Consider the following 115343-nt stretch of genomic DNA (forward strand, 5'->3'; position numbering starts at 1 on the left):
GCCAGTCCGGGGTATAAATCAATTTGGCACTGGCTTATCAAGCACCCTGTTGAGTTCTCAAAGAACAACCACACACCGCCCGGAAACCCCACACCGTGGAGCCCCCGACCCGGGGCATTTCGTTCACCGCACCCGCCGCTTCCCGCGCCGGGCACTTTTACTACGTTACCCGGTGGTTTCCGCCGTGTCAAACCGCTTCGTAGCGATCCGCACCACTTCAATCCCATTTCCGGGCATCCCGACGGCGTCGGCTCTCGCCGACGGTCTTCGGGAAGTTCGGCAGACCGGCCGCTTCACGGTTTCCCGCGAGCCGCCCGGTTCCCTGCCGGCCGTGAACCCTACCCGGCCGGTTCCGCCTCGCCAAATCCGCCTCGCGACGGATCCGGGGCACCGCCCGTATCGGCCCCGGTGGGAGAACCCCCACCCGGACCGATGGTCCCACCGCGCTCCGGCCTGGCCAGGATTTTCACCCTGTTCGTCCGTTCCGCGCTGGCAGAGAGAAAGTTACGCCCGCCCGACAAGATCGTCAAATCCGGGGGGCGAGTGCCGCGTCACACCGTCCCGTCGGCGGCCAGGGCGGCGGCCGTCGCCTGGTCGAGCGCACCGTCGGCGACGACGACCCGGTGCCGCCCGGTGCGACTCGTACCCGCGGTGATCACCCTGGGCCGGTCGAAGGCGAACGCCACGCAGACCCCCGGGTACATCGCGGTACGGACGAACCAGCGGTCGCCCTCCGCGAGCCCCGCCAGCACGAGCGTGTACGCGGCCCCGTCCGGTCCGGTGCCGGCGAAGGCCAGCCACGGCGCGGCGCTGCCGTTGACCGCGTCCTCCCCCTCGGCGGTGGCGGTGTACACCCGCGCGGGTGTCGCGCTGGCCGCTCGCCAGAAGAAGCCCCCGTAGCCGGCGCCGCCCGGGCGTCCGTTGGTCGCCGGGCTGCCCAGGGTGACGTCCCGGTCGGCGGGGGCGGTCAGCGTGTACCCGACGTCGAGGGCCCAGGCCCGCTCGCCGACCCGCTGCGCGGCCAGCTCCCGCCGCTCGGTGAGCAGCACCGCCGCGTCCCGGTCGCGCCACTCCAACCGGTGCGCCAGCCGTTGCGGGTCGCGGGTCTCCCAGCGGGTGTGCGCGATCCGGCCGTGGTCGTCGCGCCACGTGTAGCCGGTGTCGCGCACGTAGGTGCGCCCACCCCAGAGGTTGGTGCCGTCGACGTCCTGCACGGCCAGGGACACGCCGAGGTGCCAGACGTGGTCGGCCGGGAACGCGTCGGTGACCACCGTCCCGCCCAGGGTCCGCACCGGGTGCAGGTACGGGCGGGGACCGTGCCGGGGGTCGATCGCCGGATCGACGACGTACCGGGCCACCGGCACGTCCTCGACGCTGAGCTGCCGGTCGTTCTCGGTCAGGCCGGCCCGGCGGTCCTCGCCCGTCACGACTGTCCCACCGGGGCGGGCACGGCCCGCCGCGCGACGGCGTGCAGCGCGGCGACCACGTATCCGGCGAGGATGGGCAGCGCGACCGGGATGACCAGGACGGCGAGCAGCGCGGCGACGGCGCCGACCCCGCCGGCGGCCGCCCAGGTGCCCGGGCGGGCGCGGCAGGCGTCGGCGGCGACGCCGGCGGCCTCCCGCCAGCCGCGGCCACCGCGGCGGCCGACCTCCACCACCACCAGCGCGGCGTACCCGGCCAGGGCGGCGGCCACCACGACGGTGACCAGGAGCAGCGGTGCCCCGCCGGGGACCCGGCCGCCGGCCAGCGCGGCGACGTTCACGGCGAGCAGCCCGAAGGCGGCGACCGTCAGCACGCTCACCCCGACGCCGGGCAGCAGGGCGCGGCCGTACCGGGTCAGGTTCTCCCGCGCGGAGGGCCAGGACCCGACGGTGTACCGGTCGTGCACCGCCGCGCTCGCGGCGGCCACGGCCGCCGCCGCGGTGACCACCGGCAGCGCCGCCAGGGTCAGGACGATGCCGAGCACGGCCAGGTCCGTGGCGTCGGTGAGCACGTCCCGCCAGTCGCGGCGGGCCGGCCCGTCCTCCCGGTCCGGCCCGTCGTCGCGGTGCGGCCTCATCCCTTGAGTCCGCTGGTGTTGATGCCCTCCACCAGCATCCGCTGGAAGGCCACGAAGAACAGGAACACCGGCAGCAGCGAGAGCACCGACATGGCGAACATCGGGCCGACGGCGCTCTGGCTCGTCGAGTCGATGAACAGCGTCAGCGCCACCGGCACCGTGTAGTCCTCGAGGTCGGAGAGGAAGACGAGCTGGCGGAAGAAGTCGTTCCAGGTCCAGATGAACGAGAAGATCGCCGTGGTGACCAGCGCCGGGCGGCTCAGCGGCAGGATCACGTGCCGGAAGATGCCGAAGGCGTTCGCACCGTCGATCTTGGCGGCCTCGTCGAGTTCGCGCGGGATGCCCCGCATGAACTGCACCATCAGGAACACGAAGAACGCCTCGGTGGCCAGGAACTGCGGGATCAGCAGCGGCAGGTACGGCCAGTCGCCGCCCACCAGGCCCAGGCTGCGGAACAGGATGTACTGCGGCACGATCAGCACGTGCCCGGGCAGCAGGAGCGTCCCGATCATCACGGCGAACCAGACGCCGCGCAGCCGGAACCGCAGCCGCGCGAAGGCGTACGCGGCGAGCAGGCAGGAGACGCCGTTGCCGATCACGGTCAGCAGGCTGACCATCGCGCTGTTGAGGAAGAACCGGCCGAAGCTGAAGTCGAAGTTCGTCCAGCCGTCGGCGTAGTTGCCGGGGGTGAACTCGTTCGGCAGCAGGCCGATGTTGTTGACGATCTCCTCCTGGCTCTTCAGGGACGTACCGATCATCCAGAAGAGCGGGTAGAGCACGACCGCGACGATCGCGATCAGGATGAGCAGGCGCACGGCCTGCCCGCCGCCGCTGGCCCGGCGCGGACCGCGCGGGCCGGTCGTCGCCGGGGCTGCCGTCGGGGTTGCCGTCGCCGTCACCGGTCCTCCCCGTCCGAGTAGTGCACCCAGAACCGCCCGGTGCTGAAGAAGATCGCGGTGATGATCGCGATGGCGAGCAGGAAGACCCAGGCCATCGCGGAGGCGTAGCCCATCTCCAGGTTGGTGAAGCCGGTGATGTAGAGGTTCAGCGTGTACATCAGGGTGGAGTCGACCGGGCCGCCGGTGCCGTTGCTGAGCACGAACGCGGCGGTGAAGCCCTGGAAGCCGTTGATGGTCTCCAGCACCAGGTTGAAGAAGATCACCGGCGAGAGCATCGGCAGGGTGACGGCGACGAACTGCCGCCACTTGCCGGCGCCGTCGACGGAGGCCGCCTCGTAGAGCTCGGTGGGCACCTGCTTGAGGCCGGCCAGGAAGATCACCATGGGCGCGCCGAACTGCCAGATGGCGAGCACCATCAGGGTCTCCAGCGCCCAGTCCGGGTCGTTGACCCACGGCTTGCCCTCGATGCCGAAGACGCCCAGCAGCGAGTTGAACGCGCCCTCGCGGTTGAACATGTTCACCCAGACGATGGCCAGCGCGACGCTGCCGCCGAGCAGCGACGGCAGGTAGAACAGGCCGCGGAACAGCCCGACGCCGCGCCAGGCGCGGTTGAGCAGCAGGGCCACCCCGAGTGCGGCCGCCAGCTTCAGCGGCACGGCGATCAGGGCGAAGGTGAGCGTCACCCGCACCGAGTGCCAGTACGACGGGTCGGCGGTGAACATCCGCTCGTAGTTGGCGAGCCCGACCCACTCCACCTCGGAGAAGGGGGTGAGGATGTCGTAGTTGGTGAAGCTCAGGTAGAGCGACAGGAGCATGGGTATCGCCGTGACGGCCAGCAGGCCGAGCAGCCAGGGCGACAGGAAGACGTAGCCGGCCAGACCGTCCCCGTGCCGGGCCCGCCCGGCCCCGCGCCTGCCGGCGGGGGTCGGGACGGATCCGGTACGTCGTCGGGTCGGGTCGGGCGCCGTGGTCAGAGCCACGAGCCGATTCCTCTCGGTAGCGTCAGGGTCAGGCGATGGCGGACTTGCAGGCGGCGATGAACTGCTCCGCCGCCTGGGCGGAGCTGATCCGGCCGTACTGGGCGTTCTCGGCGGCCTTGATCAGCTCGGAGCGGACCTTGCTGTGCCCCTTGAGCGGGACCTGCGGCGCCTCGCCGAACTTCTGGGCCAGGTCGGACTCGACCTGGATCGACTGCTTCATCGCCGGGTCGGTGACGTCGTCGCTGACCACGCGGCGCAGGTCCAGGTTCGACGGCAGGCCCCGGTCGGTGCCGAGGATCTTGACCGCCTCGGGGTCGTTGGCCAGGAAGTTGATCACGTCGACCGCGACGTCCTTGTGCTTGCTGCCCTTGAACACGGACCAGTACATGGAGGCGCGGGCCCACTGGGCGCTCGGGTCGCCGGGGTAGGCGATGACGCCCAGCTCGTCCTTGGTGTTCTTCTTCAGCTCCGGCATCTGGTTGACCCAGACCCAGCTGGTGCCGGCCTTGCCGGTGACCACGAGCTGCTTGGTGATGTCGGTGGCGTTGCCCTCGTGGATGACGTCGGGGGTCGGGGTGGCGCCCCGGTCCCGGGCCCCCTTCCACAGGTCGAACCACTTCGTCACGTCCTCGGCGGTGAAGCCGAGTTCCTTGCCCTTGTAGAGGTCCTTGCCCTGCTGGCGCAGCCACACCCAGAACGCCTTGTAGTCGGCGCTCGGGTCCTGGGTGCCGGGCACCTTGGTCTTCTTCGCCACCAGCTCGGCCCAGGCGATGTGCTCCTCCCAGGTCATCCCGGTGGTCGGCTCGGGCAGGCCGTTCTTGGTCAGCAGCGTCTTGTTGTAGACCAGGCCCTGGGTGTTCTCCCCCGCGGCCACACCGGCGAGCTTGCCGTCGACCACGCCGTACTGCCAGAGGCTCTTGGGGAACTTCGACACGTCGAGGTCGCCGGAGTCCTTGTAGGACGTCAGGTCGAGGGTGGTGCTGCGCGAGGCGTACTCGGCCAGGTAGTTGTCGTCGATCTGGAAGAGGTCCGGCGGGTTGCCGCCGGCGGTGAGGGTGGCCAGCTTGTCGAAGTAGCCCTGGTTGGCCTGCCAGGTCTTCTCGAAGGTGACGTTCGGGTGCTTCTTGGTGTAGAGGGCGAGGGCCTCCTCGGTCAGCTTCGCCCGGGCCTCACCGCCCCACCAGAAGACCGAGAGCTTGACCGGGGCGTTCGGGTCGTTGCTGGCCTCCTCGTCGCCGCCGCAACCGGCGGCACCGAGGACCAGGGGCAGGGCGACGACCGCGGCGAGCATGCCGCGGATCAACCGCCGTCGGCGGACGGGGGTACGGTGAACGGGCACGGCCTGCGTGCCAGTGGTGGGGGGCGTTGCGGGGTGCATGTGCGCTCACTCCTTGGCGTTAGGAGGCGACGACGCCACCGGTGGCCGCGGTCGGGCGACCCGGGCCCGCAAGGCGATGCGGGCCCGGGACGACCAACTCGGCGTCGGGACGGTTCCGACCGTCCGCCGGCGCGGCGGCGGTCGAGTCGCGGATGACCAGTTCGGTCTGGAGCATTACCTGTGCGGTGGTACGACGGTCGTCGCTCGTGACACCCCGACCGCCGCGTGAGCCACGGGCGGCGACGGTGTCGTGTTGCAGGAGCATGTCGACGGCCGTCCGGCCGGCGGCCGCGTTGGGCGTGGCCACCGTCGTCAACTTGGGCCGGGTGAGCCGGCTCAGGGCAATGTCGTCGATGCCGACGACGCTCACGTCCTGCGGGACGCGCATCCCGACGGCGTCGAGCCCTTCGATCAGGCCGATCGCCATCAGGTCGTTGTAGGCGAGGACCGCCGTGGCCTCGCTGCGGCGGACCATCTCGGCGAGGGCCGCGCCGCCGGTCTCGGTGGGCTGGTTGGGCCCGAGCACGGTGAACTCGGCGCCGCCGGCCCGCGCCGCGACGCCGGCCGCCCGGCGGATCTCCCGGCTGGTCCACGAGCCACGCGGCCCGCTGAGCAGCGCGATCCGTCGGTGGCCGAGGCCGAGCAGGTGCTCGATGGCCGACCGGGCGCCCTGCCCGACGTCCATGGTCACGCACGGCAGGCCGGCGACCTGCCGGTTTATCACCACCAGCGGCACCTCGCGGCTGAGCTGTTCGATCATGCTGTTGCTCATCCGCGGGCTGCACAGCAGCACCCCGTCCACCTGCTTGGCCAGCGCGTGGACCAGCTCCTCCTCGGCGATCGGGTCCTCGTTGGTGTCGGCCACGAACACGTGGTAGTCGCGCTGGCGGGCCTGGCTCTCCGCCGCCTTGATCAGCGGCGGAAAGAACGGGTTGGCGATGTCCGCGATGATCAGGCCGATGTTGTGGGTGCGGCCCGTGATCAGGGCGCGGGCGGCGCGGTTGGGCCGGTAGCCGAGCTCCTCGGCGCAGGCCAGCACCCGGCCCCGGGTCTCCGGGTTGACCAGGTGCGGGGCCGAGAACGTGCGGGAGACCGTGGAGATGTGCACGCCGGAGGCCCGGGCGACGTCTCGGATGGTGGCTGGCACGGCGGGGCCCTTCGTCCAGTGTGGCTGGGGTCACGTCAGGTGTCGCCAATTAATGCAAACGGTTGTGCCGGTGTCAACGGGCGATGGTTACAGATGCGTTTCGGCCACGCTCCCACCATGTGCTCAAATGCGTATCAAATCGGATCTATGCCGCCGGTTTGGCATCGATCGTTGACGCCGCCGCGCGCCTCGTGGTTATTTCGCTGCAAACCTTTGCAGCAACACGGGAGGCGGTCGACATGTCGTCCAGCACCGGTCAGCGGGTCCGACACGCCCTCGTGGGCACCGGGTCCCGGGCCGAGATGTTCGTCCGGGCGCTGGTGCGCGACCACGCCGACACCGCCGAGCTCGTCGCGTTCGCCGACGTCAACCAGGCCCGCATGGACGCCCACAACCGGTGGCTCGGCGAGCTGGGGCACCCGCCGGTGCCGACGTACCGGGCCGACGAGCTGGCCGCCATGCTCGCCAAGGAGCGCGTCGACGTGCTGGTGGTCACCAGCGTGGACGACACCCACGCCGCGCACATCGACACGGCGCTGCGCGCCGGCTGCGACGTCATCACCGAGAAGCCGATGACCGTCGACGCCGCCGGCTGCCGGCAGATCCTCGACGCGGTCGCCGACACCGGCCGGCAGGTGCGGGTGGCGTTCAACTACCGCTACAACCCGCTGCACGAGAAGCTGCGCGAGCTGCTCGCCGGCGGCGCCGTCGGCGAGGTCGGCTCGGTGCACTTCGAGTGGCTGCTCGACGTGCGGCACGGCGCCGACTACTTCCGCCGCTGGCACCGCGACAAGGCGCACTCCGGCGGGCTGATGGTGCACAAGGCCGGACACCACTTCGACCTGGTCAACTGGTGGCTGGACGCCACCCCCGTCGAGGTGTACGCCACCGGCCGGCTCTTCTTCTACGGCGAGGCCGGCCGCCGGCACGGCTACGCCCGCGACTACGACCGGGCGCACGGCTCCCCCGCCGCCGCCGACGACCCGTTCGCGCTGCGGCTCGACGCGCACCCGAAACTGCGCGAGCTCTACCTCGACGCCGAGGCCGAGGACGGCTACCAGCGCGACCGCAACGTCTTCGCCCCGGGCGTGGACATCGAGGACGACATGGCGGTGCTGGCCCGCTACTCCACCGGCGCGACGATGACCTACCACCTCACCGCGTACGCCCCCTACGAGGGCTACCGGGTGATGGTCAACGGCAGCCGGGGCCGGCTGGAGCTGGAGGTCGTGGAGAGCGACCACGTCAGCCCGGCGTCCGCCGGCGCGCTGAAGGGCGCGGCGCTGCACGGCGACGAGGCCGCCGCCGAGGCCGGCTCCGCCACGCTGACCCTGCGGCCGTTCTGGGCGCCGCCGCAGGTCGTACCCGTGACCGGGCACACCCGCTCCGGGCACGGCGGCGCCGACGCCCGGATGGCCCGGGTCCTCATCGGCGGCGAACCGGACCCGATGGGGCGGGCGGCGACCGCCCGCGACGGCGCCCTCGCCCTGCTCACCGGGCTGGCCGCGAACCGGTCCTTCACCACCGGCGCCCCGGTCCGGGTCGCCGACCTGCTCGACCTCTCCTGAGCCACGAACACCCTCCGAGGAGCCCCACCCGTGCCCACGACCGACCTGCTCTTCCCCGCCGACCCCGCGCAGCGCGCGGTGGCCCGTCGGCTGTACGCGCTGGCCGCGCCCCAGCCGATCATCTCCCCGCACGGGCACGTCGACCCGGCGATCCTGGCCGAGGACCGCCCCTTCCCGGACCCGGCGCGGCTGCTCATCGTGCCCGACCACTACCTCACCCGGATGCTGCTCAGCCAGGGCGTCCCCCCGGCCGACCTGGGCGTGCCCACCGTCGACGGCAGCCCCACGGAGCCCGACGGGCGCACCATCTGGCGACGCTTCGCCGCGCACTGGCACCTGTTCCGGGGCACCCCCTCCCGCCTCTGGCTGGAGCAGACCTTCCGCGACGTGTTCGGGGTGCACACCCCGCTCTCCCCGGCCACCGCCGACGCCGTCTACGACGAGCTCGCGGCCCGGCTCGCCGAGCCGGAGTTCCGGCCCCGGGCGCTGTTCGAGCGGTTCGGCATCGAGGTGCTCGCCACCACCGAGTCGCCGCTGGACGACCTCGGGCAGCACGCCAAGCTCGCCGCCGACGGCTGGGGCGGGCCGGGCGGCCGGGTGATCACCACGTTCCGGCCGGACAACGTGGCCGACATGGAGTTCGACGGCTGGGCGGACAACGTCGCGCGGCTCGGCGAGATCACCGGCGAGGACACCGGCACGTACGCCGGCTACCTGGCGGCGCTGCGCCAGCGGCGGGCGGCCTTCATCGCGGCCGGCGCCACCTGCACCGACCACGGCCACCCGACGGCGCGCACGCTGGCACTGGGCGCGGACGAGGCGGCGCGACTCTACGACAAGGGCCTGCGCGGGGTCGCCGACGCGGCCGACGCGGAGACGTTCCGGGCGCACATGCTGCTGGAGTTCGCCCGGATGTCGCTGGACGACGGCCTCGTCATGCAGCTGCACCCCGGCGCGGTGCGCAACCACAACCGCTGGCTGTACGCGCGGCACGGCCGTGACGTCGGCGGCGACCTGCCGCAGGCCACCGAGTACCTGCACGCGCTGACCCCGCTGCTGGACGCGTACGGCAACGACCCGCGGCTGCGGGTGGTGCTCTACACCCTCGACGAGTACACCTTCAGCCGGGAACTCGCGCCGCTGGCGGGCGGGTACGCCGCCCTGTACCTCGGCGCGCCGTGGTGGTTCCTGGACTCGCCGGAGGTGCTGCGCCGCTTCCGCGAGTCGGTCACCGAGTCCGCGGGCTTCTACAACACCGCCGGGTTCGTCGACGACACCCGCGCGTTCTGCTCCATCCCGGTACGCCACGACGTGGCCCGTCGGGTCGACGCCGCCTACCTGGCCCGGCTGGTCACCGAGCACCGCCTCGGCGAGGACGAGGCCGCCGAGACCATCGTCGACCTGGCGTACCGGCTCCCGAAGAAGGTCTTCAAGATCGGAGAGAATGTCCTGTGAGTGTCACCGTCACCGCCGTCGACGTGCACGACGTGCGGTTCCCGACCGCCGCCGCCGGCGACGGATCGGACGCGATCAACCGGGGCGACTACTCGGCCAGCTACGTCGAGCTGCGCACCGACGCCGGCGTCACCGGGGCCGGGTTCACCTTCACCAACGGTCGCGGCAACGAGCTGACCTGCGCGGCGATCCAGGCCCTCGCCCACCACGTGCGGGGCCGCACCGTCGAGGAGATCTTCGCCGACCCGGTGGCGTTCTGGCGCTCGCTCAGCGCCGACGTGCAGCTGCGCTGGCTGGGCCCGGAGAAGGGGGTCATCCACATGGCCACCGGCGCGCTGGTCAACGCGGTCTGGGATCTGCGGGCCAAGCTGGCCGGCAAGCCGATGTGGCAACTGCTCGCCGAGCTGCCCACCGAGGAGCTGGTGGCCAGCATCGACTTCCACCACATCACCGACGCCATCACCCCGGACGAGGCGGCGGCCATCCTCGACAAGGGGCTCATCGGGCTGGACGAGCGCCGCGCCGGGCTGGAGCGCGACGGGTTCCCCTCGTACACCACCTCGGTGGGGTGGCTGGGCTACCCCGACGACAAGGTCCGGGCGCTGACCCGGCAGGCGTACGCCGACGGGTGGCGGGCGATGAAGATGAAGGTCGGCGGGCCGCCCGCCGACGACCTGCGGCGGGCGCGGATCATCCGGGAGGAGATCGGGCCGGACGCGCTGCTGATGATGGACGCCAACCAGGTCTGGGACGTCGACGAGGCGATCACCAACATGGCCGCGCTGGCGGAGGTGGACCCGTACTGGATCGAGGAGCCGACGCACGCCGACGACATCCTCGGGCACGCCCGGATCGCGCGGGCGGTGACCGGGCTGACCGACGGCCGGTGCCGGGTCGCCACCGGTGAGGTGGCCGCCAACCGGGTCATCTTCAAGCAGCTGCTCCAGGCCGAGGCGATCGGCGTGATGCAGATCGACGCCTGCCGGGTCGGCGGCGTCAACGAGGTCCTCGCCGAGATCCTGATGGCGGCGAAGTTCGGGGTGCCGATCTGCCCGCACTCCGGCGGCGTGGGCCTGTGCGAGTACGTCCAGCACCTGGCCGTCTTCGACTACCTGCGGGTCGGCACCAGCCTCGACGGCCGGATGGTGGAGTACGTCGACCACCTGCACGAGCACTTCGTCGACCCGGTGCGCACCCGCGAGGGTCGCTACCTGCTGCCGCAGGCGCCCGGCTACAGCTCCACCATGAAGCCGGAGTCGATCGCCGAGTTCCGCTTCCCGGACGGGCCGGTGTGGCGGTGAGCGTCGGCGCCGCCCGGCTCGGTCTCGGGACGCTGCGTCGGCTGCCGACGGACAGCCGCCCGCTGCTGCGCCCGGGCAGCGTGCCGGCGGGGATCGTCCACCTCGGGTTGGGCGCGTTCCACCGCGCCCACCAGGCGGTGTACACCGAGGAGGCCATGGCGCGGGCCGGAGGCGACTGGGGCATCGTCGGCGTGGCGCCACGCAACCCCGACGTGGTGACGACGCTGGCCGCGCAGGACAACCTGTTCAGCGTCACCAGCACCAGCGCCGAGGGGTGCCACACCCGGGTCGTCGGCGCGCTGGCCGGGACGCGGCACGCCGCGGGTGACCCCGCCGCCGTGGTGGCGCTGCTGGCCGACCCGGCGATCCGGGTGGTCACTCTCACCGTGACGGAGAAGGCGTACCAGCTCGACCCGGTGACCGGCCGGCTGCGGCCGGACCCGGAGGTCGCCGCCGACCTGCGCACCGACCGGGCGCCGGTCACCGTCCCGGGCCTGCTGCTGCGCGGGCTGCTCGCCCGGGCCGCCGCGCAGGGCCCCCCGCTGGCCCTGGTCAGCTGCGACAACCTGCCCGCGAACGGCCGCCGGCTGCGCGGCCTGGTCGAGCAGTCGGTGGCGTACGCGGGGGTGCCGGAGCCGCTGGCCGGCTGGGTGCGGGAGTGCGTCAGTTTCCCCGGCACCATGGTCGACCGGATCGTGCCGGCCAGCACGGCGCAGACCCTCGCCGACGCCGAGCGGGCCCTGGGGGTGACCGACCTGGCGGCGGTGGTCGCCGAGCCGTACCGGCAGTGGGTGATCGAGGACGACTTCCCGGGCGGCCGACCGGCCTGGGAGCGGGCCGGCGCGGTGCTCACCGCCGACGCCGGGCCCTGGGAGCGGCTGAAGCTGCGTGCCCTCAACGGCGTGCACTCGGCCGCCGCCTACCTGGGCGCGCTGGCCGGCCGGGAGACCATCGCCGACGCGCTGACCCTGCCGCACCTGACCACGGTGCTGCGTCACCTGGTCGCCGAGGACGTGGCGGCCAGCTTCGACCCGCCCGAGGGCGTCTCGGTCGTCGCGTACGGCGAGGAGGTGCTGACCCGGTTCGCCAACCCGGCGATCCACCACCGCACCCTCCAGGTGGCCATGGACGGCTCGCAGAAGCTGCCGCAGCGGATCCTGCACACCATCGCCGACCTGCGGGCCGGGGGACGGTCGGCGCACTGGGCCACGCTGGTGGTGGCCGCCTGGCTGCGCTTCGCGCAGGGCCACGCCGACGACGGCAGCCTCCTGCCGCTGGCCGATCCGCTCGCCGAGAAGATCCGCGCGGCGCTCGCCGCCGGCCCCGGGACCCCGGCGGGGGCGGTCGACGCGGTGTTCGCGCTGCGCGAGGTCTTCCCCGCCGAGGTCGCCGAGGACGACGACGTACGCGCCGAGGTGACCGGGTGGCTGACCGCCCTGCAACGGCACGGGGTGGCCGCGACGCTGGCGGGCGCCCGGTGACGGCCGCCGCGGGGGCGACGCCGGGAGGGGCCGACGCCGTGCCGAGGGTCGCGGTCGCCGGGGCCAACGGGCACGGGCGCTGGCACCGGCGGGTCATCGCCCCGCTGCACGCCGCCGGGCGACTGCGGCTGGTCGCCCTGGTCGACGTACGCCCGGTCGAGGACGACCCGGCGGCGCCGGTGCCGGACGGCACCGAGGTGCACACCGACCACCGGGAGATGCTGCGGGCGGCGCGGCCGGACGTGGTGGTGGTCTGCACCCCGCCGCACACCCACCTGCCGATCGCCCTGGACGTGCTCGCCGCGGGCGCCGACCTGCTGCTGGAGAAGCCCCCGGTGCTGTCCACCGCCGAGCACCGGGAGCTGGCCGACGCCCTCGCCGCGACGGGCCGGGCGTGCCAGGTGGGCTTCCAGGCGCTCGGCTCGGCGGCGCTGACGGAGCTGACCGACGCGGTGCGGGCCGGGCGGCTCGGTACCGTCACCGGCATCGCGACCGTGGCGGCCTGGCAGCGCTCCGACGCCTACTACGCGCGGGCGCCGTGGGCCGGGCGGCGCACGTTGCACGGCCGGCCGGTGCTGGACGGCGCCCTGGCCAACCCGCTGGCGCATGCGGTCATGCAGTGCCTGGCGGTCGCCGAGGCCGCCGGGGAGGGGCCGGTGGTGCCCGCGCGGATCGAGGTGGAGCGCTACCGGGTCCGGCCGATCGAGGTGGACGACACGGCGACCCTGCGGGTGTCGTCCCGCTCGGGACCGCCGATCGTCGCGGCGGTGACCCTGGCCGGGGAGGACTTCGTCGCCGGGGAGGTGATCGTGACCGGCACCGCCGGCCGGGCCGTGCTGGAGTACCCGACCGACCGGTTGCTGCTGCCCGGCGACGCCGCCGCGCGCGAGGTGCCGGGCCGGCGCGGGCTGCTGGAGAACCTCCTCGACCACCGGGCCGACCCGGCGGTGCCGCTGATCGCGCCCCTGGCGCGCACCGCCGGGTTCACCGCGGTTCTGGAGGCGGTCACGACCGCGCCCGAGCCGGCGCCGCTGGGCGGCGACCTCGTCACCGCCACGGGCGACGGCCCGCAGCGGGTGCTGACCGTGCGCGGGATCAACCGGCTGCTGCGCCGGGCGGCCGACGAGGGGGCGCTGCTGTCGGAGCTGGCGGTGCCGTGGGCGGTGGCGCCGCACCGCACGGACCTGACCGGGCAGGAGGGGGCCGCAACGCACTGCAACTGAACCGCCCGCCTGACGCGGGTCCATATCGGATATAGCGGCGTCATCCCGACCGAGGGCGGTCGGGACGATACCGGACGATTTGATCAATTGCAACACTTCTGCACACGTTTGTCATTGACTCGCATAAATCGCGAAACCTACCGTTGCCACATATCAAACAGGCGACGAACAGGTGGTCCGATAGATGTGGAAGCAGACACTGGGCGCGGCGACGATCGCCGTCGCGCTCGCGGCGACATCCGGGAGCGCGGCGGCGGCCCCGGCCCCGGACGGCGCGGCCGCTCCGGCTCCGGGCGGCGCGGCCGCCACGGCCGGCGGGCTCTCCTGGGCCGCCCGGCACCTCGGCCGGCAGGCGCTGCCGGCCGGGGACGGCTGGGCGGCTGAGGGGACCGGCACCACCGGCGGCGCGGCGGCGACGCCGGAGCAGGTGCACGTCGTCTCCAGCCGGGCCGAGCTGGTCGCGGCCCTCGGCGGCGACAACGCCACCAACCGGGGCAACGCCACCCCGAAGATCATCTACGTCGGCGGCGTGGTCGACGGCTTCGAGGGTCCCGACGGCAGCACGCTCGACTGCGCCGACCTGGCCGACCCGGAGTACTCGCTGCCGGCGTACCTCGCGGCGTACGACCCGGCGGTCTGGGGCCGGGTGGCGCCGAGCGGGCCGCTGGAGGCGGCGCGGGTGCGCTCGGTGACGAACCAGACCCGGCAGACCCAGATCAACGTCGGCCCGAACACCACCATCGTCGGCCTGCGCGACGCGCGGCTGACCGGCCTGACGCTGATGCTCGACGGCGCGCACAACACGATCGTGCGGAACCTGACGTTCGACGACGCCCGGGACTGCTTCCCCGCCTGGTCCCCCACCGACGGCGCCGCCGGCAACTGGAACTCCCAGTACGACCAGATCTCGGTGCGCCGCAGCGAGCACGTCTGGATCGACCACAACTCCTTCACCGACGGCGACAACCCGGACAGCGGCCAGCCGGTGCACCTCGGCCGGCCGTACCAGGTGCACGACGGGTCGGTGGACGTCACGCACACCGCGAGCCTGGTGACCGTCTCGTACAACCGGTTCGTCGGGCGGGACAAGGTCATGCTGATCGGCTCGTCCAACACCGTCGGCCCGGACGTCGGGCGGCTGAAGGTGAGCCTGCACCACAACCTCTTCGACGGGGTGCTCCAGCGGCTGCCCCGGGTGCGCTTCGGCCAGGTCGACGTGTGGAACAACCACTACCGGCTGGCCGGCGACGGGTTCGAGTACGCGATCGGCGTCGGGGTGCAGTCCGCCGTGGTCGCCGAGAACAACTTCTTCAGCCTCGCCGCCGGCGTCGTGGCCGACGACCTGCTCTATGACTGGGGCGGCACCGCCGTCACCACCCGGGGCAACTGGGTCCGCGCCGCCGGGGACCGGGCCCGCCCGGTCGACCTGGTGGGCGCGTACAACGCGGCGCACGAGCCGGACCTGGCCCCGGACGCCGGCTGGACGCCGACCCTTCGACGCGGCCCCGTGCTGCCGGCACCCGCGGTGCCGGTGGTCGTGGGGGCGCTGGCCGGCGCGGACCGGCTGCCCCTGTAGGACGCCGGCCGCCGCGCCGTCCCGCGCGGTGGCCGGACGGCCGGTGGGCCGCCGCGTCCGGCGCTCAGCGCGGCGGCCCACCGGTGCCCACCCCACCACCAGGAGGTCCACCATGAACCGGACACCCCGTCCCCGGACGCGCACACCGAGACTGCTCGGCGCGGCGCTCACCGCCGGCGCCCTGGCCGTCGGCACGGTGCTCGCGACCACCTCGTCGGCGCACGCCGACACCCTGCTCAGCGACACGTTCTCCGACGGCGCGGCCGACGGGTGGTCCCGCTCCGGCGGGAGCTGGTCGGTGGTGACCGACGGCTCGTACGCCTACCGGCAGTCCGGCACCAGCAGCGACGCCCGCGCCCTGGCCGGCGCCGGCACCTGGACCGACTACGGGGTGCAGGCCCGGGTCCGCCCGACGGGCTTCGGCGGGGCGAACCGCCACGTCGGGGTGATCGCCCGGGCGCAGAGCAGCAGCAGCTACTACGCGCTGGTGGCGACCGCGAGCGGCGGGGTGCAGCTGATCCGCCGCTCCGGCGGCGACCCGGTGTCGCTGGCCTCCGCCCCCGCCGGGATCACCGTCGGCAGCTGGGCGACGCTGCGGCTGGAGGCGGTCGGCAGCTCGTTGCGCGGCTACGTCGACGGCACGCTGCGGGTGCAGGCCACCGACGGGGCGTTCGCCGCCGGGCGGGTCGGCCTGGCCACCTCGTACGCCAGCGCCACCTTCGACGACGTCGAGGTGGACACGGCCACCGGCGCGCCACCCACCGGCACGCCGACCGCCGGGCCCTCCCTGCCGCCGACCGGGCCGCCGATCGACCCGGGCGCCCCGCCGGTCGGCTTCGCCTCGGTCAACGCGCTAGGCCAGAACGGCACCACCGGCGGGGCGGGCGGCCCGACCGTCACCGTGGACACGGCCGCGGAACTCCTCGCCGCGATCGGCACGGCCGGCCCGTTGAACGTGCGCGTGGACGGGATGATCGCGCTGCCCGGCCCGATGCACGACGTCACCTCGGACAAGACGATCGTCGGCGTCGGCGCGAACTCCGGCATCACCGGCGGCGGGCTGAACATCGGCCTGCCGGTCAGCAACGTGACCAGCCCGCCGGCGAACGCCGTGCACAACGTGATCATCCGGAACCTGAACTTCCGCAACACCGTCGACGACGCGATCAACGTGCAGATGTTCTCGCACCACGTCTGGATCGACCACAACGACCTGGCGTACGGCTACGACGGGCTGATCGACGTCAAGCGCGGGTCCAGCTACGTCACCGTGTCCTGGAACCACACCCACCACCACACGAAGAACATGCTGCTCGGCCACGACGACGGCAACGCCGCGCAGGACGTCGGCAACCTGAAGGTCACCTACCACCACAACTGGTTCGACCGCACGCCGCAGCGCAACCCCCGGGTCCGCTACGGCGACCCCGTGCACGTGTTCAACAACTACTTCGTCTACAACACCGACGTGGGGGTGGCCTGCCAGCTCGACTCCGGCTGCGTGGTCGAGGGCAACTACTTCGAGGACGTCGAGGTGCCCTGGTCGATCAGCTACGCCGGGGACCGGGGCCGGATGATCGCCCGGGACAACGTGCTCGCCGGCACCAGTGAGCCCGGCGACGCGGGGGGCACCGTCCAGGAGCCGCGCACGTTCTACCCGTACACCCTGACCGAGCCGGCCACCGTGAAGTCCGTCGTCACGGCCGGTGCCGGCACCGGCAAACTCCCCTACTGACCACGCCCGCGCGGGCCGTCGGACCCGGTCGGCGCCGGGTACCGGCCCGGCGGCCCGCGGCGCACCACACCCTAAGAGATCGATGTTCGTCGATCATTTGATCACCACCAGGGAGGTCCCGTGCACAACTCCGACACTCGTCGGCGGAGGCATCGCCGAGGGTTCCTCACCGCGATCGGGGCCGCGCTCCTCGCGGCCACCCTCGCCGTCGGCGTGGCCGCCACGGCCTACGCCGACACGCTCTTCTCCGACGACTTCTCCGACGGCAACTCGTCCGGCTGGACGGCCTCCGGCGGAAGCTGGTCGGTGACCGGCGACAGCGCGCGGGCGCTGCGCCAGAGCAGCACCAGCAGCGACGGCCGTTCGCTGGCCGGCACATCGAGCTGGACGGACTACTCGGTCCAGGCGACCGTCCGGCCGACCGCGTTCAACGGGTCGAACCGGTTCGTCGCGCTGCTCGCCCGGGTGCAGAGCAGCACCAGCTACTACTACCTGGCGCTGCGCAGCAACAACACCGTCGAGCTCAAGCGGCTGAGCGGCGGCTCCTCCGCCACGCTGGACACCGCGTCCGTGCCGGTCGCCGCCGGCACGACCTACACGCTGCGGCTGGACGTCGTCGGCGGTTCACTCAAGGGCTACGTCGACGGCACCCTGCGCACCGAGGCGACCGACAGCGCGTACGCCAGCGGCCGGATCGGCGTGGCGACCTTCTACGCCAGCGCCGACTTCGACAACGTGCGGGTCGACTCGGGCGGCGCCGGCCCCTCCCCGACGCCGACCAGCCCGACGCCCACGCCGACCGGCGACCCGGGCAACCCCGGTTCCAACGTGGCCGACGGCTGGGCCTCGGTCGACGCGTGGGGCCAGAACGGCACCACGGGCGGCGCCGGCGGACCGACCGTCACGGTCACGACCGCAAGCCAGTTCATCACCGAGGCGGCCTCCAGCGGCCCGAAGGTAATCCAGGTCAACGGGATGATCGCGCTGCCCGGCCCCATGCACGAGGTCACCTCGGACAAGACGATCGTCGGCGTCGGCGCCAACTCCGGGTTCACCGGCGGCGGCCTCAACATCGGCCTGCCGATCGACAACGCGGTCACCGCGCCGCCGGCCAACGCCGTGCACAACGTGATCATCCGGAACCTGAACTTCCGGAACTGGGCGGACGACGCGATCAACGTGCAGATGTTCACCCACCACGTCTGGATCGACCACAACACCTGGACCACCGGGACGGACGGCGGCGTCGACATCAAGCGCGGCTCGTCGTACGTGACGGTCTCCTACAACCACGCCGACGGCACCGACAAGAACATGCTGCTCGGCCACGACGACGGCAACGCCGCCCAGGACACCGGCCGGCTGAAGGTCACCTACCACCACAACTTCTTCGACAACACCAACCAGCGCAACCCGCGCGTGCGCTTCGGCGACCAGGTGCACGTGTTCAACAACTACTACCTGAACACCGGCAACTACGGCGTCGCGTCGACCGAGAACGCCGGCGTCATCGTCGAGGGCAACCACTTCGAGAACGTCGACGACCCGTACCACCTGGCGGAGGGCTCCTCCGGCGACGGCCGGCTGGTCGCGCGCAACAACTGCCTGGTCAACTCCGGCGCCGGGCAGACCGGCGGCAGCGTGAGCAACCCGCCGTACGCGTACACCGTGGGCACGGCCTGCGACATGAAGGCCCTGGTCACCGCGCAGGCCGGGGTCGGCCGGGTCGGCCTGCCCGGCAACCCGACCACCCCGCCGCCCAGCACCCCGGCGCCGAGCACCCCGGCGCCGACCCCGACGCCGACCTTGCCGCCGGCCGGGGACCTGGTCGGCTGGGCCACCCAGAACGGCGGCACCACCGGCGGGGCCGGCGGCCAGACCGTCACCGTCTCCGACGGCCAGGCGCTCGCCGACGCCCTGGAGTCCTCGTCGCCGCTGGTCATCCGGGTCACCGGGTCGCTGACCATGCCCGACACGATGAACGACGTCCGCAGCAACAAGACCGTGCTCGGCGTGGGCGCCGCGACGCTGGACAACGGGCTGAACATCAGCGGCGCGAGCAACGTCATCGTCCGCAACCTCACCTTCCGGGGCTGGGACGACGACGCGATCAACGTGCAGGGCTCGCGCAACGTCTGGATCGACCACAACACGTTCGACGGCGGCTACGACGGCGCGGTCGACGTCAAGCGGGCCTCCGACTTCGTGACCGTCTCGTGGAACCGGGTCACCAACCACACCAAGAGCATGCTGCTCGGCCACGACGACGGGCACACGGCCGACATCGGCCACCTGCGGGTCACCTACCACCACAACTGGTTCGACGGGAGCAAGGAGCGCCACCCGCGCGTCCGGTTCGGTGACCCGGTGCACGTGTTCAACAACTACTACTACGGCGCGGACTACGGCGTGGCGTCCACGATGGGGGCCGGGGTGCTGGTCGAGGGCAACCACTTCGAGAACGTGACCCGCCCCACCGCCGTCGGCTACGCCGAGTCGGGCCCGGGCGATCTGGTCCAGCGCAACAACATCTTCACCAACTCCGGCGCGCCGGAGAGCGCCGGGGACGTCGCCCCCATTCCCTACCCGTACCGGCTCGACGACGCGAGCGGCGTCAAGGCGGCCGTGACCGCCGGGGCCGGCGCCGGCCGGATCAACCCCTGAGACGACCCCGGGGAGTGGCGGTCGGGCCGACCGCCACCCCCCGGGGCGCGCAGCCCGCCGGGGCCCGGGCGGGCTGCAACAGACCTGCACGTGCCGGGGCATTGACCGTTCTCTTCGCGGAAACATAATCTGAGGCCCACGCGGGGAAGCGCTTTCCAAGCAGCTGACCTCCCCGTCGAGCCTCGCCGGATCCGGGCGTCCGACGCGCGGGCCGGCGGGTACCGGTCCCGGTCGCACCACGTACCGTCCCGGCCCTCCCCTCGGGCCACGGACCGCGGACCGCCACACCGAACCCCTTGCGAGGAGAAGAACATCGTGCACCTCAGACGCACTCACCGACGGGCCCTGGCGGCGGCCTTCACCGCCGGGGCGACCGCCGCCGTGCTGGCCGCCGGCATGGGCTCGTCGGCCTCCGCCGCCGCCGTCTTCTCGGACGACTTCAACGACGGCGACGCCAGCGGATGGTCGAAGTCGGGCGGCACCTGGTCGGTGGTCACCGACGGCTCCGGCGTGTTCCAGCAGTCCAACGCGGGCAGCGAGCTGACCCGGCAGTTCGCCGGCCAGACGAGCTGGACCGACTACCAGGTCCAGGCGCGGGTCAAGCCGCTGTCGTTCGGCTCGTCGAGCGGCCTGGTGGGCCTGGCCGCCCGCTCGGCCAGCAGCACGAAGATGTACCGGCTGGCCCTGCTCGGCTCAGGCCGGGCCGAGTTGCAGGCGGTCAACGGCAGCCAGATCACCTCGCTCGGCTCGGCCTCCGTGGGGGCCGCCGCCGGCAGCTGGTACACGCTGCGCATCGAGACCGCCGGCAGCACCGTCCGGGGCTTCGTCAACGGCACGCAGGTCGGCTCCGGCACCAGCGGCCTGGCCTCCGCCGGCCGGATCGGGCTGGTCACCTCGTACGCCAGCGCCAGCTTCGACGACGTGGCGGTGGACACCTCCGGCGGGTCCACCCCGACCACGCCGCCGTCGACCACCGCGCCGCCGACCACGCCCCCACCGACCACTCCGCCGCCCACCACGCCGCCGCCCACCACGCCGCCGCCGACGAACCCGCCCGCGAACTGGCCCACGCCGACGGCCAACGTCAAGGTCGACGCCACCATCGACGTCCCGGTCAGCCTCGACGGCGGGCTCAAGCGCTACTACGGCATCGGCGACGGCGGGCAGGGCGAGAGCCAGGACCCGATGTTCGTGCTCGCCCCCGGGGCCACCCTGCGCAACGTGATCATCGGCGCCCCGGCCGGCGACGGCGTGCACTGCGAGGGCAACTGCACTCTGATCAACGTCTGGTGGGAGGACGTCGGCGAGGACGCCGCGACCTTCCGGGGCGGCACCACGTACACGGTGGACGGTGGCGGGGCGCGCTCCGCCAGCGACAAGGTGTTCCAGCACAACGGCTCGGGCACCGTGTACATCCGCAACTTCCGGGTGGAGAGCTCCGGCAAGCTCTACCGGGCCTGCGGCAACTGCTCCACCTCGTACCAGCGGCACGTGGTGATGGACAACGTCACCGCGACCTCGACGAAGATGCTGGCCGGCATCAACACGAACTGGGGCGACACCGCCCGGTTCAGCCGGATCACCATCCTCAACGACCCGAACCGCACGACCCGGATCTGCGTGAAGTACAAGGGCGTGCCGAAGGGCAGCGAGCCGAGCGAGATCGGTGAGGGCGCCGACGGCACCAACTGCCTCTACTCGGCGTCGGACATCACCTGGCGATAGCCCCTACCAGGGCGACGGCGGCCCCGCGGACCACCCGGTCCCGCGGGGCCGTCGCGTGGGGTCACCCTTTTCGCGGGGGCGTGCGACCGCGACGGTAGCGTGGCGCCACAGCACGGCCCGTGGGGCGGATCTCCCCGCCGGCGCGGCGCTCGCGATCGTACGGAGGAGGATGCATGTCCCACGGCGACGACCCGTTCGCGGCACGCGAGGACGCGGCCGCGCGGCCGAGCTTCGACCTCGCGCTGCGCGGCTACGACAAGCGGCAGGTGGACCGCTACGTCGAGCAGGTCGACGGCGAACGGTCGGCGCTGGCCGCCGAGCGGGACCGGGCCTCGGCCCAACTCCGCGAGCTGACCGTCGAGGCGCACCGGCTGCGGGCGGAGATGACCGAGCTGCGGGACCGGCCGGCGCAGCCGGACCGGGCGTCCTTCCGCGACCTCGGTCCGATGGTCGACCAGATCCTGGCCCTGGCCGAGAAGCAGGCCGGGGCCATCACCGACGCCGCCGGGCAGCGGGCCGCCGAACTCGAGGCCGAGGCCGAGCGGGTGCTCACCGAGGCCCGCGAGCAGGCCACCACGACGCTGCGGGAGCTGGCGGAGGAGGCGGCCGCGCGGCGCGACGAGCACGACCGGGAACACGAGGAACGCCGCGCCAACGCCCAGGCCGAACTCACCAGGATCCGCGAGGCGGCGGAACGGCTGCGGGCGGCGGGCGAGGCGGCCCACGACCACGCGCTGCAGGAGGCGAAGCGGATCGACGAGCAGACCGCCCAGCAGGTCGAGCAGGCCCGCGTCGAGTCCGAGGCGTTCCTGGCCTCGGCCCGCACCCAGATCCAGCAGGAGGTGCAGGCGGCGCGCGCGAAGACCCAGCAGGAGCTGGGCCAGTGGCAGGCCGGCGTGGAACGGGAGATCAACGAGCGGCGGGCCGCCGCCGAGCAGGAGATCGCCGAGCAGCTCGCGTCCGCCGAGCGGGAGCTCGGCGCCCAGCGTACGGCGGCCGAGCAGGAGATCGCGACGCTGATCGCGGAGGCCCAGCAGTACGCGGCCAAGGTGCGCCAGCACGTCGACGAGCAGGCCGCGACCCACCAGCAGCAGCTCGCCGCGACGCAGCAGGGCATCCGGGACCGGCGGGAGGCGCTGGCCCGGATGCAGGCCGAGCTGGACGCCGCGCAGCAGCAGCTGGCCCAGGCGCGGCAGGAGAGCGCGGCCGTCGAGCACGAGTTCGCCGAGGTGCAGCAGCGTCTCGCCGAGACCCGGCAGGAGCTGACCGACGAGCTGCGCCGCCTCGACGAGGCACGCCGGACCGCGGACTCCGCCGAGCAGCACGCCAAGGAGGTCCGCGCCCGGGTGAAGCGGGAGGCGAAGCGGGTGGCCGACCTGGCCGCGGCGGCGGTCATGGCGGCCGCCACGGGCGGCGCGGAGACCGCGGAGTACCCGCAGGTCGCGGCCCGGCCGAGGCCGGAGCGGCCGGCGCCGGCGCCGGTGGCGGTGGCGGTGGAACGCGCCGCCGACGCGGCCCCGGACGGCGGCGACGACGCGGCGTCCGCCCCCGCCGACGGCTGGCGGGCCCCAGCCGAGGCGCCGGCGCCGCAGCCGGCGAACCAGGTGGTGACGGCCGGCTGACCGGGCGCCAGGTGGTGACGGCCGGCTGACCGGGCGGCGGCCGACCGGCCCGGCACGGGGCAGACGGCGGTCGGCCGCCACGGCCCGCACCGGTCAGGGACGCATCTCGTACGCGCCGCTGAGCGCCGCCACCCGCGTCCACATCCGCGCCGTGCGCCCCGGGTCCGCCACGGGCCGGCGGACGTGCGCCAACGCCCAGGCGGCCTGCTCCCCGGTGGTCGCCGCCCGGCCGTGCAGCTCGGTGGCGTACGCGGAGAAGTCGCGGACCAGGACGTCGAAGATCTCGTCGAGCACGTCGCGGTCCAGGCCGGTCAGCTCGGCCTGCTCCAGGATCAGGTGGCCGTAGACGATCAGCGCGAAGAGCTGGCCCAGGGCGAGCAGGAAGTCGAGGTCGCGCTGCTGCTCATCGCTCGGGGCGTGGGCGGCCAGCAGCGCGCAGAAGCCGTCGGCCTGCTCGCGGAAGCGGGCGACGTTGGGCACCCCGGCGTGGGCGTCGTAGGCGGCGCGCCAGTCGTGGAACCGGATCGCGCCGAGGCCCCGGGCCGGGCCCTGCCGGAAGAGGAACTCGTCGTCGGCGGCGTCGTGCCGCCTCGGCACCGGCGGGTGCTCGGCCGGATGGAACAGGTAGTTGGCCATGAACTTCATGATCAACGTGAGGTTGACGTGCACCGTCCCCTCGAGCTTGGGCAGCCCGCGGATGTCCTTGGCGGCCTTGTCGAAGTAGGTGTCCGCCTCGAAGCCCTTGGCGGCGATGACGTCCCAGAGCAGGTCGACGACCCGCTCTCCCTCGGTGGTGACCTTCATCTTGGTCATCGGGTTGAACAGCAGGTAGCGGCGGTCGTCCGGGCCCGCCGAGCGGAAGTAGTCGACAGCGCGGTCGCTGAAGAGCTTCATCGCGACCAGGCGGGCGTACGCGTCGGTCAGCTCGCGCCGCACGTGGGGGAAGTCGGTGACCCGCCGGCCGTAGAGGACCCGGTTGTGGGCGTGGGTCACGGCTTCGTACATGGCGTGCTCGCAGATGCCGATCGAGGCCGTGCAGAGGTTGAACTTGCCCACGTTGACGGTGTTCAGCGCGGCGTCGAACGCGGCCCGCCCGGTGTGCAGCACGTCCTCGGGGCGCACCGGGTAGTCCGCCAGCCGGAACTCGCTGACGTACATCTGCGCGTTCACCACGTTGCGGACCAGGTGGTAGGCCCGATGGCGGCTGTCGGCGGCGAAGAAGACGTAACCGTCCGGCCCCTCGACGTCGGCCCGGCGACCGAAGACCGAGACCAGCCCGGCGACGTTGCCGTTGCCGATGTAGTACTTGGCGCCGGTGGCGCGGAACCCGCCGTCGCCGTCGGGGGTGAGGACCATGTCGGTGGAGTAGATGTCCGCGCCGTGGGCGCGCTCGGAGAGGCCGAACGCCATCACGTGGCCGTCGGCGAGCAGCCCGGCGGCGCGGGCCCGTGCGGCGGCGTTGTCGCTCTGCCAGACCGGGCCGAGGCCGAGCACCGTGACCTGCCAGGTGTACCAGTAGCCGAGCCCGTAGAAGCCGAGGATCTCGCTGAGCGCGGCGTTGCGCGCGGTGTCCCAGCGCTTCGCCGGGTCCCCTCCCCCGTCGGCGGCCGGCGTGCAGAAGGCGGCGAACAGCCCCTCCTTCGCGGCGAAGTCCAGGAAGTCGGCGTACCACTCGTGCCGGTTGTAGCTGTCGAGCAGCGCCTTCTTGCCCCGGCCCTCGAACCAGTCGACGGTGGCCCGCAGCAGCCGGCGGGAGGTGTCGTCGAGGTGGGCGGGGTCGTAGGTGTGCGGGTCGAGCAGGAGCGAGTCCGCCACGGCGGGACTCCCTTCGGTGGGTGGGTCAGTGGTCCAGGGTGCGCAGGGTGGCCAGCACGTCGTCGAGCCAGGCGAGCACCATCCGCTCGTACGCGATGCCGCCGCGCAGCACGACGTGCTGGAGCGCCGCGGCGGCGTCGGGTGCGGCGGGGTCGGGGAAGTCGCGCCGCTCGCCGGCCAGGTAGCGGGCGAGCGTCTCCTCGTGGGTGGCGCGGTAGCGCTCGACCTCGGCGACGAGCGCGGCGCGGCCGGCGGCGTCGTCGAAGGCGGCCCCGCGGATCTTGACGGCGAGCTCGTGCCGGACCGCCTCGGGTTGCACGGGCGCGCGCAGCCAGCCCACCAGCGCGGACCGGCCGGCCGGCGCCACCGAGAAGGACCGCTTGTCCGGGCGACCGTCCTGGCTGACCTCCTCGGCGGTGACCCAGCCGTCGGCCTCCATCCGCTTCAGCACCCGGTAGATCTGCTGGTGGGTGGCCGTCCAGAAGCGGCCGATCGAACGCTCGAAGCGCCGGGCCAGCTCGTAGCCGGAGCCCGGCCGTTCGAGCAGGGAGACCAGGATCGCGTGTTCGAGCGCCATGCCCGCCATCCTGCTATGCAACGAGTTGCATAGCAAGCCTGCATCGCAGTGGTCCAACCAGTTGACGGGTTGATGTGCGCTGCGCCACACTCCTCGGCATGGCCTTCGCTCCCGTCCCCCGCTCGTCGGTCTCCGACCACGTCTTCGGCCAGGTCCGCGACGCCATCGTCAGCGGCGCCTACCGCCCGGACGAGGCGCTGCCCGGCGAGCGGGAGCTGGCCGCCACCTTCGGGGTCAACCGGCACGCCGTGCGGGAGGCCCTGCGCCGGTTGCAGCAGCTCGGCCTGGTGCGGGTCAGCCAGGGCGGCGCCACCCGGGTGCTGGACTGGCGGGTGCACGCGGGGCTCGACCTCGCCCTGTCGCTCACCCGCTTCCACGACACCCTGCCGGTGGACACCCTGGTCCGCGACATGTTGGAGATGCGGGCCTGCATCGGCGTCGACGCGGCCCGGCTCTGCGCCGAGCGCGGCGACCCGGCGGTGCGGGCCGCGATCCTGCGGGCCGTCGAGGAGTACGCGGACCTGGCACCCGACCTGGCCGGGATGGGCGAGGCCACCATCGTGCTCTGGCGGCACATCGTCGCCGGCTCCGGCAACACCGCCTACCTGCTGGCCTTCAACAGCCTGGTGGCCGGCGCGCTCGCCGTCGGCGAGGTGCCGCCGCAGCGACGCGCCGCGGAACTGCTCGACGTCGCGGGCCACCGCCGGCTCGCCGACGCCGTCGTCACCGGCCGGGCCACCGACGCCGCCCGCGAGGCACGGGCCCTGCTCACCGCCCCCCTCACCACCCCCACCGCAGCACCGAGAAGGGAAGCCCGGGCATGATCCCCGCCGTGCTCTACGCCGTACCGGCGTTCCTGCTCCTCATCGTCGTCGAGGCACTCTCCTACCGGTTCGCCCCCGACGACGACGAACGCGGGTACGAGCTGCGCGACACCGCCACCAGCCTGACCATGGGCGCCGGCAGCCAGGTCATCGGCGTGCCGTGGAAGCTGGCGACGATCGGCCTCTACGCCGCCGCGTACACGGTCACGCCACTGCAGCTCTCCCCCACCAGCGTCTGGACGTGGGTGCTGCTGTTCTTCGCCGACGACCTCGCCTACTACTGGTTCCACCGCTCCCACCACGAGGTGCGGCTGCTCTGGGCCGGGCACGTGGTGCACCACTCCAGCGTCTTCTTCAACCTCTCGACGGCGCTGCGGCAGAGCTGGACCCCGATGACGTCCGTGCCGTTCTGGCTGGGCCTGGCGCTGCTCGGCATCCCCCCGTGGATGATCTTCCTCCAGCAGTCGGTCAGCCTGCTGTACCAGTTCTTCCTGCACACCGAGCGGGTCGACCTGCTGCCCCGCCCCATCGAGTGGATCTTCAACACGCCGTCGCACCACCGGGTCCACCACGGCGCCAACGCCGAGTACCTCGACCGCAACTACGGCGGCATCCTGATCGTCTGGGACCGGCTCTTCGGCACCTTCGAGCCCGAGCGGGCCACCGTCCGGTACGGCCTGACCAAGAACATCGACACGTACAACCCGCTGCGGGTGGCGACCCACGAGTACCGGGCGATCTGGGCCGACGCCCGGGCCGCCTCGTCCTGGCGGCACCGCCTCGGCTATGTGCTCGGCCGACCGGGCTGGCAGCCCGCCGCGCACGCGCAGCCGGCGGTGGCCCGGTGAGGCGCCTCTGGCCGTTCGGCGTGGTGGCCGCCGTCGAGCTGATCGGCGTGGCGGCCGACTCGACCCTCCTGCAGTGGCTGGCCAAGCCCCTACTCGCGCCGGTGCTGCTGGTCCACCTGCTGCGGGTACGCCGGCGCGTCGATCCCGTCGCCGTCGGGCTGGTCTTCGCCACCGGCGGAGACATCGCGCTGCTGGTCTCCGGCGACACGGCGTTCCTCGTCGGCATGGGGTGCTTCCTCGGCACCCAGGTGGCCTTCCTGACCGCCTTCCTGCGCCACCGGCGGCCACCGTTCGTCGCGATTGCCGCCTATCTCGCCTGCTGGGTGGCGGCCAACCTGGTGCTGTGGAACGCCCTCGGCCCGCTGCGGCTGCCGGTGCTCGGCTACAGCCTCGCGCTCAGCCTGATGGCCGCCGCCGCGGCCGGCGTCTCCCGGCGGGTGGCCCTGGGCGGCGGGCTGTTCCTGATCTCCGACCTGCTGATCGGGCTGGAGGCCGCGGGCTCCCGTGCGCCCGCCCACGGCCTGGCCGTGATGACCACCTACATCGCGGCCCTGCTGCTGATCACCACCGGATGGGTGGCGGCCACCGCCGAGCGCGTCCGGCCCGGCACCGGCAGCAGCCCCGCCCGCGCCCCGGGGCCGGCGCCCGGCAACGCCCGCTAGCCGGCCCGACGACGCCCCCGGTCCATCCCGGACCGGGGGCGTCGTCGGCGGCGCCGGTCAGTTGTACGGCATCGTCGGGAACCAGCCGACGCCGAAGATGGCCGGCACCCGCAGGTCCCAGTACACGACGGTGAAGACGCCCAGCGCGACCAGCAACGCGCCGGTCACCGTCGCGGCGCGGCGCGGCGACGCCATCCAGGCGAGGAACCGCCCCCGGCTCACCAGGATGAGGATCGCGAAGAGCGCCGCGACGATGAGGACGTTGCCCAGCGACTGCAGGGCGAAGGCGAGCGCGCCGTACCCGGGGTTGCCCGTGTCGACCGCCCAGTGGAACAGCTTGTTGAACAGCGGGTACGGCCGACCGACCAGGAAGCCCCCGACCAGGGCGCCCATGACGACCACCCGCGCCACCGGGCGCCTCGCGAAGACGTCCGGCAGCAGGCCGAGGGCCGCCAGCCCGAGGTAGGTCAGCGCGAGGCCGATCAGGCCGAAGACCACCGAGGACTGGATCAGGCGTACGGGCATCCCGCCGACGGTGTCCGTGGAGAGCTGCGGCAGGCGCTCGCCGAGCAGCACCCCCAGGGCGCCGTAGGTCGCCGACACCGCCAGCATGCCGACGGTCAACCAGGCGACGGGCCGCAGCAACGACCGCACGCCGTGGCGGTGGCCGGTGGCGCCGGCCTGGCTCATCGGGCCGACCGAGGCCGCCATCGCGATGTTGCAGGCGGTGAAGGTCCCGGCGAAGCCGGACACGAAGGCGAACAGCAGCCCCGCCGCCGTACCGCTGATGGCGGTGCCCTTCGCGTCGTGGCCCAGCAGGGTGTCGGCGACCGTGTCGCCGATCACCGAGTCCACCAGCTCGAACGACCAGAGCACGGCGAGCAGCACGCCCGCCGCCGCACTGATCACCGCCGTCCGTCCGGGGCGTGCCGCCGGCGGGTGTACGGATGTCACCGACGCACCTCGCGGTGGGGCCTCGGGGGTGGGGTGCACGCTCATCGCCTCGCTTCCGTCTGTGCTGCGGGTCGTGGGACGAGGTCCGTCGCCGGCGGACCCATGGGTCGCGCCGACGACGGGCCGACGGTGGATCAGGTGACGGCGGGCCGCGCCGCCGGTGTGTTCGCACTCCGGGAGCGGTCACGCAGCCAGATGCCCCACCAGAGCAGACCCCGGACGAGACAGACGATCGTCACGGCGAAGAAGAGCGTGTAGACGACGTTGAAGGTGATCAGCACGCCGTACACGGCCGCGACGCTCGCGCCGAACATGAACTGGGCCCGCCCTGAGCTGGGGGTCGTGCCCGGGTCGGTGATCATGTAGTTGGTGAACAGCACGAACGCGACACCGGTGATCGGCAGCAGGGCCGCCCAGAGCGCGACGTCCCAGATGAAGTGGCGCACCAGCGCCTGGATCACGAAGCCGCCGACCCAGCCCACGACCAGCGGGATCTTCTTGGTCAGCACTCCGTTGAGCACCGTGCCGGCCGTCAGGATGACCAACGGCACGAGGATCCGGATCATGTCCGGGACGTCCTCGGTGAAGTGGTACGGCGGGGCGATGTTGACCCAGGAGAACGCGACCAGCGTCACCGTGATCCCGAAGTTGGACGGGTTCATGAAGTGCCGCATGCGCCCCTTGATCGGCGCCAGGAAGATCGCCTTCTGGCCGATGGCGACGACCACCGCGAAGGCGATCGGCCAGAAGTTGTCGTTGGCGTAGAGCAGCATGTTCGCGGCGAGCGCGGTGATGTGGGTGGGCAGCAGGAACGTGTACATGCCCCAGGCGCCGTTGCCGGCGAAGGCGGGCGGGCGCTTGTTCGCCCGCGCCGTGACCAACTCGACCACGATCTCCGTGGCGTAGCCGACCGCCAGGGCGAGCAGCGGCCAGGTCCAGGGCTGCTCGAAGCCGAGCACCGTGTACCCGAGGATGTTGAAGATGCTCATGGAGATGGCGAAGTTGCGCAGGGCCAGGTAGCGGGGGTCCCGCCGGTCGACCCTCGGGGGCGCTCCAGGCGTGGCCGCCACCGCCGCGTTGCGGTCGAAGGTGACGGTCGGCACCGGGCTGACCGGCGCGTCGGCGACCGCGGTGCCCCCCACCCCCCGCGCGTCACTACCGGTACGGGCGGCGCTGTCTCGGACGTCGGTCATTTGGGCATCTCCTGGGCTTTGTCCGTGAGCATGATCGTGTGCCAGCCCGCGGCGAGGTCGAGGGTCTGCTTGTGTACGCCACCGGAGAGGTCGCGCCAGGCGATCTCCGCCGAAACCGGCTTGTCGCCGGCGTCGCCGAGGCCGAAGAAGACGTCGAAGCTGCGCTTGCCGGAGTGGCCGCTGCCTCCGTCGAGCTGGGCGATCCGGGTACGACCGTCGGCCGTCTTCACCCGCACCTGGGCGCCGTAGGCGGGCGTGCCGCGGCCGTCGTCGGCCGGACGGCACAGGCGCAGGCCGAGAAAGTTGCCGCGGCCGGGCTTGTCGTTGCGGTAGTACGAGGGAGCGGCCCACTGGCGGGCCACCGCGAAGTCCTGGCCCCCGTCGCCGTTGGTGTCCGCGACGGCCACGCCGCGGCTCGGGGTGCTGTCGGTCATGCCGAGTTCGGCGGCGATGTTGGCGTACCGGCCGTTGTCCTCCCGGACCCAGAAGGCGAACGGCTCGGAGCCGGCGATGTCGTCACCCATTCCCGCCTTGGGCCACATGGCCGGGTTACGGAGCATCAGGTCGTTGCTCATGGCCAGTTCCTGCAGCCACGACCAGCGGTTGATCTTGCCCTTGACGAATCCGGCGGTCTGGACCACCGACATCTCACCGCTGTTGTCGAAGTCCGCCATCTTGGCGTCCCAGCCCCAGCCGACCCACGCCATGTTGAGTTCGGCGGCCTTGTTGTCGAACACGGCCTTGCCCTGGCTGAGCCGGTTGCGGGCGTCGGCCAGGCTCGACGAGTTGTTGCGCCAGACGAAGTTGCTCTCCTCCAGGCCCCAGGAGGAGGTGATGTTGCTGACGAACATGTCGAACTTGCCGGTGCCGCCAAGGTCGCCGAACTCGATCGACATGCCCTTGAAGGAGTCATGGCCGACCACCATGGACTTCGGGGTACGGTGACCCCGGCGCCCCTCCGCCACCTTGAACTTGATCTCGCCCGGGCGGGAGACGTTGTGGAAGAAGCGGTCGCGCCCGAAGTCGTTGGCGAGGTACAGCTCGGGCAGCAGGTCGCCGTCGATGTCGGCGGAGCCGGCGCCGAGGGTCCAGCCGGTCGAGAACTCCGGCGGGATCGCGACCTGTTCGACGTACGTCACGCTCGGGTTGTCGCCGCTGGTGGCGGCGGTCCAGCGCAGCACGTGCGCGCCACCGGCGTTCTGCGCCCGGGACAGCGAGTGGTTCATCTCGACGTTCGGATGGCCGGCCGGGTCGAGCACCTGGCTGTCCGGGAAGTAGTTGAAGACGCCGATGTCCGGGCGGCCGTCGCCGTCGAAGTCCGCGACCGCGACCGCGTTGGTGTTCCAGAACTTGCCCTGGTACTCGCCATTGGAGGACGCGGACGGCTTGCCGATCAGCTCGGTGGGCAGGAAGGTCCCCTTGGTCAGCGGCGCCCTCGCGGACGCCCGGTGCAGGAACACCACCGGCGTGCGACCCCAGTAGTAGACCAGCAGGTCGGTCAGCCCGTCGGCGTTGAAGTCGCCGGGCACGCAGCCCATCGGGGCCATCGACTTGTGGGTGGGCAGCGGCGCCGGGTCCAGCACGAAGGGCGCGTACCGGGCCGGTCCGTCGGGCGCCGGCGTGACGACCACGCTGTCGCTGCGGGTGTCGACGAGGCAGAGGTCGTTGGCGATCATGTCGCCGTCGAGGTCGTTCGCCGACACGGCGGCGCCGACGGACGACACCCACGCCCGAATGTGCTCGTACTCGGGGTTCACCGTGCGTATGGTGCGCTCCGGCAGGCCGGGCGGCAGCGCGATCGGCAGCTCGGTGAAGCCGAACCGCGACGCCAGCGTCTGCCGTTCCTCGGCCGACGCGCTGGGCAGCCGGGCGACGACGAAGAACGCGGCCACGAGGACCAGCACGAAGACGGCGGGAGTGATTCGGCGAATCACGCCGACGGGTTGGGATGGCAAGGGCTTTCCCTTCAGATTCGGCCACCACCCGGATTCGCGCGGCGGCTGATATGCCGTGCGGCCGGGTTTGGCGACGGGCAGTTGTCGGCGGCTGAAGAGTGGCGCGATTTTCTGCCATCATCCGCCAGCATTTGCTGCCGCCGGATCAGGGCTTTAACCACACGGGGAGCTACGGTTCACGTGGTCAGCGCTGCCAATTCTCCAACAGTCGAGGCATGACGTGCGGTCCCTTCACGATGCCTGGCGAACCGTATGCGAAAGTCGCCGGCCGACCCACTTATGGTCGCGGGAGCACGGCCCGATTTCTTCTCAAAAGTTGCTCAGTGGCCGACTGCGCCGGATGGGCGACCGCATCAGGGATCAGACCGTCACCCGTTAGGCCCCCGCACTCAATCGTGATCGGGAAATCGCATCGCGACGTGGCGCTCGTGCGCCATGCGACGCAGTGCGGACAGGGCGACGCCGAACAGGACGCTGCGCAGGAGTGCCGGGCCCTTCTCGACACCACCCTCGTCGGCGGCCAGGTCGAGTTCCGTCATGACGAGCTGTTCGGCGGCGCGGGCGTAGGGGACGAAGAAGGTCACCTCGGCCGCGCAACCGAGGCTGCGCAGCCCCGCCAGGACATGGGCCAGCACCTCGCCGGCGGGGGTGGCCTCGGTGGACCAGCCGAGGGCCTCGGCGAGCTCCGCCACCTCGATGCGTGCGCAGTCCACGGCGGCCCGGCCCAGGGTCGTCGGGCCTTCCAGGTAGAGGGTCCGGTCCAGGACCTTGTAAGCGTCCCGCATCGTGGCATCGTCGTCGTCGATGGCGGACAGGATCTCCCGGACGGAGGACAGGTCCAGTCCCCCTATCCCGGTCAGGGTCCGGATCAGGCGGATCCGCCGCAGGTGCCGATCGCCGTAGTCGGCTTGGTTGCGGCCGGTGGGCAGGCCGGCCGGGAGCAAGCCCTCACGCAGGTAGAACTTGATCGTCGGGACCGACACGCCACTCTGTCGACTGAGTTCCGAGATACGCACGCGTCCTCCGCCCCTGGCGAACGTTTCGGCAATCTTGTCATAGAGATCGATCGGTAGCCATGGATTGATAGCGACCCCTGGCGGCGGCAGACACGACGTGGACCGGACCGCACGGACGCCTGATCACCTCAGATCAGAACACGCCCCGGATGTCCGAAAAATTATGCTAAAGATAGATAGAAAGCAACACGGATACTGGCACGTGCCACAATACGATAAGCAATTCTAGCGATCTTCGCCTCGAACGTACAGTGGAACGTGCCAATTTCGGGCAAGAAATGATAAGCCCCGGGCCGTCACTCCTGGCTACGCTTCGATCGCAGAAAGTGTTGACCGGGCGACTGGCCTCGGCTAGCATCGATTACGGTTAGCGGGGAATGGTGGCGGTCGAGACCACGAATCATTCGGCCAAATTCGCCACATCCACACAATGTGATTGTCCGCAATCCGGGGGAGACAAATGCACGACACAGCAGAGCAGGCAGTGGAACGAGCCATCGACACTATGCGGAGCAATTTATCCGAGCAGTTGACGGTGGACGACATGGCACGAGCGGCCATGTTCAGCAAGTTCCACTTCACGCGCATCTTCCAGCGGGTCACCGGGATCTCTCCAGGTCGATTCCTGTCCGCGATCCGCCTGCAGGAGGCCAAACGGCTGCTCACCACGACAAGGCTCAACGTCACCGACATCAGCCTCCGGGTGGGCTACAACAGCGTCGGAACCTTCAGCACCCGCTTCACCAAGAGCGTCGGCCTGCCGCCCACCATCTACCGACGCATGGGAGGCTTCGCTCCCCGTATTCCCACGCAACGCCCGACGGGCGTATCGCAGGGCGTCATCACCGGACGGATCACCGCACCCCTCGACGGGCCCGTACCGGGGCTCATCTTCATGGGCCTGTTTCCGCACCGTATCCCCGAGGGCCCGCCGGCGCGGTGCGCCATCCTGGAGTCGCCCGGCGTCTACCGTTTCGCGAACGTGCCCGACGGCACCTGGCACCTGCTGTGCCATTCGGTCTCGGGAGACGTGCTGCGCCTCCAGCAGAACAGGGTGATGGTGTCCTCGGTGGGCCCGCTGACCGTCCGCGGACAGCTGACCCTGACCGCGGACGCCCACCTCAAGCAGATGTCCAAGATCGATCCACCGGTGCTCCTGGCCCTGCTCGACAGCCGGAAGGCGGCGTTCGAACGGCAGGACCAGGCCAAGGTGCACGCCGCCTGACCCGCCCGAGGGCACGAACAGTTTTCGGTAGCTTTCCACACCGGGCCGCCGACGCCGACAGGCGTCGGCGGCCCCGCGCGTTGCCCTGCCCCGTCGCCGCGCGTCGGGCACGGGCAGCAAGCGGGACAGACCACGGATGGGCGCGGGTAGGCGGGCCGGCAACGGGGCTGGACGGACAGCGCGGGTCCCGCGGACGCCGGAGCGGCCGCGGGACCGGTGGACGCGGATCAGCTGACCTTGTGGACCGTCATCGGCAGGCCGCCGCGCACCCGCAGCGACAGCATCGGCTCGGGCACCACCGGCCGGCCCGGCACCCCGGCCAGGCGCACGTCCCGCAGCAGCATGGCCAGGACGAGGGTGGCCTCCATCATGCCCAGGTTGTTGCCCACGCAGAACCGTGGGCCGGCGCCGAAGGGGATGTACGCGTACCGGGGACGCTCCGTGCTGCGCGACGGGTCGAAGCGGTCCGGGTCGAACCGCTCCGGCTCGTCCCAGAACCGGGGATGCCGGTGCAGGGTGTACGGGGAGATGAGGATGTCGGACCCCGCCGGAACGTGGTACCCGCCGATCTCGTCGGCCTCCTGGGCCTTGCGGGGCAGGAGCCAGACCGGCGGGTAGAGCCGGATCGCCTCCTCCACCACCATCGCCGTGAACCGCAGCCGGTGCAGGTCCTCGTACCCGGGCAGCCGGTCGCCCAGCACCGTCACGGCCTCCTCGCGGACCCGCTGCCGGATCTCCGGATGCCGGTCGAGCAGGTGCAGGCTCCAGCCCAGCGTGCTGGCCGTCGTCTCGTGCCCGGCCAGCAGCAGCGTGACCAGCTCGTCGCGCAGCCGCTGCCGGGCCACCCGCGGGTCCTTCTCCAGCCGGGTCGAGATGATCAGGCGGGAAAGGACGTCGTCCCGACCGTCCACGTTCCGGCCCCGGCCGGCGACAAGTTCGTCGACGACCTGCTGGAGGTGGCGGCGGGCGCGCCGGAACCGCAGCTGCCGGGGCAGCGGGATCCACGGCGGCACGGCGCTGAGCGTCTCCAGCTCGAACATCGCCTGGTCCTGCACGGCGGCGAACGAGCCGCCGACGCCGTGGAAGCCGCTCAGCTCGGCGTCGAGCAGGGTCCGGCCGAGCACCCCCAGGGTCAGCGTGGTCATCTCCTCCAGCACGTCGACCGGAGGGCCGCCGGCCCGCGCCGCCAGCCGCTCGACCAGCAGCGCGGCCTCCTCGCCGATCACCCCGGCGTACTGGGCGAGCCGTCCCTTCTGGAACGCCGGCTGGATCACCTTGCGCTGCTTGCGCCACAGCTCACCCTCGCTGGTGAGCAGGCCGTCACCGAGCGCCCGGCGGGCGTGCACCAGGCCGATGCCCTTCTGGTAGTTGGCGCTGTTGTCGGACAGGACGTGCTTGGCGTGGTCGGGGTGGTTGAAGAAGTAGAGCTGCTTGGGACCGACCGGCAGCCGGGCGGCGTCGCCGTACCGCTCGGCCGCCAGGGTCATCATCCGCAGCCGGTCCCGGCCCATCAGGACCAGCATGTGCAGGCCGGCGGAGCGGGGCGGGCCCGGCGGCGTGCGCCGGGCCCCTTCCTCGATAGTCGTCATGCCGCCTCACTCCGCTCCCGCTCGACCTGACGGAACCGCCCGGAGAGGAAGAGCAGGGCCTCCCCGTCCGCCCGGCGCTCCAGCGAGAGCAGCCGGCCGAGGAAGATGGTGTGGTCGCCGCCGTCGTAGGAACGCCACACCTCGCACTCGAAGTGGGCGAGTGCGCCGCTGATCAGCGGCGCACCCGTCGTCGCGCCCGGGCGCCAGTCGACCTGGTCGAACTGCTCACCGCCGAGCGGCCGCCGCCCGTCGGCGAAGTAGCGGGCCACCGTCTCCTGGTCGTCGGTCAGCACCGACACCCCGAACTCCCGGGTCTCGGAGAGACAGGCGTGCATCACCGCGTTCCGGTCGACGCACACCAGCACCAGCGGCGGATCGAGCGACACCGAGGTGAACGAGTTGGCGGTCATCCCGTGCGGGGTGGCGCCGCCGACGGTCACCACCGTGACACCGGTGGCGAAGGCGCCGTACGCCCGCCGCAGTGCCGTCACGTCGGAGGTCCCGGCGGTGAGTGTTCGCTGTACGTCCACGACGTCTCCTTCTCGCGCCGTCAGGAGCGCCGCGCCGAGGTGTACGGCGCGAGCGCCGTCACCAGTGCCTCCGGCACCCTCGCCGGCGCGGTGCGGGTGTTCGGGCCGCGCATGCAGGCGATGCGCTGCCGGCCCCGGGCCACCAGCGTCTCGCCGCCGTCCCGGTCGAGCTTGACGTAGTCGAAGCTGAACTCGAGCTGGGTCTGCGCCAGCTCCTCCAGGCGCATCCGGATGGACAACTCGTCGAATGCCGTGATCTCGGCGAAGAACTCGCAGTCGACGCGCAGGGTGAACAGCTTCAGGTCGTCGCGTACGTCGGCCAGCACGTCCGGGGCCCGCTCCTTCAGGAACATCTCCCGGCAGCGCCCCTGCCAGCGCAGGTAGTTGACGTAGTACACGTTGCCGACGAGGTTGGTCTCCTCGAAACCCACCGTGTGCAGGTACTCGAAGTACTTGTCCATCGACTAGGCCCGTCCTTCCGTGAGGATCGCGAACGCCATCGGCTCAGGCAGGTCCCGCACGGTCGTGACGAGCGTGGCGATCCGCAGGTCGCCGGAGGCGAAGACCAGCCAGCCTGCCCGCTCCGAAGGCACCGCGACCAGCGGCGCCCGGTGCGACAGCCCCGCCTTGCGCAGGCACTCGATCGCCGCCCACACCCGCGTGGCCGCCGCGTCCAGGGACTCACCGCCGTCGGCGGCGCAGAGCCGGGCGAGGTCGACGTGCGCGCCGAGAAGCCCGCGCCAGACCGACTCCTCCCGGGCCCGTACCGCCTCCACGTCGCAGGCGAGCGGTCCGGTCCCCACCACGCACAGCGTCAGGTTCTCGCTGTGCGCGGCCGACAGGGACCGCCCGTCTGCCAGCTCGGGGCGGCCGTCCGGCCGGTACGTCACCTCGACCGGCCCGCCCGCCGCCCGGCCGGCAGCCAGGGCGGTGCGCGCCCGCCGCCTGCGGGTCTCGTCCGCCGTGCTCTGCCCGGCCTGCCCGCCGGGCCCGGACGGCTCCGCCGGACCCGGCTCGACCGCGACCGCCACGGCACCGCCGACCAGGTCGCCGACGGCCCGCTCCAGGTACGACCCGAGCAGCGGTGCCACCCACGGTCCGCGGCCGTCCCTCTTGCGCACCGCCCGCAGCCGCAGGCCCTCCCACCGCTCCACGACCGCACCGTCGGCGGCGCGCAGCGCGATGTCGTACACGTAGGTGTCGCCGTCACGGCTGCGCTCCTCGGCGCAGTAGCGCAGCTCCTCCGCCTCGGTCAGCCGGCTCCCCGCCGGGTGCAGCCGTTCGATCCCGGCCGGCAGCAGCGTCGCGTCGGGGACGCAGACCTGGTTGCCGTGCATGAGGGCGTCCCGTACGCCGGGGTCGCCGAGGAGCAGGGTGGCCGGCAGGTAGTCGGCGAACCACCGGGTCTGCGGCGCCGTGACGACGTCGGCGTCGACGTGCCGGGCGGCCGAACGGTGGTAGCGGCGCAGCCGCTGGAACCGCCCACCCTGGAACAGGATGTCGCCGTACAGGTCGGTGGCGGGCTCCAACGGCACGCTCGGCAGCCCGGCGGGCACCTGTTCGGGCGGGCCCGCCGGCGGTCGCGCCCCGGTGAAGTGCAGCCGCGCCCGGAAGTGCGCGGCGCTGAACTCCGTCTCGGCGCTGTAGATGACCGCGTCCACGACCCCGTCGTCGACCACGAGGGTGGCGACCCGGATGGTGGTGCTGCCGTCCGGCGGCACCACGACGGGCCGCAGGAACTCGGCCCGCTCGACCACCGGCGTGTCGGTCCGTCCGGTCAGCGCGGCGGCGACCTGGGCCATCGCCTCCATCCCGAACACCGCCGGGAACAGCAGGTTGCCGTCCAGCCGGTGGTGGTCCAGGTAGAGATCGGTGACCGGCTTGAGTTCGGCCTCGGTGACCAGCTCGACACCGTGGTAGCGCACGAGCGGCCGGTCCACGAACCGCAGCAGCGGCAGCTCCGGAAGGTCCATCCGGACCGTGTCGATGCCCTCGGTCCGCCCGCTGACCACCACGACGGACGGTGCCTGCGGATCGGCGAGCAGGCGTCGGAGCATCGCCACCCCCTGGTCGGGGGTGACCGGGGTGATCCCGTCGCGGGTGAGCGCCTCGACCACGGACAACCGCTCACCCATGCCGACACCGGACCACACGGACCACTCGAGGCAGAGGCTGCGGCAGTGCGGGTGGCGTCGGCCGAAGTCGACGGTGAGCTCGGCCAGCCAGTCGTTGGCCGTGGCGTAGTGCGCCTCGCCGCGCAGGCCCGCCCGGCCGATGATGCTGCCGAACGTCACCAACAGGCGCAGCCGGTCGCCGTCGACCGCGTCGAGCACGGCGCGCAGGCCGTCGACCTTCGGCGCGAACGTGCGGCGGAACGCGTCCATGGTGAGACCGGTCAACGCCGCCGGCTCGTTGCGGCCCGCGCCGTGCAGCACCGCCGTGACCGGTCCCAGCTCGGCGACGAGCCCGTCGACGGCCTGCCGCACCTGCTCCGGGTCGACCACGTCGGCCCGGGCGTAGCGCACCCGCACGCCGGCGTCCGCCATCCGCTTGAGGTTCGCGGCCAGCTCGTCGTCCTGAGCGGGGTCGGAGCGGCCGAGCACGGCGAGGCTGGCGCCGCTGTCGACGGCCATCGCCAGGGCGCACTCCGCGGTGATGCCCTTGCCGCCGCCGGTGACCAGCAGCAGGTCCTCGGCGCCCAGCGGCTGCCGCGTCTCGGCCGGCCGCACCGGCAGCCCGCGCAGGGTGGGCACCTGGCGCCGCCCGGCGGCGTCGTAACGGACCTCGGCGAAGCCGTCGGTGGCGGCGACCTCCGCCGTCACCCGGGCCACGGCCTCCGGCACCGGCGGGGTGTGCACGATGGTGGTCCGCAGGTGCGGCGCCTCCAGCCGTAGCGTCTTGGCCAGCCCGGCCGCGCCGGGGCCCTGCTGGACGAGGACGAAGCGGGTGCCGGGGGCGGCGGCGGCCGCCGCCTGCGCGCCGCGCAGGGCCAGTTCGAGATCGGCCTCCGCGCACTCCTCCGGCAGGCACACCAGCACGCCCGCGCCGAGGCCGGCGGTCTGCAGGGCCACGCGCAGCGGCTCGGCGAGCGGATGGCCGGCGGGGGCGAACAGCTGCCAGGGTCCGTCGGCCTCGGCCCGGGCAGCCACCGGGGCCGGCGCCTCGTCGAGGTCCACCGACCAGGCCCGGCACCAGTCGGCGACGCCGTGCACGATGCTCGGGCCGGACGCGTCGGTGTCCCGACCGGTCCGGGCGAGCTGCTCCAGGGCCTCGGCGAGCTGCCCGACGGTGGCCGTCGCGAAGTTGGTCGGGGTCTGCGCGGCCGGCACGCCGAGCTGCTGCGCCGCCTGGTTGACCAGCTGGCCGACGGTGATCGAGCTGAGGTGCAGGTCGTCGAGGAGCTGGCTGCCGTCGTGCACCATCTCCAGCGGCAGCTCGGCCCGCTCGGCGGCCAACCGGCGCAGCAGTTGCAGGCTCGACTCGCCGACCGGCTGCTCCGGCTCCGGCTGCGGCCCGTTCGCGGCCGACGGACCCGCCACCCGGACGCCGGCGCCCTTGGGCAGCCTCACCACCGGGGCTGACTCGCAGGGGCTGGCGAAGAAGCGGAAGTGCTGGCCCACCTCGAGCGGCCGGACCAGCCGGTCGTGGAAGAGGGCGCCCTCCACGCCGCCGGCGCCGACGACGTACGCGGCCGCCGCGACGCGCAGCAGGCCCGCCAGCGACTCGTCGTCGGTGTTGAGCGCCACCGCCGGCAGGTCGGTGCCGGCCGACGCGAGGCCGGAGAGCACCTGCCCCGGACCGACCTCGACGAACAGGTCGACCTCCTTGGCCGCCAACGCGACAGCCTGGCTGAACAGCACCGGATCGGTGATCTGGCGGTGCAGCAGGGCGGAGACGTCGGTGTCGTGGGCGAGCGGTTCGCCGGTGACGGTGGAGACGACCCGCCGGGTGACGGGCCCGAACCGCTCCCCCGCCAGCGCCTCGAGGAAGGCGTCCGCGGCCGGCTCGACCAGCGGGGAGTGGAACGCGTGCGACACCGACAGCCGCGTGGTCCGCAGGCCGGCGGAGCGGGCCCGCTCGCAGGCGTCCTCCACCGCGGCCTCCGAGCCGGCGATCACGGTCTGCTCCGGCCCGTTGTACGCGGCGATCACCACGGACAGGCCGGCGATCAGCCCGGCCACCCGCTCCGGCGGGGCGCCGATGTTGGCCATCGTGCCGGAGGCGCTGTGCTCCCCCATGGTCCGGCCGCGCACGCCGGCGACCCGGAGCAGGGCCTCCTCGTCGAGCACGCCGGCCCAGTGCAGGGCGGCGATCTCGCCGAGGCTGTGCCCGACCGCGACGGTCGCGTCGAGGTTGAGCAGCGACAGCGCCCGCAGGCCGGCCAGCGAACCGGTGACGATCCGCGGCTGGGCCACCGCGGTGGCGACCATGTCGCCGGTGCGCGGCAGCGCCGCCCGCTGGTACACCTCATCCACGTCGGCGAATCGGCGGCGCAGCGCACCGCCCGAGGTGCCCTTGCCGGACCCCTGCCCGGGGAAGAGGAAGCCGATGCGGCCCGGGCCGCTCACGTGGCCCAGGAAGCAGCGGCCGTCGGAGGAGAACAGGCGCACCTCGCCGGCGTCGAGGGCGTCGCAGATCCGGCGCAGCTGCCGCTCGGCGTCCTCCGGCGAGGAGACCACCACGCCCGCCCGGTACGGCAGGTCGCGCAGCTCCCGGTGCAGGGTGGCGGCGAGGTCGCCCAGCTGGGCGTACGACACCGTGGGCGCGAACTCGACGAGGCGCTGCAACCGCTCGCGCAGCTCCTGCGGGCTGCCCCCGTCGACGAGCAGGAGCTCCACGTCCTGCATCGAGGCGGCGAGGTTGCGGAAACGGCTGTCCAGCCGGGACGGGCGACGCGGCTGCCCGTTCTCCAGCACGATGTGGGTGTTGATGCCGCCGAAGCCCATCGCCGTCACGCCGGCGCGGACCGGCAGGTCGCGCGGCCACGCCTCGGCCTTGCGCAGGGCCCGCAGCGCAGACTGCTCGGCGGTGAGGATCTCGTGCGGGTCGACGCAGCCGATGGTGGGCGGCAGGATCTCGTGGTGCACCGCCATCGCGGCCTTGATCAGGCCGGCGACGCCGGCCGCCGCCTTGGTGTGCCCGATCATGCCCTTGATGGAGCTGATCGCGGCCTGCGGGGAGTTCTCGTCGGCGGTGCGCCGGGCCAGCGACAGCGCCTGGAGCTCGGTGGCGTCGCCGACCGCCGTGCCGGTGCCGTGGCCCTCGAAGAGCCCGACAGTCTCGATGCCGAACCCGGCCCGTTCGTACGCCCGGCGCAGGGCCAGCTGGTAGCCGGCGACCTCGGGCCGGGTGATGCCGCCCTTGCCGTCGGAGGAGATGCCCCAGCCCGCGATGGTGGCGTAGATGCGGTGTCCCGCCTGGCGGGCCTCCGACTCGCGCATCAGGACCACCATGCCGCAGCCCTCGCCGGGCCAGAACCCGTTCGAGCCGCGGTCGTAGACCCGCATCTCGCCGCGCGCCAGCGCGCCGGTCTTGGCGAAGCCGATGATCTCGAAGGGGTCGATGGAGAGGTCCACGCCGCCGGCGACCGCCACGTCGACCTCGCCGTCGGAGAGGGTCTTGCACGCGGTGGCGACGGAGAGCAGGGACGAGGAGCAGGCGCCGTCGACGGTGTAGCCGCCGCCCTTGAAGTCGAAGTGGTTGCAGATGCGCCCGGCGATGGTGTTGGACAGCCCACCCGCGAGGGTGTCCTCGTCGACCTCCGGGAACGGGCCCTTGAAGGTCGCCTCGAAGTCGTCGAGGAACGTGGTGAGCTGGTCGTCGTCCCAGTCCTGTTCCTTGAGCGCGGCGGCGACCATGCGGCGCACGTACGGCCAGCGCAGCCGCAGCTGGTTGGCCCGGGAGAACTCGCCGGTCAGCGTGTTGCCGACGACCACGCCGGTGCGCTCGCGGGGCAGTCCCTCCGCCATCGGGAACCCGGCGTCGGCCAGCGCCATGGCCGCCATGTCGAGGGCGAGCCAGTGGGTGAGGTCGGTGGAGCGGTAGGTGCTTCCGGCGACCTTGTACGCGATGCGGTCGAACTCGTAGCCCTCGATGACCGCAGCGTTGCGGGCGTAGAAACGGTCGGGCGTGGCGGGGTCGGGGTCGTAGTAGTCGTCCAGTCGCATCCGTTCTTCGGGCAGTCGCCGGAAGGCGCGGCGGCCGGCGACGGCGTTCTCCCACAGTTCCCGAGGGGATGTGGCGTCCGGGTAGCGGCACGCCATCCCCACGACAGCGATCCTGGTCACGAGGTCTCTCCGTTGTCGCGCGTAGTGGTGGATCGCCGGGGCATGGACTCGCTCGGGACTCGGGGCGCCACGCTCAGCACCACCCCTCGAATTCCGCGGCGATGGCACGTCGCCACCGCTCGTAGGCGGGTTCCGCTCCGTGCGGTTCGTCGGGCACGGTGACGTCGGTGGCCTTCGCCGCCTCGGCGGTCGACACGCCGCAGAACACCTGGGTGGCGATCTCGTTGTGCGGAACGACCAGACCCGCTCGTACCCGGGCCCCGGCCGCGAAGGCACTGCCCTGGGCGAGGTCCACGCGGTAGTCGCCGGCGCGGTCGCGGAAGCGGCGCAGGTCCGCCTCGGTGGTCCCCCCGGCATAGGTGGCGGCGAGGCCGGCCCCGGCGTACAGGTCGGCCCGCCGGTGCGCCGGAAACGCGCCGAAGATCTCCGTCACCCGGTCCACGTCGGTGCCGCCGACGAACCAGGTGGCCCGGCCGATGCCCTGGTCGATGACCCGGTCGGCGTACCCCTGCGGACCGTCGGCCGGCCAGGGGAACCGCGGATGGCGGTACTGCCCGTACACGTACCGGTCGGTGTGGAAGTACGCCTGGTGGAAGCCGTAGCCGTCGAGCACCAGCCAGCGCAGCAGCGGATCCGGGGCGTGCAGCCGGCCCCAGCGCATCCGGGGCACCCGGGCCATCGCCCAGCCGACGCCCACGTAGATCATGTAGACGTGCGCGTCGCCCCGGCCCGCGAGCAGGTTCGCCACGTGCCGGGGGCGGCCCGGCCGCAGCGCGTCCCGGACGGCGAAGCCCATCCCGGCGCCCTCGTACGCGAAGCCACGAAAACGCGTCGGCACCGTTTCGAGGCGACGTTCGGCGGCCGCCGCGGTCGGCGCCTCGGCGGCGTATCCGTAACCGGTGAGGAATGAAGCGCCGACGGTTTCGAGCAGCGCCTTCGATTCCTCGTCCTTGACATGGAATCCGCGTACGTCCATTTTCGTGTCGGAGATATTTGGCGTCAGGATTCTGCGCCGCAGATCACGCAGGCTCTGCATCGCACGTTCCCCCAAAGGGTCGGTGTTTCCGTCGAACAGGGATGGACATCTGTTTTGATGATGACAAGCGCGCGATGAGTTGATTTCTTCAAATTTGCGCATTCATCGCACCTATTCGAAACGTTCACGTCCGCCCCGGACTCCGTGGGTCCACGGAGTCCGGGGCGGCACGGCGGGCGACGCGGGCGGGCTCAGTGGTCGTGGCCGACGCCGGCCGGCTCGAAGTGCGCGCGGACGTTGCGCCGCCAGAGCTCGTACGCCGGCAGCCGCCCGGCCGGCTCCGCGCGGACCGCCACGTCGTCGGCGAGAGCCGCGGCGGCGGCCACCGAGCACCCGCCGAGCGCGTGCATGGCCGCCTCGCTGTGCGCCGGCACGTGCCCGGCGTGGCTGCGGGCCTTGGCGGCGAAGACCGCGCCCTGGGCCAGGTCCGGCGCGCAACCGCCGGCCTCGGCGCGCAGCGCCACGAGCGCCTCGGCGTCGGCGCCGCCGGCGAAGGTGGCGGCGAGCCCCACCCCGCTCCACAGGTCACCGTGCCGGTCGGCGGCGAAGGCCCGCACGGCCCCCGCCACCTCCACGGTGCGGGCGCCGTGGATGAACCACAGCGCCCGCCCGAGGCCCTGGTCGGTGGCCCGCGCGAAGTAGTCCCCGTGCCCCTGCCACGGGTACGCCGCCAGCCGCTCCTGCCGGGTCACCCACCGGTCGAGGTCGAAGTAGGCCCGGTCGAACCCGTAGCCGTCCACGGCCAGCCAGGTCATCGTCGGGTGGTACGGGGAGCCCGTGAGATCGGGCACCACGTGCCGCCAGAGGGGCCGCGGCAGGCGCGCCATGGCGAACCCGATGCCGATGTAGGCGAGGAAGAGGTGGGGCGCGCCGGGCCCCCGGAGCAGATCGCGGGTGCGGGTGCCGCGCCGGGGCCCCATGACGTCGAGGATGGTGCAGGCCATCGTGGCGCCCTCGTAGGCGAAGCCGAGCAGTTCCCGGTCGACGAGGGCGAGCCGGCGCTCCAACTCCCACGGGTCGCGGGTGTCGATGCCCCACTCGAACCCGCAGACCACCGACTGCGGAACCGCCTCCAGCCGGCGGGTGACCTCCGTGGCGGGGCCGGGGAAGCCCCGACGCGCGAAGGTCACGTCCGCGAGCGTCGGCGCCATCAGCAGTCGACGTACGGAGCCCAGTACCGTCGGCATGGCAGATCCCCCTGTCGGTACGACGACGCCGGCCCCGGCCGGCGGGTGACTTCATCGTCGCCGCGCGCCGGCCGGGGCCGCCTCTTCCGCTGTGCGCTCATCCGCCGCCGCGGACTGCCGCGCGGGCCGTCACCAGCCGTTGCGGCGCCGGGATGGTCGCCGTCCGGGCCGGGTCACGGGCCCTCGACGGGGCCCGCCCCGCGCCGTGGCCGCAGGAACATCAACAGCAGGGCCACCCCGACGAGACCCAGGTCCAGCAGGAGGAGCACGCCGTTGATGCCGTCGATGCGCGCGTGGTCGTGTCCGGCGCCCGCGGCCGGGTCGTCGATCGGCGCGGCGACGGGGCCGGCCGGGACGGCGCCGGGGGTCACGGTGAAGCCGGCGAGGCCGGCGACCTGCCGACCGTCGGGCAGCCCGGCGCGGTAGGCGACCCGGTAGGCGCCCGGGCCGGCGTCGCGCACCGGCACGACCAGGCGGCCGTCGCGGACGGCCGGTCTCCCGGTCGAGACGGTCGCCCCGGTCGGTCCCGTGACGGCCAGGTGCACGTTCTCGGCCGAATCGGCGCCGCCGAGCGTGAGCGTCACCTCGGCGGGCGCGGCCCCGACGACCGACCCGTCGCCCGGGTCCAGCAGCAGTCTCCGGCTCGCGGCCGGGCTGCCGAAGACGAGCAGCGCCAGGACCGACAGCACGACACCGGCCGCCACGACGATCGCCGCCCGCTGCACCGCCCCGACCGACGTCGCCGGTGCGGGCGGTTCGGGCCGGCGGGCGTCGTCCACGGTGGTCACGAGGGCTGCGCCGCGGCCTCGGGCTGCCGGCAGCTGCACCACATCTGCTCCGCCTCCGCCACGGAGGGCCGCAGGTGCAGGTACATCGCGATCACCATCGGCACGAAGACGACCGTGTTGTAGAACAGGTGCAACTCGACCCGGGGGATCACGACCTGCAGCAGGCTGGTGGGCACGGGGCTGTCGAACAGGTGCCGGCCGGTCTGCGCCTGCAACAGCAGCAGCAGGTGCTCGATGTGGTGCCAGAACTGGATCGCCAGGGCGGTCGTCCACCAGCCCCGGCTACGCCCGACGAAGCCTGGCCGCAGCATCCACATCCCCACGAGCATCACGATCGCGTAGCCGTAGTGCAGCCACTCCGAGCTGACGAGCCACGGGAACGGCATGCCGAGCACGCCGCGCGCCTCCGGCCGCGACCAGCCCAGACCCCAGATCTGGTACGCCTGCACCAGGTGCTCGGCCCAGTGCGCCAGCACGATCAGGAGAAAGAGGTTCAGCGCCGTTCGGTGGTGCGCTCCGTTCAGAGTCGCCCAACGCCCGGACGCGCCGGGCAGGGTCGTCTGGTTGCTGGTCACGTTTCCTCCTCGAAGGGTGACGGGCGCACGAGAGCGCCTCACCTTCACCCAGCGTGTCGACCCGGACACGCGCAAACGCCTCCGATGTTGCTCAGTCCGGGTCGGGAATCCGTCAGACCGGCTCCGGCGAGCTGGCGGGGGCGTACCACGCGCCGACCCGGCGGGCCGCCGCGAAGCTGGCCCAGGCGACCGCGTCGACCAGGGCCGCGTCGCCCGGCCGGTGGCGGCGGAACTCCGTGACCACCTCCTCGTCGACCTGGTAGGAGGCGAACGCGGTCAGCAGGGCCAGGCGGCCGGCGGCCCGCTCCGCCTCGGGCAGCGGCGCTATCAGCCGTTCGCACCACTGTCGACTCAGGCCGGTCTCCTCCCCCCGCCAGGCGTCGAGGCGCTCCGTGACCAGCTCCCGGACGGCCGGCGGAACGGCCCGCTCGCCGGCCGCCTCGAACGCCGCGTAGGCGCGGGCCATCGCCCCGGCCACGTGCGGGCTGCCCGCCGCCCAGCCGGCCTCCGCCGGCAGCGGGGCCGGCGGCAGCAGCCCCACCGAGCGGCCCGGCGCCCGGGGGTCGCGCAGCGTCCCCTGCATGATCCAGCCGATGCCCCGCTTCAGGCGCCGCCGTGCCCGTGGCGCCAGCCCCGGCGGGAGCAGGAAGTTGGGGAGGAAGACGTTGACCACACGGGCGATGTAGTGGAAGCCCACGACCACGCCGACCAGCTCCGGGCGGTCCCGCTCCGAGAACGGCAGGACCGGCCGCGGGGTCCGCGGCTGGTGCGCCGTACGGGCCCACTCGGCCGCGTCGCGGATGCGCCGGTCGGTGATCTCGGCGAGCCGGTCGGCCACGATCGCCTCCGCGTCGTGCTCGGTCGACAGCTCGTAGAGCCCGACACTGTGCATGTCCACGCAGTACGGACAGATGTTCGCGACCGACACGGCGGCGGCCACCGCCTCCTTGGTCGCCCGGTCCAGGGGCTCCGTCGGCAGCAGCGGCTCCCGCATGACCATCCAGTACGCGGCCAGCACCTCCGGCGACGGGGAGTGCAGCTGCGCGGGCGGCACGACGAGCTGCATCTCCTGCGCGACCTGGGCGTACACGGTCTCCACCAGCCCTCGTGCGGCTCCCGGCGGGACCGGCGTGACGTAGTTGACCTGGCGCTGGACCACCGACGAGGCCACCCGACGAGCGATCATGATCTGCCTCCTGCTCCGCGCGGCCCCGTCGGACGGTCACGACGGCGGCTCCCGACGACTGCGGCACTGCCAGTATTGGGAGTCCGGCGGCCCGGACGACGCGGTCGGCACCGGTTGAGCACCTTCGGAGAAGGCCCCGCCAGCGGGGCCTGCCGATGATGGCGACGACCCAGTCCCCCACCCTCGGGAGTCGCGATGCTGGTCCTGGTAACCGGTGGCACCGGATTCATCGGCTCCCACTCGACGGCCGCCATCCTCGGTGGCGGCCACCGCGTCCGGATGCTCGTGCGTGACCCGTCCCGCGCCCGCCGGATGCTGACCGCGCTGGGCGCCCACGCCGAGCGGGTCGAGCTGGTCACCGGCGACGTCACCGATCCCGCCGCCGTGGCCCGGGCCGCCGAGGGCTGCGCCGCCGCGCTGCACGCCGCCGGCGTCTACAGCTTCGACTCCCGGGACCGGGCGCGGATGGCGGCGGTCAACCTGCGCGGCACCGAGGTGGTGCTCGGGGCGGCGCGGGCGGCGGGCCTCGACCCGATCGTGCACGTCTCCACCTTCGGGGCGCTGCTGCCGGCCGCGCGGTCGCCGCTGACCGTCGACTCGCCGGTCGGCGCGCCCCGGGAGGCGTACCTGCGCAGCAAGGCCGCCGCCGAGCGCGTCGCCCGCCGGCACCAGGACGACGGGGCGCCGGTGGTGATCACCTACCCGCTGGCCTCGCTCGGGCCCGACGACCCCCACCTGGGCGACCAGACGACGCGGGTGCGCAACGTGCTGCGCGGGCTCATGCCGCTGTGGCCGACCGGCGGCTTCCCCGTCGGCGACGTGCGGGACGTGGCCCGGCTGCACACGGCGGTGCTCGAACCCGGACGCGGTCCCCGCCGCTTCCCGGCCCCCGGCCGCTACGTCACGACCCGCGAGTTCGTCGACGCGCTGCGGCGGGTCACCGGCCGGACCCTGCCCACCCTGCGGCTGCCGGCCCGCGCCCTGCTGCCGATGGGCCACCTGGTCAGCGCGGCGCAGCGGCTGTCGCCCGTGCACCTGCCCGCCGAGCACGGCGCCATCTACCTCTGCGCCACCGCCCGCCCGATGGACGCCACGCCCACCGAGGAACTGCTCGGGCCGGCGAGCCGGTCGCTGGACGAGACGATGACCGACACCGTGCGCTGGCTGCACCGCACCGGGCGGCTGAGCCGGCGCCAGGCCGGGCTCGCCGCGCTCCCGGCGACCGCCGCGCCGCACCGGGCCGCCAACCCGCTCTGACCCGCCCGACCTCCGCGACCGGCGGCGCCCCGCCGCGCGGACCGGTCGCCGCAGCTGGCGTTGCCGGAGAGGCGACTCGGGTGACCGGCACCGGTCGGCGTGGCCGCACATTTGCGTGACGCGCTACCGCGCACAGTTTTCGCTGACCTTTCCCGGCCCGCCGGTGATCGGCCTCAGCAAAACAGGAGGTGCGTCCCAGCTGCGTCGGTAGCCAGGATTATGCAGAACTTCGCGCACCATCCGCGCCGCACGGAGTAATTCCGGGCGGCCACTATTTCACCCCTTGCTTCCGTCGCCTTTACCGGCGCTGGCAAAAGGCTGCCCGAAACCGATTCGGCGGGACTAGAGACCGACGCGCCCGCCCCCAGAAGGAGGTAGCGCCGTGCAACCGGAAACACCCGAGGAACAGCAGGCGCGCGTGCTGACGTTGGAGGCGTTCGCCGACACCATCATCCCCGGGACGAAGCGGTCCGCCGACGACCGGGCGATCGCCGGCGTCTCGCCCGACGGCGGCGCGGTCGAGTCGGGGGCGCTGGCCCTGATGGAGGACCCGGCCGGCGGGGTGTCGCTGATGCTGGGCACGCTCAGTGAGGCACTCAACGCGCACGCGACCGGGTACGCCGAGGCCAACGGCCTGACCCTCGACCCGGCGGTGCCGCCCTTCGTCGGCCTCGCGTTCGACCACCGCACCGCGCTGCTGAGCCGCCTGCTCGCCCCGGACAACCCGGAGAAGGAGATGTGGGTGGGGCTCGCCCTGTTCAGCAACATGGCCTACGACAGCGCAGCCCACATGAACACGCGCGACGCACTCGCCGCAGGGCACCCGGGGCTGCTGGCGATCGGCATCACCAGACCCGACGACGACGGACTGTGGCGGTTCCCCGAGTACTCGTACGGACGCCCGCTGTCGCGACCGCACCCGCACACCACCCCCACAGGGAGTCCGGCATGACCAGTGGCGCAAGCACCGACGTCGTGGTGATCGGCAGCGGCTTCGGCGGGGCGATCCCCGCGTACCACCTGGCCGCGGGCGGGGCGCGCGTGGTGGTCCTGGAGCGTGGGCCGTGGCTGTCCAGCGAGGAGTTCGACCACGACTTCAAGCTCGGCTCGTCGTACACCCGGATCTTCGACTTCACCGTGGGCGACGGGATGAGCGTGCTCGGCGGCAACTGCGTCGGCGGTGGCAGCGTCGTCTACTTCGCCACCATGCCGCGCGCGCCACGGTTCGTCTTCGAGCGGCAGGGCAGCATCGGCCGGCGGATGTGGCCGGCGGCCATCACCCGCGACACCCTCGACCCCTGGTACGACCGGGTCTGCGAGGCGCTCCCGATCACGATGCAGAGCTGGGACAAGGTGCCGTACGCCGGCGGCCTCTTCGCCGCGGCCTGCGCGCACGCCGGGCGCACGGCCAACCCGGTGCCGTCCGCCGTGGACGTCGACAAGTGCACCAACTGCAACTGGATGATGGCCGGGTGCCGCTTCGACGCCAAGCGCTCCCTGCTGCTGAACTACCTGCCGGCGGCCCTGGCGCACGGCGCCGAGATCCGGCCGCTGCACGAGGTGCAGCACCTCTCCCGCACCGACGACGGCGGCTACCGGGTGCACTACCGCGTGGTCGACGGCGAGGACTACCGGATCCTGCACGACAGCGGGACGATCGACGCCAAGATCGTGATCGTGGCCGCCGGGGCCGGCGCGACCCCGGTGATCCTGCAACGCTCGGAGCCCACCCTGGGCACGATGCCCTCCGCCGTCGGCCGGTACTTCTCCGGCAACGGGGAGCGGCTCAACACGGCCGTCTTCGACGACGACCGGGTCCGGGAGGTGCTCGGTCTCAGCCGGCCCGACGGCCGGGGATACGACGCCAACCAGATCGGCCGCGGACCGACGGTGGCGACCTGGGACAAGCTCGACCCGGACCTGCCCGAGTACGAGCGGTACTCGCTGGAGCAGCTCTTCTTCCCGCTGGGGCTGGGCACGATCCTCGCCCAGGTGCCCGACGCACATGGACCGAGCTGGTTCGGCCTGGCCAAGAAGGACATGCTGCGCCGCTGGCAGTCGTGGCTGACGCTGTTCACGATGTCGGAGGACGACAACGAGGGCGTCTTCGGACCGCCGCCGGCGACCGGCAACGCGGACCGCATCTCCCAGCAGATGCTCGGCCGGGGTCCGCTGCGCTACCGGCCCACCGCCAACACCCTGCGGGGCTGGGCCGCCGCCGACGCGGACGCCCGGGACATCCTGGAGCGCGACGGGCTGGCCCGGGTGATGCCGTGGACCAACGACGTGGTGGGCGCGTACACGGTGCACCCGCTGTCGTCCTGCCGGATCGGCGACGACCCGGCGACGTCCGCCCTCGACGACCGGCACGAGCTGCGGCAGCACCCCGGCGTCTTCGTCACCGACGGCTCGGCGGTGCCGGGCGCGCTCACCGTCAACCCGGCCCTCACCATCGCCGCGCTCGCCGAGCGCGCCGTGCCCGGCATCGTCCGCGCGGCGCAGGAGCGCGGCGTGCCGGTCACCTACCACGGCTCGCTGCCCGAGGGGACGGTCACCGCGGTGCCCCAGGTCGTGCCCGGCTAGGACCACGACGGGCCGGGGGCGCGCCGCCTCCGGCCCCCGGCCCGCCCGACCAGGAAGGAGACCGATGGGCAGGCGACTGGCTCGGGTGACGAGCCGCACGATGCTGACCCACGTCCGGCACGTGACGCCGGTAGCCCCGGACGCCGCCGACGGGCCCGTCGCCCGGGTCTACCGGCAGATGGTCGACGACTTCGGGGTCTTCGCGCCCCCGGTGCTGCTGCACTCCCCCGCCCCCGACGTGCTGCGCGCGTGCTGGCTCATGCTGCGCGAGACGCTGCTCGCCGAGGGGCTGGTCGGCCGCGACGCGAAGGAGGTGGTGGCCACCGCCGTCTCCGAGAGCAACCGGTGCCCGTACTGCGTGGAGGTGCACGGCGCGACGGCGGCCGGGCTGCTGGGCGACGCGGGCGGGTGGCTGGCGGCCGGGGTCGGCGGGATCGGCGACCGGCGGCTGCGGGCCCTGGCCGAGTGGGCCCGGCACAGCGGGGCCGACAACCCGGCGCGCCGCCGTCGGCCGCCCTTCCCTGCCGAGCACGGGCCGGAGCTGATCGGCGTGGTGGTGGCCTTCCACTACCTCAACCGAATGGTGAGCGTCTTCCTCCAGGAATCCCCGTTGCCGCCCACGCCGGCCGGGATGCGCACCGGGGTCCGGCGCACGGCCGCCCGCATCATGGGGGCGCTGGCCCGCGCCGACCGGCCGCCCGGTCGTTCCCTGGAGCTGCTGCCACCCGCCCCGCCGGAGGCCGACCTGGCCTGGGCCGTCGGCCAGCCGCACGTGGCCGCCGCCTTCGCCCGCGCCGGCCAGGCGGTCCGCCGTCGCGGCGAGGCCGCCCTGCCGGAGCACGTCCGGCGGCGGGTACTGGCCTGCCTGGCCGACGCCCCGCCCCCGGAGCCGGGCGGCGGGCGGTGGGTCGACGCCGCCGTCGCCGAGCTGTCGCCGGCCGAGCGACCCGCCGCCCGGCTGGCGCTGCTGACCGCGCTCGCGCCGTACCGGGTCACCGACGCCGACGTCGCCGCCTGCCGTACCGGCGGTGCCGACGACGCCACGCTGGTCGCGGTCACCGCCTGGGCGAGCCTGGCCGCGGCCCGCCGGATCGGGGCCCGGCTGTACGAGGACGGCCCCGCCCCGCCCCCGGCCGGCGTACCCGGCGCCGACCTCGCCGTCGGGGAGGAGGCCTCGCGTGCGGGCGAGTCGTGATCCGGGGCCGGCCGTCGACGCGGTGGGGACGCCGCCGCGGGCGAGGGCCGGCAACCCGTGGGCGGCACTGCTGGTGCTGTGCCTCGGCAACTTCCTCATCCTGCTCGACACGAGCATCGTCAACACGGCCGTGCCCGACATGATGCGGTCGCTGGACACCGGCATCGACAGCATGCTGTGGGTGCTGAACGGCTACCTGCTGGCGCTGGCGTCCCTGCTCATCGTCGCCGGGCGCCTCGGCGACCTGTTCGGTCCGCGTACCGTCTTCATGGCCGGCATGGCGGTGTTCGCGGTGGCCTCGGTGCTCTGCGGGGCGGCCCAGTCCCCGGGGCAGCTCATCGGCGCGCGGGTGGTGCAGGGCGTGGGTGCCGCGGCGCTGCTGCCGCAGGCGCTGGTACTCATCTCCGGCATCTTTCCGGCCGCACGGCGCGGCGCCGCCTTCGGCATCTTCACCGCCGTCGCCGGCGTGGCCGCCGTCAGCGGACCCACCCTCGGCGGGCTCGTGATCACCCGGTTCGGCTGGGAGTGGATCTTCTACCTGAACGTGCCCCTCAGCGTGGCGGGCGTCGCCCTGGCCTGGTGGCTCGTCCCCGACCTGCGCACCCGCCGGCCGCGCCACCTCGACGTGCCCGGCGTGCTCCTGGCCACCGCCGCGCTGGTGGGCCTCATGTACGCCCTCATCGAGGGCGAACGGCACGACTGGGGCACGGTACGCGGGCCCGTGAGCATCCCGGCGATCCTGGCCGCCGCGGCGCTGTGCGGGATCGCCTTCGCGCTGCGCGAGCGCCGGCAGCGGGAGCCGCTCGTCCCACCCGGCCTGTTCCGCCTGCGCAACTTCGCCCCGGCGACCCTGATCACGCTCGTCAGCTCGTTCGGGCTGTACGGCTTCCTGCTGGTCTTCGTGATCGAGACGCAGTCGCTGCTCGGCATGAGCCCGCTGGAGTCCGGTCTCGCCGCGCTGCCCTGGACGCTGGTGCTCAGCGCCGTCGCGCCGGTCGCCGGGCGGCTCACCGACCGCCTGGGCGGCCGGCGCCTGCTCGCGGGCGGGCTCACCGTGTACGCGCTCGGCGTGCTGGGCATGGCGGTGCTGGTCACGCCGCACTCCACCGTCGGCACGTTCGTCGTACCGCTGATCGCCGTCGGCATCGGCATGGGGGCGTCCATCGCGCCGACCACCACCGAGGCCATGCGCGAGGTGCCCGCCCGGTTGGCCGGCGCCGCCGCGGGCGTGCTCAACACCGCCCGCCAGGTCGGCGGCGCGCTCGGCGCGGCGGTCGTCGGGGCGGTGCTGCAACACCGGCTGGCCGACACCCTGCCGGAGGCGGCCCGCGCCCGGGCGGCGACGCTGCCTCCCGAGGCCCGGGCGGCCTTCCTGGATGGCTTCGGCGCCGCCGAGCAGGGCATCAGGCTGGGCGCCGGCCAGGCCGGCGGTTTCGTCGTGCCGGCGGGAACGCCGCCGGCGCTGGCCGACCGGTACGCGGCGCTGGCCACGGACGCCTTCAACGCCGCGTTCCTGCCCGCCGTCCGGCCGGCGCTGGCCGTGGTGGGGGGCGTCCTGCTGCTCGGCAGCCTGGTCGCGTTGCGGTTGCGCGGGCACCCGGCGGTGGGGGCCCCGCCCTCGGCACAGCGGGAGAAGACGCCCGCCCCACCCCCTGCCGATGATTGAGGCGGCGGCGCCGACGCGGCTGCCGATCTCTTTCCTTCCCCCGTCGACCATCGGGCGCGCAGCGCCGGCGACGTGCACTCGACACCCGCAGCGAGAGGATCAGCGCGTGACAGATCAGGATGTGTTCGCCGCACTGGAGGCCGAGGGCGACGACGTCGACCGCATGCTCGTCGACCTGGACGACGCGGGGTGGCGGACGGCCACCCCGGCCGAGGGCTGGACGGTCGCGCACCAGGTCGCGCACCTGGCCGCGACCTTCCGGATGGCCGGGCTGGCGGCCTCCCACCCGGACAAGTTCCGGGCCCTGACGGGCCGCCTGAGCGACGACTTCGACGCGAACGTGGACGCGGCGATGGCGCCCTACCTGGCCGAGGCGCCCGCGGCGCTGATGGACCGGTGGCGTACGGAGCGGGCGGCCGCGGAGAAGGCGCTCGCCGCCGTCGAGCCCGGGCAGTTGGTGCCCTGGCTCGTCCGGCCGCTCCCGGCGCCGGTGCTCGCCGCGGCCGGGATGATGGAGCTGTTCGGCCACGGCCAGGACATCGCCGACGCCCTCGGGGTACGCCGCGAGCGCACCGACCGGCTGCGCCCCCTCGTCGAGTTCGCCGTGCGCACGTGGGACTTCGGCTACCAGGCGCGCGGTCTGGCCACTCCGGACGTCGCCCTGCGCTTCGAGATCACCGCGCCGTCGGGGGCGCTCTGGCGGTTCGGCCCGTCCGACGCCGAGCAGGTCGTCACCGGTCCCGCCGCCGACTTCTGCCTGCTGGTCACCCGACGACGGCACCGCGCCGACCTGTCGGTGACGGCGGTGGGCGCCGAGGCCGAGCACTGGCTGGACATCGCCCAGGCGTACCGGGGGCCGGCCGGTCCCGGCCGGGCTCCCGGGCAGTTCGCCGACTCCTGACCGTCCGTGGGGCGACCTGCGCGTAGCCGACAGGATCCCGCGCCCCGGCGGGCTCCGCCAGCGGTTGCCCCGTGTCGAAGGGGCCGTCCGACGGACGGCCCCTTCGACATGGGGGCGGGGCCCCGCCGGTGTTCAGCCGACGACCTCCGCGCGGCGGCGGTCGTACCGGCATCCGGTTGCCCCGCTCCGGACCAGCTGCGTGTCGCCGGGCCTGATCCACGTGTCCCGGCGGCCGGCGACCCTCGAATGCACGCAGCTGCGCCGTTTCCGGGCGAGGCCGGGCACGACCGGCAGCCGCGGACGGAGCGTCACCGCCGGATCAGAACCTCCGGCAGCGGCTTTCGGACCAGGTCCGGCACCGTGGCGTCGGGCGCCGGATACCCGACCGGCATGACCAGGTACGCACGCTCCTCCGGCGGCCGTTCGCACACCTCGTTGAGGAAGCGCATCGGGCTCGGCGTGTGCGTCAGGGTGGCCAGGCCGGCGTGGTGCAGCGCAGTGATCAGCACGCCGACCGCGATGCCCACGGATTCCTTGACGTAGTAGGGCTTCGGGGACCGCGGGCCCTGGTGCACCTCGAACACCACGATCACGACCGGCGCCACCTCCAGGAAGGGCTTGTGCCAGTCCGTACCGATCGGGGCGATCGCCTCCAGCCACTGCGCCGACGCGCGCCGGGCGTAGAACTCACGTTCCTCGGCCTCCGCGGCCTCCCGCAGCCGGCGCTTCCGGGCGGCGTCGGTGACCACGACGAACCGCCACGGTTGCAGGTTGGCGCCGCTCGGCGCGGTCGCCGCCGCGCGGATCGCCTCCTCGATCACCTCCATCGGCACCGGCTCCGGCGAGAAGTGTCGGATGGAACGTCTGGCGGCCATCCGGTCGGCGAAGGTACGCGCGCGACGCACCATGTCCCCCGCCGCCATCGGCGAGTCGGGTGCGAGGTCACCGGTCGTGCGAGCCATGAGCGCCTCCCCGGGGCGATCGACGGATCCAGCATCGCCCAGCGGCGCGGGGCGCGTTTACGAAACCGTGCGGACTTCGACCGCCGAGCGGCGGACGCCACGCGAGCGGGGCGCTCACCCGTCCGCCGGCGAGCCCTGGGCGGCGGGTACGGCGCCGAGCGGTCCCTCGGCTGCCTGGTCCGGGCCGGGCGCGGCGAGAAGCCGGGCCACCATGGCGGCCAGCAGCGCGGTGCGCTCCGGCATCCTCGCGACGTCCACGTACTCGCCGCGGGCGTGCGGCAGGCCCCCCACCCCGCCCAGCCCGTCCAGGGTCGGCACGCCGAGCGCGCCGGTGAAGTTGGCGTCGGAGGCGCCCGGGGCGGCGACGCCGCGCACGGCAGGCAGCCCGAGCTCCGCCCCCACCGACTGCGCGACGCGCAACAGCGATGCCGACACGGAGGCCGGCAGCGGGTACCGGTTGATCCCGCCGCCGACCGTCAGCCGCGCGTCGGGCAGCCGAGGGGTCAGCTCGCGGACGAGTCGGTCCACCCGGTGCAGCTCCTCGCGGGTCCAGGCCCGCACGTCGACGCAGAGGACCGCGGACTCGGGGACGACATTCGTCATCGTGCCGGCGGAGAGGACCGTCGGGGTGACACTCGTCTCCCCCGCGGCGAAGGACTGCACCGCGAGGACGTGGTGCGCGAGCTCCACCCCGGCGTTGACGCCCCGGTGCGGCTCGACGCCGGCGTGTGCCGCCCGGCCCCGCACCGCGATCCGGTAGACGGAGCCGCCCTTGCGGGCGACCTTCAGATCGCCGCCCTCGGTGCTCGGCTCGCCGACCAGCACCGCCCCGGAGCGGCGGGCCTGCTCCTCGATGAGCGGTCGGGAGGTGCCGGATCCGCTCTCCTCGTCGCAGGTGAGCAGCAACCCCACCCGCGAGGTGTCCGGCAGCAGTTCCAGCGCGGTGAGCATCTGGACGATCCCGGCCTTCATGTCGCAGACCCCGGGCCCCGTGGCGGTGCTTCCGGTGATCGTGAAGGGCCATTCCCGGATGGTGCCCGCCGGCCAGACCGTGTCGTAGTGCCCGAGCAGCAGCACGCGCTGGTCGGGGGCCGCCCAGAGCAGGTGCGGCAGTCCGTCGAGGACCACCCGACGCCCCCGCCGGCCCAGCGCGGCGTCGCCCCACGCCTGGAGCAGCTCGGCGCAGGCGGTGAGTTCCGGACCCGGTTCCGGCGGCGACTCGCAGGTCACCAACCGGCGCAGACGCGCCGTCATCACCGCCGCCCGGGCCCGCGCCCCGCGCCGAAATACATCGACATCCACCATGGTCTGATGGTGGCACCGCCGCCCCCGGCGACCACAGGGCACGATGCCGAGACCGCACGGATGCGGTGCTGCGGCGCCCAACACGACACCCTGGAAGACAGGGCGGACCGGCCGATCACCACCGGTCCTGCGTCGGGGGCGCCGGCCGGCGGCGTCAGGTCGGGAACCTGCCGGGGCCGAGGACCGCCACACCGGGCCGGCCACCGGCAGCGACGATCCCAGAAGCCGGAAACGAACTCGTCCGCCCCGCCGGTACGGCGGGGCGGACGAGGACGGTACGCCCAGGCGGGACGGCGACGGTACCGCCGCGCCGTGGGGATGTCGTCAGCGGCTGCCTTCGAGCTGGCCGCGCAGCTTGCCCAGGGCGCGGGCGAGCAGTCGGGAGACGTGCATCTGGGAGACGCCGACCTGCGTGGCGATCTCGCTCTGGGTGAGGTTGCCGTAGAAGCGGAGGGTGAGGATCTTCTGCTCCCGCTCGTCGAGGGTGGCGAGGGCCGGGCCGAGGGCGACCCGCAGCTCCGCCAGCTCGTACTCGCTGTCCTCGGCGCCCAGGGTGTCGCCCAGCTCGGTGGCGCTGTCGCCGTCGCCGATGGGAGTGGACAGGGAGACCGCGTTGTAGGCGCGGGCGCCTTCGAGCCCCTCCAGGACCTCTTCCTCGGTGACGCCGAGGTGGGCGGCGATGTCGGCGACCGTCGGCGCGCGGTTGAGCGTCTGGGTGAGGGTGCCGTTGGCCTCGGAGATGCGCAGCCGCAGCTCCTGGAGGCGGCGCGGCACCCGGATGTTCCAGGTGCGGTCGCGGAAGTGGCGCTTGATCTCACCGAGGATCGTCGGGATGGCGAAGCCGGCGAAGTCCACGCCCCGGGAGGCGTCGAACCGGTCCACGGCCTTGATCAGCCCGAGGGCCGCGGTCTGGGCCAGGTCCCCGTTGGGCTCGCCGCGCCCGCTGTAGCGGAAGGCGAGGTGATGGGCCAGCGGCAGCCACGCCTCGATCACCCGCGCCCGCAGCGCCGGCCGGTCGGGGTGCCCCTCCGGCAGGGCGGCGAGGGCGGCGGTCAGCTCGCTCGCGCGGGTCTCGTCACCGGAGACCGTGGTGGCGGCGTCGGTGGTGGTGGTGCTCGGCGCGGTCGTCGTGGTGATCATGCTGCCCTTCCTGTCCCACAGATGCGGCGACGCCGGGAACCGGCGACCGCAGTGCCATCACCCTAGACCAACGGCCGCCGTCATATCAACCGAACGGCTGATGGATGAAAGCGACATAAGCTACTGAAGGAGGCGCGAAGGGTGTGGCTCCCGCCACGCGCGGCCGGTGCCGCCGGCACTCAGGAGGCCGGCGCCCCCCGCTCAGGAGTCCGGCGGCCCCACGTAGAGCCGACTCACCGTCTCGGCGACGCAGACCGGCTTGCCGCCGGCGTCGCACTCCACGGTCGCGGCGGTGACCAGCTGCACCCCGCCGGCCACCGGGGACACCTCGGCGATGGTGGCGACGGCCCGGACCGCCGTGCCGACCCGCACCGGGGCGGGGAACCGCACCCGGTTCAGCCCGTAGTTGACCCCCATCCGCACGCCCCGCACCCGGTAGAGCCGGCCCACCAGCGCCGGCAGCAGGGACAGGGTCAGGAAGCCGTGCGCGATCGTGCCGCCGTACGGGCCGGCGGCGGCCCGCTCCGGGTCGAGGTGGATCCACTGGTGGTCGTCGGTGGCGTCGGCGAACAGGTCGACACGCCCCTGCTCGATCCGCTGCCACGACCCCGGGCCGAGGGTCTCCCCCACCGCCGCGGCCAGCTCGTCGACGGAGTCGAAGGTCCTCATGCCAGGTGCCCTCCCAGTCGGGTGTAGCCGCGCAGCAGGTCCCGCGCGATGATGAGCCGCTGCATCTCGTCGGTGCCCTCGAAGATCCGGTAGAGCCGGACCTGCCGGTACCACCGCTCGACGGGCAGTTCGCGGGTGTAGCCCATGCCGCCGTGGATCTGCAGGACCCGGTCGACCACCCGGTTGACCATGCCGGCGCCGTAGAGCTTCGCCATCGAGGAGGCGTGCCGCGGATCCATGCCCTGGTCGACCGTCCAGGCCGCCCGCAGGATGAGCCAGCGGGCCGCCTCCAGCTCGGTCTCGGAGTCGGCGATCATCCACTGGATCGCCTGGTTGTCGCCGATGGGCCGGCCGAACGTCTGCCGGGTGGTGGCGTGGTCGATCGCCATGCGCAGCGCCCGCTCGGCGATGCCGACGGCGTGCGAGGGGATGGTGTAGCGCCCCTTGCCGATCCACTCCATCGCGAGGGTGAAGCCCTGGCCGGGCTCGCCGAGGATGTTGCGCTCCGGCACCCGTACGTCGTCGAAGACCAGCGCGGCCGGGCCACCCTCGCCCATGGTCTGGATGAACTCCGAGCGCCAACCCATCGCCCGGTCCACCAGGAAGGCCGTGGCGCCGCCGTTGCGGGCCCCCTTCTCCCGGTCGGTGACCGCGATGACGATGGCGAAGTCGGCCTCGTTGCCGCCGGTGATGAAGGTCTTCTCGCCGTTGAGCACCCAGTCGCCGCCGTCGCGGCGGGCGCTGAGCCTGATGTTGGCCGCGTCGGACCCCGCGCCCGGCTCGGTGATCGCGAAGCAGCTGCGCCGCTCCCCCTCGATCGCCGGGATCAGGAACTCCCGCTTCTGCGCGTCGTTGGCCCGGAACAGGATGTTGTCGGCCTCGCCGCCGAAGCGGAACGGCACGTACGAGCGGCCGAGTTCGGTCCAGATCAGCGACTGGGTGACGGCGGGCAGGTCCATGCCGCCGTACTCCTCGGGGGTGGCCAGCCCCCAGAAGCCGAACGCCCGCGCCTTGAGCTGCAACTCGCGCAGCTCGTCGGGCTCCAGCCCGGGCCGGTGGGCGCGTTCGCGCCGCAGCAGCTCCGGCTCCAGCGGCATGACCTCCCTGGTGATGAAGTCGCGGGCCGTGTCGCGGATGGCCCGTTCGGTGTCCGAGAGCGCGAAGTCCATGTCCCCTCCGGGTCGGTGCGGTCGGGTGCGCGGCTCAGCGCGCGCCGCCGTTGACGTACAGGGTCTGGCCGCTGACGTACGAGGCGTCGTCGCTGGCCAGGAAGGCGATGACCGAGGCGATCTCGGCCGGCTGGGCGACCCGGCGCAACGGGGTGTGCTCGGCGACCGCCCGCTGGTGCTCCTCGGGGCTGCTGCCGACCCGCTCGGCGGTGGCGGCGGTCATCGCGGTGGCCACGTAGCCGGGGGCGACCGCGTTGACGGTGACGTTGAACGGGCCCAGCTCGACGGCCAGGGTGGCGGTCAGCCCCTGCACGCCGGCCTTGGCCGCCGCGTAGTTGACCTGGCCCCGGTTGCCCAGCGCGGAGCGGCTGCTGAGGTTGACGATCCGGCCGTAGCGGGCGGCCACCATGTGCTCCTGCGCCGCCTGGCAGCAGAGGAACATGCTCGTCAGGTTGGTCCTCAGCACCGCCTCCCACTCGGGCAGCGGCATCCTGAACAGCAGGTTGTCGCGGGTGATCCCGGCGTTGTTGACGAGCACGTGCAGCCCGCCGTACGCCTGGACCACCTGCTCGGTCATGGCGGCGACCGCCTCGGCGTCGGTCACGTCGCAGCCGATGCCGACGGCCCGGCCACCGGCGGCGGCGATCTCGTCGGCGACGGCCCGGCTGCGCCCGGCGTCGAGGTCGACCACGGCGACCGCCGCGCCCTCGGCGGCCAGCCGGTGCGCGGTGGCCGCACCGATGCCCTGCGCGGCGCCGGTGACGACGGCGACCCGGTCGGCGAATCTGGTCACGGATTCTCCCTGGCTCTAGAAGGCGTTGACGCCGGTGAGCGCACGTCCGATGAGCAGCTGCTGGATCTGGCTGGTGCCCTCGTAGAGGGTGGCGACGCGGGCGTCGCGCAGGTACTTGCCGACGGGGTACTCGTCGATGTAGCCGTACCCGCCGAAGACCTGGACCGCGTTGTTGGCCGCGCGGACGGCGGCCTCGCTGGCGAAGAGCTTGGCCATCGACGCCTCGGTGGCGAACGGCTGGCCCCGGTCGATCAGGTCCGCCACCCGCCACACCAGCAGCCGCGCGGCGTCGGTGTCGACGGCGATGGCCGCGAGCAGTTGCTGCACGAGCTGGTGCCCGGCGATGGGCTTGCCGAACTGGGTGCGCTGGCCGGCGTAGCCGACGGCCGCGTCCAGGCAGCCCTGGGCGATGCCCACGCAGCCGGCGGCCACGGACATCCGGCCCTTGGCCAGGGTGGCCAGCGCGAGCCGGAAGCCGGCGCCCTCCTCGCCGAGGAGGGCCGACTCCGGCACCCGTACGCCGTCGAAGCGCAGCTCCCCGGTGGCCTGCCCGCGCAGGCCCAGCTTGCCGTGGATCTCCCGCCGGGTCAGGCCCGGCGCGTCGGTGGGCACCAGGAAGGCGCTGATGCCCCGGTGCCCCGGGCCGCCGGTGCGGGCGAAGACCAGCGCGACGTCGGCCGTGGTGCCGTTGGTGATGAACATCTTCGCGCCGGTGATCAGCCAGTCGGTGCCGTCGCGGACCGCCCGGGTGGTCAGCGCGGCCGCGTCGGAGCCGCTGTCCGGCTCGGTCAGCCCGAAGCAGCCGAGGGCGGCGCCGGAGCAGAGCCGGGGCAGCCACTGCTCCCGCTGGGCCGGGGTCCCGTGTGCGGCGACGGACTTGGCGACCAGCCCGAGGGAGACCGAGACGATGCCGCGCACGGCGGAGTCGCCCCGGCCGAGCTCCTCCAGCACGAGGCAGTAGGAGAGGTGGTCGCCGCCCGAACCGCCGTCGTCCTCGCCGATGGTGAGCCCGAGGAAGCCGAGGTCGCCGAGCTTGCCGACGATGTCGGGGTCCACGGACTCGCGGCGGTCCCAGGTGGCCGCGTGCGGCGTCACCTCGCGGTCGACGAAGTCCGCGGCGAGCCGGCGGACCGCCGCCTGCTCGGCGGACAGTTCCAGATCCATGAGGCTTAAACTAGCGGTGCAAGTTTAATTCCGTCCAGACCCGGTTGTGGCAGAGTCTGCGACGGACCACCCCGAGCGAAGGAGGACCGGATGCCCCGGCCGCGGCAGGCGCTGCTCAGCCGGCAGCGGATCGTCGAGACCGCCGCCGCGCTGATCGACGCCGAAGGGCTGGAGGGCTTCTCCACCCGCCGGCTCGCCGCCGAGCTCGGGGTACGCGGGCCCTCGCTCTACAACCACTTCGCCACCAAGGACGAGATCCTCGACGCGGTGGCCGACAGCGTCACCGGCCAGGTGGACGTGTCGTTCTTCGGCAGCGTCGACTGGCGGGAGGCGCTGCGCCGGTGGGGGCTCTCCTACCGCGCGGCGCTGGCCGCGCACCCGAACATCGTGCCGTACCTGGCCCGGGGGCCGGGGCGCCGGCCGGCGGCGCTGGCCATGGCCGACGCGGTCTACGGCGGGCTGGTCGCCGCCGGCTGGCCGCCGGCCCGGGCGACGCACATCGGCGCGCTCATGCGCTACTTCGTGGCCGGCTCGGCGCTGGGCTCGTTCGCGCGGGGCTTCGTGGAGGACCCCGGGCTGTACGCGGAGCAGTACCCGCACCTGACCCAGGCCCACCGGCTGGCCGAGCACCAGCAGCGGGTGGACGAGGGCGCCTTCGCGTTGGGCCTCGACGCGCTCATCCACGGGCTGTCGCGCACCTACGAGGAGCACATCGGGCCGCTGCCACCCCTCCCGCCGGCCGACGACGCGTACTAGAGTCAAAACTTGCGCTGCTAGTTTTGGCCGACGTACGTGAGGGGCACGATGGATCTCGCACGGACCGACTTCTACCTCGACGGACAGTGGCTCGCCGCCGGCTCCGGGGAGACCGTCGCGGTGCGGAACCCGGCGACCGAGGAGGTCGTCGCGACGGTGCCGGCCGGCACGGCGGCCGACGTCGACCGCGCCGTCGCGGCGGCCCGGGCCGCCTTCCCCGGCTGGGCCGACACCGCGCCCGCCGAGCGGGCCGCCCGCCTGGACCGGCTGCACGCCGCGCTCTCCGCCCGGGCCGACGAGATCGCCCGCACCGTCGCCCTGGAACTCGGCACCCCGCTGAAGGTCGCCACCCGGGTCCAGGCCGGCCTGCCGCTGACCGTCCTGCACAGCTACGTCGAGCTGGCCGCCCATCCCCCGGCCGACGAGACCGTCGGCAACTCGCTGGTGGTCCGGGAACCGGTCGGCGTGGTCGGGGCGATCACCCCGTGGAACTACCCGCTGCACCAGGTCGTCGCGAAACTGGCCCCGGCCCTGGCCGCCGGCTGCACGGTGGTGCTCAAGCCGAGCGAGCTGACCCCGCTGACGGCGTACCTGCTCTTCGACGCGATCCACGAGGCCGGCTTCCCGCCCGGGGTGGTCAACCTGGTCACCGGCACCGGCCCGGTGGTCGGCGAGGCCATCGCCGCGCACCCGGACGTCGACATGGTCTCCTTCACCGGCTCGACGGCCACCGGCCGGCGGATCTCCCACCTCGCCGCCGACCGGATCGCCCGGGTCGCCCTGGAACTCGGCGGCAAGTCGGCCAACATCGTCCTCGACGACGCGGACCTGGCCACGGCCGTGAAGGTGGGGGTCGGCAACGCCTTCCTCAACTCCGGCCAGACCTGCACCGCCTGGACCCGCCTGCTGGTGCACCGCGACCGCTACGACGAGGCCCTCGACCTGGCCGCCAAGGCGGCGGCGGGCTACCGGCTCGGCGACCCGTTCGACCCGGCCACCCGGCTCGGCCCGCTGGTCTCCGCGGCGCAGCGCGAGCGGGTCCTCGGCCACGTCGCGCGGGGTCTGGCCGACGGGGGCCGGCTGGTCGCCGGCGGGCCGGACGCCCCGCTGCCCGAGCGGGGATACTTCGTCGCCCCGACGGTGATCGCCGACGTCGACCCCGACAGCGCCCTGGCCCAGGAGGAGGTCTTCGGCCCGGTGCTCGCGGTCATCCCGTTCGCCGACGAGGACGAGGCGGTGGCCGTCGCCAACAACTCCCGGTACGGCCTGGCCGGCGCCGTCTGGTCGGCCGACGGGGAACGGGCGCTGCGGGTGGCCCGGCGGATGCGCACCGGCGCCGTCGACGTCAACGGCGCCCCGTTCAACCCGCTCGCCCCGTTCGGCGGCTACAAGCAGTCCGGCCTCGGCCGGGAGCTGGGCCGGCACGGGCTTGAGGAGTTCCTCCAGGTCAAGGCCATCCAGCGATGAGGGCGCTGGTCGTCCGGGCCGTCGACGCCCCGCTGCTGGTGGAGGAGATCGAGCTGCCGTCCCCCGGCCCGCACGAGGTACGGGTCAGCGTCCGGGCGGCGGGCGTCTGCCACTCCGACCTGTCCATGGTCGACGGGACGCTCGCACCGCCGTACCCGCTGGTGCTCGGGCACGAGGCGGCCGGGGTGGTGGTCGAGGTAGGCGACGCCGTCACGCGGGTCGCGCCCGGCGCGCACGTGGTGCTGAACTGGGCCCCGCCGTGCCGCGGCTGCTGGTACTGCGGGCGGGACGAACCGTGGCTGTGCGAGCGCACCGGGTCGCCCTCGGCCCCCCGTGGACGCACGCCGGCCGGCGAGGCGCTGCACGTCACGCTCGGCCTCGGCGCCCTCGCGGAGGAGGTGGTGGTGCCGCAGGAGGCCGTCATCGAAGTCCCGGCGGAGCTGCCGTTCGAGGCGGCGGCGCTGCTGGGTTGCGCCGTGCTCACCGGCGTCGGCGCGGTCCGCCGCACGGCGGGGGTGGCCCCCGGCGAGTCGGTGGCCGTGATCGGCCTCGGCGGGGTGGGGCTGTCGGTGGTCGCCGCCGCGCGCGCCGCCGGCGCCGACCCGGTGCTCGCCGTCGACGTCTCCCCGACCAAGGCGGCGCTGGCCACCGCGGCCGGCGCCACCGACTTCCTGCTCGCCGACGAGTCGCTCAGCCGGGCGGTCCGGCAGCGGACCGGAGGCCGGGGCGTCGACCACGCGCTGGAGTGCGTCGGGCGCAGCGCCACGATCCGCACCGCGTGGCGGGCGACCCGCCGGGGTGGACAGGTGACCGTCGTCGGCATGGGGGCCAAGGACGACATCGTCGGGCTGGGCGCGCTGGACATCTTCCACTCGGCCCGGATCCTGCGTTCCTCGGTCTACGGCTCCTCCGACCCGGACCGGGACGTGCCCGAACTCGCCCGGTCCGTGCTCGACGGCACCCTCGACCTCGGCTACCTGATCACCGACCGGACCACCCTCGACGGCGCCCCCGAGGCCTTCGCCCGCATGTCCCGCGGCGAGGGCGCCCGCACCGTGATCCTCCCCTGACCCCGCTCCCCCCTCCCCGCCCCCACCGGCGTCGATCATGGACTTGTGGTGGGCGGTCAGTGCCACTTCGCGGCTTTCGCGGGGCACCACGACTGCGTGATCGGCGCCGGTCGGGGGTGGGGTGGGAGGGCAGCGGGGGTCAGGAGAGGGCGCGGGCCAGTTCCGTGCGGGAGCGGATGTTGAGGCGGTGGAAGATGTTGCGGAGGTGATGGTCGACCGTACGGGTGGAGAGGAACATCCGGGCGGCGATCTCCCGGTTGGTGGCGCCCTCGGCGACCAGCTGCGCGATCCGCAGCTGCTGGCCGGTCAGCAGTCGCGCCGCCGACTCCTCCGGCGGGCCGACCGACTCCCCGGCCGCCCGCAGCTCCGTGGTGGCCTGCTCCGCCCAGGTGGCCGCCCCGAGCAGGGTGAACGCCTCCCGGGCGGCGTGCAGGTGCTCGCGCGCCGCGCGGGGACGGCGGCTGCGGCGCAGTTCCCGGCCCAGGAGCAGCTCGGTGCGGGCGCGCTCGAACGCGCCGGCGTCCGTCGGGTGCAGCCGCAGGGCGGTGCGGAACTCCCGCTCCGCCTCGGCGCTGCCCCGGGGCGCGAGCAGCCCGTGGCAGCGCGCGGAGAGGGCCCGGCGCGACGGGCTCGCCGTACTGCTGGCCCACCTGTCGAAGACGGCGAGGGCGGCGCCGGCCGCCGGCCGGTCCGCGACGGCGGCGGCGGCCTCCACCAGGTACGGGGTGGCCATCACCAGGACCAGCACCTGCCCCCGGCCCGTGCCGGGGCGGGCCAGCGCGGCCAGTCGCGCGGCGGCGGCGGCCGGCCGGTTGTCGACCAGGTCGAGCACCGCCAGGGCCCACTGCGCGAGGGCGCGGGGCCGGCTGTGCGCGCCCGGGTCCTCGCCGATCTCGCGGATCCGGCGCAGGGCGGTGTCGCGGTCGGCCCGGACGGCGGCCAGCACCGCCAGCATGCCCAGGTGCACGCCGGCCCAGTTCTCCTGGCCGGTGTCCCGGGCGATCCGCAGCCCCTCCCGGGAGCTGTCCGTCGCGGCCTCGTGCCGGCCCAGCCAGTACTCGGCGGCCGCCCGCAGCTCCAGGGCGCGCGGCAGGGCGGACAGCTCGCCGCGCTCGCGGGCCAGCTCGACGGCGCGCTCGGCGAGCCGGTGCGCCGCGCCGTCCACGGCCACCAGCAGCCCGGCGGCCGCCGCGCAGGTCAGGGCACCCGGGGTCAGCGCCGGCCCGGTCAGCTGCCCACCGAGGACGACCGCCCGGCGCAGGGCGGGCCCGGCCTGCTCGTGGTCGCCGCGCAGGGTCGCCGCGGTCCCGGCGACGTAGGCGCTCAGCAGCTCGGTCGCGGGCGGGTCGTCGGGGCGGCGCAACAGCCGCGCCCGCCGGGCGACGTCGGCGTAGCGGTACTGGTCGCCGGTGAAGCAGGCGGCCTCGCCCGCCCGCACCAGCGCGCCGAGGGCCAGCGCGCGATCGGTGCCGGCCAGCGCGTCCGCCGCGGCCAGCAGCGTGGCGGGCGCGGACCGGGGCCGGCCGGCGCGCAGCTCCAGCTCGCCGCGCAGCAGCCCGGCCCGGCCCGCCTCGGTGGCGTCCACGGCGGCGGGCAGGCTCCCCAGCAGCAGTCGGGCCCGGTGCGTCCGGCCGGCCGACCAGGCGTACCGGGCGGCGGCCACCAGCCGGGCGGCGGCGCGTGCCGGGTCGTCGGTGAGTTCGGCGGCCCGTTGCAGCGCGGCCGAGGCCGCCGTTCCCGCGCCCTCGCACTCGGTCGCGGCCTGCTCCAGCTCGGCGGCCAGGGCCGGGTCGGGTCCCTGAGCGGCGGCGGCGAGGTGCCCCGCCCGGCGCAGCCGGTGCCCGGCCCCGTCGAGCACGCCGGCGAGCAGCAGGTGCGCCGCGCGCCGCTCGGCCAGCGGCGCGGCGGCCCGGATCACGGTCCGGACGAGGGGCTGCGGGAAGGTCACCCGTCGCGGCTCGACGCGGACCAGGCCGGCGAGTTCGGCCGGCGCGAGCGCCTCGACCGCCGTGCCGGCGACCCGGGCGGCCCGGAGCAGGGTGGCCGGCTCCCCGTCCTCGTCGAGCGCGGCGAGCAGCAGGACGCGGCGGGTGTCGGCCGGCAGCCGGTCCAGGCGGGCCCGGTAGGCGCGGCCCAGCCTGCCGTCGGGCGGGGGCGTCTCGGGCACCGGCTCCTCCCCGCGGCACTGGCCGGGGGTGAGCACCTCGGCCAGGTCGACGAGCGCCTGCGGGTTGCCCCCGGCCGCCGCGGCGAGCGCGGCGGCCACGGGCGGCGCGGGCGGCCGGCCGGCCAGCCGGTCGGCGAGCAGTGCGGCGCTGTCCCGGTCGTCGAGCGGGCGGAGCCGGTGCCGGGTTATCCCGCCGAGGGGGACGTCCGCGGCCGTGGTGAGCAGGACGGCCACCGACGACCTGCGCAGCCGGCGGGCGACGAACGCCAGCGCGTCCGCGGTGGGCTGGTCGCCCCGGTCCACGTCGTCCATCGTGCACAGCAGCGGACGGTCCCGCGCGGCGGCGGCGAGCAGGCCGAGCACGGCCAGGGAGAGCGCCAGGCGCCGGTGGGCGGGGCAGCCCGCGCCGGCCAGCGCCCGCAGCAGCACCCGTCGCTGCTGTTCGGGGAGCGCGCCGGCCCGGTCGAGCACCGGGTCCAGCAACCGTTGCAGCCCCGCGTACGGCAGGGCCGCCTCCTCGGGCAGCCCGGTGCCGGCCAGGACGGTGCAGCCCCCGGCGTGCCGGTGGGCGTAGTCGACGAGCGCGCTCCGGCCGGATCCGGGCTCGCCCTGGACCAGCAGCGCTCCCCCGCCGGTGGGCAGGTCACCCAGCAGGCGCCGGATCGCGGCGCACTCGTCGGCCCGGCCGCGCAACACGGCTAATTGCACTGACGATGCAGTAACCATGCAATCGAGTGTTACCTATCGGTAGCCCGATGGAAAGACCAGCGGCGCCGCCTTCCCACGTCGCGCGTCAGCGCGGGCCGACGTCGGCCAGCAGGGCGGCGACCGTCCGGGTCATCACCGCGCGGGCCTGGTCCACGCCCAGCCCCAGCCCGTCGCGCAGCATCGACCAGGCCGGCCACATGCTCGCGGCCACCAGGGCGTGCACCACCTGGTCCCGGTCCGGGCCGGCCTGCTCCAGCTCGGCGGCGAAGAGCTGCTCGACCTCGTCGCGCACCCGCGCGATGTGCTTGAGGCGGTTGCGGCGCAGCTGCCCGGAGACCGGCTCGCGCATCTGGGCGGCGCGGGCCGACGGGGCGATGAGCTGGAGCAGCCGGGCCCGCTGCCGGCAGTACGCGTCGACCCGCCGGGCCAGCGGCAGCGCCGGCGAGATCGGCCGGTGGGCGGCGTCCTGCTGCCGGAGCAGCTCCGCGCCGCTGGCCTCGAACAGCGTCTCCATGTCCTTGAAGTTGGTCCAGAGCGTCCGCAGCGAGATGCCGGCCCGCTCGGCGATGCGCTCGCCGGTCGGGCGCAGGTCGCCCTCGGAGATGAGCGCCAGGTGCGCCTCGACGATCGCCGCCCGGGTGCGTTCGGCCCGGGCGGTCCGGCCGTCGACCCGGACCGGCGCCTCGGCACCGCCCATCCGCGCCCGCCTCCTCATCGCCGTCACGTCGCCCGTACCGCCGCGCCGAGTCTAGCCGCGGGCGACCCGGCGACCGTCCGGCCCCGGCCCGGGCCCGGCGCGGTCATCCGGCGGGCCGGCCGGCGAGGCTGACCCCGCCGTCGAGGACGAGGGTCTGCCCGGTGATCCAGGCCGCGTCGTCGGAGGCGAGGAAGGCCACCGCGCCGGCCACGTCGCGCGGCAGCCCGAGGCGCCCCAGCGGGTACGCCCGGGCGACCTCCTCCTCCCGGCCCTCGTGCAGCGCCGCCGCGAAGCGGGTCTTCACCACGGCGGGCGCGACCGCGTTGACCCGGATCCTCGGGGCGAGTTCGACGGCCAGGCACGCGGTGAGGTGGTCGACGGCGGCCTTGCTCACCCCGTAGAAGGCGATGCCGGGCGACGGGGTGCGGCCGGCGATCGAGGAGACGTTGACGACGCAGCCGCCGCGCTCGCCCATCCCCGCGGCGACCTGCTGCACCCAGCCGAGCGTGCCGACCAGGTTGACGTCGAGGATCTTGCGGGCCGCCGCCAGGTCCAGCTCGACCAGCGGCCCGTACGCCGGGTTGATGCCGACGTTGTTGACCAGCACGTCGACCGGCCCGAACGCCTCGGTCACGGCGTCGACCGCCGCCCGTCGGTGCCCCGCGTCGTCGGCCCGGCCGGCGACGGCCACCGCGTGGGCGGGCCCGCCCAGGGCCGCGACCGCCTCGGCCAGGGCCTCCGGGTGCCGCGCGGTCAGTCCGACGCGGGCGCCCTCGGCCACGAGCCGGCGGGCGACGGCCAGGCCGATGCCGCGACTGGCGCCCGTGACGAGGGCGACCCGGCCCGCGAGTCGCCCCGAATCTGCATTCACGATGCAGATAGTAGGAGGGCAATCGGCACTCGTCAACGATGGAACGTCGATGGACAGGTCACATTCCATTGACAGCACCTCGGCATAACAGCACTGTCGATGCAGATAGTTCGCCCTCCGGAGAGGACGCTCCCATGCCCGAAGCCGTCATCGTCGCCGCCGCCAGGTCACCGATCGGGCGTGCGCGCAAGGGCTCCCTGCGCGACCTGCGCGCCGACGACCTGGCCGCCACCATCGTGCGCGCCGCCCTCGACCAGGTGCCGGCGCTCGACCCGCGCGAGATCGACGACCTGATGCTCGGCTGCGGGCAGCCGGCCGGCGAGCAGGGTCACAACCTCGCCCGGGTGGTCGGCACCCTGCTCGGGCTGGACCACCTGCCCGGCACGACCGTCAACCGGTACTGCTCGTCGTCGTTGCAGACCACCCGGATGGCCCTGCACGCCATCCGCGCGGGCGAGGGCCACGCCTTCCTCTCGGTCGGGGTGGAGTGCGTCTCCCGCTACGACCGGGGTCGCGCCGACGGGCACCCCGGCACCACCAATCCCGCCTTCGCCGGGGCCCTGGAGCGCACCGCGACCAGGGCGGCCGGCGACCTGTCGGGCTGGCACGACCCGCGCGAGGACGGCGAGCTGCCGGACGTCTACGTCGCGATGGGACAGACCGCCGAGAACGTGGCGCACCTGCGCGGGGTGTCCCGGCTGAGCCAGGACGAGTTCGCCGTACGGTCGCAGCTGCTGGCCGAGAAGGCGATCGCCGACGGCTTCTGGGCCCGCGAGATCACCCCGGTCACCGTCCCCGGCGGGGCGGTGGTGACCGCCGACGACGGGCCGCGCGCCGGGGTGACCCTGGAGGCGGTGGCGGCGCTGCCGCCGGTGTTCCGGCCCGACGGCACGGTGACCGCCGGCAACTGCTGCCCGCTCAACGACGGCGCCGCCGCGCTCGTCGTGATGTCGGACGTACGGGCGCGGGAGCTGGGCGTCACCCCGCTGGCCCGGATCGTCTCCACCGGCCTGAGCGCCCTCTCCCCCGAGGTCATGGGGCTCGGGCCGGTGGCGGCGTCGCGGCAGGCGCTGCGCCGGGCCGGCATGTCCGTCGACGACGTCGACCTGGTCGAGATCAACGAGGCGTTCGCCGCGCAGGTGCTGCCCAGCGCCCGCGAGCTGGGCATCGACTGGGACCGGCTCAACGTCAACGGGGGCGCGATCGCGGTGGGCCACCCGTTCGGCATGACCGGCGCCCGGATCACCACCACGCTGATCAACTCGCTGCGCTGGCACGACCAGGAGATCGGGCTGGCGACCATGTGCGTCGGCGGCGGCCAGGGCATGGCGATGGTCGTCGAGCGGCTGAGCTGACGCCGACCGGGCGTGGCGGGCCGGGAGACCGACGCGCCACGCCCGGCCGGTGCCGGGTGCGACCGGTCAGGAGGCCGTCGGCACCCCGTTGGCCGGCGGCGCCACCGGCGGGGCCGTGTGCTCGCGTACCGGCCCGTCGCCCTCGTCCGTCTCGTACGTCGGCCCGAAGTAGGCCTGCGTCCCGCCGCTCACCCGGGTCAGCCGCTGCCCGCCGTAGCCGGAGTGGTCGGTGTCGGAGTAGCGCAGCGGGGCCAGGCCGGGCCCCTGGTAGCCGCCCTTGCGGACGGCCTCGGTCACCGCCTCGCGGGTGAGGTCCTTGCCGGCGGCGAGGAGCACCTGCACGAAGAGGTAACCGACCGCCATGCCGTAGACGGTGTTGCCGTCGAACGGCGCGTCCCCGTTGTACTCCTTGTTGACCTTGGTGAAGAGCTGGATCCACGGGTCGGCGGCGTCGTTCTGCATCGGCAGGTAGTTGGCGCCGACCATGCCCTCGAGCAGGCCCGCCGCGGCGCCGAGCTGCTTGGCCAGCGTCGGGTGGTCGGCGCCGACGTTGGAGACCAGCCACTGCGGCTTGAAGTTCAGCCGGGCGGCGGTGCCGACGGCGAGGGCGGTGAAGCCGGGCACGGTGGCGAGGATGACCACCTGGCAGCCGGCCGCCTTGAACGCGCCGATCTGGGGCGCCACGTTGGTGTTGCTGGTGACGTACGTCTGCTTCGCCGCCACCGCGCCGGCGCCGAGCACCTTCTCCACGCCGACCAGGCTGTCCCGGCCGAAGTCGTCGTCCTGGCCGAGGAAGCAGACCTTGCGCCCCGGCAGGCTGGTCTTCACGTGCTGGGCCAGGATCTTGCCCTCCACCGTGTAGTCGGGGTTGAAGCCGAACGTGCCCGGATACCGGTCGGGCTGGTCCCAGCTGCGGCTTCCGGAGGCGACGAAGAGGTCGGGCACCCGGTTGCTCTTGAGGAAGTCGAGCACGCCGGTGTGGGTCGGCGTGCCGAGCCCGTTGAGGATGGCGAAGACCTTGTCCTGCAGGACGAGCTGGCGGACCACCTGCTGCGTGTTCGCCGGGTTGTAGCCGTCGTCCATGATCTTGTAGGTGATCTTCCGGCCGTGCACGCCCCCGTTGGCGTTGACGTGGTCGAAGTACGCCTTCGTGGCGGGAGCGATCTTCGAGTAGCCGGCGGAGGCCGGACCGGTGAGCGGCATGTGCGTGCCGACCACGATCTCGGTGTCGGTGACGCCGGGGACCGTGCCCCCGCCGCCGCCACCGTCGTCCCCGGTGCAGGCGGCGGAGGCGACGAGCAGGGTGATGGCGGTGGCGAGCGCGAGACCGCGCCGTGCCGTTCGTGTCATGTCAGACACCGACCTTTCCTCGGTCCGGGTGGTGGTGGGTGGTCGTGGTGCGGGTGGTGGGTGGTGTGGTGCGGACGGCCGGCGGAGCGGCTCAGGACCGCCGCCGGCCCGCCCGGCGCGCGGAGACGGCCCGGGTCAGCCGGGACAGCAGGCCCTGCACGCCGCCGGGAGCGGCGATCATGACGACGACCAGGGTGATCCCGAAGATCGCCAGCGGCAGGTTGCCCTCGACCCGCTGCGCGACCGCCGGCGACAGGGTGAGCTGCTCGGTGAGGGCGTGCGTCAGGTCGGGCAGGGCGACCAGCAGGACGGCGCCCCAGGCCGCGCCGGCGAGGCTGCCCAGCCCGCCGATGACGACCGCCATCAGCAGGAACAGCGACAGCGTCAGCGAGAAGGCCCCGGGCGACACGCTCTGCGCGAGGACCGCGAGCAGGGCGCCGCCGAGCCCGGCGCCGGCCGCGCTGACCACGAAGGCGAGGACCTGGGTGCGGGCGACGTGGATGCCGGCGAGGCGGGCGGCGACCTCGTCGTCGCGGACCGCCCGGAAGGTGCGGCCGTACCGGCTGCGGACGAGGTTGGCCAGCAGCAGCAGGGCCAGCAGGGTGGCCGCGGCGGTCACCCAGAGCTGCCAGCGCTCGTAGGGGAAGTACGCGCCGAGGGCCACCGGCGGGGGCTCGACCGGCACCGCCAGCCCCTGCTCGCCGTTGAACACGCCGTCGAAGGTGACGGTCAGCGCCGGCACCACGACCGCCACGGCCAGGGTGACGCCGGCCAGGTACGGGCCGCGCAGCCGGGCGGCGGCCACCCCGACCACGGCGCCCACCACGAGGGCGGCCAGGACGGCGGCGCCCAGCGACACCGGGAGCAGCCAGCCGCCGGTCATCCCGGCGTCGGCGAACGCGTTCTGGCACAGGGCCACGGTGTACGCGCCGGTCGCCATCAGCGCGCCGTGCCCCAGCGAGAGCTGACCGTTGAGCCCGGTGAGGACGGTCAGCCCGGCGGTGGCGCACAGGTAGGCGGCCACGGTCGCGAGCTGGAAGTTGCGGAACGGCTCCAGCCCGTAGCTGGCGGCCACCAGCAGCAGCGCGGCGCCGGCCGCGAGGCCGAGGTGACGCAGCAGGGTCGAACCGAGGCGGGGCTCGGCGGGGCCGGTGCGGCCGACCCGCGCCTTCGTGTCCGGCGGGGTCACCGCCCGGGTGGCGCTCACACCCGCCTCGCCGCGACCGGGGCGAACAGCCCGCCGGGACGCACCAGCAGCACCGCCAGCAGCAGCACCAGCACCGCGAGCGGGGTGACGTCGCTGCCGGCGTAGCCGCTGACGTAGGAGAGCAGCAGGCCGACCGCGAGGCCGCCGACCACCGCCCCCGGTGGACTGTCCAGCCCACCCACCACGGCGGCGGTGAACGCCGAGACGAAGACCAGGTCCATCGCGTGCGGGTGCAGGCCCAGCTCGGTGGGGATGACCAGCATGCCGGCCAGGGCGCCGACCCCGGAGGCCAGCGCCCACCCGAGGGTGAGCATGCCGCCGACGTTCACCCCGAGCAGCCGGGACACCTCGGGGGCGAACGCCGCCGCGCGCATCCGCAGACCCACCGCCGTTCGGGTGAAGGTCCAGGCGAGCCCCACGACCACCACCGCGACCGCCGCGAAGACGAACAGGTCGTACGGCGACAGGACGGCGACGCCGCCCACGGTCAGCGCGGTCCGGGAGAACGGCGTCGCGGCGGGCAGGAACTCGCTGCCGTACGCCATGCCGAGGACGGCCTGGATCAGCAGCACCAGCCCCAGCGCGACGATCACCGGGTTGAGCGGCGAGGTGTGGTCGACGAAGCGCATGACGACCAGGTCCACCGCCGCGCCGAGGAGCAGCCCGGCGCCGAGCGCGGCCAGGAAACCCAGCCAGTACGAGCCGGTGGCGGCGGAGACGCTGTAGGCCACGTACGCGGTGGCGACGGCCATCGCGCCCTGCGCGAAGTTGACGATCCGGGCCGCCCGCCAGATGAGCACCAGCGCCAGTGCGAACGCGGCGAGGACCGCGCCCCTGGACAAGCCGTCGAGGGTGAGGAAGACGAAGCGGTCCAACGGTCCTCCCTTGCGGGGACGAGGGTTCAGAAGCCGAGGTAGGCGTGCCGCAGGTCGGCGTCGTCGCGCAGCCGGGCGGCCGGGGCGGTGGTGACGACCCGGCCCAGGGACATCACCACGCCCTGGTCGGCGACGGACAGCGCGCTGCGCACGTTCTGCTCGACGAGCAGGACGGTCAGCCCGGTGTCGTCGCGCAGCCGGCGCAGCAGGGCCATGGTCTGGGCGACCACCCGCGGCGCCAGGCCGAGCGACGGCTCGTCGAGCAGCAGCAGGCGGGGCCGGCCGACGAGGGCCCGGCCGAGGGCGAGCATCTGCCGCTCGCCGCCGGAGAGCTGGTGCCCGAGGTGTCGCCGCCGCCGGGCCAGCGGCTCGAAGAGCTGGTAGACCTCGTCGAGGGCGCGGGCGGCGTCGGCCCGGTCGCGCCGCCACAGCCCGCCGAGGCGCAGGTTCTCGTCCACCGTCAGCTCGCCGACCACCCCGCGGCCCTCCGGCACGTGGGCCATGCCGCGACGCACCAGCTGCTCGACGGGGACGCCGCGCAGGTCCTCCCCGGCCAGGACGACCCGGCCGGCCGCCGGGCGCAGCATGCCGGACAGGGTGCGCAGCAGGGTGGTCTTGCCGGCCCCGTTGGCGCCGACCACGGCCGCGATGGCGCCCCGCGTGACGGTCAGGTCGATTTCGTGCAGCACCGGCGCGCCGCCGTAGCCGGCCACCAGGCCGCGCACCTCGAGCAGGTCCTCGCCGGTCACGCGGCGGCCTCGTCGACCGCCGCGCCGAGGTAGGCGTCGGCGACCGCCGGATCGTCGCGCACCTCGTCGGGGGTGCCGGCGGCGATCACCCGCCCGAAGTCGAGCACCACGATCTCGTCGCAGACGGACATCACCAGGTCCATGTGGTGCTCCACCAGCAGCACCGCGCAGGGGTCGGTGTCGCGTCGGGGCAGCCCCCGGATCAGCTCCGCCAGCTCGGCGATGTCGTCGCCGCCCAGGCCCCCGGCGGGCTCGTCGAGCAGGAGCAGCCGGGGACGCGCGGCCAGCGCGCGGGCCAGGGCGACCCGCTGGCGTACGGCGAAGGGCAGCGTGCCCGGCGCGGCGTCGGCATGCCCGGCGATGCCCAGGGTGTCGAGGACGTCGAGGGCGTGCCGGCGCAGCCGGCGCTCGTCGCGGTCGCTGCGGGGCAGGCCCAGCAGTGCGGCGAGGAAGCCGGCGCGGGCCGTGTGGGTGGCCCCGGTCATCACGTTCTCCAGCACGGTGAGCCCGGCGAACAGCCCGGTGCCCTGCAACGTGCGGGCGACGCCCAGCCGGGTCAGCCGGTGCGGGCGCGGGCGTAGCGGCCGGCCGTCGAGGCTCAGCGAGCCCTCGTCCGGCGTGACGAAGCCGCAGACGACGTTGAACAGCGTGGTCTTGCCGGCCCCGTTGGGACCGATCACGCCGACCACCCGGCCGGGCGGCACCCGCAGCGAGACGTCGTCGAGGGCGGTGAGGCCGCCGAAGCGGACCCCGATGTGGTGCAGTGCGAGCCCTTGCTCCATCACCCGTCCCCCCGGCAGCCGCCAGTATTTACACTGGGAGTGTACGTTTCTGAGGTGGGCCGTCAATAGCTTCGATACCCCGGACGCACACGCTCGTCGGGGGCCGCCCCCCCCCGGACGGCGACCGACGGTTTCTGCACCGGGCGGGCAGCCACGCGCCGAGGGGCGACCGCGGGTGGCGGTCGCCCCGGCAGGCGTCAGGCGCTCGGGCAGGTGTTGCGGTACTCCTGGATGGCGGAGCCGGTCGGGCCGGGGCAGAGGAACTGCTCGTAGCGGGTGTCGTCGTCGACGAACCGCTTCAACCAGGCCACGGCCTGCCGGGCGGTGGGCGTGTTGACCGTCTGCGGGAAGAAGTGGCTCGCCCCGTTGAGCTCCAGGTACGCCTTCTCCGACGAGGCCGGGATGCTGGTGTAGAACGGCTCCGAGTGCGACGAGACCGGCGCGACGCTGTCGCTCTCGCCGCCGATGATCAGCGTCGGCACCCGGACGTCGGACCAGGACTTGTCCAGGTTCCACGGCGCGAGCGGCACGGCGGCCTGCAACGACGGCCGGGCGACCGCGGCCTCCAGGCTGCCGCCGCCGCCCATCGAGTGGCCGGAGACGGCGAGGCGGCTGGCGTCGATCCGGCCGCGCACAGAGCTGCGCTGCGTCAGGTAGTCGAGCGCGGCGAGCAGCTGCCGGCCGCGGCTGTCGGGCTGGTCGAGGCGCGTGTTGGTCTCGATGCCGATCACCACGAAGCCGTGCGAGGCGATCCGCGGCCCGAGCCAGTCGATGCTGGACCAGGCGGCGGTGTAGCCGGGCGAGATGGCGACGGCGCCGAAGGTGCCCTCGGCGGTGCTGGTCGGGTAGTAGATGACGCCCCCGCCGAAGCCGGTGACGCTGAGCGAGGAGACGCTCTGCGACGCGGTGGCGAACGGGCCGCGGCTGGCCTCCAGCAGGGCGACGCTCGGGGCGGGACCGCGCTCGTACGGGTTGGCGGCGGCCTGGGCGGCCGGCGGCGCGGCCAGCGCGCCCACCGTGGCGAGGACGGCGGCCACGGCCAGCCCGGCGAGGCGGGTGGTGGGACGGGAACGGGCGGTGGTGGTGGGTGATGACACGTCGGGCACTCCCTACGGGACGGGGCATATCGACATGCATCAGTCTTCGACGGTGCCGGCGGCGGCGCATCGGTGAAATCGCCAGTCCGGCCCGGGAAAATCGGGCCGGCCGTTTTCGCCCGGACTGTCGGGGTAGGCCGGTCGACACCCCGGCCGAAGAAGGAGACGCCGTGTTCAACCCGTTGGAGCACAAAGGAATCCCGCTGGAGAGCCAGATCCGCAACTGGCGCGAACTCGACGTGGAGCCGATCGACCCCGAGGCGGTCGACCCGTACACCCGCTGCCGCATCATCACCATGAACGGCATCGAGGTCGAGGCGATCAACTTCCAGCACCAGTTCGCCCGCAACTGCCCCGACCAGGAGGTTCCCGCTGCTGCGCCAGCACGTACCCGCCGACCGGCTCCGCACGATGGCCGGCGCCGTACGGATGGCGGAGGCGACCGCGCCGACGCGCCCGCACCCCAGCGCCCAGTCCGCGAAGGGCAACCTCGCGGCCGGACCGGCGCTGGCGGTCATCGACCGCGTGCGCGACGCGATCCGCAGGCCGTCGTCCAGCGGCTGAGAACCCGCGGACGCCAACGCGCCCACCCGGCCGACTCCGGCCGGGTGGGCGCGGCACGTCGGCCGCCGGCGGCAGACGTGCCCGGGTCGGGGCGGGTGCCGCCGTCGCGTAGGGTCGGCACCGCCCCGGTCCGGCCGCGCCGGACGACCCCTGCCCCCGCGGGAGACGCCCATGACCGAGATAGGCGGCGCCACCCGGGTGTACGCGCTGCTCGGCGACCCGATCGCACAGGTGCGCGCCCCCGGGCTGTTCAACCCGGTGCTGGCCCGGCGCGGCACCGACGCGGTGCTCGTCCCGGTCCACGCCGCGGCGGCCGACCTCACCCAGGTGGTGCGGGGGCTGCAACGGGTGGCGAACCTGCACGGGATGCTGGTCACCGTGCCGCACAAGGCCACCGCGCTGGACCTCGCCGACCGGGCCAGCGACCGCGCCCGCCTGGCCGGCAGCGCCAACGCCCTGCGGCGCGAGCCCGACGGGACATGGACCGCGGACACCTTCGACGGCGACGGGTTCGTCCGCGGGCTGGCCGAGGCCGGACACCACCCGAGGGGCCGCCGGGCGTGCGTGGTGGGCGCGGGCGGGGCGGGCAGCGCGATCGCGGTGGCCCTGCTCGACGCCGGCGTGGCGGAGTTGCGGCTGAGCGACACCGATCCGGAACGGCTGGAGACGCTGCGGCGGCGGCTCTCCGCCGCGTACCCCGGCCGGGTCGGCGCGACGACGCGACCGCGCCTGGCCGACGCCGACCTCGCGGTCAACGCCACGCCCCTGGGGCTGCGCCCCGACGACCCGCCGCCGTTCACGGTGGCCGACCTGCCGGCGGACGCCGTGGTCGCCGACATCATCATGACGCCGGCGGAGACGGTCCTGCTGGCCGAGGCGCGGGCCCGGGGCCTGCGGGCGCATCCCGGCGAGCCGATGCTCGCCCACCAGATCGACGCCTACCTCGCGTTCTTCGGGCTGTGACCGGCCGGCGGCCGGAGCCGGGAGACCGGCGGCGCCGGCCGGCTTGCTGATCATCTTGTCGGGCGGACCTGTTACCGTCGCGCCGCCGCTGCACCAGTCGGACCGGAGGTAGGCGTGATCAGCTCGCACGTGTCGTCGTTCGTCGGATTACCGATAGTGACCTTCACCCCGGGAATGACACTTCCCGACGATCCGTCGGCGGTCGCCTGGCGGCTGGAGGTCGAGGAGCACGACGCGGAGCCCGAGGAGTTCCTCGGTCTCGTACGGGCGCTGCGGGAGCAGGTGCCGCCCGAGGCGGTGCGCGCCCTGGTGATCGGCGAGTGGGGCGAGGCCTACGAGCGGCCGCTGCCGATCGAGCCGCTGGTCGAGGTCGCCGCGGAGTGGACGGGGCTGCGGGCGGTCTTCCTCGCCGACCTGACCTACGAGCAGTGCGAGATCTCCTGGCTCACCCACGGCGACATCACGCCGCTGCTCGCGGCGTACCCGTCGCTGGGGGTGCTGTGGGTGCGCGGGGCCCAGGGCCTGCGGCTGGAGCCGATCCGCCACGCCGAGCTGCGGGAGCTGCGGTTCGAATCCGGCGGGCTGCCGGCCGGGGTGGTCCGTGCCGTCGGCGCGTGCGAGCTGCCGGCCCTGCACCGGCTGGACCTGTGGCTCGGCAGGAAGGACTACGGCGGCGACGCGAGCGTCGAGGATCTGGCCGGGGTGCTCTCCGGCGCCGGCCTGCCGGCGCTGCGGTACCTCGCGGCGTGCAACGCCGAGATCGCCGACGCGGTGGCGGCGGCGGTCGCCACCGCGCCGATCGTGCCCCGGCTGGAGGCGCTCGACCTGTCGATGGGGACGCTGACCGACGAGGGTGCGAAGGCGCTGCTGGCCGGCCAGCCGCTGACCCACCTGACGCGGCTCGACCTGCACCACCACTTCCTCTCGGAGGAGACGGCCGCCGCCGTGGTCGCCGCGCTGCCGGGCGTGCAGGTCGACCTGGCGGACCCGCAGACCGCCGACGAGTACGACGGCAAGCGCTACCGCTACACCGCCGTCGGGGAGTGAGCGGCGGTGGCCTTCGGTTCCCACGCAGAGCACTTCGCCGGCCGCCCGGTGGTGGACGTTCCCGTCGACGGGCCGCTGCCCACGGTGGACGGCCCGGTCTCGTGGCGGTTCGCCCTCTGGCACTTCAACGAGACCATGGAGTACAAGCTCTCGGAGGAGTTCCGCGTCGCGTTCGACCGGTTCGTCGCGCAGGCGGGGCCGTCCGTGGACTCCCTGGTCATCGGCTCCTGGGGCTACGCGGCGTTCCACACCGCCCCGGTCGCGCAGCTCTGCGCGGCGGCGTCGCGCCTGCCCGCCCTGCGTGCCCTGTTCCTCGGTGACATCACCGTCGAGGAGTGCGAGGTCTCCTGGATGAAGGTGGGCGACGTCAGCCCGCTGCTGACGGCGTACCCGCAGCTGGAGGTGTTGCGGGTGCGCGGTGGCGAGGACCTCGCCTTCTCCCCGGTGCGGCACGCGCGGCTGCGGGAGCTGGCGGTGGAGAGCGGCGGGCTGTCCCGGGCGTTCGTCGGCGCGGTGCTCGACTCCGACCTGCCCGCGCTGACCGACCTGGAGCTGTGGCTCGGCACCTCCGACTACGGCGGCGACGCGCAGGTGGCCGACCTGGCCCCGCTGCTGGCCGGGGAGCGGTTCCCGCAGCTGCGCCGGCTCGGCCTGTGCAACTCGGAGATCGCCGACGACCTCGCCCGGGCGCTGGCGTCGGCGCCGGTGGTGCCCCGGCTGCAACGCCTGGACCTGTCGATGGGCACGCTCGGTGACGAGGGCGCGGCGGCCCTCCTGGCCGGGCAGCCGCTGACCCACCTGGCGGAGCTCGACCTACACCACCACTACCTGTCGGAGGAGACGGCCGCGTCGGTGCTCGCCGCGCTGCCGGGCGTCCGGGTGGACGACTCCGACCCGCAGGAGCCCGACGAGTACGACGGCGAGAGCTACCGCTACACGGCGGTGTCGGAGTGACATGCGCCTGACCGTCGTCGGCAACCCCGGCAACCGTCGGGTCGACCTGTTCACCCGGGCGGTCGTCGGCGCCGGCCTGCCCCGACCGGCGGTGCTGCCGTGGGCCGACGTGCTGACCGGGGCGGCGCCGCCCGGGGCCGGCGCGCTGGTGCGGGTCGACTCGCCCGGGGAGGACGCGGAGGTGGACCGGCTGCTGCGCCGGTCCGCCGCCCCGGCCCGGCACGGCGAGCTGGTCGGCCTGGCCGACACGTACGCCGGGCTGCTGCGGGGCCTGGACCGGGTCGCCGCCGGCGGCGCGGAGCTGCTCAACGACCCGGCGGACGTGGCGGCGCTCTGCGACAAGCGGCGCTGCCACGCGCGGCTGGCCGCCGCCGGGGTGCCGGTGCCGGCCGCGCTGCCCCCCGTGCACGGGTGGGAGCAGCTGCGAGCGGCGATGAAGGAGGCCCGCTGGAGCCGCGTGTTCGTCAAGCCCGCGCACGGCTCGTCCGCCGCCGGGGTCGTCGCGCTGGCGGTGGCCGGGCGGCGGGTGCAGGCGGTCACCACGGTCGAGGCGACACCCGACGGGCTGTTCAACTCCCTGCGGCCACGCCGCTACACCGACGAGGCCGAGATCGCCGCGATCGTCGACCGGATCGCCGGAGAGGGCCTGCACGTGGAGCGGTGGCTGCCCAAGGCGGGGCTCGGCGAGCGGGTGGTCGACCTGCGGGTGGTGACGGTCGCGGGGCGGCCCACCCACGCCGTGGTGCGCGCCGCCCGGGGGCCGCTGACCAACCTGCACCTGGGCAACGCGCGCGGCGACCTCGCCGAGCTGCGCGCGGCGGCCGGGCCGGCGGCGTGGGCGGCGGCGATGGAGACCTGCGAGCGGGTGGCCCGGTGCTTCCCCCGCACGCTCCAGGTCGGGATCGACCTGATGTTCCTCGTCGGCTGGCGACGCCATGCCGTGGCCGAGGTCAATGCCTTCGGCGACCTGCTGCCGGGGGTGCTCACCGACGGCCGGGACACCTACGCCGAGCAGGTGCGCGCCCTGACCGACGGCCGGTGGGAGCGCTGGCGCGCGGCGGCCGGGCAGGCACCGCCGCGCGGGGACGCGGCGGGACGAGGGCCCACGCGCGGCGACGCGACCGGACAGGGGCCGACGCGCGGGGACGCGGCGGGGCGGGAGGTGCTGGCGTGCGGAGCATGATCGGCAGCCACGACCTGCTCCTGCTCACCCTCGACACGCTGCGTCACGACGTCGCCGCCGACCTGGCCGCGCGGGGGCGCACGCCGCACCTGGCGCGGGCGCTGCCCGGGGGCCGGTGGGAGCGCCGGCACTCCCCCGCCAGCTTCACCTACGCCGCGCACCACGCGTTCTTCGCCGGTTTCCTGCCCACCCCGGTCACCCCCGGCCGGCACGAGCGGCTGTACGCGGCGGCGTTCCCCGGCAGCGAGACGTCCGGCGCCGACACGTGGGTGTTCGACGCGCCGGACCTGCCGACGGCGCTCGCCGACGTCGGCTACCACACGCTCTGCCTGGGCGGGGTCGGGTTCTTCAACCGGCGCAGCCCGCTCGGGGCGGTGCTGCCGGGCCTGTTCGCCGAGGCGCACTGGGAGCCGGAGTTCGGGGTCACCTCCCCCACCTGCCTGGACGCGCAGCTCGACCGGCTGGCCGAGGTGCTGCCGCGGGTGCCGGCGCGGCAGCCGCTGTTCACGTTCCTCAACGTCGCCGCCCTGCACCAGCCCAACCGGCACCACCTGCCCGGGGCGCAGGCCGACGACCTGGCCAGCCACGCCGCCGCCCTGGAGTACGTCGACGGCCGAATCGACCGGCTGTTCGCCCTGCTCACCGGCCGGGGCCGACCGGTGTTCGCGATCGTCTGCTCCGACCACGGCACCGCCTACGGGGAGGACGGCCACACCGGCCACCGGATCGGCCACGACGTGGTGTGGACGGTCCCGTACGCCCACTTCGTCCTGCGACCGGGGGAATGGTGACCAGCACCGACACGGGCCTCGACGGCTCGCCGTACCAGCAGTACCTCTACGCGTACCCGCACAAGACCTCCTACCGGCCGCTGCGACCGCGCCCGCTGCTGGCGGACGTGTGGCGGGCCGAGGCGCGCGAGGCGCTCTTCCTCTACGTGCACCTGCCGTTCTGCGAGATGCGCTGCGGCTTCTGCAACCTGTTCACCCGCGCCAACGCGCCCGCCGAACAGGTGACGGCGTACCTGCGGCAGCTGCGCCGGCAGGCCGGCCGGGTCGCCGAGGCGCTGGGCGACGACGCCGGCTACGCCCGCGCGGCGCTCGGCGGCGGCACCCCCACCTACCTGACCGCCGACGAGCTGACCGAGCTGTTCGGCGTCGCCACCGCGATGGGCGCCCGGCTGCCCGGCGTACCGCTGTCGGTGGAGACCTCGCCGGCGACCGCGACGCCGGACCGGCTCGCGGTGCTCGCCGCGCACGGCACCACCCGGGTGAGCATCGGCGTGCAGAGCTTCCTCGACGCCGAGGCCCGCGCCGCCGGCCGGCCGCAGCGCCGCGCGGAGGTGGAGGCGGCCCTGGAAGCGATCCGCGACGCCCGGATCCCCGTGCTCAACATCGACCTGATCTACGGCATCGACGGGCAGACCGCCGACACCTGGCGGCAGAGCCTCGACGCGGCCCTGGCGTGGCGGCCCGAGGAGCTGTACCTCTACCCGCTGTACGTGCGACCGCTGACGGGGCTCGGGCGGCGGGCGCACGGCCGCGCGGACTGGGACGCCCAGCGGCTCGCCCTCTACGAGCAGGCAGTGGCGACGCTGGGCGCGGCCGGGTACCGACAGGAGTCGATGCGGCAGTTCCGCCGCTCCGACGCGCCCACCCCGGACGGGCCGGACTACTGCTGCCAGGACGACGGCATGGTGGGCCTCGGCTGCGGCGCCCGCTCCTACACCACGTCCCTGCACTACTCGTTCGACTACGCGGTCGGCGTGTCGCAGGTGCGCGCGGTGCTCGACGACTACCTTGCCCGCCCGGCGGACGACTTCCGGTACGCCGAGTTCGGGTTCGTCCTGGACGGCGCGGAGCAGCGCCGCCGGTGGCTGCTCAAGTCGCTGCTGCGCGCCGAGGGGGTCGACCCGGCGGCCTACCGGGCCCGCTTCGGCCGCCCGCCCGGCGAGGACTTCCCCGAGCTGGGCCGGCTGGTCGACCGGGGGTGGGCCGACGACGGCGGGCTGCGGCTGACCCCGGCCGGGCTGGCCCGCTCCGACGCGGTCGGCCCGTGGCTGACGTCCGCCCGGGTGCGTGACGCGATGACCGGGTACGTGCCGAGGTGAACCTGGCGATCCTCTACCGGGGTCCCCTGGCGAGCTGCAACTACGACTGCCCGTACTGCCCGTTCGCCAAGCGGCGCGACCCGCCGGAGCTGCTGCGCGCCGACCGGGCGGCGCTGGACCGGTTCGCCGCCTGGGTGGCGGCCACCACCGACGTGCGGCTGTCGGTGTTGTTCACCCCGTGGGGCGAGGGGCTGACCCGCCGCTGGTACCGGGACGCGATGGTGTCGCTGTCGCACCTGCCGCACGTCGAGCGGGTGGTCATCCAGACCAACCTCGCCGCCCGGGTGGACTGGCTGGCCGACGCCGACCCGCGCGCCGCCGCCCTGTGGACGACCTACCATCCCGGCCAGGTCGACCGGGACCGCTTCCTGGGCCGCTGCGCCCGGCTGTCCGAGCTGGGCGTCCGGTACTCGGTCGGGGTGGTCGGCCTGCCGGAGCACCTCGCCGAGGCGCGGGCGCTGCGGGCCGCCCTGCCCGCCGAGGTCTACCTGTGGGTGAACGCCGCCGAGGGCCGGCGCTACGACGCGGCCGAGGAGGCGACCTGGACGGAGCTGGACCCGCTGTTCGGCTACAGCGTCCGCCCGCACGTGTCGCTCGACCGTCCCTGCCACGCGGGCGAGACGGCGATCTCGGTGCGCGGCGACGGCACGGTCCGCCGCTGCCACTTCATCGACGAGCCGATCGGCAACCTCTACGACGGGTCGTGGCGCTCGGCGCTGCGCCCGCGGCCGTGCGGCAACGCAATCTGCGACTGCCACATCGGGTACGTCCACCTCAAGCCGCTCGGCCTGCGGGACGTCTTCGCCGGCGGGGTCCTGGAACGCATCCCGGCGGCCTGGCCGTCGGTACGCCGCCTGGTGTCCGTGGCCGCGCCGGTACGCCGGCCGGTGCCGTAGCCGCACGGGGTGCGCGGGCCGGTGGCGGTCGAGGCACGGTACGCGTCGGTGGGGGCGGGCCGATCGCCTGCTCGCCCCCACCGACGGCCGGTTCAGTCCGGGTCGCCCGGAACGGCCGGCGGCACCGTCATGGCAGCTGGTCCGCGCCGCCCACCCCCGCGCCCGCGGCGGGCGGGGTGGCGGAGGCGGATCCGGGCGTGTACGCGTACGGGGGCCGGGCGACGGTGTTGTCGATCCGCAGCCAGTCGTCCATCGTCTTGCCGGAGTCGTTCGCCCGGGTGATGGTGGCCTTGTCGTAGAAGTTCGTGCCCGTCCAGGTCAGTCGGGTGTCGCCGTAGTCCTCGGTGATCGTCTTCGCGCTCTTCACGTGGTTGCTCTCGGCGTAGACCTGGCCGCCGACGCCGAGGCCGATGAAGTAGTCGTCGACCTCCACGAAGTTGCCGAACACGTGGGCGTAGCCGAAGCGCACCCGGGGGTGGCGGGTGTTGGAGCCGTCGAACCAGTTGTGGTGGTAGGTCGCGCGCAGGTAGCCGGTGTCCTGGGCGCCGTTGCTGTCGCTGTGGCCCAGCAGCATCGACTTGTCGGTGCCGACGAACCGGTTGTACGACACGGTGACCAGGTCGGAGCCGCGCTTGACGTCCACCGAGCCGTCCGTCGAGGGGTGGAAGGTGTTGTGGTCGATCCACACGTGGTGCGAGTAGCACTGGACGTTGATCGAGTCGTCCGGCGAGCTGCGGAACGTCAGGTTACGGATGATCACGTTCTGGACGTGGGTGAACTGGCTCCGCTCGGCGGGGTCGCAGAGGTCCCCGCCCCAGGCCACCTCGTCCGGGCCCCAGCCGTTGACGTCGAGGCCGAAGCCGCTGATCGTGGCGGTGGAGCCGGCCCCGATGATCGTCTTGTTGGAGCCGACGTCCAGCATCTTGGCGCCGGTGCCGGTGATCGTGCCGGAGACGCGGACGATTCGGGGCGCGTCGTCGGCCACGGCCGCGGCGAGCTGTGCGTAGGTGCTGACGGTCACCGTCGGGCCGCCCGCTCCGCCGTTCGTGCCGGTCCGGCCGTGGCCGGTCATGGTGGCGAAGCCCTGGAGGCCGGGAGCGTTGCCGCCCGGCGGGGGCGTGGTGGGCGGCGGCGGGGTCGGGGGCGGCGTGGTGGGCGGCGGCGTCGTCGGGGGCGCGGTGGTGGGCGGTGCGGTGGTGGGCGGCGCGCTCGTCGGGGGCGCGGTCGTCGGCGGCGGGGTGGACCCGGTGGTCACCACCACGTCGTCGAAGGACGCCGTGGAGTACGCGGTCTGCAGGCCGATGCGGCCGGCGGCGGGGCCCGACGCGGATCGCGAGGCGAACTGCGTGCCGTCGACCGACGCGCTGACCACGGAGCCGCTGGCGGTCAGCGAGAGGGTGTACCAGGTGCCGTTGCTGACGGTCCGCGCGGAGCTGCCCAGCACGGTCACGGAGCCGCCGTTGACGGCCTGCAACTCGACCCGGCCCGGCAGCAGGGCCAGCCGGTGGAACGTCGTCGAGCCGGAGGCGCGGGCGAGCAGCCCGACGAAGCCGTTGGCGCCCAGGCTCACAGGCTTGACCCGGGCCTGGACGGTGTAGTCGGTGAGGGCCGTCGAGGCGTTGAAGAGGCGGGCGTTCTCGCTGGAGGTGCTGGACTGCCGCGCCACCTGGGAGCCGTCGGGCACGACCGACCAGGTGCCGCCCGACTTGGACCAGCCGGCGATGCTGCCGTCCTCGAAGTCGGCCGAGAAGGCGGTGGCGGCGCCGGCCGTCGGCGAGAGGACGAGGCTGGCGGCGGTGAGCACGGCGACCGCGCCGCCGACGACGGGCCACCTCTTCCGGTACGACGGACGTGGGGGGTCCGGCCTTTCCATGACTGGCCTCCTGAAGGTGGTGGGGCAGGCGGGTGAGGTGGAAAGCGCTTTCCCGAGCGACCGTAACGTGCCGTTCATCACCTGTCAATCAAGGGCGTCAATGCGGCTGGCGGGCGGAACGACGTCCGCCGTACTGCCGGACGGGCAACCCGGCGCACGGCCGGACGCAGCCGGTCGGGCGGCTGCCGGCACGCGAAAGGGGGCGGCCCGGAACGGATCCGGACCGCCCCTTCGGCGGGTGACTCAGTGCGCGCCGGGCACGACGGCGGCCGCCTCCTCCCGGGCCCGCCGCTCGTCACCACTGAGGGTGTGCAGCGGCTTCTCCCGGATGAACAGCACCACCACCAGGGCGAGCACCGCGAAGGGGGTGGCCACCAGGAACAGCTCGCCGGTGGCGGTCCCGTACACGTCCTGGATGATCTTCAACACCGGCTCGGGCAGGGCGGACAGGTCGGGCACCTCGGTGGAGCCCTCCCCGCCCGTGGCGCCGCCGGTCAGCGGACCAAGCTCCTCCGCGCTCAGCGTCGCGACCCGGTTCGCCAGCACCGCGCCGAGCGCGCTGACGCCGATCGTGCCGCCCATGCTGCGGAAGAAGGTCAGCACCGAGGTGGCCGCGCCCAGCTCGTGTGCCGGCACGTCGTTCTGCGCCGCGAGCACCAGGTTCTGCATGAGCATGCCGACGCCGATGCCGAGCACCGCCATGTAGACGCTGAGCAGCACGATGCTGGTCTGGGCGTCGATGGTGGCCAGCAGCAGCATGCCGGCGACCATCACGGCCGCGCCGGCCACCAGGTAACGCTTCCAGCGACCGTACTTCGTGATCAGCTGGCCGGCCACCGTCGACGAGACCAGCAGGCCCAGGATCATCGGCAGGCTCATCAGACCCGCCACCGTCGGCGACTTGCCCAGCGAGAGCTGGAAGTACTGGGACAGGAAGACGGTGCCGCCGAACATCGCCACGCCGACCAGGATGCTGGCGACGGTGGTCAGCGAGACCGTCCGGTTGCGGAAGATTTCCAGCGGCACGATCGGCTCCGCCGCGCGGGACTCCACCCAGACCGCCAGCGCCAGCAGGACGAGGCCGCCGCCCACCATCAGCGCCGTCCACCCCGAGGCCCAGGCGAACTTGTTCCCGGCCAGCGACGACCAGACCAGCACGGTGGAGACCCCGGAGGTGATGAGCAGCGCGCCGAGCCAGTCGATCTTCACCTTGCGGCGGGTCACCGGCAGGTGCAGGGTGCGCTGGAGCAGGACGATCGAGAGCAGGGTGAACGGGACGCCGATCAGGAAGCACCAGCGCCAGCCGAGCCAGGAGGTGTCCACGAGCACGCCGCCGATCAGCGGGCCGGCGATGGTGCCGACGCCGAACACGGCGCCGAAGATGCCGGCGTAGCGCCCCAGCTCGCGCGGCGGGATCATGGCCGCCATCACGATGGTGGCCAGGGCGGTCATGCCACCGGCGCCGATGCCCTGCACGACCCGGCTGACCAGCAGCACCTCGACGTTCGGGGTCAGCCCGGCGATCAGCGAGCCGACCACGAAGAGGCCGAGGGAGAGCTGGATCAGCAGCTTCTTGCTGTAGAGGTCGGCCATCTTGCCCCACAGCGGCACGGTCGCCGTCATGGCCAGCAGCTCGGTGGTGACGATCCAGGTGTAGACGGTCTGGGTGCCGTTCAGGTCGGCGATGATGCGCGGCAGCGCGTTCGCCACGACCGTGGAGGCGAGGATCGACACGAACATGCCGACCATCAGGCCGGAGAGTGCCTGGAGCACCTCGCGGCGGGACATGCGGCCGGCGCCGACCTTGGGGGTCTCGGCGGGCACGGTGGCGGTCATTGACCTTCCTTACCGGGTACGGGTTTCACGGCCTCCCGGGCACCTTTCCCGGAAGGGGCTTGCGGGTCAGGGCCGGTCGGGTTGCGGCAGCCCCGCGGCGAGGGCGGCGAACGCCTCGTCGACGAGGTCGGCCAGGTCCGGCCGGTCGGGGTGGGCGGCCCACCGGGTCATGGCGTGGCGCAGCGCCGCGCCCGTCACGGCGGTGACCAGCGCCGGGTAGCCGTGGTCGGGATCGACGCCCACCCGCGCCGCGACGACCTCGACGATGGCGCGTTCCGTCTCGGCGTTGCCCGCCAGCAGGCGGGGCAGCAGCGCGGGATTGCGCGTCACCACGTCCATCCGCAGGCACCACAGCTCGCGCTCGGCGCGCACCTCGTCGACCACCTCGTCGAGGGCGGTCCGCAGCGCGGTCAGCACCGGCACCTCGGGCGGCACGGCGGCCAGCCGGGCCACCAGGCGCGCCGAGTGGCCCGCCTGGTCCCCGACCAGGGCGTCGTCCTTGCAGGCGAAGTAGTTGAAGAAGGTGCGCGGGGAGACGTCGGCCGCCTCGCTGATCTCCTCCACCGTCACCTGGGCCAGGCCGCGCTCGGCCACCAGGCGCAGGGCCGCCTCGGTCAGCGCGGCACGGGTCTGGCGCTTCTTGCGGTCGCGCCGCCCGGGAGCGGGTTCGGTTCCGGCGGATGTCACGCGAGGACCCTACTAGCGATCTTGCAGGTCCTGCAATGTTTTATTCAGTGAAGTGACGCTGGCCATCCGGCGGCCGGTCCGGGGTCGCCAGCGCCGCCGGAAGGGGCGCGGGCCCGGCCGGGACGATCCGGCCGGGCCCTTCGCCGTGCGGGTCACGGGTAGTTCGTGAGGTACACCTGCTGGTTGGCCGCGTTGGCGGTGCCGCCGGTGCCGTTGACCACCCGGTTGATGGTGCCCACGCCACCGAGGGAGACGGTGACCATGTTGGTGAACCGGACGTTCGGGCTCGTCGGTGCCTCGATGGCCCGGTCGGCGACCACCGAGGGATTGACGTTGAAGTAGCAGTAGCTGCCCATCCCCCACGCCTGGTGGGTGCTCACCCCGTCGGCCACCTTGTACGCCGCGTAGCCGCGGGTGGCCCCGTTCATCCAGGCGGCCTGGTTCGGCGGGTCGTACGGCATCTCGTTCTGGTAGAAGTACGTCCGGCCCCCGTTGCCGTTCCACACCGTCTGGTACCGCTGGTAGTGCTCGACGAAGAGGCCGTACATGGTCACGTCGTCGCCGTTGACCGTCAGGCCGGTGTCGGCGGTGTTCACCGTCCAGCCGACCCCGTCGCCGTGGTCGGCGCGCCAGAGCCACATGTGGTCACCGATCACGTGGTCGCTGTTGACGGTCAACGTGTTGGTGGCCCGGCCGACGCCCGGCCCGCCGATGCGGAAGAAGACGTCGTGCAGCGAGGTCGGGTTGGCCGCGTGGCTCGCCGCCGAGCCGGGCGGGCCGACCTCCATCAGCACCGGCGAGTTCACCTGGCCGGCCTCGAACATGATGCCGGCCACCTTCACGCCGTCCACGTCGGCGACCCGCATCGCGACGGTGCCGTTGTCGGCCTGGACGGTCGCCAGGCCGAGGCCGAGGACCACCGTGTCGGGGCGGTCCACCCGGATCGGCTCGGTGACCCGGTGCACGCCCGGGGTGAACAGCAGGTGCCGGCCCTGGGCGAGCGCGGCGTTGATGGTGGCCGCCCCGGTGCCCGGCCGCACGACGTAGAACTGACTGAGGGAGATGGAGGAGCCGGCCGGGGTCCTGCCGTACCAGCTGGTGCCGGTGGAGTTGGTGCGCAGCGCGGGCACGAAGACCCGGTACTCACCGGTGCCGTCGACGTAGAGGAAGGGCTTCTCCCGCACCTGGGGGGTCTGTGGGATGACGGTGTGCGAGGGGTTGGGGAAGTGCGGCGGCGGGGCGCCGGTGACGCCCTGGAAGACCATGTTCCACACCGAGCCGGTCCAGCCGCCGAACTCGCTGTTGCGCGAGTACCACTGCTGCTGCGACCCGGAGACGACCAGACCGTCGATCCTGGTGTCGGCCATCAGGCCGCCGCTGGACCAGCCGTCGCCGCCGTTCCACAGCTGGATCTGGTTCTGCGCGCCGCGCAGGTGCATCCGCCGGTACGGCGCGGCCTGCGAGACGGCCCACCGCTCCACGGTCACCCCGGCCGGCAGGGTCACCGAGAGGTTCTCGGCGGCCCGCCAGAAGTTCTGTGTGGCGTTGCCGCCCATCCAGAACGCCTCGGCGCGTACGTGGCCGTTGAGGTTGACGTCGTCCGGGCTCATGCCGAGGCCGGCGACCTGGGTGAAGAAGCCGAGGTTGACGTCGGCGGTGTAGGTGCCGGGCTTGAACAGCACGGCGTAGCGCTCGGGGCCGAACTGGTTGCGTTCCTGCTGGGTGAAGATCGTGTTCAGCCGGCTCTGGATGGTGGCGGTCGGGGTGGACGGGTCGAAGACGAAGGTGTTCGGCCCGAAGTTCGGGTTGCGGGGGTCGGTGGGCTCCACCGGCGGGGCGTCGTCGCCCGGCACGTTCACCGCCAGCTCCCAGAGCGAGTAGCCGTAGGTGGTGGCTCGCGCCGTGCCGTACACCCGCAGGTAGCGGCCGCTGCCGGTGACGGCGAGCGACTGGCTGCCCCCGGTGCCGGTGGTGGTGCCGTACACGGTGGTCCAGGCGCTGCCGTCGACCGAGGTCTGGAGCTGGAACGCCCGCGCGTGGGCGGCCTCCCAGGTCAGCACCACGCGGCAGATCGACCGCACGGAGCCCAGGTCCACCCGCAGCCACTGGGGGTCCGCGGCGGCGCTGGCCCAGCGGGTGCCCGGGTTGCCGTCGACCGCCGCCGAGGCGGGGAGGCCGGCGTTCTCCACCGACGACGCGGTGGCCGGCCGGCCCTGGGCGACGTTGGCGCTGCCGCAGGTGGGCGCGGTGCCGCCGGCCTCCCCGTAGACCTGGAACTCCCAGAGGGAGTAGCCGTAGCCGGTGCCGCGCGCGGTGCCGTGCATCCGGACGTACCGGCCGGCGCCCGCGACGTCCAGGGTCTGGGTGCCGCCGGTGCCGGCGGTGGTGCTGTGCACGGTCGTCCAGGCCGCGCCGTCGTCGGAGGTCTGGATCGTGAAGGCCCGGCCGTAGGCGCCCTCCCAGGACAGGACCACCTGGCTGAGGTTGGCCCGGGTGCCGAGGTCGACCTGGATCCACTGGGGGTCGCTGAAGGCGCTGGCCCAGCGGGTGCCGGCATCGCCGTCGACCGCGGCGGACGCCGGGGTGCCGGCGTTCTCCGCAGACGAGGCGGTCGCGGGCCGCCCCTGGGACAGCAGGCTCGGGGCGGCCTGCGCCGGGGGCGTCGCGGCGGGGGTGAGCGCCGCGACGAGGAGCAGCGCGAGACCGATGAGCAACCGCCGGGCGGGTCGCCCCGGCGGCGGCGTCGGGCGTACGGATGTAGCGCGAGATGTCATGACTTCGCCTGTCGATAGAGGGTCGCTGACCTCGGGCGTGACGGGATGACGAAGGGGGCCGCAGCGGTGCGGGTGGCGTACGCCGGCCGGCGCCGGGGTGGGAGAGAGCGCTCTCGTCCGAGTGTTGCGGCGTCGTTGCGCAGCCGTCAAGGCATCGATAAATAACGCTGTTATTTATCCGTGAAGTTCGATTTGTTCGGTAACCCGCCGGTTCGCCGACCGCACCCCGCCCGCCGTGAGCAGCCGGGCGATCGGGAGCGTCGCCGCGCCGAGCGCCACCGCGTCGACGCCCAGCAGGCCCAGCTCGATCGAGGCCTGCTCGTACGGCTGCCGCAGCGCCTGGCGGCCGGCGGCCTCCCGGACGGCCGGCAGCAGGCCGCCCAGCGCCATGCCGGCCCACCCCCCGAGCACGACCCGCTCCGGGTTGAACAGGTTGATCAGGTTGGCCACCCCGGCACCGAGGTACTCGGCCGTCTCGTCCAGCACCCGCCGGGCGGCGGCCGAGGTGTCGGCCGCGTCGATCAGGGCCGCCAGCTGCGACTCCTCGTCCCCGCCCGGGACCGCGTGGCCGCCCCGGGCCTCCCGGTAGCGGTCGATGACGGCCTCCGCGCCGACGTACGCCTCCAGGCAGCCGCGGGCTCCGCAGCGGCAGGGCCGCCCGCCGTAGACCAGGGTGGTGTGCCCCCACTCCCCCGCGCTGCTGGAGGCGCCCCGGTAGGTCACCCCGTTGGTCACCACGGCGGTGCCGATCCCCGAACCGACCAGCGCGAAGACGGCGTGCCGGGCCCCCCGGCCCGCGCCGAACCACATCTCCGCCTGGCCGAGCGTCTTCGCCCCGTTGTCGATGTGCAGCGGCAGGTCGGTGCCCGCCGCGATCAGCCGCTCCAACGGCACCCGGTCCCAGCCGAGCGACTGGGCGTGCACCACGGCCTCCCGGCCCTGCTCGACCACCCCGGAGACGCCGATGCCCGCGCCGAGCACCTCGTCGACGGCCACCCCGGCCCGGGCGGTGACCGCGTCGATGCCGGCCAGCACGTGCCCGGCCACCTCCGCCGGCTCCGTCCGCCGCGGATCGAGCGGGTACGCGACGCTGGCCAGCTGGGTCATCGCAAAGTCGAACAGCTCCACCCGGACCCGGGTCTCCCCCACGTCCACCCCGATGACGAACGCGAACCGCGGCGCGACCCGCAGCATCATGCTGGGCCGTCCACCGTCGGACTCGGCGGCGCCCGCCTCGGCGATCAGCCCCTCGTCGATCAGGTCGGCGACCACGTTGCTGACCGCCGGCTGGCTCAGCCCCGTGCTGCGCACCAGGTCCTGCCGGGTGAGCGGGCCGTCCAGGAAGACCTTCGACAGCAGGGCGGACCGGTTTCGCAGCCGGACGCCCCGGTTGGTCGCGCGCGCCAGCTCCACCTGCCACCTCGATCCCCTCGGCCGTCCGGAGCGACTGTACGACCCCGTGCTTGACGGCCCCTCGGCCAACTACTTTAATGACCACATTCATTAAGTCGTGATGGAACTTCTGGAGCGCCGGCCCCCGCCGGCGTGCCCCGCCCACCGTCCGCCGCCGCCCGTCACCCCCGTTCCCCGACGCGACGCCGGCGACCCCCACCACGTGCAACGGAAGGGCCCGAACGTGTCGAGACGACACCTCGCGATACTCACGGCGGCCGTGCTGGCCGCCACCACACTGACCGCCTGCGGTGACTCCGGCGACTCCTCCGGCGCGGCCGGGAAGACCCTCACCTACTGGGCCAGCAACCAGGGCGCCAGCCTGGAGGCCGACAAGCAGACCCTCCAGCCGGAACTGGACAAGTTCGAGCAGCAGACCGGCATCAAGGTCAACGTCGAGGTGGTGCCCTGGTCGGACCTGCTCAACCGGCTGCTCACCGCCGCCACCTCCGGCCAGGGCCCGGACGTGGTCAACATCGGCAACACCTGGTCGGCGTCGTTGCAGGCCACCGGCGCGCTGGTCGAGTTCGACGACGCCACCCTCGCCAAGGTCGGCGGGAAGGACCGGTTCGTGCCCGCGGCGCTGGCCGCCGCCGGCGCGCCCGGCAAGCCGCCGGCCGCGGTGCCGCTCTACAGCCTCGCCTACGCCCTCTACTACAACAAGAAGGCGTTCGCCGACGCCGGCGTCACCAGCCCGCCCACCACCTGGGAGCAGGTGGCCGAGGTCGGGCGCAAGCTGACCGGCGGCGGCCGGTGGGGCCTCGCCGTCGAGGGGGCCAACCCGTCGGAGAACGCCCACCACGCCTTCACCTTCAGCCAGCAGTACGGCGGCGAGTGGTTCGACTCCGCCGGCAAGCCGACCTTCGACACCCCGCAGAACGTCGCCGCCGTCAAGCGGTACGTCGACCTGATGGCCGTCGACAAGATCGTCAACCCGAGCAACGCCGAGTACGCGCAGAACCAGTCGGTCGCCGACTTCGCCAACGGCAAGGCCGCCATGCTGCTCTGGCAGGCCGCCGGGTCCAACCTGAAGTCGCAGAACATGGCCCCCGACGCGTACGGGATCGCCCCCGTGCCGTTCCCGGCCACCCCGCCGGCGGGCGGCAGGAAGGTCAACAGCATGGTCGCGGGGATCAACCTCGCGGTGTTCAAGCACACGAAGAACACCGACGCCGCGCTGGAGTTCGTCAAGTTCATGACCAGCGACGCCGAGCAGGTGGCGCTGAACAGGACGTACGGCTCGCTGCCCGCCGTCTCCACCGTGGCGAACGACCCGGCGTTCGCCGCCCCCGAGCAGAAGGTGCTCCAGCAGACCCTCGCCACCACGGCGGCGCCGCTGCCGCAGGTGCCCGACGAGAGCACCTTCGAGACCCTCGTCGGCACCGCCATCAAGGAACTCTTCGCCGACGCCGCCGGCGGCAAGGCGATCACCGAGGAAAGCGTCCGGCAGAAGCTGACCCGGGCCCAGCAGCAGATGCGCTGACCCGCCGGACCGGTGGCCGTGGGAGGGACGCCGACCCTCCCACGGCCACCCAGCGAGAGGACCACGATGTCCACCACCACGCCCTCCCGGGACGTCGCCGCACCGGAGCGGCCCGCCCGCCGCGCGGCGACCCCGACGGACCGGCGGCCGCCCGGCCGCCGCCGGTCGCTGCTGCCGTACCTGCTGCTCGCCCCGGCCGTCGTGCTGGAGCTGGCGATCCACGTGGTCCCGATGCTCGTCGGGGCGTGGATGAGCCTGCGCGAGCTGACCCAGTTCCACATCCGCGACTGGTCCACCGCGCCCTTCGTGGGCTGGGAGAACTACCGCGTGGTGCTCGACGTCGACTCGGCGGTCGGGGCCGAGCTGCTGCACTCGTTCGGGGTGACCGTCGGCTACACGGTGGCCTCGGTCGGGCTCTCCTGGGTGCTCGGCGCCACCGCCGCCGTGCTGCTGCAACGCCCCTTCCGCGGCCGTGGCGTGCTGCGCGCGCTCTTCCTCACCCCGTACGCGCTGCCCGTCTACACCGCCGTGATCACCTGGAGCTTCCTCTTCCAGCGGGACACCGGCCTGGTCAACCACGTGCTGGTCGACCAGCTCCACCTCCTCGACGAGCGGCCGTTCTGGCTGATCGGGGAGAACAGCTTCGTCGCGCTGCTGACCGTCTCGGTCTGGCGATCCTGGCCGTTCGCCTTCCTCTGCCTGATGGCCGGCCTGCAGAACATCCCCGGCGAGCTGTACGAGGCCGCCGCCATGGACGGGGCCGGATTCTGGCGACGGCTGCGCTCGGTGACGCTGCCCATGCTGCGCCCGGTCAACCTGGTGCTGGTGCTGGTGCTGTTCCTCTGGACCTTCAACGACTTCAACACCCCGTACGTGCTCTTCGGCGGCTCGGCGCCGGAGCAGGCGAACCTCATCTCCCTGCACATCTACCGCAGCTCCTTCAAGACCTGGGACTTCGGCGCGGGCTCGGCGATGTCCGTGGCGCTGCTGCTGTTCCTGCTTCTGGTCACCGCCGGCTACCTGCTGGTCACCAACCGCCGGAGGAACGATGCGTGAGACCGCCGCCGAGCGCTGGGCCCGCCGGATCGTGCTGACCCTGCTCGCGCTCTTCGTGCTCGTCCCGCTCTACGTCATGCTCAGCTCGGCGCTCAAGCCGTTGCAGGACGTGCAGGGCAGCTTCACCTGGTGGCCCCGGCGTCCGACCGCGCAGGCCTTCGTCGACATGTGGTCGACCGTCCCGCTGGGCCGCTACCTGGTCAACAGCCTGGTCGTCTCGACCGTGGCGGCGGTCTTCTCCGTCACCGTGGCGATCTTCGCGGCGTACGCCGTCAGCCGGTACCGCTTCCGGGGCAGGGGGCTGTTCTCGGTGACCGTGCTCTCCACCCAGATGTTCCCCGGGATCCTCTTCCTGCTGCCGCTGTTCCTGATCTACGTCAACCTCGGCACCGCCACCGGCATCCAGCTGTACGCCAGCCGCACCGGGCTGATCATCACCTACCTGACGTTCTCCCTGCCGTTCTCGATCTGGATGCTGGTCGGCTACTTCGACTCGATCCCCCGCGGCCTCGACGAGGCGGCGCAGGTCGACGGCGCCGGCCCGCTCCGGACGCTGTTCCGGGTCATCCTGCCGACGGCGGTGCCCGGCGTCGTCGCGGTCGCCGTCTACGCCTTCATGACCGCCTGGGGCGAGGTGCTCTTCGCCTCGGTGATGACCGACGAGGGCAGCCGCACCCTCGCCGTCGGCCTCCAGGGCTACTCCACCCAGTTCAACGTCTACTGGAACCAGGTGATGGCCGCGTCGCTGGTGGTCAGCGTCCCGGTGGTGGCCGGCTTCCTGGCGTTGCAGCGCTACTTCGTCGCCGGCCTCACCGCCGGCGCGGTCAGGTGAGGCCATGACGGCCGCACACGAGGCCATGTCGGCCGCACATCCGAAGGAGAGCCCACCCGTGCCGGACCTGTCCACGCTGCCGCCCGACTTCCTCTGGGGGGTCGCCACCGCCGCGTACCAGATCGAGGGGGCCGTCCGCGCCGACGGCCGCGCGCCGTCCATCTGGGACACCTTCTGCGACGTGCCGGGCGCCGTCGACAACGGCGACACCGGCGCGGTGGCCTGCGACCACTACCACCGGTGGCCGCAGGACGTGGCGCTCATGCGGCAGCTCGGGGTGGATGCGTACCGGTTCTCGGTGGCCTGGCCCCGGGTGCGGCCCGACGGCGTCGGCCGGGTCAACGCCAAGGGCCTGGACTTCTACGACCAGCTGGTCGACGCCCTGCTGGCGGCGGGGATCCGGCCGTTCGTGACGCTCTACCACTGGGACCTGCCGCAGGCGTTGCAGGACCGGGGCGGCTGGCCGGAGCGCGGCACCGCCGAGGCGTTCGCCGACTACGCCGCCGTCGTGGCCGCCCGCCTCGGCGACCGGGTCGCCGACTGGACCACCGTCAACGAGCCGCTCTGCGTGTGCTGGATCGGGCACCTGGAGGGCCGGATGGCGCCCGGCGAGCGGGACCTGGCCCGCGCGGTGCACGCCTCGCACCACGTCCTGCTCGGGCACGGGCTGGCCACCCGGGCGATCCGGGCCGCCGCCGCCCGGCCCGCCTCGGTCGGGATCGTGCTCAACCCCAGCCCCTGCGAGCCGGCGAGCGACCGGCCCGAGGACGTGGCCGCCGCCCGGCGGATGGACGGCCACGTCAACCGGTGGTGGCTCGACCCGCTGCACGGTCGCGGCTACCCGACCGACATGGTCGCCACGTACGGCGTCGAGCCGCCGGTCCGCAGCGACGATCTGGCCGTCATCGCCACGCCCACCGACTACCTCGGCCTGAACTACTACTTCCGTCAGGTGGTGGCCGACGACCCGGCGGGGCCGCCGCCGTACGCCCGGCAGCTGCCGGTGCCGGGCGCGGTCTGCACGGCGATGGGCTGGGAGGCGTACCCGGCCGGGCTGGAACAGCTGCTGGTCTCGGTGACCGAGGAGTACGCCCCGGCCCGGGTGATCGTCACCGAGAGCGGGTCGGCGTGGCGGGACGAGGTCGGCGCCGACGGCACCGTCGAGGACCGGGAGCGGACCGACCACCTGGAGCGGCACCTCGCGGCGTGCGCGGCGGCGGTCGACCGGGGGGTGCCGCTGGCCGGCTACTTCGTCTGGTCGCTGCTCGACAACTTCGAGTGGTCGTACGGGTACGACAAGCGCTTCGGGCTGGTGCACGTCGACTACCCCACCCAGCGCCGGACGGTCAAGGCGAGCGGCCTGCGCTACGCCGACCTGATCCGCGCCCACCGGCGGCGTACCGGGCGGCTGACGCCGTCCCGGTGAGCCGGGGACGATCCGCCGGGCCCCACGGAGCCCCGGGCGTCACCCGGGGCTCCGCGCGTCACGCGCCGGGCGGGGTCAGCAGAACCAGCCGTCCTGCACCCACCCGCGCCGGTTGACGTGCCCGTAGGCGAAGCCGTAGACGTAGCCGCCGCTGCGCGGCCCCTCGACGAGGAACGTCTGGCCGCGGTAGAGGGTGCCCATCCACGCGCCGACCGGGGCGGTGCGGACGAAGAGGTCCTGGGAGCACACCTCCTCGCGCTGCCCGATCGTTCCGTTCGCGGCGTGCCCGGGCGTCGCCGTGAGCGCCAGCACGGCACAGACGGTCGCCAGCAACGCGCCGAGCCGGCGCGGCAGTCCCCCGCTCACCATGAGTCGTACCCCCCGATGCACTCGCTGCGCACGTAGCCCCAGTCGTTGGGCCCGAAGTCGAAGGTGGCGGCCCAGCCGTTGTAGACGGGATGCGCGCCGGGCGTGTGGCCGATCTTGTTGCCGTACTCCAGCGTGCGCTTGAACCCGTGCGGGCCGCTCGCCGAGTCGTAGTTGGCGTAGAAGCTGGCGCTCTGGCAGACGACCACGGCGTGCCGCGGCACGACCGGGCCGGCCTGCGCGCCGGTGGCGCCGAGCGCCACCAGGGCCCCTCCCGCCGTCAGGACGCCGACCGCGCGGATCACCTGTGTTCGCATCAACACCTCCGGGGTGGGAACCTTCCTTCCCGACACCCTAACCATTACGTCGAAAACCTTCTATGTCTGCGATCCCTGTCGTCCTCGTGCCGGCGTCCCGGATGCCGATAGGGTCGGGGCCCATGCGGACGAAGCAGGAACTGGGCGCGGCCATCCGGCGGGACCGGCGGGCCGTCCTCGTCGTCAACGCCCACTCCCGCCGGGGCCGCCAACTGCACGAACAGGCCCGGGCCCGGCTGACGGCGGCCGGCTTCCACCTGCTGGGCGACCACCCCGTCGAGCAGCCCGGCCAGCTCGAACGCGCCCTCGCCGCGGCCGTCGACCTCGGGCCGGACCTGCTGGTGGCCGGCGGCGGGGACGGCACCCTCAGCGCCGCCGCGCGGGCGCTCGCCCACCGCGACATGGCGCTCGGCCTGCTGCCGCTGGGCACCACCAACAACTTCGCCCGCACCGTCGGCGTGCCGCTGGAGCTCGACCGGGCCGTCGACGTGCTGGCCGGCGGCACGGTGATCGACGTCGACCTGGGCCTCGCCGGCGACATGCGGTTCACCAACCACGTCGGCGTCGGCCTCTCCGCCGACATCATGCTGCGCACGCCACCGCGCCTGAAGCGGGTCACCGGCCGGCTGGCGTACCCGCTCACCGCCCTGGCCCTGCTGGCCCGGCACCGCCCGCTGCGGGTCACCGTCCGCGCCGGGGACGCCCGGCACGAGTTCCTCACCCATCAGGTGTACGTGGCCAACGGCGGCTTCCACGCCGGGCGCCCGATCGCCGCCGACGCCGACGCCGACGACCGGCTGCTGGTCGCGTACCCGGTCGGCGGGGCGAACCGGTGGGGGCTGGTGCGCGACACCGCCCGCAACGCGGCGACCGGGCACCGGCGCTCCGTCGGCGACGAGCCGTTCCTCGCCGTCGGGGAGCTGTGGCTGGAGACCGACCGGCCGGCGCGCGTCGAGGTCGACGGCGAGCTGTGCGGCCGTACGCCGATCCGGATCGGCCTGGACGCCAACGCGCTGCGGGTGATGGCGCCGGCCGGGAGCCCGGACCGCTGACCCGCGCGGCCGGTCGGGCGCTACTTTGCCCGGTCCGCCGCGTCGAGGGCCGCCAGGAAGTCCGCGACGAGGTCCTCGGTGTCCTCGATGCCGGTGGAGACCCGGACGAGCCCCTCGCCGATGCCGGTGGCGGCCAACTGCTCGGCGTCGACGATCCCGGCCCACATCGAGCGCGGGTGCACCACGAGGGTGCTGACGCTGCCCAGGCTGGCCGCCCGCTTGGCCAGCCGGAGGCCGTCGAGCAGCCCGGCCGCCGCCCGCCCGTCGCGCAGCTCGACGCCGAGCACCCCGCCGAAGCCGGTCATCTGCCGGCCGGCCAGCTCGTGCTGGGGATGCGTCGGCAGCCCCGGGTAGCGGACCCGCCGCACGGCGGGGTGGCCCTCGACCGCCCGGGCCAGGGCCAGCGCGTTGGCGTTGTGCCGGTCCACCCGGAGCGACAGGGTGCGGATACCCCGCAGCAGCAGCCAGGCGTCGATGGGGCCGAGGGTGCTGCCGGTGACGACGGCGGTCTGCCAGACCCGGTCGACCAGGTCGGCGGAGCCGACGATCACCCCGGCCGAGACGTCGGAGTGCCCGCCGAGGTACTTCGTCCCGCTGTGCCACACCAGGTCGGCGCCGAACTCCGCCGGCCGCTGGTTGACCGGGGTGGCGAAGGTGTTGTCGACCGCGACCAGCGCGTCGTTGGCGTGCGCCAGCTCGACGACGGCGGCCAGGTCGGTGAGTTCGAGCAGGGGGTTGCTCGGGGTCTCCACCAGGACCAGCCGGGTCTGCGGGCGCAGCGCCCGGACGAAGGCGTCGGTGTCGGTCTGGTCCACCTGGGTGAAGGCCACCCCGAAGCGGGCCAGCAGGCCGGTGACCAGGGACGTCGTGCCGCCGTACGTGCTGCGCTGCACGATGACGTGGTCCCCGGCGGAGAGCAGGGCCAGGGCGATCGTGCTGATCGCGCCCATCCCGGAGGCGGTGACCATGCCCGCCTCGACGCCCTCCAGCTGGGCGACCACGGCGGCGACCTGCGCGTGGTTCGGGTTGCCGTAGCGCGTGTAGAAGGCGTGGCCCCGGGTCTCGGTGGCGACGGCGGCGAACTGCTCGTCGGACTCGGCGCTGAAGGTGGCGCTCTGCACGATCGGCGGCGACACCGCCCCGCCCGGGCTCAACCCGTCGTCGCCGTGGACAGCGATCGTGCCGGTGCCGGTCACAGGTTCTCCTCACGTCGTGGGCTGCCCGCCGTGACGGCGGCCCGGTCGGTGCGCATCCGCGGCGCGTCGCGGCGCCGGCGCAGGACCGCGTCGTCCAGGTCGGCGACGGCGGGCCCGTGCCGGCGTCGGCGAGGACCCGACCGTCGGGAGGGTACACGGCGCCGCGACCGGCGCCGAGGTGGAACCCGCTCCTGCGCCGGGCAGGGCTCATCGCCCTCGATCCGGCCGGGGGCCACGAGGAACATCGCGCCGGCGACCTTCGCGCTGGCGATGGAAAGCGCTTACCATTCCCTTGACATCGATGGGACTGGATTGCTGGCGGCCTCGACGGGGCGGTCGCGCGCCCCTCCCGCCACCCCCGCCAGCCGAAGGAGCCGCATGACGTCCCCCGACCCGAACAGGAAGCCCACCCGTCGACGCCTCGGCCTGCTGGCCACGGCCGTGCTGACGCTCGTCGGCGCCGCCGCGGCCGTCGGTCCGCGGCCCGCCGCGGCGGCCACGGTCGACCCCGGCGCCAACTACGTCCTCGTCAACCGGCACAGCGGCAAGGCCATGGACCTGTGGGGCTGGTCCACCGCCGACGGCGCGCCGGTCAACCAGTTCACCCGCAACGACCTGGCCGTGCAGCAGTGGCGGTTCGTCGACGTGGGCGGCGGCTACCGCCAGATCCGTTCGGCGCACAGCGGCAAGGTGCTGGAGCTGCCGAGCGCCGAGGACGGGGTGCCGCTCGTCCAGAACACCGCCGCCAGCGGCAACACCCGGCAGCACTTCCGGCTCGCCGACAGCGCCGGTGGACACGTCCGCCTCGTCAACCGGCACTCGAACAAGGCGCTCGACGTGTGGCAGTGGTCCACTGCGGACGGTGGGATGATCTCGCAGTACCAGGATCTCGACGGCGCCAACCAGCAGTGGCAACTGATCAGCCTCGGCTCCGGCGGTGCCGGCTGCGGCAGCGGCGCGTTCCAGGCCGAGGCGGTGCTCAGCGGCGGCACCTGGACCGCCCGCAACGGCGGCACCACGGTCTACACCGGCAGCGACATGCGGGCCGCCGTCCAGGCCGCGGTGAACAGCCTCAGCGCCGGGCGGACCAGCAAGCAGCGCGTCGTCGTCCGTGGCTCCGGCTCGATGAGCGCCGGCTCGCGGATCTCCCTGCCCAGCTACACCGCGATCGATGTGTGCGGCACCATCAACGTCACCGGCTCGGGCAGCGGTGACCAGGCGCCCATCTACTCCCGCGGCGCCAGCCACGTCGAGGTCGGGCACCTCACCGTCACCGGCACCCCGCTCTACGGGATCTTCCTGCGCAACGTCACGGACGTCGTCCTCGGCCGGATCGACATGCGGCTCGGCAGCGGGCTCGGGATCCGGATCGACAACCGCGGGGACACCAGCCAGTGGAGCCGCAACGTCCGCATCGACAGCGCGTACGTCTCCGGCGCCAGTTCCCACGCGGTCGAGACGTACGGCGTGGACGGGCTGACCATCGGCACCGTCACGGCGCGCGACGTGGGCGAGTCGGGCCTGCTGCTCAACCAGACGATCAACGCCACGGTCACCACCGTCGACGCCGAGAACGCCGGCGCCGGCACCGGGTACGCCGCCTTCCGGATGGCCAACCGCAACGGGCGCGTGGGCTCCGGCTACCCGACCAACGTCCGGGTGGGCACCGTCCGGGCGCGCGGCGGCGGCCGAGGGATCTTCTGCGTCTCCGAATCCGGCGGAGCGGCCATCGACCGGGTGGACATCGCCAACACCGGAAACAACGCGATCCTGATCGAGAACTGCCAGGGGGTGGACATCGCGGCCGGGGGCGGCACGATCAGCGGCGGCGGCGAGGTGCGGCTGGCCGAGCGCACCGAGTTCCCCGGCAACCGGGGCATCACGCTGCGCAACTTCACCCTGGTGAACAGCCGGATCGTGGAGAACCCCTGCGCGGACGGCCTGACCATCAGCAACGTCGGGTTGAGCAACTCCACGATCGTCCGGTGCTGACCGGGGCGGCCCCGGCGCCCTCGCCCGGGGTCGCTCCGGCCGTCCGGCGTCCCGTCGACCGGGACGCCGGATGGTCGGACGGGGCACGGACGCCGCGCGGGCGACCGTGCCCCGTCCTCCCGCCCTGGACGCTCCCGGCCCCGAGGGGGGCGGGACCGGGACCGCCCGGACGCCGGAGCGCGCCGGTCAGCCCGCGACGGAGCGGAAGACCGGGTAGTAACCGCCGGACTGGCCGGCCGCGGTCGGGTGGTAGGACACGCCGAGGTTGGTGTAGTTGAGGGCGTGCAGCCACTTCTCGCCGTAGCTGCACAGCTGGTGCCCGACGAACTGCGCCCGCACGTCGGCGAACTTGAAGCCGGCGGCGACGGCGGCGCTGCGGGTGATGTCGTCCACCAGGTTGATGCCCTCGTTGATCTTCGCCCGCGAGGTGGCGCTCAGGCCGACGCAGACGGTGCCGAGCTGGTAGAAGACCGGGTACCCGACGACCACCACCCGGGCCGAGGGCGCCCGGGTCTTGATGCCGTTGTAGACGTTGCGCAGCAGGCCGGGCAGCTGGGCGCGGGCCTTGTCCTCGGCGGCCTGCACGGCGGCCACGCACTGCGTGGTGCCCTGGAGCACGCAGGTGGACATGATGTTGGCGAAGCCGACGTCGTTGCCGCCGACCGTGACGCTGACCAGGGTGGTGGTGGAGCTGAGCGCCGACAGCTGCGTGTTGATCAGGCTGGTGGTGGTGGCGCCGGAGCAGGCGACCGAGCGGTACGACGCGGGCTTGATGTTGGCGGCGTACAGGGCCGGGTAGGCGTTGGTGCTGCGCTGGCAGGAACCGCTCTCGCTGGTGTAGCTGCCGGCGCCCACGCCCGAGGCGTACGAGTCGCCGAGCGCCACGTAGCGGTCGGCGGGCGCGGCCTGGGCGGGCGCGGCCAGGGTGAGGCTGACGCCGAGAGCCGTGGCCAGGCTCAGGGCGAGGGAAACGAGACGGGTTCTCCGCACGTCGCACTCCGGGGGTAGAGGAATCGAGTGCGAGATTGATATCACCGAATATTCGCAAACGAAAGATCTTGCCGGAACTTTTAGGGGTGCCGGCAAGGACCTACCGGGTCCCCGTACCGGTTCGTGCGCCGGCAGGGGTCGCGCGCGCCCGGACCGGGGTCCCGACCGCACGGCGACCCCGAGGCGCGGCCCGGCGGACGCGAACCCGGTCGGGGGCGTACGCGGATGGGGCGGAACGTCAGCGGGACGACCCGGACGCCCCCGTGGCCGTCGCCACGAACATCGTCTGCACCTGCTCGGCGGCGTCGAGCCCGGGCACGGCGTGCGCCTGCACGTCGACGAAGCCGGCCCGGCCCAGCGCCGCCCGCCAGCCCGCCACGTCCAGCAGCGGGGACGCCGGCACCCGCGGCTCGTCCTCCGCGTGCCGCCACCATCCCTCGGCCAGGCCGAAGGTCAGCGTGTTGTAGTCGAGGCGGCTGGTCATCTCGTTGATCACCAGGATGCCGCCCGGCTTGAGCAGCGCGTGGCAGTGCCGCAGCGCGGTGGAGATCCGCAGGGTGGCGTGCAGGACGTTGCTGGCCAGGACGACCTCCATCGAACCGGGCTCGAAGCCCTGGTCCTCGGGTGCGCCCTCCACGTTGTAGCGGGCGAAGTCGACGTGGGGTCGGCCGACGCCGAAGCGCTGCCGCCCCAGCCGCAGGAACGCGGGACCCACGTCGGTGTAGAAGTACCGCAGTCGCTCCGCCCGCTCCGCCAGGGCGTCCAGCACCGGCCCGGTGGTGCCGCCGGTGCCGGCCCCCACCTCCATGACCTGGGCGAAGGACCGGGGATAGCGCCTGAGGAACTGCCGGACGTGCTCCCGCACCCGCGCCGCGCAGAGCCGGTTGTAGAAGTCCAGCTGGACGTTGTCCCGGTAGATCGCGGAGACCAGGTCGGCCGAGCCGCCCGGGAGGAGCACCTCGTTCGCCGGCCGGTCGCCCCGTACCACCTCGACCAGCTGCGTCTGGCAGGCGACCAGCAGCGGCACGTATCCGGCGGCCTCCGGGTGCTCCCGGCGCAGCGCCGCCGCAGACGCGTCGACCGCGTCGTCCTCGGCGAACCCGGCCGCCTCCGCGACCCGTGCGGTGACGGCGAGCCCGTCGCCGTGCCGACGCAGCAGGTCGGCGCGTTCCAGCAGGTCGAGCAGGGCGTCGCCGAGCCGCTGGTAGCCGGGTGCCACCGCGAGCCGGGCCAGGATCTCCTCCCGGCCGGCGGTGGTCCCGGGGGCGGGCAGGACGCCGGCGGCGGCCAACCGGGCCGCAAGCACCCGTCGCCCGAAGTCCGTCACCGCCTCGAAGGAGGTACGGAAGCGCGCGTGGCGCTCCTGGTCCACGTCCACGAGCGGCTGCGGCGTCGCCTCGACGTCCGGTGCGGTCACGATGTGCCCTCCACGGTGCGGTTCCGGCGGTGCCGGTCAGGTCAGGTGCGCGGCCACGGATGCCGCGGCACGGGGTGCGCCCGGCCGGCCGTCGAGCTGCGCGGTCAGGTCCGCGAGCAGCTCCGCCCGTGCCGGTACGAGATAGAAGTGGTCGCCGGGGAACGCCCGCAGCCGGAAGCCACCGGTGGTCAGCTCCGCCCAGGCGGAGACCGACTCCCGGTCGCAGGCCGGATCCCCCGTGCCGAGGTACGCCGTGACCGGCGCGGACACCGTCCGCGGCGGGCGCGGCAGGTAGCCGTGGATCAGCCGCAGGTCGGCCCGGAGCGCCGGCACGACCAGCTCCCGCAGCTTCGGCGAGCGGAAGACCACCGGATCCACCTCGCCGAGCGCGGCGATCCGGGCGAGGAACTCCTCGTCGTCGAGGTGGTCGGGGTGCTGGTCGATCCGGGTGACGTGCGGTGCGCCGTGCCCCGAGACGAACAGGTTGGTCGGCACGACGCCGAGCCGCTCCTCCAGCCGGACGGCCACCTCGTAGGCGACCGAGGCGCCCATGCTGTGGCCGAACAGGGCGAGGGGGCGGTCCAGGTACGGGGCGAGCGATTCGGTGACCCGGTCGGCGAGCAGGTCCATCCGGTCGACGCACGGCTCGGCGAGCCGGTCCTGCCGACCCGGGTAGCGCACGGCGAGCAGGTCGACGGAGTCCGGCAGCGAAGCCGCCCAGGTCTGGAAGAAACCGGCCGAGCCGCCGGCGTGCGGCAAGCACACCAACCGCAGCCCCGCGTGCGCGCCGCCCCGGAACACCCGCAGCCAGGGATCACCGCCGGCCGGACGGAGCAGGGACATCTGGGGCATCTCCTCGGTCGCGCCGGTCAGTCCGACATCGCCACCAGCACCCGGCGGTCGCCCGTGTACGGACGCCGGCCGTGCGCGGTCAGCACGTTGTCGATCAGCAGCAGGTCGCCGACCCGCCAGTCGACGTCGACCGCGGCCTCCAGGCCCCGGTCGCGGATCTGGGTGACGTACTCGTCGGGGATCGGGGAGCCGTCGGCGAAGGTCACCGACTGGGGCAGCTCGTCCGGGCCCATCACCTGGGTCATCACCCTGGCGATGTCGTCGTCCAGGCCGGCCGGGTGCCACTGGTCCGCCTGGTTGAACCACACCTCGGCCCCGGTGACGGGGTGCCGCAGCGTGGCCGGCCGGAGCTGGATCACCCGCAGCCCGTCGGCGGTCCACTCCCAGGTGGCGCCGGCGCCGGCGAGGAACTCCTCGACCTCGTCGCGGCTGTCGGTCTCGAACGTCTCCCGCCAGCTCTTGCCCAGCCCCATCCCGTCGTGCAGGTTCTGCTGGTAGCGCAGGCCGCCGGCGAAGTCCGCGCGCAGCTGCGGGTCCAGCGAGTCGAGCCACAGCGCGGCGTCGACGACCGGGGTGGCGCCGCCGGTCTCGGCCGCGATCTGGCAGAAGAAGAGCAGCCGGGCCGGCCACCGGGCGGCGTACGACAGCTCGTTGTGCATCGAGATCGTGTAGCGGGCCGGGTACTCGGTGGACGTGTAGACGTTGCGGCCCACCTTCGTGCGCGGCGAGTTGCCGTGCACGTAGGCCAGTCGCCTCGGCAGCAGCAGGTCCATCACCGGGTCCAGGGTCTCCGGTCGGACGTTGAAGCCACGGAAGACGAGCGCCTTCTCGGCGGTGAGGACCGCCGCCAGGTCCAGCTCGCGGAGGTGGCCGACCAGGCCCTCGGCGTTCGGCGCGCAGCCGGCGCTCTCCGGGGTGATCTCCAACGGTTTCCAGCTCGCGTGCTCGTTCATTCCGGGGCTCCTCACCGTCCCAAGCCGTGCGATCCCTCCCAGGCTCTGCCGCTCCGCTATATTCCGTCCATATCGCCGCGGTCCCGCTCCCGCTCGGCGGCCTCCGCCCGCTCCGCCTCGGCCCGGGCCCGACCGCCGAAGCCGAGCACCGCGAGCACCGCGATCACCCCCATCGCCCCGCCCACGATCAGCATGGCCTTGGTGATGCTCGTCGAGTCGAGCAGGAAGCCCCCGAACAGCGCCCCCAGCGAGTTGGCTCCCGAGCTGAGCAGCATGACGATCGAGCCGGCCCGCCCGCGCAGGTGATCTGGTGCGGACTGGAGCACGTACAACATCCCGGCCACGTTGCTGATGCCGGCGCCGTAGTGGATCAACGCGAAGATCGCGCCGAGGACGACGAGCCCCGGTGCCAGCGCGAGTCCCGGTGCCAGCGCGAGCAGCGGCATCAGCACCGCCCAGGCGATGTTGACCCCCATGATGATCCGGCGGATCCCCCACCGGCTCAGGTAGAAGTTGCTGGTCATCGCGCCGGCCATGCCGAACACGCTGTTCACCATGAGCAACATCCCGACCGTGGATGGCGAGCCGCCCAGGTTCTTGACGATCACCAGGAGGCCCAGGCCCAGCACCTGGAACAGGATGTTGCTCGCCGCGAAGAGGCCGAGGGCACGGCGCAGGTACAGCTGGCCCCAGACGAAGACGAAGCCCTCCCGCATCCGGGCCAGCAGGCCACCGGGCTCGTCCGCGCGCGCCTTCGGCGCCTGCAGGTCCCGCCGCACGAACAGCAGGGTGACCAGCGAGATCACGTGCATCAGCACGGCGAAGCCGAACGGCGCCCAGCGGGTCAGCGCGTACAGCCCGGCGCCGGCCGGCTGGCCGAGGATGCTGGCCGCGTTGGCCCGCGACTCGTTCGCCGCCGTCGCCGCGCCGTACCGGTCGGCCGGGACCACGTTGAACACTGCGGCGCGTTCGGCCAGGGCATAGCAGATGCCCAGGCTGGCCTCCACGAACGCGACCGCCATCAGGTGCGGCAGCCACACCGAGTCCCGGGCCACCGCGACCGCGACGCTGCCGATCGCGACGATCCGCCCGACGTTGCAGAACACCATGGTCCGCCGACGGTCCCAGCGGTCCACCAGCGCCCCCGCCGGCAACTGGGTCACCAGGTTGGGCAGCAGCGCGGCGAAGGTCACCAGGCTGGCCGCCGTGGCCGATCCGGTCGACCAGAAGACCAGCAGGGCGTAGCCGATCGAGGTGGCCCGGGAACCCAGCGCGGAGACCCCGGAGCCGACCCAGAGCAGCAGGAAGTCGCGGTTGCCGGTCAGGCGCCCCGGCTGCCGGGACGTGGCCGTGGGGTGCCCGACCGCGCTCACGCCGGATGCCCGACGGGCGAGGACTGGCACCAGTCGAGCACGGCCATCGCGCTGTAGAGCTTGTTCTCCGCCTGCTGGAAGGCGATGCTGGCCGGCCCGTCCAGGACCTCGGCGGTCACCTCCTCCCCCCGGTGCGCCGGCAGGTCGTGCATGAAGACGGCGTGCGGGCTGCGCCGCCACAGCTCCCGGTCCACCTGGAACGGGGCGAAGCGCACCCGCCAGTCGGGGTCGGGCTTGCTGGTGCCGGTGGTCTGCCAGCGGGTGGTGTAGATGACGTCCAGGTCACCCGGCAGGTCGTCCATGTGGTGCCGTTCGACGAGGTGGGCGCCGCAGCGCTCCGCCTGCGCCCGCGCGACCGCCGCGATCTCCGCCGGCAGCCCGTACCCCGCCGGGGTGCGCAGCTCCAGCTCGACGCCGGGGAAGCGGGTCAGCGCCAGGGCCAGTGCGGTCGCGGTGTTGTTCGCCTCGCCCAGGTAGAGCAGCCGCAGGTGCTCGATCCGGCCGAAGCGCCGCAGCAGGGTGGTCAGGTCGGCCAGCGCCTGCGTCGGGTGCTCCTCGGCGCTCATCGCGTTGATCACGGCCATCCGGCGCTGTCGCGACCAGTCGCGCATCTCCCCCGGGTCGGCGGCGGTCCGCGCCACCAGCACGTCGAGCATGCCCGACAGCACCCGGCCGGTGTCCTCGCTGGACTCCCCGGTGTTGACCTGGAGGTCGTTCGGCCCGTACTGGATGGTCTTCGCGCCGAGCCGCAGCGCGGCCACGGTGAACGCGGTCCGCGTCCGGGTCGACGTCTTCACGAAGTAGGTGCCGACCACCCGGTCGGCCAGCGGGCTGGCGGATTCGCCGGCGGCGAACCTCGCCCCCCGCGCCACGATCGAGTAGAGGTCGTCGTCGGTCAGGTCGCGGATCGACACCAGGTGCCGCACCTGCCGGGTCGGTGGGTCGGTGACCGTTGCGGAGATGCTCGGTACGGTCGTCATCACATTTCCTCCGTCAGTGCGATGTCGGACGCCAGCCGCGACACGACCTCGTGGCCCTGGTCGCCGTTGGTCAGCAGCACCAGCCCGGACCCGTCGGGCACCCGGCCGGCGGTGAGCGCGTGGTAGCCGGGGATGCGGCCCCGGTGGGTGAACTCCACCCGTGTCCCGGCGGGCCCCTCGATGCGGTCCACCATGCAGCCGAGCCCGAAGACGCCGCCCGGCCCGGTGGTCAGTTGCGTCACCGCCAGCTCCCGGCTCAGCAGGGCCGGGCCGCCCCGGTGCGCGACGTGGATCTCCCTGACGAGCTGGGCCAGGTCGGTCGCGGTGCTCCAGAGGCCGGCGGCCGCGAGGTCGGTACGCACCTGCCAGCCGCCCGGGAGCGGCTCGCCCCGTTCGTCGTGCCCGACGGCCACCGGCCGGCCGGACGTCTCCGGGAAGCTCTGCTCGAAGCTGCTGCCGGTCATCCCCGCCGGCCCGAAGACCAGCTCGGCCATCAGGTCGGCGAAGGGCGTCGCGGTGACGTCCTCCATGAGCTGCTGCACCACCACGAAGTGGCTGTTGCGCTCCACCGCGACCGGGTCGGGCGCGTCGAGCGCCCGGACCGGGCCGGTGGGCACGCCCCGGCCGTGCAGCACGTCCGACAGGGTCGGCACGGGCCCGCCGCGCGGGTGCCCGGTGCTGCCGGTCGGGGTCAGCCCGGCGACGTGGCTCAGCAGCTGCCGCAGGCTCACCGGCCGGTCGGCGGGCAGCTGCCAGCCCTTCAGGTACGCGTTGACGTCCTCATCGAGTTGGAGCTGCCCCCGCCCGACGAGGACCAGCGCGCCCACCGCGGTGACCCACTTGCTGACCGAGCCGACCTGGAAGATGGTCGCCGGGGTCACCGGGGCGCCGCCGCCGGCCGCGCGGTGCCCGGCGGCGCGGGCCTCCACCAGCTCACCGTCCACGAGCAGGGCCAGCGAGGCGCCGGGCACCCGGTGGGCGGCGAGCAACGGCTCGACGGCCGACAGCGCCGAGGCGGTCCGTGCCACGCCGGCGCGTACCGCCGGATCCGGCGGGTCGACGGACGCCGCCGCCCCGGTCGGGGCGAGCGAGGCGGCCAGCTCGGCCAGGGTCCGGTCGAGCATCGCCGCCCGCAGCGTCAGCGGGACACCGGCCTGCCGGGCCGCCGTGACCACCGGTACGACCAGCAGCGAGTGCCCGCCCAGGGCGAAGAAGCGGTCGTGCCGGCCGACCCGGTCGACCTCCAGGACGCGGGCCCAGATGTCGGCGATCAGCTGCTCCAGCCCCGGCCGGGGCGGGGTGTGCCCGGCCGCCCCGGCCAGGTCCACCGGGGGCAGCGCCCGGCGGTCGACCTTGCCGTTGGCGTTGAGCGGGATGGCCGGCACCGGGACGAAGACGCTCGGCACCAGTTGGCTCGGCAGCCACCGGGCGCAGTGCGCGGCCAGGTCCGGCGCGTCGCCGACGTGGTAGGCCACCAGGCGGGGCCCGCCGGCGCCCGTCGACTCGACGGTCACCACCGCGTCCCGCACGCCCGGATGCGCGACCAGCACCGCCCTGACCTCGCCGGGCTCCACCCGGTGGCCACGGATCTTCACCTGGTCGTCGACCCGGCCGAGCAGGTCCAGCTGCCCGTCGGGCAGCCAGCGGCCCAGGTCGCCGGTCCGGTACAGCCGGCCGCCGTCCGCGCCGAACGGGTCGGGCACGAACCGGTCGGCGGTCAGGGCCGGCCGTCCGGCGTAGCCCCGGGCGAGGCCGGGGCCGCCGAGGTGGACGTGGCCGACCACGCCCACCGGCACCGGTTGCAGGTCGACGTCGAGGACATAGGTCTTCATCCCGCCCAGCGGCCGGCCGATCGGCGCGACGTCGGCCGGCAGCGGCCCGGTGACCGGATACCGGCTGACGGCCACGGTCGCCTCCGTCGGCCCGTACTCGTTGAGCAGCACGCTGCCCGGCGCGAGCGCGTGCCAGCGGTCGCAGACCTGCCGGGTCAGCGCCTCGCCCCCCACCACCAGCAGCGGGGTCAGGGCGGCGGCCCGGTCCGCGTCGAGCTGGCGGGTCAGCAGGTCGAGGTGGCCGGGGGTCAGCTTGACGAAGCTGAACGGGCCGGCGTCGGCCAGCCTCGGGCCCAGCTCGTCCAGGCCGGCGTCGGGCGGCAGCAGCCACAGCCGCTGCCCGGTGACCAGCGGCGCCCAGATGCTGGTCACCACCATGTCGTACGCGACCGACGAGAAGAGCGCGGCGCCGCCGGTGCGGTCCCCGACGAGTTCCTCGGCCGCCCAGCCGAGATAGTTGGCGAGGCCGCGGTGGCTGATCTGCACCCCGTTCGGCCGGCCGGTCGAGCCGGAGGTGAAGATGACGTACGCGAGGTGGTCCGGGTCGATCCGGCCGGCCGGCGGGTCGGCGGGCAGCGCGGCGATCCGCTCGGCGTCGCGGTCGAGCAGCACCAGCTCGACGCCGGTGAGCCGCTCGGCGTGGCCGGTCGAGGTCACCACCACCGTCGCCCCGGCGTCGGCGAGCATTGCGGCGACCCGCTCGGCCGGGTGACCCGGGTCGATCGGCAGGTACGCGCCGCCGGCCCGCCACACCCCGAGCAGGGCGGCGACGAGGTCGGCGCCCCGGTCCAGCAGCACCCCCACGACCCGCTCCGGGCCGATCCCCGCCCCGCGCAGGTGGTGGCCGATCCGGTTGGCCGCCGCGTCCAGCCCGGCGTAGGTCGTACCGTCGACGGCCTCCGCGTCGGGGGTCGCCGCGGCCCGCGCCGCGACCCGGTCCGGGACGAGGTCGACGCAGCCCGGCGCGGCCGAGAAGTTCCAGCCCACCAGCACGTCGTGCCGCTCCCCGGCGGGCAGGTACGCCGCCCGGGGGTCGCCGTCGGGGTCGGCCACCATGGCCTCCAGCACCAGCCGGTACATGCCGGCCAGCCGCGCGGCGTCGGCCCGGCCCATGGCGTGGCTGTCGGTGCTCAGTTCGAGCCGGCCGGCGCCCGCGGCGACGGCGAGCGCGAACTCCGAGGTGCTCGCGCCGATCCGCTCCACGGGCGCGGTACGCCCGCCGTCCACCTCCGTGAAGTCGAGGTAGCTGAAGTAGACGTCGGTGAGGCGGGCGCCGCGGCCGGGCGTGCGGATGGCCGGCGCCGGGTAGCGGCGGTGCGGCCACAGGTCGGCCTCGCGGGCGTGCACCCGCTGGACCAGCTCCCGCCAGCTGGCCGCCTGCCGGTCGTGCGGAAACGGCAGGGTGTTCAGCGACATGGCGTAGACCCGCTCGCTGCCCACCACGTCCGGCCGGGTGTTGCAGACCAGCCCACTGTAGAAGACCGGCTCGTCGGTGAGCTGGCTGAGCACCTTCAGGTGCGCGGCGTGCAGCACCGCCTTGAGCGACACCCGGGCCGCCGAGGCCAGGGCCCGCAGCCGCGGCTCCAGGTCCGCGTAGGACACCACCTCGGTGTACGGCTCCCGGGTGGCCGGCGCGGGCGGCGCCCACGCGGAGGGCAGCAGGAACCTCGGGTGCCGCTGGACCACGTCCTGCCAGTACCGCTGGTCGTCCGCCGAGGCCAGGGCGCGCAGCTCGCCGGCGACGAAGTCGGCGAAGCGCACCCCGGGCGGGGCGGCGACGTCGGGCTGCGCGCCCGCCCGCCGCGCGTGGTACCGGTCCAGGATCTCCATCACCAGGGCGTGCAGGCTCCAGCCCTCGATGATCACGTGGCAGATGGTGAGCACCAGCCGCCAGCTCCGGTCGGTCTCCAGGCACACGGTGAACCGCAGCAGCGGCGCCCGCTCGACGTCGAACAGCTCCTGGTACTCCTCGCCGACGAGCCGGCGCACCAGGGCCGTCCGGTCCGCCTCGGCCAGCCCGCGCAGGTCGCGGGTGCCGACGGGGACGTCCACCGTGCGGTGCACCAGCTGCATGGGCACCGAGTAGTTTCCGGTGTCCACCGAGGTACGCAGCACGTCGTGCCGGGCCACCACCTCGTCGACGGCGCCCCGCAGGGTCGCCAGGTCGAACGGCTCGTCGTCGGGGATCAGGAACGAGACGACGTTGTGGTAGTGGTTCTGGCCGTTGTCCGCCAGCATCTCCAGCAGCATGCCCAGCTGCACCCGCGACAGCGGGTACGCGTCGTCCAGCCCGGCCGGCAGCAGCGGCAGGTCGGCGGGAGCGACCAGCTCGAAGGGCTCAACGGGGCGTTCGGTCGGCTCCGGCGCGTCCCGGCTCGCCAGCACCTCGCAGAGCGCCCGGACACTCGGGTGCCGGAAGATGTCCGCGACCGTCACGTCCAGCCCGGCCGCGCGCATCGTGCCGGCCAGCACCAGCGCCGTGATGGAGTGCCCGCCGAGGTCGAAGAAGCCGTCGGTGACGCTGACCACCGGCAGACCCAGCACGTCGGCCCAGACGGCGGCCACCCGCTCCTCCAGGGGCCCGCGCGGGCCGACGTGGTCCCGGCCGGCGGCCGTCGCGCCTACCGTCGGCGCGGGCAGCGCCCGCCGGTCCAGCTTGCCGCTGTTGTTGCGCGGCAGCTCGTCGAGCAGCACGAACGCCGACGGGACCATGTACTCCGGCAGGGCGCGCGCGAGCGAGGCGCGCAGCGAGGTGACCTGCGGCGGTTCCCCGTCGCCGGCCACCAGGTACGCGGTCAGCCGGGGATCGGCCGGGTCGTCCGCCCGGAGCACGACGACCGCCTCCGCGACACCGGGCAGCGCGGTCAGCGCCGCCTCGATCTCGCCCGGCTCGATCCGGTAGCCCCGGAGCTTCACCTGGTCGTCGAGGCGGCCGAGGAACTCCACGCTGCCGTCGGACAGCCGGGTGGCCAGGTCGCCGGTGCGGTACATCCGGCTGCCGGCCGGGCCGTACGGGTCGGGCAGGAACCGCCGGGCGGTCAGCTCGGGCTGGTTGAGGTAGCCGCGGGCCACCCCGTGCCCGGCCAGGTACACCTCGCCGGGCACCCCGATGGGGGCCGGGTGGCCGTACTGGTCGAGCACGTACATCCGCACCCCGGACAGGGGCCGGCCGATCCGGCTGCCCACCCCGGGCGCCAGGTCGGCCCGAGTGATCCGGTGGTACGTGGAGTAGACGGTGGTCTCGGTGATCCCGTACATGTTGACCAGCGCCACCCGGGCCAGCCCGAGGCGGGCCGCCCACGGCGCGAGGTCAGCGAAGTCGAGCTTCTCCCCCGCGACCACCACCGCGCGCAGCGACAGGTCCCGGATGCCGGGGGCGTCCTCGGCGGCGAGCCGGACCAACCCGCGCAGCGCCGTCGGGGTCTGCGCCAGCATGGTGACCCGCTGCGTCACCAGCAGGTCCAACAGGTCCTGCGGCACCCGGGCCACCTCGCGGGGCACCAGCACCAGCCGGCTGCCGTGCAGCAGCGCCCCCCACAGCTCCCAGACGGAGACGTCGAAGGCGTACGAGTGGAACAGCGCCCACACGTCGGTCTCGTCGACCGCGTAGTGCTCCTGCGCGGCGTCGAGCAGGCGCAGCACGTTGGCGTCGCTCACGCAGACGCCCTTGGGCCGGCCGGTCGAGCCGGAGGTGTAGATGACGTAGAGCAGGTCGTCCGGGTCGCGGGCGACGCCCGGATCGGTCGCCGGCTGCCCGGCCAGGTCGCCGGCGTCCAGCAGCACCCGCCGCCCGTCGAAGCCGGCGAGCGACTCCGCCTGCGCGGAGGTGGTGACCACGGTCCGCGCCCCGGCGTCGGCCAGCATGTAGC

General features: G+C 73.7%; 90 protein-coding genes (1 of these 90 running past the window's edge). 38 read left to right on the top strand and 52 right to left on the bottom strand.

The window, feature by feature from the left end; all coding sequences use genetic code 11:
• Positions 1-551: 551 nt before the first annotated feature.
• From ACLQ22_RS23900 to ACLQ22_RS23925, 6 genes are all read right to left on the bottom strand, one after another.
• A complete protein-coding gene (locus tag ACLQ22_RS23900) occupies positions 552-1427 on the bottom strand; it encodes a PmoA family protein (RefSeq protein WP_425694284.1) in 876 nt (291 codons plus the stop codon).
• A complete protein-coding gene (locus ACLQ22_RS23905; protein ID WP_425694285.1) occupies positions 1424-2062 on the bottom strand; it encodes a hypothetical protein in 639 nt (212 codons plus the stop codon). Before ACLQ22_RS23905 ends, ACLQ22_RS23900 begins: the two co-directional genes overlap by 4 nt.
• Positions 2059-2820 (bottom strand): carbohydrate ABC transporter permease, encoded by a 762-nt coding sequence (locus ACLQ22_RS23910; protein ID WP_121401494.1) that lies wholly within the window; start codon positions 2818-2820, stop codon positions 2059-2061. Before ACLQ22_RS23910 ends, ACLQ22_RS23905 begins: the two co-directional genes overlap by 4 nt.
• A 137-nt stretch (positions 2821-2957) precedes the next feature.
• Positions 2958-3941, bottom strand: a complete 984-nt coding sequence (locus tag ACLQ22_RS23915) for a carbohydrate ABC transporter permease (RefSeq protein ID WP_366643784.1) — start codon at positions 3939-3941, stop codon at positions 2958-2960.
• A gap of 28 nt (positions 3942-3969) precedes the next feature.
• On the bottom strand, positions 3970-5319 hold the full coding sequence (locus tag ACLQ22_RS23920; protein ID WP_425694286.1) for an ABC transporter substrate-binding protein: 1350 nt from the start codon (positions 5317-5319) through the stop codon (positions 3970-3972).
• Between the two features lie 19 nt (positions 5320-5338).
• Positions 5339-6466, bottom strand: coding sequence for a LacI family DNA-binding transcriptional regulator (locus tag ACLQ22_RS23925; protein WP_121401425.1), 1128 nt, complete (start codon positions 6464-6466; stop codon positions 5339-5341).
• Positions 6467-6705: 239 nt separating this feature from the next.
• Here ACLQ22_RS23925 and ACLQ22_RS23930 point away from each other — a divergent pair, with 239 nt between their 5' ends.
• The 10 genes from ACLQ22_RS23930 to ACLQ22_RS23975 all read left to right on the top strand — a co-directional run bounded on the left by ACLQ22_RS23930 (position 6706) and on the right by ACLQ22_RS23975 (position 22816).
• Complete coding sequence (locus ACLQ22_RS23930; protein WP_121401424.1) at positions 6706-8034, top strand: Gfo/Idh/MocA family protein; 1329 nt, start codon at positions 6706-6708, stop codon at positions 8032-8034.
• 30 nt (positions 8035-8064) lie between these two features.
• Complete coding sequence (uxaC, locus tag ACLQ22_RS23935) at positions 8065-9489, top strand: glucuronate isomerase (protein ID WP_425694287.1); 1425 nt, start codon at positions 8065-8067, stop codon at positions 9487-9489.
• Entirely contained in the window at positions 9486-10790 is a 1305-nt protein-coding gene (locus tag ACLQ22_RS23940) for an enolase C-terminal domain-like protein (protein WP_425694288.1), read from the top strand. Before uxaC ends, ACLQ22_RS23940 begins: the two co-directional genes overlap by 4 nt.
• On the top strand, positions 10781-12271 hold the full coding sequence (locus tag ACLQ22_RS23945; RefSeq protein WP_425694289.1) for a mannitol dehydrogenase family protein: 1491 nt from the start codon (positions 10781-10783) through the stop codon (positions 12269-12271). Before ACLQ22_RS23940 ends, ACLQ22_RS23945 begins: the two co-directional genes overlap by 10 nt.
• Positions 12272-12309: 38 nt before the next feature.
• The gene (locus ACLQ22_RS23950; RefSeq protein ID WP_425694290.1) at positions 12310-13494 is read left to right on the top strand and encodes a Gfo/Idh/MocA family protein; all 1185 of its coding nucleotides are present in this window, start codon (positions 12310-12312) and stop codon (positions 13492-13494) included.
• A 184-nt stretch (positions 13495-13678) separates the two neighbouring features.
• Positions 13679-15070: a pectate lyase family protein gene (locus tag ACLQ22_RS23955; RefSeq protein ID WP_425694291.1), complete on the top strand. Its 1392-nt coding sequence runs from the start codon at positions 13679-13681 to the stop codon at positions 15068-15070.
• Between the two features lie 112 nt (positions 15071-15182).
• Positions 15183-16805, top strand: a complete 1623-nt coding sequence (locus tag ACLQ22_RS23960) for a pectate lyase family protein (RefSeq protein WP_425694292.1) — start codon at positions 15183-15185, stop codon at positions 16803-16805.
• A gap of 120 nt (positions 16806-16925) precedes the next feature.
• Entirely contained in the window at positions 16926-19469 is a 2544-nt protein-coding gene (locus ACLQ22_RS23965; RefSeq protein ID WP_425694293.1) for a pectate lyase family protein, read from the top strand.
• Positions 19470-19784: 315 nt separating this feature from the next.
• Complete coding sequence (locus tag ACLQ22_RS23970) at positions 19785-21194, top strand: pectate lyase (protein ID WP_425694294.1); 1410 nt, start codon at positions 19785-19787, stop codon at positions 21192-21194.
• Between the two features lie 173 nt (positions 21195-21367).
• A complete protein-coding gene (locus ACLQ22_RS23975; protein ID WP_425694295.1) occupies positions 21368-22816 on the top strand; it encodes a hypothetical protein in 1449 nt (482 codons plus the stop codon).
• A gap of 93 nt (positions 22817-22909) precedes the next feature.
• On the opposite strand, the gene ACLQ22_RS23980 is transcribed toward ACLQ22_RS23975, so the two are convergent.
• Both ACLQ22_RS23980 and ACLQ22_RS23985 read right to left on the bottom strand, forming a co-directional pair.
• Positions 22910-24631, bottom strand: coding sequence for an acyl-CoA dehydrogenase family protein (locus tag ACLQ22_RS23980; protein WP_425694296.1), 1722 nt, complete (start codon positions 24629-24631; stop codon positions 22910-22912).
• Between the two features lie 25 nt (positions 24632-24656).
• On the bottom strand, positions 24657-25208 hold the full coding sequence (locus tag ACLQ22_RS23985) for a PadR family transcriptional regulator (RefSeq protein ID WP_425694297.1): 552 nt from the start codon (positions 25206-25208) through the stop codon (positions 24657-24659).
• A gap of 98 nt (positions 25209-25306) precedes the next feature.
• On the opposite strand from ACLQ22_RS23985, the gene ACLQ22_RS23990 reads away from it, so the two are divergent.
• Genes ACLQ22_RS23990 through ACLQ22_RS24000 form a run of 3 tightly spaced genes read left to right on the top strand, consistent with a single transcriptional unit; the run spans position 25307 to position 27542 of the window.
• The gene (locus ACLQ22_RS23990; RefSeq protein WP_425694298.1) at positions 25307-26032 is read left to right on the top strand and encodes a FadR/GntR family transcriptional regulator; all 726 of its coding nucleotides are present in this window, start codon (positions 25307-25309) and stop codon (positions 26030-26032) included.
• Positions 26029-26880 carry a sterol desaturase family protein gene (locus ACLQ22_RS23995; RefSeq protein ID WP_425694299.1) on the top strand — a complete coding sequence of 284 codons (852 nt, stop codon included), beginning with the start codon at positions 26029-26031 and terminating at the stop codon, positions 26878-26880. Before ACLQ22_RS23990 ends, ACLQ22_RS23995 begins: the two co-directional genes overlap by 4 nt.
• Complete coding sequence (locus ACLQ22_RS24000; RefSeq protein WP_425694300.1) at positions 26877-27542, top strand: lysoplasmalogenase; 666 nt, start codon at positions 26877-26879, stop codon at positions 27540-27542. The genes ACLQ22_RS23995 and ACLQ22_RS24000 overlap by 4 nt, the downstream gene beginning before the upstream one ends.
• 57 nt (positions 27543-27599) lie before the next feature.
• Here the strand turns inward: ACLQ22_RS24000 and ACLQ22_RS24005 are convergent, their stop codons facing one another.
• From ACLQ22_RS24005 to ACLQ22_RS24020, 4 genes are all read right to left on the bottom strand, one after another.
• Positions 27600-28496, bottom strand: coding sequence for a hypothetical protein (locus ACLQ22_RS24005; protein ID WP_425694301.1), 897 nt, complete (start codon positions 28494-28496; stop codon positions 27600-27602).
• Between the two features lie 134 nt (positions 28497-28630).
• On the bottom strand, positions 28631-29689 hold the full coding sequence (locus tag ACLQ22_RS24010; protein ID WP_425694302.1) for an enediyne biosynthesis protein: 1059 nt from the start codon (positions 29687-29689) through the stop codon (positions 28631-28633).
• Positions 29686-31593 (bottom strand): CRTAC1 family protein, encoded by a 1908-nt coding sequence (locus tag ACLQ22_RS24015; protein ID WP_425694391.1) that lies wholly within the window; start codon positions 31591-31593, stop codon positions 29686-29688. The genes ACLQ22_RS24010 and ACLQ22_RS24015 overlap by 4 nt, the downstream gene beginning before the upstream one ends.
• 440 nt (positions 31594-32033) lie before the next feature.
• Positions 32034-32660: a MerR family transcriptional regulator gene (locus ACLQ22_RS24020; protein ID WP_425694303.1), complete on the bottom strand. Its 627-nt coding sequence runs from the start codon at positions 32658-32660 to the stop codon at positions 32034-32036.
• Between the two features lie 460 nt (positions 32661-33120).
• On the opposite strand from ACLQ22_RS24020, the gene ACLQ22_RS24025 reads away from it, so the two are divergent.
• Entirely contained in the window at positions 33121-33885 is a 765-nt protein-coding gene (locus tag ACLQ22_RS24025; RefSeq protein WP_425694304.1) for a helix-turn-helix domain-containing protein, read from the top strand.
• A 227-nt stretch (positions 33886-34112) separates the two neighbouring features.
• Here ACLQ22_RS24025 and ACLQ22_RS24030 read toward each other — a convergent pair whose 3' ends face one another.
• From ACLQ22_RS24030 to ACLQ22_RS24070, 9 genes are all read right to left on the bottom strand, one after another.
• On the bottom strand, positions 34113-35474 hold the full coding sequence (locus tag ACLQ22_RS24030; RefSeq protein ID WP_425694305.1) for a cytochrome P450: 1362 nt from the start codon (positions 35472-35474) through the stop codon (positions 34113-34115).
• The gene (locus ACLQ22_RS24035) at positions 35471-36004 is read right to left on the bottom strand and encodes a flavin reductase family protein (RefSeq protein WP_425694306.1); all 534 of its coding nucleotides are present in this window, start codon (positions 36002-36004) and stop codon (positions 35471-35473) included. Before ACLQ22_RS24035 ends, ACLQ22_RS24030 begins: the two co-directional genes overlap by 4 nt.
• 20 nt (positions 36005-36024) lie before the next feature.
• Positions 36025-36465, bottom strand: coding sequence for an acyl-CoA thioesterase (locus tag ACLQ22_RS24040; RefSeq protein ID WP_121401404.1), 441 nt, complete (start codon positions 36463-36465; stop codon positions 36025-36027).
• A gap of 3 nt (positions 36466-36468) precedes the next feature.
• The gene (locus ACLQ22_RS24045) at positions 36469-42291 is read right to left on the bottom strand and encodes a type I polyketide synthase (protein ID WP_425694307.1); all 5823 of its coding nucleotides are present in this window, start codon (positions 42289-42291) and stop codon (positions 36469-36471) included.
• A 73-nt stretch (positions 42292-42364) separates the two neighbouring features.
• Complete coding sequence (locus tag ACLQ22_RS24050) at positions 42365-43327, bottom strand: DUF1702 family protein (protein WP_425694392.1); 963 nt, start codon at positions 43325-43327, stop codon at positions 42365-42367.
• 191 nt (positions 43328-43518) lie between these two features.
• On the bottom strand, positions 43519-44514 hold the full coding sequence (locus ACLQ22_RS24055) for a DUF1702 family protein (RefSeq protein WP_425694308.1): 996 nt from the start codon (positions 44512-44514) through the stop codon (positions 43519-43521).
• Positions 44515-44687: 173 nt separating this feature from the next.
• Entirely contained in the window at positions 44688-45302 is a 615-nt protein-coding gene (locus ACLQ22_RS24060; RefSeq protein ID WP_425694309.1) for a copper resistance CopC family protein, read from the bottom strand.
• The gene (locus ACLQ22_RS24065; RefSeq protein WP_121401399.1) at positions 45299-45877 is read right to left on the bottom strand and encodes a hypothetical protein; all 579 of its coding nucleotides are present in this window, start codon (positions 45875-45877) and stop codon (positions 45299-45301) included. The genes ACLQ22_RS24060 and ACLQ22_RS24065 overlap by 4 nt, the downstream gene beginning before the upstream one ends.
• Positions 45878-45989: 112 nt before the next feature.
• Positions 45990-47063, bottom strand: a complete 1074-nt coding sequence (locus tag ACLQ22_RS24070; RefSeq protein WP_425694310.1) for a carboxymuconolactone decarboxylase family protein — start codon at positions 47061-47063, stop codon at positions 45990-45992.
• Between the two features lie 195 nt (positions 47064-47258).
• Between ACLQ22_RS24070 and ACLQ22_RS24075 the strand changes: the two genes are divergently transcribed.
• The 6 genes from ACLQ22_RS24075 to ACLQ22_RS24100 all read left to right on the top strand — a co-directional run bounded on the left by ACLQ22_RS24075 (position 47259) and on the right by ACLQ22_RS24100 (position 54665).
• Entirely contained in the window at positions 47259-48320 is a 1062-nt protein-coding gene (locus tag ACLQ22_RS24075) for an SDR family NAD(P)-dependent oxidoreductase (RefSeq protein WP_425694311.1), read from the top strand.
• Between the two features lie 382 nt (positions 48321-48702).
• The gene (locus ACLQ22_RS24080; protein WP_425694312.1) at positions 48703-49272 is read left to right on the top strand and encodes a DUF5987 family protein; all 570 of its coding nucleotides are present in this window, start codon (positions 48703-48705) and stop codon (positions 49270-49272) included.
• Complete coding sequence (locus ACLQ22_RS24085; RefSeq protein WP_425694313.1) at positions 49269-50903, top strand: FAD-dependent oxidoreductase; 1635 nt, start codon at positions 49269-49271, stop codon at positions 50901-50903. Before ACLQ22_RS24080 ends, ACLQ22_RS24085 begins: the two co-directional genes overlap by 4 nt.
• Before the next feature lie 100 nt (positions 50904-51003).
• Positions 51004-52098: a carboxymuconolactone decarboxylase family protein gene (locus ACLQ22_RS24090; RefSeq protein WP_425694393.1), complete on the top strand. Its 1095-nt coding sequence runs from the start codon at positions 51004-51006 to the stop codon at positions 52096-52098.
• Positions 52082-53764, top strand: a complete 1683-nt coding sequence (locus ACLQ22_RS24095) for a DHA2 family efflux MFS transporter permease subunit (protein WP_425694314.1) — start codon at positions 52082-52084, stop codon at positions 53762-53764. The genes ACLQ22_RS24090 and ACLQ22_RS24095 overlap by 17 nt, the downstream gene beginning before the upstream one ends.
• 106 nt (positions 53765-53870) lie before the next feature.
• On the top strand, positions 53871-54665 hold the full coding sequence (locus ACLQ22_RS24100) for a TIGR03084 family metal-binding protein (protein WP_425694315.1): 795 nt from the start codon (positions 53871-53873) through the stop codon (positions 54663-54665).
• A gap of 308 nt (positions 54666-54973) precedes the next feature.
• On the opposite strand, the gene ACLQ22_RS24105 is transcribed toward ACLQ22_RS24100, so the two are convergent.
• From ACLQ22_RS24105 to ACLQ22_RS24135, 7 genes are all read right to left on the bottom strand, one after another.
• Positions 54974-55588 carry a nitroreductase family protein gene (locus ACLQ22_RS24105; protein ID WP_370040916.1) on the bottom strand — a complete coding sequence of 205 codons (615 nt, stop codon included), beginning with the start codon at positions 55586-55588 and terminating at the stop codon, positions 54974-54976.
• Positions 55589-55741: 153 nt separating this feature from the next.
• The gene (locus tag ACLQ22_RS24110; protein ID WP_425694316.1) at positions 55742-56932 is read right to left on the bottom strand and encodes a M20/M25/M40 family metallo-hydrolase; all 1191 of its coding nucleotides are present in this window, start codon (positions 56930-56932) and stop codon (positions 55742-55744) included.
• Positions 56933-57256: 324 nt separating this feature from the next.
• Positions 57257-58072: a SigB/SigF/SigG family RNA polymerase sigma factor gene (locus tag ACLQ22_RS24115; RefSeq protein ID WP_425694317.1), complete on the bottom strand. Its 816-nt coding sequence runs from the start codon at positions 58070-58072 to the stop codon at positions 57257-57259.
• A gap of 201 nt (positions 58073-58273) precedes the next feature.
• Positions 58274-58741 carry a MaoC family dehydratase gene (locus ACLQ22_RS24120; RefSeq protein WP_425694318.1) on the bottom strand — a complete coding sequence of 156 codons (468 nt, stop codon included), beginning with the start codon at positions 58739-58741 and terminating at the stop codon, positions 58274-58276.
• Complete coding sequence (locus ACLQ22_RS24125) at positions 58738-59910, bottom strand: acyl-CoA dehydrogenase family protein (RefSeq protein WP_425694319.1); 1173 nt, start codon at positions 59908-59910, stop codon at positions 58738-58740. The genes ACLQ22_RS24120 and ACLQ22_RS24125 overlap by 4 nt, the downstream gene beginning before the upstream one ends.
• Positions 59911-59944: 34 nt before the next feature.
• On the bottom strand, positions 59945-60703 hold the full coding sequence (gene fabG, locus ACLQ22_RS24130) for a 3-oxoacyl-ACP reductase FabG (protein WP_425694320.1): 759 nt from the start codon (positions 60701-60703) through the stop codon (positions 59945-59947).
• A 15-nt stretch (positions 60704-60718) separates the two neighbouring features.
• Entirely contained in the window at positions 60719-61867 is a 1149-nt protein-coding gene (locus tag ACLQ22_RS24135) for an acyl-CoA dehydrogenase family protein (RefSeq protein ID WP_425694321.1), read from the bottom strand.
• 90 nt (positions 61868-61957) lie between these two features.
• On the opposite strand from ACLQ22_RS24135, the gene ACLQ22_RS24140 reads away from it, so the two are divergent.
• The 3 genes from ACLQ22_RS24140 to ACLQ22_RS24150 are packed head-to-tail and all read left to right on the top strand — an operon-like array spanning position 61958 to position 65160.
• Positions 61958-62623, top strand: coding sequence for a TetR/AcrR family transcriptional regulator (locus ACLQ22_RS24140; RefSeq protein WP_425694322.1), 666 nt, complete (start codon positions 61958-61960; stop codon positions 62621-62623).
• A gap of 48 nt (positions 62624-62671) precedes the next feature.
• On the top strand, positions 62672-64090 hold the full coding sequence (locus ACLQ22_RS24145; protein ID WP_425694323.1) for an aldehyde dehydrogenase family protein: 1419 nt from the start codon (positions 62672-62674) through the stop codon (positions 64088-64090).
• A complete protein-coding gene (locus ACLQ22_RS24150) occupies positions 64087-65160 on the top strand; it encodes an alcohol dehydrogenase catalytic domain-containing protein (RefSeq protein ID WP_425694324.1) in 1074 nt (357 codons plus the stop codon). The genes ACLQ22_RS24145 and ACLQ22_RS24150 overlap by 4 nt, the downstream gene beginning before the upstream one ends.
• Before the next feature lie 139 nt (positions 65161-65299).
• On the opposite strand, the gene ACLQ22_RS24155 is transcribed toward ACLQ22_RS24150, so the two are convergent.
• From ACLQ22_RS24155 to ACLQ22_RS24165, 3 genes are all read right to left on the bottom strand, one after another.
• Entirely contained in the window at positions 65300-68023 is a 2724-nt protein-coding gene (locus ACLQ22_RS24155; protein ID WP_425694325.1) for a LuxR C-terminal-related transcriptional regulator, read from the bottom strand.
• A 97-nt stretch (positions 68024-68120) separates the two neighbouring features.
• Positions 68121-68732, bottom strand: coding sequence for a TetR/AcrR family transcriptional regulator (locus ACLQ22_RS24160; protein ID WP_121401380.1), 612 nt, complete (start codon positions 68730-68732; stop codon positions 68121-68123).
• Positions 68733-68835: 103 nt separating this feature from the next.
• A complete protein-coding gene (locus ACLQ22_RS24165) occupies positions 68836-69603 on the bottom strand; it encodes an SDR family oxidoreductase (protein ID WP_425694326.1) in 768 nt (255 codons plus the stop codon).
• Positions 69604-69737: 134 nt separating this feature from the next.
• Between ACLQ22_RS24165 and ACLQ22_RS24170 the strand changes: the two genes are divergently transcribed.
• The gene (locus ACLQ22_RS24170; RefSeq protein WP_425694327.1) at positions 69738-70958 is read left to right on the top strand and encodes an acetyl-CoA C-acetyltransferase; all 1221 of its coding nucleotides are present in this window, start codon (positions 69738-69740) and stop codon (positions 70956-70958) included.
• Positions 70959-71024: 66 nt separating this feature from the next.
• Here ACLQ22_RS24170 and ACLQ22_RS24175 read toward each other — a convergent pair whose 3' ends face one another.
• From ACLQ22_RS24175 to ACLQ22_RS24200, 6 genes are all read right to left on the bottom strand, one after another.
• A complete protein-coding gene (locus tag ACLQ22_RS24175; RefSeq protein ID WP_327028775.1) occupies positions 71025-72308 on the bottom strand; it encodes an ABC transporter substrate-binding protein in 1284 nt (427 codons plus the stop codon).
• A gap of 91 nt (positions 72309-72399) precedes the next feature.
• Entirely contained in the window at positions 72400-73515 is a 1116-nt protein-coding gene (locus ACLQ22_RS24180) for a branched-chain amino acid ABC transporter permease (RefSeq protein ID WP_425694328.1), read from the bottom strand.
• Positions 73512-74390: a branched-chain amino acid ABC transporter permease gene (locus ACLQ22_RS24185; RefSeq protein WP_121401375.1), complete on the bottom strand. Its 879-nt coding sequence runs from the start codon at positions 74388-74390 to the stop codon at positions 73512-73514. The genes ACLQ22_RS24180 and ACLQ22_RS24185 overlap by 4 nt, the downstream gene beginning before the upstream one ends.
• Before the next feature lie 26 nt (positions 74391-74416).
• The gene (locus ACLQ22_RS24190; RefSeq protein ID WP_425694329.1) at positions 74417-75139 is read right to left on the bottom strand and encodes an ABC transporter ATP-binding protein; all 723 of its coding nucleotides are present in this window, start codon (positions 75137-75139) and stop codon (positions 74417-74419) included.
• Positions 75136-75921, bottom strand: a complete 786-nt coding sequence (locus tag ACLQ22_RS24195) for an ABC transporter ATP-binding protein (RefSeq protein WP_366643864.1) — start codon at positions 75919-75921, stop codon at positions 75136-75138. The genes ACLQ22_RS24190 and ACLQ22_RS24195 overlap by 4 nt, the downstream gene beginning before the upstream one ends.
• A gap of 197 nt (positions 75922-76118) precedes the next feature.
• Positions 76119-77018: an alpha/beta hydrolase family protein gene (locus tag ACLQ22_RS24200; protein WP_425694330.1), complete on the bottom strand. Its 900-nt coding sequence runs from the start codon at positions 77016-77018 to the stop codon at positions 76119-76121.
• A gap of 411 nt (positions 77019-77429) precedes the next feature.
• Here ACLQ22_RS24200 and ACLQ22_RS24205 point away from each other — a divergent pair, with 411 nt between their 5' ends.
• The 8 genes from ACLQ22_RS24205 (at position 77430) to ACLQ22_RS24240 (ending at position 84735) form a co-directional block, all read left to right on the top strand.
• On the top strand, positions 77430-77582 hold the full coding sequence (locus ACLQ22_RS24205) for a hypothetical protein (protein WP_425694331.1): 153 nt from the start codon (positions 77430-77432) through the stop codon (positions 77580-77582).
• 171 nt (positions 77583-77753) lie between these two features.
• Positions 77754-78545, top strand: a complete 792-nt coding sequence (locus ACLQ22_RS24210; RefSeq protein ID WP_425694332.1) for a shikimate dehydrogenase family protein — start codon at positions 77754-77756, stop codon at positions 78543-78545.
• A gap of 174 nt (positions 78546-78719) precedes the next feature.
• Positions 78720-79592, top strand: coding sequence for an STM4015 family protein (locus ACLQ22_RS24215; RefSeq protein WP_425694333.1), 873 nt, complete (start codon positions 78720-78722; stop codon positions 79590-79592).
• A gap of 6 nt (positions 79593-79598) precedes the next feature.
• Complete coding sequence (locus tag ACLQ22_RS24220) at positions 79599-80546, top strand: STM4015 family protein (protein ID WP_425694334.1); 948 nt, start codon at positions 79599-79601, stop codon at positions 80544-80546.
• Position 80547: 1 nt separating this feature from the next.
• The gene (locus ACLQ22_RS24225; protein WP_425694335.1) at positions 80548-81729 is read left to right on the top strand and encodes an STM4014 family protein; all 1182 of its coding nucleotides are present in this window, start codon (positions 80548-80550) and stop codon (positions 81727-81729) included.
• Complete coding sequence (locus ACLQ22_RS24230; RefSeq protein ID WP_121401489.1) at positions 81726-82520, top strand: STM4013/SEN3800 family hydrolase; 795 nt, start codon at positions 81726-81728, stop codon at positions 82518-82520. The genes ACLQ22_RS24225 and ACLQ22_RS24230 overlap by 4 nt, the downstream gene beginning before the upstream one ends.
• Positions 82517-83839, top strand: a complete 1323-nt coding sequence (locus ACLQ22_RS24235) for an STM4012 family radical SAM protein (RefSeq protein ID WP_425694336.1) — start codon at positions 82517-82519, stop codon at positions 83837-83839. The genes ACLQ22_RS24230 and ACLQ22_RS24235 overlap by 4 nt, the downstream gene beginning before the upstream one ends.
• A complete protein-coding gene (locus ACLQ22_RS24240) occupies positions 83836-84735 on the top strand; it encodes an STM4011 family radical SAM protein (RefSeq protein ID WP_425694337.1) in 900 nt (299 codons plus the stop codon). The genes ACLQ22_RS24235 and ACLQ22_RS24240 overlap by 4 nt, the downstream gene beginning before the upstream one ends.
• Before the next feature lie 127 nt (positions 84736-84862).
• Here ACLQ22_RS24240 and ACLQ22_RS24245 read toward each other — a convergent pair whose 3' ends face one another.
• The 5 genes from ACLQ22_RS24245 to ACLQ22_RS24265 all read right to left on the bottom strand — a co-directional run bounded on the left by ACLQ22_RS24245 (position 84863) and on the right by ACLQ22_RS24265 (position 93318).
• On the bottom strand, positions 84863-86608 hold the full coding sequence (locus ACLQ22_RS24245; protein WP_425694338.1) for a family 16 glycoside hydrolase: 1746 nt from the start codon (positions 86606-86608) through the stop codon (positions 84863-84865).
• 243 nt (positions 86609-86851) lie between these two features.
• A complete protein-coding gene (locus ACLQ22_RS24250; protein WP_425694339.1) occupies positions 86852-88444 on the bottom strand; it encodes an MDR family MFS transporter in 1593 nt (530 codons plus the stop codon).
• 66 nt (positions 88445-88510) lie between these two features.
• Positions 88511-89131 carry a TetR family transcriptional regulator gene (locus tag ACLQ22_RS24255; RefSeq protein WP_425694340.1) on the bottom strand — a complete coding sequence of 207 codons (621 nt, stop codon included), beginning with the start codon at positions 89129-89131 and terminating at the stop codon, positions 88511-88513.
• A gap of 152 nt (positions 89132-89283) precedes the next feature.
• Positions 89284-91905: a discoidin domain-containing protein gene (locus ACLQ22_RS24260; RefSeq protein WP_425694341.1), complete on the bottom strand. Its 2622-nt coding sequence runs from the start codon at positions 91903-91905 to the stop codon at positions 89284-89286.
• 174 nt (positions 91906-92079) lie between these two features.
• Positions 92080-93318 (bottom strand): ROK family transcriptional regulator, encoded by a 1239-nt coding sequence (locus ACLQ22_RS24265; protein ID WP_425694342.1) that lies wholly within the window; start codon positions 93316-93318, stop codon positions 92080-92082.
• A gap of 223 nt (positions 93319-93541) precedes the next feature.
• Between ACLQ22_RS24265 and ACLQ22_RS24270 the strand changes: the two genes are divergently transcribed.
• From ACLQ22_RS24270 to ACLQ22_RS24285, 4 genes are all read left to right on the top strand, one after another.
• Positions 93542-94840, top strand: coding sequence for an ABC transporter substrate-binding protein (locus ACLQ22_RS24270; protein ID WP_425694343.1), 1299 nt, complete (start codon positions 93542-93544; stop codon positions 94838-94840).
• A gap of 66 nt (positions 94841-94906) precedes the next feature.
• Positions 94907-95896, top strand: coding sequence for a carbohydrate ABC transporter permease (locus tag ACLQ22_RS24275; protein WP_425694344.1), 990 nt, complete (start codon positions 94907-94909; stop codon positions 95894-95896).
• Positions 95889-96728: a carbohydrate ABC transporter permease gene (locus ACLQ22_RS24280; RefSeq protein ID WP_425694345.1), complete on the top strand. Its 840-nt coding sequence runs from the start codon at positions 95889-95891 to the stop codon at positions 96726-96728. Before ACLQ22_RS24275 ends, ACLQ22_RS24280 begins: the two co-directional genes overlap by 8 nt.
• A 4-nt stretch (positions 96729-96732) precedes the next feature.
• Positions 96733-98154: a GH1 family beta-glucosidase gene (locus ACLQ22_RS24285; protein WP_425694346.1), complete on the top strand. Its 1422-nt coding sequence runs from the start codon at positions 96733-96735 to the stop codon at positions 98152-98154.
• Between the two features lie 75 nt (positions 98155-98229).
• Here ACLQ22_RS24285 and ACLQ22_RS24290 read toward each other — a convergent pair whose 3' ends face one another.
• Together ACLQ22_RS24290 and ACLQ22_RS24295 are read right to left on the bottom strand one after the other, a co-directional pair.
• Positions 98230-98523, bottom strand: a complete 294-nt coding sequence (locus tag ACLQ22_RS24290) for a hypothetical protein (RefSeq protein ID WP_425694347.1) — start codon at positions 98521-98523, stop codon at positions 98230-98232.
• A complete protein-coding gene (locus tag ACLQ22_RS24295; RefSeq protein ID WP_121401486.1) occupies positions 98517-98837 on the bottom strand; it encodes a hypothetical protein in 321 nt (106 codons plus the stop codon). The genes ACLQ22_RS24290 and ACLQ22_RS24295 overlap by 7 nt, the downstream gene beginning before the upstream one ends.
• Positions 98838-98959: 122 nt before the next feature.
• Between ACLQ22_RS24295 and ACLQ22_RS24300 the strand changes: the two genes are divergently transcribed.
• Positions 98960-99889, top strand: coding sequence for a diacylglycerol/lipid kinase family protein (locus tag ACLQ22_RS24300; RefSeq protein ID WP_425694348.1), 930 nt, complete (start codon positions 98960-98962; stop codon positions 99887-99889).
• Between the two features lie 20 nt (positions 99890-99909).
• Here ACLQ22_RS24300 and ACLQ22_RS24305 read toward each other — a convergent pair whose 3' ends face one another.
• The gene (locus ACLQ22_RS24305; RefSeq protein WP_425694349.1) at positions 99910-101085 is read right to left on the bottom strand and encodes a trans-sulfuration enzyme family protein; all 1176 of its coding nucleotides are present in this window, start codon (positions 101083-101085) and stop codon (positions 99910-99912) included.
• Positions 101086-101463: 378 nt separating this feature from the next.
• Here ACLQ22_RS24305 and ACLQ22_RS24310 point away from each other — a divergent pair, with 378 nt between their 5' ends.
• Positions 101464-103077 carry an RICIN domain-containing protein gene (locus tag ACLQ22_RS24310; RefSeq protein ID WP_425694350.1) on the top strand — a complete coding sequence of 538 codons (1614 nt, stop codon included), beginning with the start codon at positions 101464-101466 and terminating at the stop codon, positions 103075-103077.
• Positions 103078-103263: 186 nt separating this feature from the next.
• Here ACLQ22_RS24310 and ACLQ22_RS24315 read toward each other — a convergent pair whose 3' ends face one another.
• The 7 genes from ACLQ22_RS24315 to ACLQ22_RS24345 all read right to left on the bottom strand — a co-directional run.
• A complete protein-coding gene (locus ACLQ22_RS24315; RefSeq protein ID WP_425694351.1) occupies positions 103264-104067 on the bottom strand; it encodes an SGNH/GDSL hydrolase family protein in 804 nt (267 codons plus the stop codon).
• A 238-nt stretch (positions 104068-104305) separates the two neighbouring features.
• On the bottom strand, positions 104306-105484 hold the full coding sequence (locus ACLQ22_RS24320) for a class I SAM-dependent methyltransferase (protein ID WP_425694352.1): 1179 nt from the start codon (positions 105482-105484) through the stop codon (positions 104306-104308).
• A gap of 36 nt (positions 105485-105520) precedes the next feature.
• Positions 105521-106327, bottom strand: a complete 807-nt coding sequence (locus ACLQ22_RS24325; protein WP_425694353.1) for a thioesterase II family protein — start codon at positions 106325-106327, stop codon at positions 105521-105523.
• A gap of 26 nt (positions 106328-106353) precedes the next feature.
• Positions 106354-107289 carry a TauD/TfdA family dioxygenase gene (locus tag ACLQ22_RS24330; RefSeq protein WP_425694354.1) on the bottom strand — a complete coding sequence of 312 codons (936 nt, stop codon included), beginning with the start codon at positions 107287-107289 and terminating at the stop codon, positions 106354-106356.
• Positions 107290-107345: 56 nt separating this feature from the next.
• Positions 107346-108662 carry an MFS transporter gene (locus tag ACLQ22_RS24335; RefSeq protein ID WP_425694355.1) on the bottom strand — a complete coding sequence of 439 codons (1317 nt, stop codon included), beginning with the start codon at positions 108660-108662 and terminating at the stop codon, positions 107346-107348.
• Complete coding sequence (locus ACLQ22_RS24340) at positions 108659-109642, bottom strand: ornithine carbamoyltransferase (protein WP_425694356.1); 984 nt, start codon at positions 109640-109642, stop codon at positions 108659-108661. Before ACLQ22_RS24340 ends, ACLQ22_RS24335 begins: the two co-directional genes overlap by 4 nt.
• On the bottom strand, positions 109642-115343 hold the end of the coding sequence (locus ACLQ22_RS24345; RefSeq protein ID WP_425694357.1) for a non-ribosomal peptide synthase/polyketide synthase. Its footprint extends 17644 nt past the window's final position; 5702 of the gene's 23346 nt are visible here — the last part of the coding sequence; its start codon lies beyond the right edge, outside the window; it ends in the stop codon at positions 109642-109644. Before ACLQ22_RS24345 ends, ACLQ22_RS24340 begins: the two co-directional genes overlap by 1 nt.

Origin of the sequence: Micromonospora sp. DT178 (assembly GCF_049841695.1) — a bacterium.
Lineage (GTDB): Bacteria > Actinomycetota > Actinomycetes > Mycobacteriales > Micromonosporaceae > Micromonospora.

What these genes read in the sequence shown, in the direction of transcription:
- ACLQ22_RS23905 (WP_425694285.1), bottom strand. Translation starts at nt 2,062, where the DNA reads ATGAGGCCGCACCGCGACGACGGGCCGGACCGGGAGGACGGGCCGGCC.
- ACLQ22_RS23910 (WP_121401494.1), bottom strand. Translation starts at nt 2,820, where the DNA reads ATGATCGGTACGTCCCTGAAGAGCCAGGAGGAGATCGTCAACAACATC.
- ACLQ22_RS23920 (WP_425694286.1), bottom strand. Translation starts at nt 5,319, where the DNA reads ATGCACCCCGCAACGCCCCCCACCACTGGCACGCAGGCCGTGCCCGTT.
- ACLQ22_RS23930 (WP_121401424.1), top strand. Translation starts at nt 6,706, where the DNA reads ATGTCGTCCAGCACCGGTCAGCGGGTCCGACACGCCCTCGTGGGCACC.
- ACLQ22_RS23955 (WP_425694291.1), top strand. Translation starts at nt 13,679, where the DNA reads ATGTGGAAGCAGACACTGGGCGCGGCGACGATCGCCGTCGCGCTCGCG.
- ACLQ22_RS23960 (WP_425694292.1), top strand. Translation starts at nt 15,183, where the DNA reads ATGAACCGGACACCCCGTCCCCGGACGCGCACACCGAGACTGCTCGGC.
- ACLQ22_RS23975 (WP_425694295.1), top strand. Translation starts at nt 21,368, where the DNA reads ATGTCCCACGGCGACGACCCGTTCGCGGCACGCGAGGACGCGGCCGCG.
- ACLQ22_RS23985 (WP_425694297.1), bottom strand. Translation starts at nt 25,208, where the DNA reads ATGGCGCTCGAACACGCGATCCTGGTCTCCCTGCTCGAACGGCCGGGC.
- ACLQ22_RS23990 (WP_425694298.1), top strand. Translation starts at nt 25,307, where the DNA reads ATGGCCTTCGCTCCCGTCCCCCGCTCGTCGGTCTCCGACCACGTCTTC.
- ACLQ22_RS23995 (WP_425694299.1), top strand. Translation starts at nt 26,029, where the DNA reads ATGATCCCCGCCGTGCTCTACGCCGTACCGGCGTTCCTGCTCCTCATC.
- ACLQ22_RS24010 (WP_425694302.1), bottom strand. Translation starts at nt 29,689, where the DNA reads ATGACCGACGTCCGAGACAGCGCCGCCCGTACCGGTAGTGACGCGCGG.
- ACLQ22_RS24025 (WP_425694304.1), top strand. Translation starts at nt 33,121, where the DNA reads ATGCACGACACAGCAGAGCAGGCAGTGGAACGAGCCATCGACACTATG.
- ACLQ22_RS24030 (WP_425694305.1), bottom strand. Translation starts at nt 35,474, where the DNA reads ATGACGACTATCGAGGAAGGGGCCCGGCGCACGCCGCCGGGCCCGCCC.
- ACLQ22_RS24040 (WP_121401404.1), bottom strand. Translation starts at nt 36,465, where the DNA reads ATGGACAAGTACTTCGAGTACCTGCACACGGTGGGTTTCGAGGAGACC.
- ACLQ22_RS24050 (WP_425694392.1), bottom strand. Translation starts at nt 43,327, where the DNA reads ATGCAGAGCCTGCGTGATCTGCGGCGCAGAATCCTGACGCCAAATATC.
- ACLQ22_RS24055 (WP_425694308.1), bottom strand. Translation starts at nt 44,514, where the DNA reads ATGCCGACGGTACTGGGCTCCGTACGTCGACTGCTGATGGCGCCGACG.
- ACLQ22_RS24070 (WP_425694310.1), bottom strand. Translation starts at nt 47,063, where the DNA reads ATGATCGCTCGTCGGGTGGCCTCGTCGGTGGTCCAGCGCCAGGTCAAC.
- ACLQ22_RS24075 (WP_425694311.1), top strand. Translation starts at nt 47,259, where the DNA reads ATGCTGGTCCTGGTAACCGGTGGCACCGGATTCATCGGCTCCCACTCG.
- ACLQ22_RS24085 (WP_425694313.1), top strand. Translation starts at nt 49,269, where the DNA reads ATGACCAGTGGCGCAAGCACCGACGTCGTGGTGATCGGCAGCGGCTTC.
- ACLQ22_RS24090 (WP_425694393.1), top strand. Translation starts at nt 51,004, where the DNA reads ATGCTGACCCACGTCCGGCACGTGACGCCGGTAGCCCCGGACGCCGCC.
- ACLQ22_RS24105 (WP_370040916.1), bottom strand. Translation starts at nt 55,588, where the DNA reads ATGGCGGCGGGGGACATGGTGCGTCGCGCGCGTACCTTCGCCGACCGG.
- ACLQ22_RS24110 (WP_425694316.1), bottom strand. Translation starts at nt 56,932, where the DNA reads ATGGTGGATGTCGATGTATTTCGGCGCGGGGCGCGGGCCCGGGCGGCG.
- ACLQ22_RS24115 (WP_425694317.1), bottom strand. Translation starts at nt 58,072, where the DNA reads ATGATCACCACGACGACCGCGCCGAGCACCACCACCACCGACGCCGCC.
- ACLQ22_RS24120 (WP_425694318.1), bottom strand. Translation starts at nt 58,741, where the DNA reads ATGAGGACCTTCGACTCCGTCGACGAGCTGGCCGCGGCGGTGGGGGAG.
- ACLQ22_RS24125 (WP_425694319.1), bottom strand. Translation starts at nt 59,910, where the DNA reads ATGGACTTCGCGCTCTCGGACACCGAACGGGCCATCCGCGACACGGCC.
- ACLQ22_RS24135 (WP_425694321.1), bottom strand. Translation starts at nt 61,867, where the DNA reads ATGGATCTGGAACTGTCCGCCGAGCAGGCGGCGGTCCGCCGGCTCGCC.
- ACLQ22_RS24140 (WP_425694322.1), top strand. Translation starts at nt 61,958, where the DNA reads ATGCCCCGGCCGCGGCAGGCGCTGCTCAGCCGGCAGCGGATCGTCGAG.
- ACLQ22_RS24145 (WP_425694323.1), top strand. Translation starts at nt 62,672, where the DNA reads ATGGATCTCGCACGGACCGACTTCTACCTCGACGGACAGTGGCTCGCC.
- ACLQ22_RS24150 (WP_425694324.1), top strand. Translation starts at nt 64,087, where the DNA reads ATGAGGGCGCTGGTCGTCCGGGCCGTCGACGCCCCGCTGCTGGTGGAG.
- ACLQ22_RS24160 (WP_121401380.1), bottom strand. Translation starts at nt 68,732, where the DNA reads ATGGGCGGTGCCGAGGCGCCGGTCCGGGTCGACGGCCGGACCGCCCGG.
- ACLQ22_RS24170 (WP_425694327.1), top strand. Translation starts at nt 69,738, where the DNA reads ATGCCCGAAGCCGTCATCGTCGCCGCCGCCAGGTCACCGATCGGGCGT.
- ACLQ22_RS24175 (WP_327028775.1), bottom strand. Translation starts at nt 72,308, where the DNA reads ATGACACGAACGGCACGGCGCGGTCTCGCGCTCGCCACCGCCATCACC.
- ACLQ22_RS24195 (WP_366643864.1), bottom strand. Translation starts at nt 75,921, where the DNA reads ATGGAGCAAGGGCTCGCACTGCACCACATCGGGGTCCGCTTCGGCGGC.
- ACLQ22_RS24205 (WP_425694331.1), top strand. Translation starts at nt 77,430, where the DNA reads ATGGCCGGCGCCGTACGGATGGCGGAGGCGACCGCGCCGACGCGCCCG.
- ACLQ22_RS24210 (WP_425694332.1), top strand. Translation starts at nt 77,754, where the DNA reads ATGACCGAGATAGGCGGCGCCACCCGGGTGTACGCGCTGCTCGGCGAC.
- ACLQ22_RS24215 (WP_425694333.1), top strand. Translation starts at nt 78,720, where the DNA reads ATGACACTTCCCGACGATCCGTCGGCGGTCGCCTGGCGGCTGGAGGTC.
- ACLQ22_RS24225 (WP_425694335.1), top strand. Translation starts at nt 80,548, where the DNA reads ATGCGCCTGACCGTCGTCGGCAACCCCGGCAACCGTCGGGTCGACCTG.
- ACLQ22_RS24230 (WP_121401489.1), top strand. Translation starts at nt 81,726, where the DNA reads ATGATCGGCAGCCACGACCTGCTCCTGCTCACCCTCGACACGCTGCGT.
- ACLQ22_RS24245 (WP_425694338.1), bottom strand. Translation starts at nt 86,608, where the DNA reads ATGGAAAGGCCGGACCCCCCACGTCCGTCGTACCGGAAGAGGTGGCCC.
- ACLQ22_RS24250 (WP_425694339.1), bottom strand. Translation starts at nt 88,444, where the DNA reads ATGACCGCCACCGTGCCCGCCGAGACCCCCAAGGTCGGCGCCGGCCGC.
- ACLQ22_RS24260 (WP_425694341.1), bottom strand. Translation starts at nt 91,905, where the DNA reads ATGACATCTCGCGCTACATCCGTACGCCCGACGCCGCCGCCGGGGCGA.
- ACLQ22_RS24275 (WP_425694344.1), top strand. Translation starts at nt 94,907, where the DNA reads ATGTCCACCACCACGCCCTCCCGGGACGTCGCCGCACCGGAGCGGCCC.
- ACLQ22_RS24280 (WP_425694345.1), top strand. Translation starts at nt 95,889, where the DNA reads ATGCGTGAGACCGCCGCCGAGCGCTGGGCCCGCCGGATCGTGCTGACC.
- ACLQ22_RS24285 (WP_425694346.1), top strand. Translation starts at nt 96,733, where the DNA reads ATGACGGCCGCACACGAGGCCATGTCGGCCGCACATCCGAAGGAGAGC.
- ACLQ22_RS24290 (WP_425694347.1), bottom strand. Translation starts at nt 98,523, where the DNA reads ATGGTGAGCGGGGGACTGCCGCGCCGGCTCGGCGCGTTGCTGGCGACC.
- ACLQ22_RS24295 (WP_121401486.1), bottom strand. Translation starts at nt 98,837, where the DNA reads ATGCGAACACAGGTGATCCGCGCGGTCGGCGTCCTGACGGCGGGAGGG.
- ACLQ22_RS24300 (WP_425694348.1), top strand. Translation starts at nt 98,960, where the DNA reads ATGCGGACGAAGCAGGAACTGGGCGCGGCCATCCGGCGGGACCGGCGG.
- ACLQ22_RS24310 (WP_425694350.1), top strand. Translation starts at nt 101,464, where the DNA reads ATGACGTCCCCCGACCCGAACAGGAAGCCCACCCGTCGACGCCTCGGC.
- ACLQ22_RS24325 (WP_425694353.1), bottom strand. Translation starts at nt 106,327, where the DNA reads ATGTCCCTGCTCCGTCCGGCCGGCGGTGATCCCTGGCTGCGGGTGTTC.
- ACLQ22_RS24330 (WP_425694354.1), bottom strand. Translation starts at nt 107,289, where the DNA reads ATGAACGAGCACGCGAGCTGGAAACCGTTGGAGATCACCCCGGAGAGC.
- ACLQ22_RS24340 (WP_425694356.1), bottom strand. Translation starts at nt 109,642, where the DNA reads ATGACGACCGTACCGAGCATCTCCGCAACGGTCACCGACCCACCGACC.